At 38.8% G+C, this 115,343-nt stretch carries 101 protein-coding genes and 1 pseudogene (1 of these 102 running past the window's edge); 51 read left to right on the forward strand and 51 right to left on the reverse strand.

Going from position 1 to position 115,343, the window contains the following annotated elements; all coding sequences use genetic code 11:
* Positions 1 to 24: 24 nt before the first annotated feature.
* The 5 genes from OK18_RS00005 to OK18_RS00020 all read right to left on the reverse strand — a co-directional run bounded on the left by OK18_RS00005 (position 25) and on the right by OK18_RS00020 (position 4,888).
* Entirely contained in the window at positions 25 to 1,194 is a 1,170-nt protein-coding gene (locus OK18_RS00005; protein WP_082129099.1) for a relaxase/mobilization nuclease domain-containing protein, read from the reverse strand.
* A gap of 135 nt (positions 1,195 to 1,329) precedes the next feature.
* Positions 1,330 to 1,521: a plasmid mobilization protein gene (locus OK18_RS21910; RefSeq protein ID WP_394331976.1), complete on the reverse strand. Its 192-nt coding sequence runs from the start codon at positions 1,519 to 1,521 to the stop codon at positions 1,330 to 1,332.
* An 887-nt stretch (positions 1,522 to 2,408) separates the two neighbouring features.
* Positions 2,409 to 2,624 (reverse strand): toprim domain-containing protein, encoded by a 216-nt coding sequence (locus OK18_RS21915; protein WP_394331969.1) that lies wholly within the window; start codon positions 2,622 to 2,624, stop codon positions 2,409 to 2,411.
* Positions 2,572 to 2,841: a toprim domain-containing protein gene (locus OK18_RS21580; protein ID WP_228377668.1), complete on the reverse strand. Its 270-nt coding sequence runs from the start codon at positions 2,839 to 2,841 to the stop codon at positions 2,572 to 2,574. Before OK18_RS21580 ends, OK18_RS21915 begins: the two co-directional genes overlap by 53 nt.
* Before the next feature lie 1,180 nt (positions 2,842 to 4,021).
* The gene (locus OK18_RS00020) at positions 4,022 to 4,888 is read right to left on the reverse strand and encodes a virulence-associated E family protein (RefSeq protein WP_228377669.1); all 867 of its coding nucleotides are present in this window, start codon (positions 4,886 to 4,888) and stop codon (positions 4,022 to 4,024) included.
* 50 nt (positions 4,889 to 4,938) lie between these two features.
* On the opposite strand from OK18_RS00020, the gene OK18_RS00025 reads away from it, so the two are divergent.
* From OK18_RS00025 to OK18_RS00055, 6 genes are all read left to right on the forward strand, one after another.
* Positions 4,939 to 5,148, forward strand: coding sequence for a hypothetical protein (locus tag OK18_RS00025; protein ID WP_053326637.1), 210 nt, complete (start codon positions 4,939 to 4,941; stop codon positions 5,146 to 5,148).
* A 376-nt stretch (positions 5,149 to 5,524) separates the two neighbouring features.
* Positions 5,525 to 5,731 carry a helix-turn-helix domain-containing protein gene (locus tag OK18_RS20785; RefSeq protein WP_228377725.1) on the forward strand — a complete coding sequence of 69 codons (207 nt, stop codon included), beginning with the start codon at positions 5,525 to 5,527 and terminating at the stop codon, positions 5,729 to 5,731.
* A gap of 2 nt (positions 5,732 to 5,733) precedes the next feature.
* Positions 5,734 to 6,021 (forward strand): helix-turn-helix domain-containing protein, encoded by a 288-nt coding sequence (locus tag OK18_RS20790; RefSeq protein WP_078737269.1) that lies wholly within the window; start codon positions 5,734 to 5,736, stop codon positions 6,019 to 6,021.
* A gap of 237 nt (positions 6,022 to 6,258) precedes the next feature.
* Entirely contained in the window at positions 6,259 to 6,792 is a 534-nt protein-coding gene (locus tag OK18_RS00040; RefSeq protein ID WP_228377666.1) for a hypothetical protein, read from the forward strand.
* 4 nt (positions 6,793 to 6,796) lie between these two features.
* Positions 6,797 to 7,393, forward strand: coding sequence for a type 1 glutamine amidotransferase family protein (locus tag OK18_RS00045; RefSeq protein WP_053326640.1), 597 nt, complete (start codon positions 6,797 to 6,799; stop codon positions 7,391 to 7,393).
* A 459-nt stretch (positions 7,394 to 7,852) separates the two neighbouring features.
* Positions 7,853 to 8,320 carry a hypothetical protein gene (locus OK18_RS00055; protein ID WP_053326641.1) on the forward strand — a complete coding sequence of 156 codons (468 nt, stop codon included), beginning with the start codon at positions 7,853 to 7,855 and terminating at the stop codon, positions 8,318 to 8,320.
* A 51-nt stretch (positions 8,321 to 8,371) separates the two neighbouring features.
* Here the strand turns inward: OK18_RS00055 and OK18_RS00060 are convergent, their stop codons facing one another.
* The 4 genes from OK18_RS00060 to OK18_RS00075 all read right to left on the reverse strand — a co-directional run bounded on the left by OK18_RS00060 (position 8,372) and on the right by OK18_RS00075 (position 13,164).
* The gene (locus tag OK18_RS00060) at positions 8,372 to 9,550 is read right to left on the reverse strand and encodes a site-specific integrase (protein WP_053326642.1); all 1,179 of its coding nucleotides are present in this window, start codon (positions 9,548 to 9,550) and stop codon (positions 8,372 to 8,374) included.
* A gap of 5 nt (positions 9,551 to 9,555) precedes the next feature.
* A complete protein-coding gene (locus tag OK18_RS00065) occupies positions 9,556 to 10,785 on the reverse strand; it encodes a site-specific integrase (protein ID WP_053326643.1) in 1,230 nt (409 codons plus the stop codon).
* Positions 10,786 to 11,186: 401 nt separating this feature from the next.
* A complete protein-coding gene (gene lpdA, locus OK18_RS00070; RefSeq protein ID WP_053326644.1) occupies positions 11,187 to 12,575 on the reverse strand; it encodes a dihydrolipoyl dehydrogenase in 1,389 nt (462 codons plus the stop codon).
* A 325-nt stretch (positions 12,576 to 12,900) separates the two neighbouring features.
* Positions 12,901 to 13,164 carry a hypothetical protein gene (locus OK18_RS00075; RefSeq protein WP_228377670.1) on the reverse strand — a complete coding sequence of 88 codons (264 nt, stop codon included), beginning with the start codon at positions 13,162 to 13,164 and terminating at the stop codon, positions 12,901 to 12,903.
* Positions 13,165 to 13,509: 345 nt separating this feature from the next.
* Here OK18_RS00075 and OK18_RS00080 point away from each other — a divergent pair, with 345 nt between their 5' ends.
* Positions 13,510 to 14,388 (forward strand): hypothetical protein, encoded by an 879-nt coding sequence (locus OK18_RS00080; RefSeq protein WP_053326646.1) that lies wholly within the window; start codon positions 13,510 to 13,512, stop codon positions 14,386 to 14,388.
* Between the two features lie 58 nt (positions 14,389 to 14,446).
* Here OK18_RS00080 and OK18_RS00085 read toward each other — a convergent pair whose 3' ends face one another.
* From OK18_RS00085 to OK18_RS00125, 9 genes and pseudogenes are all read right to left on the reverse strand, one after another.
* On the reverse strand, positions 14,447 to 15,889 hold the full coding sequence (locus OK18_RS00085; RefSeq protein ID WP_053326647.1) for an alpha-L-fucosidase: 1,443 nt from the start codon (positions 15,887 to 15,889) through the stop codon (positions 14,447 to 14,449).
* Between the two features lie 51 nt (positions 15,890 to 15,940).
* On the reverse strand, positions 15,941 to 16,147 hold the full coding sequence (locus tag OK18_RS21870; RefSeq protein ID WP_316932800.1) for a DUF1731 domain-containing protein: 207 nt from the start codon (positions 16,145 to 16,147) through the stop codon (positions 15,941 to 15,943).
* A gap of 97 nt (positions 16,148 to 16,244) precedes the next feature.
* Positions 16,245 to 16,841 carry an NAD-dependent epimerase/dehydratase family protein gene (locus OK18_RS00090; RefSeq protein ID WP_316932801.1) on the reverse strand — a complete coding sequence of 199 codons (597 nt, stop codon included), beginning with the start codon at positions 16,839 to 16,841 and terminating at the stop codon, positions 16,245 to 16,247.
* A gap of 37 nt (positions 16,842 to 16,878) precedes the next feature.
* Positions 16,879 to 18,030 (reverse strand): annotated as a pseudogene (locus OK18_RS21875) (DUF2071 domain-containing protein).
* 142 nt (positions 18,031 to 18,172) lie between these two features.
* Positions 18,173 to 18,580 (reverse strand): hypothetical protein, encoded by a 408-nt coding sequence (locus OK18_RS00105; RefSeq protein ID WP_053326648.1) that lies wholly within the window; start codon positions 18,578 to 18,580, stop codon positions 18,173 to 18,175.
* A 7-nt stretch (positions 18,581 to 18,587) separates the two neighbouring features.
* Positions 18,588 to 18,932 carry a hypothetical protein gene (locus tag OK18_RS00110; protein ID WP_053326649.1) on the reverse strand — a complete coding sequence of 115 codons (345 nt, stop codon included), beginning with the start codon at positions 18,930 to 18,932 and terminating at the stop codon, positions 18,588 to 18,590.
* A gap of 70 nt (positions 18,933 to 19,002) precedes the next feature.
* Complete coding sequence (locus OK18_RS00115) at positions 19,003 to 19,506, reverse strand: GbsR/MarR family transcriptional regulator (RefSeq protein WP_050020264.1); 504 nt, start codon at positions 19,504 to 19,506, stop codon at positions 19,003 to 19,005.
* A gap of 114 nt (positions 19,507 to 19,620) precedes the next feature.
* Positions 19,621 to 21,936 carry a T9SS type A sorting domain-containing protein gene (locus OK18_RS00120; protein WP_053326650.1) on the reverse strand — a complete coding sequence of 772 codons (2,316 nt, stop codon included), beginning with the start codon at positions 21,934 to 21,936 and terminating at the stop codon, positions 19,621 to 19,623.
* Between the two features lie 12 nt (positions 21,937 to 21,948).
* Complete coding sequence (locus OK18_RS00125; RefSeq protein ID WP_050020262.1) at positions 21,949 to 22,467, reverse strand: RNA polymerase sigma factor; 519 nt, start codon at positions 22,465 to 22,467, stop codon at positions 21,949 to 21,951.
* 298 nt (positions 22,468 to 22,765) lie between these two features.
* On the opposite strand from OK18_RS00125, the gene OK18_RS00130 reads away from it, so the two are divergent.
* Positions 22,766 to 23,968: a C1 family peptidase gene (locus OK18_RS00130; protein ID WP_053326651.1), complete on the forward strand. Its 1,203-nt coding sequence runs from the start codon at positions 22,766 to 22,768 to the stop codon at positions 23,966 to 23,968.
* A gap of 315 nt (positions 23,969 to 24,283) precedes the next feature.
* On the opposite strand, the gene OK18_RS00135 is transcribed toward OK18_RS00130, so the two are convergent.
* On the reverse strand, positions 24,284 to 25,345 hold the full coding sequence (locus OK18_RS00135; protein WP_050020261.1) for an NADH:flavin oxidoreductase: 1,062 nt from the start codon (positions 25,343 to 25,345) through the stop codon (positions 24,284 to 24,286).
* A gap of 164 nt (positions 25,346 to 25,509) precedes the next feature.
* Here OK18_RS00135 and OK18_RS00140 point away from each other — a divergent pair, with 164 nt between their 5' ends.
* Positions 25,510 to 25,893, forward strand: coding sequence for a winged helix-turn-helix transcriptional regulator (locus tag OK18_RS00140; RefSeq protein ID WP_050020260.1), 384 nt, complete (start codon positions 25,510 to 25,512; stop codon positions 25,891 to 25,893).
* Between the two features lie 104 nt (positions 25,894 to 25,997).
* Here OK18_RS00140 and OK18_RS00145 read toward each other — a convergent pair whose 3' ends face one another.
* Positions 25,998 to 28,430 carry an alpha-ketoacid dehydrogenase subunit alpha/beta gene (locus OK18_RS00145; RefSeq protein ID WP_050020259.1) on the reverse strand — a complete coding sequence of 811 codons (2,433 nt, stop codon included), beginning with the start codon at positions 28,428 to 28,430 and terminating at the stop codon, positions 25,998 to 26,000.
* 136 nt (positions 28,431 to 28,566) lie between these two features.
* Here OK18_RS00145 and OK18_RS00150 point away from each other — a divergent pair, with 136 nt between their 5' ends.
* Entirely contained in the window at positions 28,567 to 28,860 is a 294-nt protein-coding gene (locus OK18_RS00150) for a hypothetical protein (protein ID WP_053326652.1), read from the forward strand.
* A gap of 150 nt (positions 28,861 to 29,010) precedes the next feature.
* Here the strand turns inward: OK18_RS00150 and OK18_RS00155 are convergent, their stop codons facing one another.
* From OK18_RS00155 to queA, 5 genes are all read right to left on the reverse strand, one after another.
* Positions 29,011 to 29,943, reverse strand: coding sequence for a polyprenyl synthetase family protein (locus OK18_RS00155; protein WP_053329253.1), 933 nt, complete (start codon positions 29,941 to 29,943; stop codon positions 29,011 to 29,013).
* Between the two features lie 120 nt (positions 29,944 to 30,063).
* Positions 30,064 to 30,942, reverse strand: coding sequence for a hypothetical protein (locus tag OK18_RS00160; protein WP_050020258.1), 879 nt, complete (start codon positions 30,940 to 30,942; stop codon positions 30,064 to 30,066).
* Between the two features lie 236 nt (positions 30,943 to 31,178).
* On the reverse strand, positions 31,179 to 32,126 hold the full coding sequence (locus OK18_RS00165; protein WP_394331977.1) for a sterol desaturase family protein: 948 nt from the start codon (positions 32,124 to 32,126) through the stop codon (positions 31,179 to 31,181).
* Positions 32,127 to 32,204: 78 nt separating this feature from the next.
* On the reverse strand, positions 32,205 to 33,239 hold the full coding sequence (gene rlmN / locus OK18_RS00170) for a 23S rRNA (adenine(2503)-C(2))-methyltransferase RlmN (RefSeq protein ID WP_050020257.1): 1,035 nt from the start codon (positions 33,237 to 33,239) through the stop codon (positions 32,205 to 32,207).
* 86 nt (positions 33,240 to 33,325) lie between these two features.
* Positions 33,326 to 34,375, reverse strand: coding sequence for a tRNA preQ1(34) S-adenosylmethionine ribosyltransferase-isomerase QueA (gene queA / locus OK18_RS00175; RefSeq protein ID WP_050020256.1), 1,050 nt, complete (start codon positions 34,373 to 34,375; stop codon positions 33,326 to 33,328).
* A gap of 215 nt (positions 34,376 to 34,590) precedes the next feature.
* Here queA and OK18_RS00180 point away from each other — a divergent pair, with 215 nt between their 5' ends.
* From OK18_RS00180 to OK18_RS00200, 5 genes are all read left to right on the forward strand, one after another.
* On the forward strand, positions 34,591 to 35,283 hold the full coding sequence (locus OK18_RS00180; RefSeq protein ID WP_050020255.1) for an AIM24 family protein: 693 nt from the start codon (positions 34,591 to 34,593) through the stop codon (positions 35,281 to 35,283).
* A gap of 53 nt (positions 35,284 to 35,336) precedes the next feature.
* Complete coding sequence (locus OK18_RS00185) at positions 35,337 to 36,872, forward strand: M61 family metallopeptidase (RefSeq protein WP_082129100.1); 1,536 nt, start codon at positions 35,337 to 35,339, stop codon at positions 36,870 to 36,872.
* Between the two features lie 148 nt (positions 36,873 to 37,020).
* Positions 37,021 to 38,418 (forward strand): Gfo/Idh/MocA family protein, encoded by a 1,398-nt coding sequence (locus tag OK18_RS00190; protein ID WP_053326655.1) that lies wholly within the window; start codon positions 37,021 to 37,023, stop codon positions 38,416 to 38,418.
* The gene (locus tag OK18_RS00195) at positions 38,408 to 39,316 is read left to right on the forward strand and encodes a sugar phosphate nucleotidyltransferase (protein ID WP_053326656.1); all 909 of its coding nucleotides are present in this window, start codon (positions 38,408 to 38,410) and stop codon (positions 39,314 to 39,316) included. The genes OK18_RS00190 and OK18_RS00195 overlap by 11 nt, the downstream gene beginning before the upstream one ends.
* The gene (locus tag OK18_RS00200; protein WP_053326657.1) at positions 39,307 to 40,338 is read left to right on the forward strand and encodes a phosphotransferase enzyme family protein; all 1,032 of its coding nucleotides are present in this window, start codon (positions 39,307 to 39,309) and stop codon (positions 40,336 to 40,338) included. The genes OK18_RS00195 and OK18_RS00200 overlap by 10 nt, the downstream gene beginning before the upstream one ends.
* Positions 40,339 to 40,557: 219 nt before the next feature.
* Here OK18_RS00200 and OK18_RS00205 read toward each other — a convergent pair whose 3' ends face one another.
* From OK18_RS00205 to OK18_RS00225, 5 genes are all read right to left on the reverse strand, one after another.
* Positions 40,558 to 41,049, reverse strand: coding sequence for a DNA-deoxyinosine glycosylase (locus OK18_RS00205; protein WP_053326658.1), 492 nt, complete (start codon positions 41,047 to 41,049; stop codon positions 40,558 to 40,560).
* An 82-nt stretch (positions 41,050 to 41,131) separates the two neighbouring features.
* Entirely contained in the window at positions 41,132 to 43,126 is a 1,995-nt protein-coding gene (locus OK18_RS00210) for a S9 family peptidase (protein ID WP_053326659.1), read from the reverse strand.
* Between the two features lie 284 nt (positions 43,127 to 43,410).
* Positions 43,411 to 43,755 carry a phage holin family protein gene (locus tag OK18_RS00215; RefSeq protein ID WP_053326660.1) on the reverse strand — a complete coding sequence of 115 codons (345 nt, stop codon included), beginning with the start codon at positions 43,753 to 43,755 and terminating at the stop codon, positions 43,411 to 43,413.
* Positions 43,756 to 43,864: 109 nt separating this feature from the next.
* Positions 43,865 to 44,287: a PaaI family thioesterase gene (locus OK18_RS00220; RefSeq protein ID WP_050020243.1), complete on the reverse strand. Its 423-nt coding sequence runs from the start codon at positions 44,285 to 44,287 to the stop codon at positions 43,865 to 43,867.
* A gap of 322 nt (positions 44,288 to 44,609) precedes the next feature.
* A complete protein-coding gene (locus OK18_RS00225; protein WP_053326661.1) occupies positions 44,610 to 46,736 on the reverse strand; it encodes a type IA DNA topoisomerase in 2,127 nt (708 codons plus the stop codon).
* Between the two features lie 660 nt (positions 46,737 to 47,396).
* Here OK18_RS00225 and OK18_RS00230 point away from each other — a divergent pair.
* The 5 genes from OK18_RS00230 (at position 47,397) to OK18_RS00250 (ending at position 53,456) form a co-directional block, all read left to right on the forward strand.
* A complete protein-coding gene (locus OK18_RS00230) occupies positions 47,397 to 48,395 on the forward strand; it encodes an EamA family transporter (RefSeq protein ID WP_050020241.1) in 999 nt (332 codons plus the stop codon).
* 18 nt (positions 48,396 to 48,413) lie between these two features.
* Positions 48,414 to 49,442, forward strand: coding sequence for a methionine ABC transporter ATP-binding protein (locus tag OK18_RS00235; RefSeq protein ID WP_053326662.1), 1,029 nt, complete (start codon positions 48,414 to 48,416; stop codon positions 49,440 to 49,442).
* The gene (metI, locus tag OK18_RS00240) at positions 49,435 to 50,091 is read left to right on the forward strand and encodes a methionine ABC transporter permease MetI (RefSeq protein ID WP_050020239.1); all 657 of its coding nucleotides are present in this window, start codon (positions 49,435 to 49,437) and stop codon (positions 50,089 to 50,091) included. Before OK18_RS00235 ends, metI begins: the two co-directional genes overlap by 8 nt.
* 131 nt (positions 50,092 to 50,222) lie before the next feature.
* Positions 50,223 to 51,029: a methionine ABC transporter substrate-binding lipoprotein MetQ gene (gene metQ, locus OK18_RS00245; RefSeq protein ID WP_053326663.1), complete on the forward strand. Its 807-nt coding sequence runs from the start codon at positions 50,223 to 50,225 to the stop codon at positions 51,027 to 51,029.
* Between the two features lie 165 nt (positions 51,030 to 51,194).
* The gene (locus OK18_RS00250) at positions 51,195 to 53,456 is read left to right on the forward strand and encodes a glycoside hydrolase family 3 C-terminal domain-containing protein (RefSeq protein ID WP_053326664.1); all 2,262 of its coding nucleotides are present in this window, start codon (positions 51,195 to 51,197) and stop codon (positions 53,454 to 53,456) included.
* A 168-nt stretch (positions 53,457 to 53,624) separates the two neighbouring features.
* On the opposite strand, the gene OK18_RS00255 is transcribed toward OK18_RS00250, so the two are convergent.
* From OK18_RS00255 to OK18_RS00265, 3 genes are all read right to left on the reverse strand, one after another.
* The gene (locus tag OK18_RS00255) at positions 53,625 to 55,787 is read right to left on the reverse strand and encodes a TonB-dependent receptor domain-containing protein (protein ID WP_053326665.1); all 2,163 of its coding nucleotides are present in this window, start codon (positions 55,785 to 55,787) and stop codon (positions 53,625 to 53,627) included.
* Between the two features lie 389 nt (positions 55,788 to 56,176).
* Positions 56,177 to 56,926, reverse strand: a complete 750-nt coding sequence (locus OK18_RS00260) for a metallophosphoesterase (protein ID WP_050020237.1) — start codon at positions 56,924 to 56,926, stop codon at positions 56,177 to 56,179.
* A 192-nt stretch (positions 56,927 to 57,118) separates the two neighbouring features.
* Positions 57,119 to 58,510, reverse strand: a complete 1,392-nt coding sequence (locus OK18_RS00265; RefSeq protein ID WP_053326666.1) for an MFS transporter — start codon at positions 58,508 to 58,510, stop codon at positions 57,119 to 57,121.
* A 142-nt stretch (positions 58,511 to 58,652) separates the two neighbouring features.
* Here OK18_RS00265 and OK18_RS00270 point away from each other — a divergent pair, with 142 nt between their 5' ends.
* Positions 58,653 to 59,123, forward strand: a complete 471-nt coding sequence (locus OK18_RS00270; protein ID WP_053326667.1) for an Lrp/AsnC family transcriptional regulator — start codon at positions 58,653 to 58,655, stop codon at positions 59,121 to 59,123.
* 253 nt (positions 59,124 to 59,376) lie between these two features.
* Positions 59,377 to 60,789 carry a LuxR C-terminal-related transcriptional regulator gene (locus OK18_RS00275; RefSeq protein ID WP_053326668.1) on the forward strand — a complete coding sequence of 471 codons (1,413 nt, stop codon included), beginning with the start codon at positions 59,377 to 59,379 and terminating at the stop codon, positions 60,787 to 60,789.
* Between the two features lie 852 nt (positions 60,790 to 61,641).
* Here OK18_RS00275 and OK18_RS00280 read toward each other — a convergent pair.
* Both OK18_RS00280 and OK18_RS00285 read right to left on the reverse strand, forming a co-directional pair.
* Entirely contained in the window at positions 61,642 to 62,157 is a 516-nt protein-coding gene (locus OK18_RS00280) for a hypothetical protein (RefSeq protein ID WP_053326669.1), read from the reverse strand.
* A gap of 18 nt (positions 62,158 to 62,175) precedes the next feature.
* Positions 62,176 to 63,228, reverse strand: coding sequence for a hypothetical protein (locus OK18_RS00285; RefSeq protein ID WP_053326670.1), 1,053 nt, complete (start codon positions 63,226 to 63,228; stop codon positions 62,176 to 62,178).
* Between the two features lie 534 nt (positions 63,229 to 63,762).
* Here OK18_RS00285 and mnmE point away from each other — a divergent pair.
* The 7 genes from mnmE to OK18_RS00325 all read left to right on the forward strand — a co-directional run bounded on the left by mnmE (position 63,763) and on the right by OK18_RS00325 (position 70,604).
* Complete coding sequence (mnmE, locus tag OK18_RS00290) at positions 63,763 to 65,148, forward strand: tRNA uridine-5-carboxymethylaminomethyl(34) synthesis GTPase MnmE (protein ID WP_053326671.1); 1,386 nt, start codon at positions 63,763 to 63,765, stop codon at positions 65,146 to 65,148.
* A gap of 261 nt (positions 65,149 to 65,409) precedes the next feature.
* The gene (locus OK18_RS00295) at positions 65,410 to 66,027 is read left to right on the forward strand and encodes a helix-turn-helix domain-containing protein (protein ID WP_053326672.1); all 618 of its coding nucleotides are present in this window, start codon (positions 65,410 to 65,412) and stop codon (positions 66,025 to 66,027) included.
* 106 nt (positions 66,028 to 66,133) lie between these two features.
* A complete protein-coding gene (locus OK18_RS00300) occupies positions 66,134 to 67,306 on the forward strand; it encodes a site-specific integrase (RefSeq protein WP_082129101.1) in 1,173 nt (390 codons plus the stop codon).
* A gap of 130 nt (positions 67,307 to 67,436) precedes the next feature.
* Positions 67,437 to 67,778: a helix-turn-helix domain-containing protein gene (locus OK18_RS00305; protein WP_053326673.1), complete on the forward strand. Its 342-nt coding sequence runs from the start codon at positions 67,437 to 67,439 to the stop codon at positions 67,776 to 67,778.
* A 431-nt stretch (positions 67,779 to 68,209) separates the two neighbouring features.
* Entirely contained in the window at positions 68,210 to 68,881 is a 672-nt protein-coding gene (locus OK18_RS00315; RefSeq protein WP_156173184.1) for a hypothetical protein, read from the forward strand.
* Positions 68,878 to 69,891 carry a hypothetical protein gene (locus OK18_RS00320; RefSeq protein ID WP_053326676.1) on the forward strand — a complete coding sequence of 338 codons (1,014 nt, stop codon included), beginning with the start codon at positions 68,878 to 68,880 and terminating at the stop codon, positions 69,889 to 69,891. Before OK18_RS00315 ends, OK18_RS00320 begins: the two co-directional genes overlap by 4 nt.
* A gap of 11 nt (positions 69,892 to 69,902) precedes the next feature.
* Positions 69,903 to 70,604, forward strand: a complete 702-nt coding sequence (locus tag OK18_RS00325; protein WP_156173185.1) for a hypothetical protein — start codon at positions 69,903 to 69,905, stop codon at positions 70,602 to 70,604.
* 267 nt (positions 70,605 to 70,871) lie between these two features.
* Here the strand turns inward: OK18_RS00325 and ligD are convergent, their stop codons facing one another.
* Positions 70,872 to 73,571 (reverse strand): DNA ligase D, encoded by a 2,700-nt coding sequence (gene ligD, locus OK18_RS00330; RefSeq protein ID WP_053326678.1) that lies wholly within the window; start codon positions 73,569 to 73,571, stop codon positions 70,872 to 70,874.
* Positions 73,572 to 73,617: 46 nt separating this feature from the next.
* Positions 73,618 to 73,809 carry a DUF3606 domain-containing protein gene (locus OK18_RS00335; protein ID WP_053326679.1) on the reverse strand — a complete coding sequence of 64 codons (192 nt, stop codon included), beginning with the start codon at positions 73,807 to 73,809 and terminating at the stop codon, positions 73,618 to 73,620.
* A gap of 1,150 nt (positions 73,810 to 74,959) precedes the next feature.
* On the opposite strand from OK18_RS00335, the gene OK18_RS21980 reads away from it, so the two are divergent.
* The 13 genes from OK18_RS21980 to OK18_RS00395 all read left to right on the forward strand — a co-directional run bounded on the left by OK18_RS21980 (position 74,960) and on the right by OK18_RS00395 (position 82,052).
* Entirely contained in the window at positions 74,960 to 75,202 is a 243-nt protein-coding gene (locus tag OK18_RS21980; protein WP_449384756.1) for a single-stranded DNA-binding protein, read from the forward strand.
* A complete protein-coding gene (locus OK18_RS21985) occupies positions 75,159 to 75,371 on the forward strand; it encodes a hypothetical protein (RefSeq protein WP_449384757.1) in 213 nt (70 codons plus the stop codon). The genes OK18_RS21980 and OK18_RS21985 overlap by 44 nt, the downstream gene beginning before the upstream one ends.
* Positions 75,372 to 75,429: 58 nt before the next feature.
* Positions 75,430 to 76,503: a DUF932 domain-containing protein gene (locus OK18_RS00350; protein ID WP_053326681.1), complete on the forward strand. Its 1,074-nt coding sequence runs from the start codon at positions 75,430 to 75,432 to the stop codon at positions 76,501 to 76,503.
* A 54-nt stretch (positions 76,504 to 76,557) separates the two neighbouring features.
* Entirely contained in the window at positions 76,558 to 76,995 is a 438-nt protein-coding gene (locus OK18_RS00355; RefSeq protein WP_053326682.1) for a hypothetical protein, read from the forward strand.
* The gene (locus tag OK18_RS00360; RefSeq protein ID WP_053326683.1) at positions 76,970 to 77,380 is read left to right on the forward strand and encodes a hypothetical protein; all 411 of its coding nucleotides are present in this window, start codon (positions 76,970 to 76,972) and stop codon (positions 77,378 to 77,380) included. The genes OK18_RS00355 and OK18_RS00360 overlap by 26 nt, the downstream gene beginning before the upstream one ends.
* A gap of 112 nt (positions 77,381 to 77,492) precedes the next feature.
* On the forward strand, positions 77,493 to 77,798 hold the full coding sequence (locus OK18_RS21005; RefSeq protein ID WP_156173186.1) for a hypothetical protein: 306 nt from the start codon (positions 77,493 to 77,495) through the stop codon (positions 77,796 to 77,798).
* 4 nt (positions 77,799 to 77,802) lie between these two features.
* Positions 77,803 to 78,144, forward strand: a complete 342-nt coding sequence (locus tag OK18_RS00365) for a hypothetical protein (RefSeq protein WP_053326684.1) — start codon at positions 77,803 to 77,805, stop codon at positions 78,142 to 78,144.
* A gap of 5 nt (positions 78,145 to 78,149) precedes the next feature.
* A complete protein-coding gene (locus OK18_RS00370) occupies positions 78,150 to 78,515 on the forward strand; it encodes a hypothetical protein (protein WP_156173187.1) in 366 nt (121 codons plus the stop codon).
* The gene (locus OK18_RS00375) at positions 78,505 to 79,128 is read left to right on the forward strand and encodes a PRTRC system protein E (protein ID WP_082129102.1); all 624 of its coding nucleotides are present in this window, start codon (positions 78,505 to 78,507) and stop codon (positions 79,126 to 79,128) included. Before OK18_RS00370 ends, OK18_RS00375 begins: the two co-directional genes overlap by 11 nt.
* Before the next feature lie 11 nt (positions 79,129 to 79,139).
* Positions 79,140 to 79,358: a PRTRC system protein C gene (locus OK18_RS00380; RefSeq protein WP_053326686.1), complete on the forward strand. Its 219-nt coding sequence runs from the start codon at positions 79,140 to 79,142 to the stop codon at positions 79,356 to 79,358.
* A 17-nt stretch (positions 79,359 to 79,375) separates the two neighbouring features.
* The gene (locus OK18_RS00385; RefSeq protein ID WP_053326687.1) at positions 79,376 to 80,533 is read left to right on the forward strand and encodes a hypothetical protein; all 1,158 of its coding nucleotides are present in this window, start codon (positions 79,376 to 79,378) and stop codon (positions 80,531 to 80,533) included.
* An 11-nt stretch (positions 80,534 to 80,544) separates the two neighbouring features.
* Complete coding sequence (locus OK18_RS00390; protein WP_053326688.1) at positions 80,545 to 81,246, forward strand: hypothetical protein; 702 nt, start codon at positions 80,545 to 80,547, stop codon at positions 81,244 to 81,246.
* On the forward strand, positions 81,246 to 82,052 hold the full coding sequence (locus OK18_RS00395; protein WP_053326689.1) for a PRTRC system ThiF family protein: 807 nt from the start codon (positions 81,246 to 81,248) through the stop codon (positions 82,050 to 82,052). The genes OK18_RS00390 and OK18_RS00395 overlap by 1 nt, the downstream gene beginning before the upstream one ends.
* Positions 82,053 to 82,306: 254 nt before the next feature.
* Here the strand turns inward: OK18_RS00395 and OK18_RS00400 are convergent, their stop codons facing one another.
* Positions 82,307 to 83,947, reverse strand: a complete 1,641-nt coding sequence (locus tag OK18_RS00400; protein ID WP_053326690.1) for a helix-turn-helix domain-containing protein — start codon at positions 83,945 to 83,947, stop codon at positions 82,307 to 82,309.
* Positions 83,948 to 84,411: 464 nt separating this feature from the next.
* Between OK18_RS00400 and OK18_RS00405 the strand changes: the two genes are divergently transcribed.
* From OK18_RS00405 to OK18_RS00415, 3 genes are all read left to right on the forward strand, one after another.
* Entirely contained in the window at positions 84,412 to 84,675 is a 264-nt protein-coding gene (locus OK18_RS00405; RefSeq protein ID WP_156173188.1) for a hypothetical protein, read from the forward strand.
* A 153-nt stretch (positions 84,676 to 84,828) separates the two neighbouring features.
* Complete coding sequence (locus tag OK18_RS00410; RefSeq protein WP_053326692.1) at positions 84,829 to 85,269, forward strand: MauE/DoxX family redox-associated membrane protein; 441 nt, start codon at positions 84,829 to 84,831, stop codon at positions 85,267 to 85,269.
* Positions 85,270 to 85,369: 100 nt separating this feature from the next.
* A complete protein-coding gene (locus OK18_RS00415; protein ID WP_053326693.1) occupies positions 85,370 to 85,639 on the forward strand; it encodes a hypothetical protein in 270 nt (89 codons plus the stop codon).
* A 53-nt stretch (positions 85,640 to 85,692) separates the two neighbouring features.
* Here OK18_RS00415 and OK18_RS00420 read toward each other — a convergent pair whose 3' ends face one another.
* The 5 genes from OK18_RS00420 to OK18_RS00440 form a co-directional block, all read right to left on the reverse strand.
* Positions 85,693 to 87,135, reverse strand: coding sequence for a TlpA family protein disulfide reductase (locus OK18_RS00420; protein WP_167336344.1), 1,443 nt, complete (start codon positions 87,133 to 87,135; stop codon positions 85,693 to 85,695).
* A 1-nt stretch (position 87,136) separates the two neighbouring features.
* Positions 87,137 to 88,492 (reverse strand): RagB/SusD family nutrient uptake outer membrane protein, encoded by a 1,356-nt coding sequence (locus OK18_RS00425; protein WP_053326695.1) that lies wholly within the window; start codon positions 88,490 to 88,492, stop codon positions 87,137 to 87,139.
* An 11-nt stretch (positions 88,493 to 88,503) separates the two neighbouring features.
* Entirely contained in the window at positions 88,504 to 92,034 is a 3,531-nt protein-coding gene (locus tag OK18_RS00430; protein WP_053326696.1) for a SusC/RagA family TonB-linked outer membrane protein, read from the reverse strand.
* A gap of 115 nt (positions 92,035 to 92,149) precedes the next feature.
* The gene (locus OK18_RS00435) at positions 92,150 to 93,310 is read right to left on the reverse strand and encodes a FecR family protein (protein ID WP_053326697.1); all 1,161 of its coding nucleotides are present in this window, start codon (positions 93,308 to 93,310) and stop codon (positions 92,150 to 92,152) included.
* Between the two features lie 69 nt (positions 93,311 to 93,379).
* A complete protein-coding gene (locus tag OK18_RS00440) occupies positions 93,380 to 93,964 on the reverse strand; it encodes a sigma-70 family RNA polymerase sigma factor (protein WP_053326698.1) in 585 nt (194 codons plus the stop codon).
* A gap of 165 nt (positions 93,965 to 94,129) precedes the next feature.
* On the opposite strand from OK18_RS00440, the gene OK18_RS00445 reads away from it, so the two are divergent.
* A complete protein-coding gene (locus OK18_RS00445; protein WP_053326699.1) occupies positions 94,130 to 94,918 on the forward strand; it encodes a hypothetical protein in 789 nt (262 codons plus the stop codon).
* 20 nt (positions 94,919 to 94,938) lie between these two features.
* On the opposite strand, the gene OK18_RS00450 is transcribed toward OK18_RS00445, so the two are convergent.
* The gene (locus OK18_RS00450) at positions 94,939 to 97,986 is read right to left on the reverse strand and encodes a DNA polymerase III subunit alpha (protein ID WP_053326700.1); all 3,048 of its coding nucleotides are present in this window, start codon (positions 97,984 to 97,986) and stop codon (positions 94,939 to 94,941) included.
* Between the two features lie 10 nt (positions 97,987 to 97,996).
* Positions 97,997 to 99,145 carry a DNA polymerase IV gene (gene dinB / locus OK18_RS00455; RefSeq protein ID WP_053326701.1) on the reverse strand — a complete coding sequence of 383 codons (1,149 nt, stop codon included), beginning with the start codon at positions 99,143 to 99,145 and terminating at the stop codon, positions 97,997 to 97,999.
* A 78-nt stretch (positions 99,146 to 99,223) separates the two neighbouring features.
* Here dinB and OK18_RS00460 point away from each other — a divergent pair, with 78 nt between their 5' ends.
* On the forward strand, positions 99,224 to 100,003 hold the full coding sequence (locus OK18_RS00460) for an XRE family transcriptional regulator (protein ID WP_053326702.1): 780 nt from the start codon (positions 99,224 to 99,226) through the stop codon (positions 100,001 to 100,003).
* Between the two features lie 333 nt (positions 100,004 to 100,336).
* Here the strand turns inward: OK18_RS00460 and OK18_RS00470 are convergent, their stop codons facing one another.
* From OK18_RS00470 to OK18_RS00490, 6 genes are all read right to left on the reverse strand, one after another.
* On the reverse strand, positions 100,337 to 100,936 hold the full coding sequence (locus tag OK18_RS00470) for a porin family protein (RefSeq protein ID WP_053329254.1): 600 nt from the start codon (positions 100,934 to 100,936) through the stop codon (positions 100,337 to 100,339).
* A gap of 75 nt (positions 100,937 to 101,011) precedes the next feature.
* Positions 101,012 to 101,152, reverse strand: a complete 141-nt coding sequence (locus OK18_RS21010; RefSeq protein WP_156173189.1) for a DUF4304 domain-containing protein — start codon at positions 101,150 to 101,152, stop codon at positions 101,012 to 101,014.
* A gap of 176 nt (positions 101,153 to 101,328) precedes the next feature.
* Entirely contained in the window at positions 101,329 to 101,781 is a 453-nt protein-coding gene (locus OK18_RS00475) for a DUF4304 domain-containing protein (protein ID WP_053326704.1), read from the reverse strand.
* A 6-nt stretch (positions 101,782 to 101,787) separates the two neighbouring features.
* Positions 101,788 to 108,099 (reverse strand): RHS repeat-associated core domain-containing protein, encoded by a 6,312-nt coding sequence (locus OK18_RS00480; protein ID WP_082129105.1) that lies wholly within the window; start codon positions 108,097 to 108,099, stop codon positions 101,788 to 101,790.
* A gap of 5 nt (positions 108,100 to 108,104) precedes the next feature.
* Positions 108,105 to 108,593 carry a T9SS type A sorting domain-containing protein gene (locus OK18_RS00485; protein WP_228377671.1) on the reverse strand — a complete coding sequence of 163 codons (489 nt, stop codon included), beginning with the start codon at positions 108,591 to 108,593 and terminating at the stop codon, positions 108,105 to 108,107.
* A gap of 534 nt (positions 108,594 to 109,127) precedes the next feature.
* Positions 109,128 to 109,307, reverse strand: coding sequence for a hypothetical protein (locus tag OK18_RS00490; protein ID WP_053326706.1), 180 nt, complete (start codon positions 109,305 to 109,307; stop codon positions 109,128 to 109,130).
* 295 nt (positions 109,308 to 109,602) lie between these two features.
* On the opposite strand from OK18_RS00490, the gene OK18_RS00495 reads away from it, so the two are divergent.
* The 4 genes from OK18_RS00495 to OK18_RS00510 all read left to right on the forward strand — a co-directional run.
* On the forward strand, positions 109,603 to 110,079 hold the full coding sequence (locus OK18_RS00495) for an RNA polymerase sigma factor (protein WP_167336345.1): 477 nt from the start codon (positions 109,603 to 109,605) through the stop codon (positions 110,077 to 110,079).
* A gap of 90 nt (positions 110,080 to 110,169) precedes the next feature.
* Positions 110,170 to 110,997: a FecR family protein gene (locus OK18_RS00500; protein ID WP_053326708.1), complete on the forward strand. Its 828-nt coding sequence runs from the start codon at positions 110,170 to 110,172 to the stop codon at positions 110,995 to 110,997.
* A 149-nt stretch (positions 110,998 to 111,146) separates the two neighbouring features.
* Positions 111,147 to 114,233, forward strand: coding sequence for a SusC/RagA family TonB-linked outer membrane protein (locus OK18_RS00505; RefSeq protein ID WP_053326709.1), 3,087 nt, complete (start codon positions 111,147 to 111,149; stop codon positions 114,231 to 114,233).
* Positions 114,234 to 114,244: 11 nt separating this feature from the next.
* Positions 114,245 to 115,343, forward strand: partial view of a RagB/SusD family nutrient uptake outer membrane protein gene (locus OK18_RS00510; protein WP_053326710.1) — the 5' portion only. Its footprint extends 263 nt past the window's final position; 1,099 of the gene's 1,362 nt are visible here — the first part of the coding sequence; it begins with the start codon at positions 114,245 to 114,247; the stop codon falls past the right edge of the window.

The following is a 115,343-nucleotide window of genomic DNA, read 5'->3' on the forward strand; positions in this document are numbered from 1 at the left end:
TGCTGAGGAGCAGAGTGTTACCATTTAGTAGTGAATAGATAGGTAACGATTAAGAAATGAGCGGAGTGCTTTGAGGTACACTGTTTTGAATAGCCAAAGAACGCTCACTATTATCACTTGCAAAGATATTGATTTGTGAGCAAAAGTGAGCGTTCTTTCGTGATTTTCTTCTTTGAGAAGAGAGAATTTGTTCCCTACATCCTTCGTCCCCGTTTCTTTCTCTTGTTGGCTTCGGCGCAGTCTCCGCTGAAAGGCGGTTTCGGCATAATTCTCTCCATGGACTTGGAAGTCCAGTACACCGCCAACACCCGATGCAATCCCTTCGGCAACAACATCCACTACGCTCTCAACAAGGCTTGGTTCAGGACTTGGTGTTGGCTGTCGCTTTTCTTGTAAAGGGCTTTTCGGCTGATAAATTGGAACAGAAGAGTGATAGGGAGCAGCATAGGACAGCCCGAATTGTTTCAGCAGCGAGTTATATCCAAACTCTCGTCCTATTTCCGAAGCCTTGAAAGTCTGCCCCTCAAAATGAAACTTCAGTCCATAGATGCTACCTTTCTTGTTCGTCATCTGTTCCACGATTACACCTTGTCGTCTCAAATCATATCGAAAGGATGCGTAGCCATTCAGTCCCCATTCGCATACTTTCCCAACAGTCCATAAGCCATTGTGCGCAGTTTCTCCCTGCTCGCCTCCCGTGTCTGATTGGCTCTCGCTTTTGATAGCGTTTTTCTGCCCGTATCTCATGGCAATCGTCAGACCGTGTTTGCGACTCAGCTCTTCTGCCACTCGTGCTGCCTTGTTACTTACAAAGGTCGTATCATAAACCGCCCCGTTCATACTCATCCGATTGGCAATGATATGAATGTGCAGATTGTCGGTATCCTTATGCGTAACGGCTACCACCTGATGCTCCTGCAATTTCATCGCTTGGATAAATTCACAGGCTATCCCTTGGAGCTTCTTCCAATTCATCCCTGCTTCATCTTTCGGAGCGATACCGATTTCCATCCGCAGGAACTTGTTGCGACAACGACTGTTGAACCGACTGACAAGGTTCATCTCTTCGTATATTCTCTTTGCCGTATCTCCACAAAGGTTCTGGATTAAGAGCTTATTCTTGAGTTTCGTTTCTCGGAAGATATACTCCAACGCCGTCTTACCGTGCGCTATGGCTTTGCACTTAGCTATCATTGCGCTTGATATTTAGAACATCATATACCTCGTCCGTAATCCGATACCGAGGGCTGTAAAATCGCTCGAAAGCGTGTAGCGAGATGCAAGAAAGGTTCTTGGCAATAGTAACCCAAGAGGGGTCTTTCGTCTTAATCAAGTTGGAAATATGACTGAAGAAGTAGCTGACCCGTTGCAAGACCGAATAGCTTCCCGTTCGTGTTCTCCCAATTGAGGAACGGCAACAATCTCCCCCGTAAGCAACGCCTCCCGACAGAACTCGAGATTCTTGCCCGTCCGTTCCGCTCGCTTTTGTATCCTCGTTTTCTCCTCTTCGGAGCAACGTATCCGAAGAAAGCAGGTCTTATTCGACTTCTTATCCCGTTTCTTTTATCTGTTTTTGGTTTCATATTAGTTTGTTCACTAAGGCATTCCAGCCGATGAGAACGAAGTGATTACGGCTCTCCCCCCGAGCGCAGCGGTAAAGGGGGCAAGTGCAGTTTGTGGCTACAAACTGACGTCTTGCAATGTTACCGATGAAATACATTCGCATATACTATGATTTGCTTCCATTACTTGTTCTTCTTGCCTTTTGAGAATGCCGATTATTCATTTCATCACTGATGGCTCGGAATGCCGGGATTAAAGTTTGCGCCAGCGTTCTATATCCTCGCTGTATTCTTCCAAATGTCGGAGGGCTATGCTCTCCAAGAAACTCGAAACATTCGCCCCCGTAATCGCCCAAGCGACGGACAAACGAACTCCAAGCGTTCCCACGTGGAGCGACTGAGATAGGTTGCCTTTCTGTCGATGATTTTATGTGGGGTGTGAGAAAGCTTCCCGATAGCTCTCCAAGCTTTCTTGTCGTTGCTTGTGGCTGATTGCGTTTCGGAGTGCTTGATACCTCTTGTTGCTTTTCCTGTTTTGGAATGCTCTGCTTTCACGGCTTCCTTTACTTCACTCAAAGACTCGGAAGGCAACGTTTGCTCGGAGACGGAGGAATGCGGAGAGCTTTCAGATTGCCCGATTGCTCTATCTGCTTTGCTCTTGTTTGGTAGAGATGGCTTTACTGACAATTTTGGAAAGTATCTGTGAGCCATCGGAGTCTTTGGGATGGTTCAAGTAATGAGATAAATCAAATTCTCTTTCATGGCTTATTTGAGTTTACGTTTGACAATAACAGGGCGTACCGTTCGCCCTCTCTCGATTTCTAATGGCTTTCTCCCGATTGGTAATTAGTAATCTTTGGATTGCCAATTAGCTTTTTCTGCTGTTGAGAGTGATTGAGCAACGTGGTACTCATTGAGGTCTTTGTATCGGGAATAGTGTCGGCTCATATCCTCCACGTTGATACCTGCCGATTGTAAAGAATGTAGGGCTTGTCGTCCAGCTTGGTCGTTATCGAAGGAAAGCTTGAACGGAATCGATACCTTTCTCGTGGAGATAGGCAATGGCTCGTGGGAGATTGCTGACAGAGTTCAGTACAAGGCAGGAGCAGTTTCTTTTCCTTTCATCGTGAGAAGGGAAAGGAAAATCCATAAAGCCCTCAAAGATGCAGTGAGGAGCATTGTTCGCTTCTCCTGCAATCAGAGAAATATCCTTTGGAGCTATCGTTCCCTTGAATGTCTTGTCGTCTCGGAGTTCATATCCTCCTGCACGATTGGGCAAAGCCGATGGCAGAATACTCTCTTCCTCCTACTTCGTAGCGAATATGACGGAGATAAGGACTTGCCACGGCAAGGTCTATCCTGCGTACCTCTCGAAGATAGTTTTGCAGATACAGGGGCAACTCTTCGTTGATGAAGAGAATACGCCTTACATTACTTGGTCGCTGTTCACCTCTTATCTGTCCTGTGTGAGTTTCACGATGAAAGGAAGAGGAAGCGAAGGTTATCGCTTTCCCTTCGGCAAGATGCGCCATTGCTTCGTAGGCACTGCCATCCTTGCATCTTCATCACAAGGTCTATGATGCTTCCACCTTGGCTTGTCCCATAGTCGTGCCACAAGTTTTGCCGAAAGTCCACTTTCAGGCTGGCATTGGGGTCTTCTCTGTAGAGTGCGTGATAAAGGGCATAGCCGTTGTAACGCTTGGCAGGCTGATACCGCAGGCGTGCAGATAGTCTGCTATCGGTATCGCCTTGATGTATTGTAGTCGTAATATTCGTTGTTCATTGCTGTTATCGTTGGATTGGAATTGTTCGTATTCATAGTTCGCTCTGTTTTCTCTTTTGGAATTTTCCTCTTTTTATCTTACTACTCTTCTACATTCAGATAAGAGATTGACAGTGAAAGAGAAAAGTGTAACACTTCATTCTGTTTTATCCTTCTACACCTCCTGTCTACACCTTTTCTCATTCATTCTTCCGTAGAAGCGTAGAAAGATGGTAGTAAGCCGTGTTGCAAGATGAATCCCTCCTGCAATCCTTTCTCTTTCACTGTATTATCCTTAGTTGTAGTAACGTAGTAAGGAGAATAGGAAAGAAAAGAGAAAGAAGTATTGCAAGGAGGGGTAACAACAAGGTGCTATGGCGGTTGCTCGGGGTAAATCTTACGGACGGCATAGACATATACGGGATTGCCGTTTATCCTGCGACACTCCTTTGTATAGCCAGCCTTTCGTAAGGCTTCCCCCATCCGTTTGGTGGAGAGGGATTGTCGGGTATAGCAGGAGAGGTAACCCACTATCTCCGAATTGGTCATATAGAAGCGTTTTGTTGCCGTCTCTGCCTCCGTGGGAAAGGTGAAATAGCGGAGCAACAGTTCCATCTCTGTCGTATAGACTTGGAAGGCTTCGCTGTTTCTATGCAATTCAATAATCTCTTCATCATTGAACCAATAGCGAAACCCTTCATTCAACCGTGTCTTGGCTTCGCTGTAAACGGCATCCATCGGAATGCTCTTGGCTCGGTCTATTCTCTATCGCCAGCACCTCAAAAGGGAGGAAGCGTCTGCTCCCTGTCGGGTCGGTGAGGAAGTCGTTGCCATTGACCGAAGCCACGAAACTTGCCAAGTGGGGTCGCTCCTCGATATGCTTCTCGTAAGGCATACGGTACTTCACCTGCGGACAGGTAATGAGATTCTTCAGTTCGTTCTCGTCCCGTTTATTGAGGGCTTTGAGTTGGTCGTCAATATTGATGATAAGGTTTTGCCCGATAAGACTCAGCACGTCCTTCTCCTGTGGATATATCTTCCCCGTATAGCGGTAATCGGAGAGAGACGGAGGGCAGAGCAGGTCAAGGAACGTGGTTTTGAATTTTCCCTGCTCACCTGTCAGCACAAGGCAGGTATGGTTACGACATTGCTTGTCGTCCATTGCGTTGGCGACCACCGCAACCAGCCACTTGGTGAGGTATTCTTTCCACTTCTCGGGATTGGTTACACTCACGCAGTCGGCAAGGGCGGTGATAGCTTCCGCATTTCCTTTCGTCAGTGGTAAGGCTTGGAAATAGGTTTGTACAGGATTAACACGTGGGGAGAAATCGCTTTCGATGATGCTGTACAGGTTCTCGGGCGAGGTCTGTACATCGGCTTCCTTATCTAAAGCTCGTTTGAGGGTATTGATACGGTAGCGGTCTACGGCTGTATAATCGTCCGTTCCTCGTGGACGGTACTCCGCTCGGTGCAATACGGTATTGTACCGAAACTCGTAACGAGCCGAAAGGAACTCTTCTATTTGCGTGTTCTTGGAGAGGTTGTCCTTCTCTTCTTTTTTCATTGTTCGTATCTCTTTTATTTGCTTGATTTTGAACTTTCATCCGAAAACGGATGCTGAAACCAAGTTACAGAGGCGAACATAGAGTCCCAAGGCTGGTGTGTCTGTTGCTTCGAGGTACAGAGAAATGCTCTGAAAATGGATGGGATAAACAGGGAAAATCGGGACAAAAACACTCAAAAGGAGAGAACAGAGAAGAGAACGGCTCTGCAAACGACTTCATCGGATTGCCAACGTCTGCACCCTTTTTCTTCGAGGGATAGGCAAGCGAGAATTATCATTGGTGAGAGAGCATCCAAAAGATGCCGAGTAATCAAAGAAAAGATACCGAGCAATCTCACGGTCGCTCGGTATCTTTTTCCCGTTGTGTCGTGTGGACATTTCACATCATATCGAAGCCACAAGTACGCACTTAGAGAAAAGGGGGTGAAACAGGCGGTTTGTGCTTGTACATTTGCCTGCGATTTCCTGCTGTTTCCCTTGATTTCATCGGTTCTTGGGACAAGGATTTCGCTTGCATACATTTGCACCGAAAAGAGAAAAACGACAATTAAAAACGATATTGATATGAGATTTACCGCCATCGACACCTCCGCGTGGGAGGAACTGAAAAAGAGCATCGAAGAGCTGGCTCTTTGTATGCGAGAACAATTCGGAACGAAGCCCGAAGTCCCCGACCTGTTGCACAACGGGGACGTGTGCCGAATACTGAACATCAGCAAGCGAACGCTCCAACACTATCGGGACACGTCCGTGCTGCCCTTTATCCAAATCGGGCATAAATGCTATTACAAACGTGAGGATGTGGAAGCACTCCTCGAAAAGTCGAACCGAAAGATACAATGACTATGGAACACGAAATCGTAAACAAAGAAACACCCGAGATGAAAGAACTCATCTCAGGCATTAGGGAAGTAAGTAAACGTATTCGGGAAATTGCCCAAACGCACCGTCCGCTCTTCGGGGGAGAAATCTACCTCACGGGGCGAGAGGTCTGCGAACGCCTTTTCGTCAGTCCTCGCACCTTGCAAGACTATCGGGACAAGGGCATTATTCCCTACACGCAGATTGCAGGGAAAATACTCTACAAACTTTCCGACATCAACCGACTGCTGCAAGAGAATTATAGGAGATAGAGCCTCTTGTAAGGAATGTTCCCCTGCCGTTTGGCAACCACATAGAAAGAACATTCCGAATGGTCACCTCAAAGATACCGAGCAATCTCGCAATCGCTCGGTATTTTTTTTGGATTGCTCGGTATCTTTTTCGCAATAAGTCGAGTATATTTGCGTTATCAGGACAAAGCAACATCTTCCGCAAGCGAAATCCTCCGACTTCGGAAGAGGGAGCAAAGGGGGAAACACTACTGAATTATGGCAAATAAACCAATGAAGCTTATGAATGATTTTATCAATGCTCTATGTAGCAATGCAAGGAATGAACGAATTCCCGAAGAACACGACTTCTTTGGCTGCTTGATAGGTGAATGGAACATCGTGTGGAACGACCATTTGGAAGATGCCGAACCACGAAAAGTAAAGGGCGAATGGATATTTTCCCGAGTATTGGACGGTACGGCAGTTCAAGACCTCTTTATCGTTCCCTCTCGCAAGGAACGCCTGATAGATAAACAACTTGATGCCGAATACGGAACGACACTCCGTATTTTCAATCCCAAGACAATGGCGTGGGATATATTCTACGGTTGTATGGGCGAGGCTATCCGACTGACAGCCCGAAAGGTCGGCGAAGAAATTATCCTGACCGAAAACACGACGGAAAAAATGAGGTATGTATTCTCTGATATTGCGACTTCTTCTTTTCTGTGGAGAAAAGAGCGAATAAACGAAAACGGCGAGTGGCAAACCGTGGCGAAAGTAACGGCAGAGAGAAAACAAAATAAATGAACTGATGATGAAACAGAAAGTCTTATTTATCTTATTGAATGAATATACCGATTGGGAGGGAGCTTTTCTCTCCACGGCTCTTCACGTGGGTGTGATACCGGGCGGTGAAATAAAATACGAAGTGCATACCGTTGCACCGACATCGGACGCTGTCCGTTCAATTGGAGGTTTCAGAACTTTACCCGATTATTCTTTCGAGAATATGCCGAAAGATTATGCCGCCTTAGTGCTTATCGGTGGCAACCGTTGGACCTCGCCCGAAGCGAAACTTGTCATACCTTTGGTACAGAAGACTTTGGATAAAGGTAAAATTGTCGGGGCAATATGCAATGGTGCTTCATTCCTATGTTCACATGGTTTCTTGAACAACGTAAAACACACAGGCAACGGTCTCGACCAACTCAAAAAATGGGGCGGTTCCGGTTACACTAATGCGGAGAATTATGTGGAAGCACAAGCCGTTAGTGACAAGAATATTGTTACGGCAAATGGTGTAGGGCATTTGGAATTCACTCGTGAGATGCTTCTATTGCTGAAAGCCAACAATCCCGAGCAGATAGAGGCTTGGTACGATTTCTATAAAAATGGTTTCGTGAGATAAAGTTATTTTTCTGAGATACTAAACTTTATGTTCGTAACGTCAAACATAAGAGCCACGTTTCCATGCAATTTACAGAGCGTTTGGCAAGTTGTAACATCGCTAACAGACTATTCGTGGAGAAGTGATGTTGAAAAGATAGAGATCATATCAGACACGCAATTTGTAGAAATAACGAAGAGTGGATATAAGACAACTTTCACGATAACAAGACAAGAACCTTGTTGTCGATGGGAATTTGATTTGGAGAATGACAATATGAGAGGGCATTGGGTTGGTGTTTTCAGTGGAAATGAAAAGACAGCCTCGATTGATTTCACGGAGTACATAGAACCAAAGAAATGGTTTCCCAAACCGCTTGTAAAGATATATTTGAAGTACATGCAAGTCAGATATGTCAGGGATTTAAGGCAGACTTTGAAAAGAATATGACCATAGATTTTATCTGAAAATAAAAAAGCTATGCCACAAATAACCAAAGGAGGAAAGTTTATCTTCGGAATCTCTCATATTCGGGAAGATTTGACAATTCAGATACCAAAACAAGCTATCCATGAATATGCTCTTGCTGATATTGAAAACATCATTCTGATTACAGGAAGTAAAGCGACGGGAGGCTTCTGTATAACGACTTATCCACTTCTTTCTTCTTCAAAACTGTGTCATATATTGACAAATTGTCCTCAACTAAGGGAACAGACGCTACCAATGGGCAAACTGATAACCTATAAAGGAAGGGGTTATACTTGGGTGCCAATAGGAGAAGGAGGAATGATCAGCCTAACCCCTGAATTGATGAAGGCATTAAGATTGCAAGTCCATTCTGAATTATTGGCTATCAGAAGTAGCAATATCGCTTTCACAATGGGAGCAAAAGGGCCGTTGTGGGAAAAAGCGCAGGCTTTCAATGGTGAAATTACACGATATTAGTCGTAGAAAGGACTTGCTCCATAAAACGAAGCAAGTCCTTTCTGTTTAGTCTTAACCTCTCCTTTTTTGTGTGAGTTTCTCCATATCCTTTGAAATCTTGCTGTCCGTGATTTGAGCGTAGATTTGCGTGCTGGCAATAGAGGAATGCCCCATCATTTTGGCAATGCTCTCCATCGGAATACCTGCCTCTAAAGTCAGTGTGCCGAAGCTATGTCGTGCCATGTGCCAAGTTAGCGGAGTGCGAATACCACAAGCCAAACCAATCGTTTTGAGGTAAGTGGATAATTTGCCTTTACTTATCGTATCGGGAAATACCTTGTAATCCCCCTTGCTCTTCTCTTTCGTGTAAAGGGCGAGTATCTGCTCCGCTATCGGATGCAGGGGTATCAAACTCTCTACCTCCGTTTTCTGTCTTGCCTTGCGGATATATCGCTTCCCCTCGCTGTTCGTTTCGATTTGCGAAGCTCGGAGGCTCTGCAAGTCGGCGAATGCCAACCCCGTAAAGACAGAGAAAAGAAACATTCTTCGGCTCAGTTCCGCCCCTTCCTCCTGCAACGGGAATGCCAAGAGCTTTGCCACCTCGCCCTTGCTCAGGAAACGAGGTTTGCGCTCCACGGCTTCATACTTCACCTCTTCAAACGGATTGAAGCGTATTGTCCCTTGGCTGACAGCTCGGTACATCAACCGACTCAACCAACAGAGATGCTTGTTTATCGTTGCAGGAGCGTAGCCCTTCTTCTTCAAATGGAAGCGGTAATCATCAAAGAAGTCTATCGTAAGAGCCGTTAGGAGAATATCCTCCTCGCTACGACTTCGCACAAAGGCATTGAGTTGTCTGTCGGAATACCGATTGTTGCTATACGTCCCCTCACTCTTGCTTTCTCTTTGGGCATTGAGTTCCTCTGTACTAAGGGCAAGAAGTGTCGTTGGATTCCGTCCGATGCCTTGTAAGTAGTTCTTCAGAAGCTCGGCACTCACTGCTCCATATTTGTAGAGCAAAGTATTGTAACCCTGTTCGATTTCCTCCCGAAAGGTTTGTAGGCGTTGGTTGGTCTTCTTGTCCATTGTTTCCCCTCGCTTCACGCTCCAATCGTGGGGGTTGATGCTTTCGCCTGTGGTTATCACTACGTTCGCTCCGTCAATGGTGATACGACAAAGGATTGCCGTTGTGCCGTCTGCTTTGGTCTTGTTTTTATTGATATAGAATAGGATTTTGAATGTACTGCGCATAACTCCTACAAGGTTAAGGTTAAGTCTTCAGTGAAAGAGAGAAATCGATCAAACTCATCGAAGAGCTTTTTCGGGGTAACATGGGCGTATCGCTCAGTCGTTTGTATGTTGCTGTGCCCCAGCATTCGGCTCACCGTTTCAATGGGAACGCCACGTTCCAAAGTAATCAAGGTCGCAAAAGTATGGCGACCAACGTGTGCCGAAAGAGGAATAGATATACCTGCTCGAAGTTGCAGAGCTTTGAGTTGGACGAGATAAGCCGAATAAGCAATGGGTGCAAAGAGCGTAGTTCGTTCGTCAGATTGATACCGCCCTATCAAATGCACCGCTTCAGGCAAGAGCTTCACACGACAAAGGGTATTGGTCTTTTGTCTGCGGAACTTCAACCACAACGCCCCCTCATCATCCGTAAAGAGATGTTCCCGACTAAGGATGACCATATCGCAGTAAGGAACACCCGTAAAGCAAGAAAAGAGAAAGAGATTGCGAGCGGTTTCCAACTCCACTTCATATGGCTCAAAAGTCAGGTTCTGCAACTTATCCAATGAAGCTCTGTCCAATGCACGAGGTTGTTTATTCTCTCCTCGTTCTATCTCCACGTGGGCGAATAGTTGTCGTTCGGTTAGTCCTTCACGATACGCCAAACGGCAGACTTTCTTCACCGCTAAAGCCATCTTACGATAATAACCTTGCGAATGCCCCAGCTTTCCGACAGAATAGTGTTGCAAGCATTCCAAAAAGTCTTCCTCTATCTGTCCGAAAGAAATATCTGTCGTGTGATACTTCTCTCGGATAAAGGCTTGCAGATGCTTACGAGTAGTGTAGTAACTGTTTAAAGTCGTCGCCTTTATTTCTATACCCACCTTTTGCTCCATCTCCTTGACCATTCGGTCGTATCGCTCCAAAAAGGTTATTTGAGTTTGCATGCTCCCTTGGAACTGCTCCTTGATGTCTGTCGCTGTAAAGACAGCACCTCGCTCACAAAGCACTCGATAAGCCGACTGTACCGAGAGAAGCAAGCGTTCCAACTTGCCGTTCGTTGCCACCGCTTCACGGCTCTTGCCGTTCAGTCTGCTCTCACGAGCATTCCACAAATCGGGGTCGCACGATAGCTTACAACTGAACTGCGCCATGGTTCGCCCGTACGTTATCCGCCCCATGATTGGAGCTTGCCCCGACTTGTCCAATCCGCTCTTTTTCAGGTAGAGCAACACCTTGAATTTTTCTCTTTGCATACGCTTCTGTTTTTATGGGCAAAGTTACCCGTTGTCGAAGCGTTTTCAGCTACGCAAAACATTGTAATACAAAGCATAAGCACCGTGATAGAGAAAAGATGAGTTACCGAACACTCTTCTGTCAGTTACCTTCTCTTTCTTCTTCGTTACCATTCTGAAGACAGACTAATGATTTGGTAACGGAACTTCTGCATAAATCCACGCTTTCTGCACTTTATCCCTCAATGCAAACCACCGAGATATGGCGCAAATTATCCTCATTTCCATTTACTTACCTCTCATTCTCTCTCTAATGCCCTTTCCTCTGATAGTTCCCTACTGAAAAGATTATTTTTTTCATTGTGATTAATTAAAAAAGCTCAGAAAACTGAGCTTTTGTTTTATATAATATTGTATCAGAATTAAATGTGAATTACCTCACCGTAAGCAGCGGCAGCAGCTTCCATAATAGCTTCAGAAACGGTTGGGTGCGGGTGGATAGACTTAATGATCTCGTGGCCTGTAGTTTCCAGCTTTCTTGCTACAACAGCTTCAGCCACCATATCCGTTACGCCTTCACCAATCATGTGGCATCCTAACCACTCTCCATATTTAGCATCAAAGATTACTTTGATGAATCCATCTGTATTTCCGTTTGCCGTAGCTTTTCCACTTGCAGAAAGAGGGAATTTACCAACTTTGATTTCGTATCCTTTTTCCTTAGCTTGTTTTTCGGTAAGACCTACAGATGCTACTTCAGGGTGGCAATATGTACATCCAGGGATATTACCATAGTCGATTTTTTCTACGTGCATTCCTTTGATTTTCTCAACACAAGTGATTCCTTCTGCAGAAGCAACGTGAGCCAAGGCCTGAGTCGGGATGATATCACCGATTGCATAGTAACCCGGTACAGAAGTTTCATACCACTCGTTGACCAATACTCTTCCTTTGTCTGTCTGGATTCCTACTTCTTCCAAACCAATGTTTTCGATATTGGCAGCAATACCTACAGCAGATAACAGGATATCAGCTTCAAGCGTAATGTTTCCGTTCGTTGTTTTTACGGTAGCTTTTACGCCTTCCCCGCTTGTATCAACACTTTCTACTGAAGCATTGGTCATAATTTCGATTCCTGATTTTTTCAGGGATTTTTCTAAATGCTTAGAAATTTCTTCATCTTCTACAGGAACAATATTTGGCATAAATTCTACAATCGTTACTTTTGTTCCCATTGTATTATAGAAATCGGCAAATTCTACTCCAATCGCTCCTGAACCCACAACAATCATAGATTTCGGCTGCTCAGGAAGAGAAAGTGCCTGTCTGTATCCGATTACTTTTTTACCATCCTGTGGTAGGTTGGGTAATTCTCTTGAACGCGCTCCTGTAGCGATGATAATATGGTTTCCTGAATATTCAGTTACTTTACCATCTTTATCAGTAACAGAAACCTTTTTACCTTTCTGTACTGTTGCAGTACCCAGAATTACGTCAATTTTATTCTTTTTCATTAAGAACTCGATCCCTTTGCTCATTTTGCTGGCAACCCCACGGCTTCTCTGAATAACGTTCGGGAACTCAAAACTTGCTTCCACCTTATTCAAACCATAATCTTCAGCATGGTTGATATAATGAAAAACCTGAGCAGATTTCAACAAAGCTTTTGTTGGAATACATCCCCAGTTCAGACAGATTCCTCCTAAGTTTTCTTTTTCGATAATTGCGGTTTTGAAACCCAATTGTGCTGCTCTGATCGCAGTAACATATCCACCAGGACCACTTCCAATGACAATAATATCGTAATTCATTACTTTAAAAATTTTTATGCGAATTTAAGGAAAAATATTGGATGTTTGATGCTTCTCTGTTTTCATATTTACTGAATACCAAACCTTATTTTTTCATTGTTAATATGGCACAGGGATGTTTGTTCTGATTTTCTGTCCATGCTCACTATAAATTATTATTCAATAGAAAAACACCTGATTTCCTCTGTCTACTGCCGTATAAAATGTAGAGAAACGGCTGTTCCGACCCAATAACTGAGAGTATATTCTTATTCAATATCATAATGAAAAGACAATGCTTACTTTAAAATAAAAAAGAGCAAATTAATCTGCTCTTTATTTTATTCTATTTTACCTTTCTTAACAATTGTTTCTCTCTTTTATACCTTTCATTCAAAGCTTTCATCTGATCTCTCTTCATTTGTTTGGTTGCAAGCGGATGATTCAGGATCAGTTTCTTTTCCGTATTGTACTTTTTATCCAGTTCCTTCATCTTAAGGTTAATCATCTCGTTTTTTGACGGATGTGGAGGAACCGGAGGATGTTTCTGGGCAAAAATAGTGGATGATAAACCTAATAACAACAATGTTGAAATAAATAACTTTTTCATAATGTTCATATTTTAAAATGATTTCAATTAAATGATAATGAATTAATTGAATTCATTCGGTTTAATAATTAAATGCATAGATCATACCAATAATTACATCTCTCTGCCAACTTATCTTATTTAACTCTATTTATGATTTATATTTAAAAAGTTAAAATTATTGGTAATACCCGCTAATTTATACGAATATATTACAGAATGTTCAAAAGTTTCTATCCTTTGGAGTTTCAATTACAAATATCACTAAATTATGATTTATTCAAGTGCAATAAAAATCTTAAACAAAAGATTACAAATAACTGATTTTTCATAATTTTATATTAATAACAATTTAAAACAAATAATATGAAAAAAATCTTTTCAATTTTTTTGATTTGGGGACTGTTTTTAAATGCCCAGGTTGGTATTAATACTTTAACACCCAACAGTACTTTAGCAATTAATGGATCACTGGGAGCCGGCTACAAAGAAGTTACAGCAACCACCTACTCTATCCTGGCAACAGATCATTATATAACTTACAACGGAACCGGAAATACTACATTTACGCTTCCTGTTATCGGAACCGGAACAACAAGTTATACCGGAAGAATTTACAAAATCAAAAATATTTCTGCGTCCGGCATTACTCTTCAGGCTTCAAGTGGTAATACTTTAAGAATCGATAATACTCCCGTTGCCAGCTTTGTAATTCCTACGGGGGCCTATGCTGAAGTGGTGAACAACAGTAACACTGCTGGCGGAACCTGGGATATGTCTTTCACGGTTCTTCCTAAGCCAAGTAATGTGGAAATCTATGGGGCACAGCTTTCCATACCGCCTCATGCCAATGCTTCCTCACCGGTTGCAGACTGGACCAATCATACCAATACCGCTTATGATACCGGAACAGGAACAGATATATGGTGGGTAGTGAGCAAATCTTCTACAACATATGCCCATACCGCCAATTATGCGAATGCCAGCAGAATGATGATTGTGTATGAATATCAAGGTGCTCCTTTCAATGTCAATAATATGTATCCGATTCTCACAGCAGGAAATAATTCCAGCTTTCCTGATGTATTTACAGCATCGTTTGTAAGCCTTGCCAACAACGGAACCGGGGGAAAAACCAGGCTTACGGTATCTGTTGCCCGTATTGATTTTATCGGAATTAATGGAAATAACAGTAACTGGGCCGGAACTTTCCTTCTCAACCTGTTATTAGCCCGAAAGTATTAAATTAATCAGCTTCTTTTTCATAAGAGCAGGTGTATTCCTGCTCTTTTTTACTTTCCGGTTACCGTCTGATCCGGATCACTGTGGCATATTTTAGTGCTGCTCTCTCTTCCGGAAGCTTCACATAGATCCTGTTTCCTTTTCTTTCCCATTGAACTTTGGATGAAACTCCCAGAATTGTTAATGACTTTGGTGTCCATTTTTCGGGGAGTAAAAAGGAAAGATCCGCCGGTGCCTGATATTCCGCTTTTTCATCCAGATGGAATATATTGAGTGTATTACCGTCTTTACTTTGGGTATAATAAAAATCACCTTCATGATAAGGAGGCAAAGTCCTTGTTGCAAAAACAGCAGATTGATTAATCTCCATCCAACCGGAGATTTCTTTCAACCGGTTATAGACAATGGCATCAAAATCCCCGCCGGGTCCGGGAGCTATATTCATCAGATAATTTCCCCCTCTTGAAATAATTTTAATAAGGGTTTCTATAATTTTCTGAGACGATTTATAATGGTCATTGGGAACATAAGAAAAGGAATCTCCCATCGTAATACAGCTTTCCCATGGGATAGAAAGTGCATGTTCGGGAACGGCCTGCTCAGGTGTGACATAATTTTCCCATTTCCCGGGAACGGTACGGTCCACAATAATAATTCCCGGCTGATTCTTACGGGCCATATTCCCGATTTTGTCCATATCAATATCCTGTTCTACCTTGATGGTGCGCTGCCATTCTACTTTCGGATCAATGGTACGGAAAGGACGGACCCATCCTCCGTCCAGCCAGAGAATATCTATTTTACCATAATTGGATGTAATTTCATTCAGCTGATTGAACGTAAACTTTTTAAAGCGTTCCCATTTTTCAGGATACTTTGTGGGATCGTAATTCACGTTTCTGTCTTTGGGAGGAAAATAAGACCACCAGTATTCATCGGAATGCCAATCGGGTTTTGAAAAATATGCTCCAATTTTAAAACCTTCTTTCCTGAAAGTATTGAAAATCTCTTTGGTGACATCCGCTTTAGGATTTTTTGAGAACGGTGTTTTGGATGAGGTTATTTTATAATCCGACTCCCTGGTATTAAACATCGCAAAACCATCATGATGCTTTGTTGTAAAAACCACATATTTCATTCCGGCCTTCTTTACGGCGTCTGCCCATTTCTGGGGATCAAACTGAGTCGGATTGAAAGTGCTCTGAAGATTTTCATAATTTTTCACATATTCATAATACGACTTTCCGTGTTCAGGATTTCTCCGGGTCCACGATTCATCTTCCGGGCAGAGGCTCCAGCTTTCAACAATCCCCCATTGGCTATAGGTTCCCCAATGCATAAACAGTCCGAACTTCAGGTCCTGCCATTCTTCCAGATTTCTGATAACAAGAGGATCTTCCGGTTTCTGATATCCGTCCGATACATTATGTGCCTGAGAAAACAGAGCAGAGCTTATCAAAAGCGGTAAAAAGAACAGTTTTTTGGAGTTTTGTCTTACAGGCATTGCGGGAATAGTTTCCGCTAATTTAATTATCCTTTTACAGATCCGCAAGTATTATGATTTCAGCAGGTTTTCCATCGCAGATTCCAGATCGGGATAAGAAAACAGGAATCCGCTTTGCAGAAGTTTTTCAGGATAAACGTGACGGCTTTTCAGTAATAATTCGGTTTCCGTGTTCAAAAACAGAGAAGCTATTTCCAGCTGCCATACCCGAGCATTCAGTCCAAACGGAATTTGTAACTTTTTCCTGAGTGTCATCATCAATGTTTCATTGGTTACAGGACCGGGAGCTGTGATATTGATTGCTCCTGAAATGTGATCATTATTGATTATCCATTCTACGGCTTTACAAAAATCATCAATATGGAATCCAGCTTACCATCTGATTTCCCCGTCCCTGCTTTCCTCCCAGACCGATTTTAGTAATCATTTTCAGCTTGGGAAGGGCTCCACCGTTATTACCGAACACAATGGAAGTTCTTAATGCCACTTTTCTTACTTCGCTGTGTTTTGTTGTAAAAAAAGCTTCTTCCCAACTCTTACAGATATTCATTGAAAAATCATCTCCTATAATGCCGTTTGCTTCTGTATTCAAATGTTTTTCGGAATGCACATAAATTGTTGCCGAACTGGCATTCAGCCAGATTCTTGGTTTATGCAGACAACGGTTAACAGCTTCCTGCAATATCTGGGTACTGTCTATTCTTGAAGAATAGATTTCCTGTTTGTTTTTCTCATGATACCTGCAATCGACAGATTTCCCGGTAAGGTTGATCAAAACATCTGCATTTTCAAGAATATCTACCCACTTTCCTGTTGTTTTTGCATTCCAACAGATTTCGTTATGACGTTTAGGGTTCCGGCTGAGGATATATACCTGATTTCCTTTTTCTGTAAAATATTTTTCCAGATTTTCACCAAGGAAGCCTGTACCGCCTGCTATGATTATTTTCATCTTTCAGGGGTTTTAAAATTTAAGTTTTCTTTTAATTTTATAAAGTACTTTTCTTTGTTTTCACTTCAATTTCAGAACCTTCTGCAAGCATTACAGAAATGGGTTCCTGATAGTTCAGACATTCAAAGTCTTTTCCGTACATTGTAGCAAAATCAAGTGTCAATTGATAATCTTTCACCGGATAACTTTTCCATTTCGGGTGGCAGACTTCATAAGTGGAAGTCTGGTTTTCTTTCTTCGTAAATCCCCAGTAATGTTCTGTAATAAATTCGAATTCTGAACCGGCTTCCATAGTTTTTGCTTCATTTTCTGCAGTGATCTGAATGGACTGCCAGGTTTTATCCTTCCATGAATATCTGATCAGCAGTTCATTTTCTTTTTCATGAATGAGGTTCTTCATCGGCATGGTATGATAATTTTCTTTATAGACAGCGTTAGCTACAAAACTTAAAGCTGGTTTGGGAACAACTTCTTTGATAAAAACCACTCCTCTTTTCCAGGTCCCGTTTTCTTTTTTCTTTACATAAAACCTGAGGTTTACCTCTTCAAAATTCCGGTGAAAAGGAATAGGAATTCCTAACAGCTATGTATTTAAGAACATAAAACCAACCACACTGAGGTAGCATTTTCCTTTATAAAAATCCGGTTCTGTTCCTGCAGGAAGATATTTCATCAGGATTTCTGGGTTAATCTCGTAATTGATAATGGCTAATTTGCGCCATTCTGCTTTTAAAAAATTCATTTGTCGTGTTTTAGTTATTAGTAATTCATTCCGTTCTAACAGAAATTTCTTCAGATAACCGGTAAGAAAAACTGCATTGAAACAACTTCCTATGATACCCAATGGAGATTCAAAATCAAAAATGTCAATCATTATGGTTTTGTCCTCCTTTTTTCTAAAGATATGCTGATGATGCATTGATTTAAAAGCTCCTTTCAGCATTTCATCGGTGAATTGTTCCGGTTTTTTCATGCTGGTAATCTTAGTAGTCAGTTGCTGATATACTCCCAGATGTCTGGCTCTCCAGGTTACGGTCTCATTCTCTTCAATCAGTCCTGAGGTACGTCCTGCAATTGCCTTTTCATTGGTTCTTGCTGTTGATTTCTGATGTAACTCCATATTCCGGGCAAGATCAAAAACGATGTTTATATCGGCATTAATCAGGGTTTCTAAATAAATCCGAGGCATATTTTAACATTTATTTTGCTTAAACAGATAATCATTAACCTAAAAAATTACTTAAGGTTCCCACTGTGTTTCATTTTATAAATTCAGGAAATCACCTTTTGTTCTTTTGTGCTGCAATCTGAAAGTAACATACATCCAGATTTTAAATATCAGGGTTTTCATATTTTATATTGATTTGTTTTTCTTTGTTTAAAGTATGTTTACGGCCTTTCAGAAACAATAACAAATTCAAAATCATCATCAGTCCGAGATAAATGGAAAAACCTCCGATCTTTTTACTTAAAGCCACTACCAGCCTTTCTACGGTTTCGATCTGAAAAAACTCAATAATACATAAAGCAAAACCGATGTTTAAAAGGTAAAAGCCAATTTTAAAAAGTGAATTTGTAGCCATGGCAATATCTTTCTTCTGGTGAAAAATATCGATCATAAATGCTTTGGAATTTTTAAACAAAAACTGTGATACCAGAATCGTAAGGGTAATGACAATGGGTAAATAAATCATGTACGCTGAAAAGTTGTACGTGGCGGTTAAAACTGTAGCTGTCATAATTATATTATTTTAAGGTTATTTTTTTTCTCAAAAAATAGAGTGCCAGTAGGTTCAGATAATGCAGAATACAAAGAATAAGGATTATATTTCCGGTCCGGACTGCAGTTATTGTCACCACTTCTTCCATACTGCTGATCTTTTCCCAGAAGGCGAGGCTTATTGCGATATAACCAAGATTCAATAGATAATAACTCCCAAGAAGGATCCTGTTAATAGTGAGACAAAGGCTTTCATCGTGGAGCAGGTATTTCAGATAAGCTTTTCCTTCACAGTAGCATCTCTTTCCCACATGGATGGTGATGTAGGAAGTGATCCCCAGAAAAATGATATATGAAAGAATATTGAACATTTTAAATATTTTGTATTTTCAATAATTTTTGAAAATTTATTTGAAATAAAAAAGGATTTACATCCCCTTTCTATTTTAATAAATTGGTAATTTTCCCTACCAGCCAGTGATCATCACTTTTGATTGCAAGATCCATAATATTATTGATCTTTCCGGTTACAGAACTAAAATCGTTCATCAATTTGATAAACTCTTTTGCTTCCTCTGAATCTTTGTCTTCAATATCTTTTAATTCTTCCAAGAAGGAAATTACCGGTTCTATCTCTCTCTTTCTTCGTTCTTTGGTAATCTGTTTAAAGAGGTACCACACATCTTTTTCAGCTACAAAATATTCTTTCCGGTCCCCTTTTATAAATTCTTTTCTTACAATACCCCAATCGATTAAAGCACGAAGATTCATATTGGCATTTCCTCTTGAAATTTCCAGCTCATCCATTACTTCGTCAGTAGATAAAGGCTTACCGCTTGCCAAAAGCAATGCATGTACCTGTGCCATTGTACGGTTGATTCCCCAATTGGTCGCAAAAGTACCCCAGGTCTGAATGTATTTTTCTTTTGCCTCTGAAAGCTGCATCTGTATATAATTTAATTTCTGATACAAATGTAATTATATTTTTTGAATTTTCAATAATTTTTGAAAATAAATTTTAAAATAAAACAGACATCCTGTAAATGCCTGCTTTATATCCTAATTTTTAATGATCTTAAACGTTTCCCATTCTGCATTGGTTTTCACCCGGATCAGGTAAGTCCCCTGCGGATAAGAGGTCAGATCAATGGTGTTCTTATCTGCTTCAAGGTTTTCTCTTCTCATGATAATTTTACCCGCCACATCATAGACGAAAAGTTCTTCAATCCTGTTTTTTGTCTTTATTTGTAGAGGCCCTTTTGTCGGATTAGGGAACACTACAGTTTGGGTATTCTTCTGATTATGTATTTCAGTTTCCATTTTCTTATTGATGTTTTCATTGGAAATTCCTGGTCCACATTTCGGTAAAGTGGCTCTCTGGAGAATCAGCCTCAATAATAAATCATTCAGTTTTTCCACTTCATAAGAATCTGCTGAGGGCTTTATATGATGATTTCCAATTCCGCTGTCATTGGTAAGGAAAGTATAGGTTCCGTTGGTCAGCAAAGCAAAAGTCCTCATCAGGTATTCTGTTTCTTTATCTGTATCACTGGCAGCCAGCGGGATAATAGTAATTCCTTTTTGAGCTGCCATTTTTATTTTATCATACAGCTTTTTTGTATTTTCTTCCGATTGATGAGGTGGTGCATCCAGAATTAAAAACATGATTTTAGTTGAATTTTCACTGCTCCATTTCAATTCATCAATAGAAACCTGAAGTGCTTCTGTCACAGCTTCAGGAGTATCTCCCCCACCTGCTGCTTTTTGTTTTTTAATAAAGCTCACCAGTTCTTCAGCGTTATCTGAAAAATCAAATTTACGTGTTACATACTCATCACCCTGGTCTCTGTAAAAAACTGAACCATATCTTACTTTTGTCCCTTTAAGCTTGCTTTCCACTTTCTTCAGAACATCCAAAAGCTCAGACTGAAGATAAGAAATCTCATCCCCCATAGAGCCTGTGGCATCTACTACAAAAGCAAGATCCAATGTACGTTTTTCCAAACAAGGTCTGTTTAGTACAATCAGATTCTGGCCGTTTTTAAATTCCTTAACATTCGTGCTTATAATTTGTCCTGTTTCATCAGCTATATGATACTTCCTGGGCTTCATTTTCAAAAGGTTTTCATTCATCATGGCCCCAATCCATAGTTCCGCATTTCCAAGATTATCCGAAACAGACTCCCAGATCACGTTTTTCCTGTCATCCAGTAATGTAAGGCTTTCTCCTGCTACCGGTTTACCGTCTTTATTCACCAGTTGAACAGACACCCTCCTGTCCGGAAAGAACCCCCATCTCTGTTTATACATTTCAAGAGAAGGGGCTGCAATATCCTTCCAATAATCCCATTTAGAAAAATCATTGACTTCTCCGGCAGTCAGCTGACCTGCTTCCGGAAGTTCTTTTTCCGGTTCTTCAGGTTCTTTTATAATTTCCCCACTGCTTTCTGAAGCCATTTTCTTCAATACTTCCACTTCTGATTGAGACAACCCTGTTGTGGTAATGATTACCACTCCATTATGAGCCCGGCTTCCATACAAAGCTGCAGCTTCTGTCCCTTTGATTACTTTTACCTCTTTAATTTTTTCAGATTCCAGCATGGAAAGAACTCCTCCTTTTTGCCCTACAGGAATTCCATCGATAACATATAAGGGACCTGTAAACCTGCCATCAATACCCGCCGCTCCCCGGATGCGTATTTCTTCTTTTCCCCTGATAGCGGAAGAGGTTTCTATTCCGGCTATACTTCCTCTCAAAGTGGCTACTGATGTTGAAGGTCTCATTACCCCCTTATCTGTAGAAGCAATCAGCATTGTTGATGCATTGGTGACAACTGTTTCTTTCCGAATTGACATTCGGGGAGCAACCATGGCAACTTCCTCAATGTTTTGCCTTTTTAAAGTATCTTCATGCAACATCTTTTCATCTCCGGAACTATTTTCCTGAACTTCCTGTAAAACGGGTTTTGAAGAAAAAGAAAGAGGTTCTTTTATTGTAACAGAAGCAGGTTCATAAGCAATGACCGGTACTGAAGGGGAAATAGTTTTATCCTGAAGATGATATTTTATTGTGCTATCAATCTTTTTAACTTGTTCTGCAGGCATGGAGTTCTTATCGTTCCCAGTTATTGCCGGCTGTACAGGTTCTGTCTTATCATTTTTATCCAGAAAATAAAACGTTCCTAACCCTATCAGCAAACTTGCAGCTATTCCATAGGGAAGCCAGAAAGGAATACTCTTCTTTTTTTCTTCTTTTTTATCGAGCTTTTCTTCAACTGCAGTCCAAACTTTTTCAAAACCGGGAAATACTGTCGGCTCTTCTGAAAGCTTCGAAGCTTCATTGAATTGTTGATCTATATTATGATTATTTTCCATTGTTGTAAAAGTTTAAACGTTCTGGTTGATCAAAAGTTCCTGTAATTTTTTCCTTGCAAAATTGAGTTGGGATTTCGATGTTCCTTCACTAATGGAAAGCATCGCTGCAATTTCTTTATGAGGGTATCCTTCTATGGCAAAAAGGTTAAAAATAGCGCGGCAGCCTTCAGGTAGGAAATTGAGAAGATTCAGTATGTCTTTTTCAAAAGAAATATGCTCTGTACTCCCTTCCGGAGCATTCACAAGGCTTTCTTCCAAAGGAATAAATAATGCTTTATCTGTTCTCAGTTTCTGCAGGCATTCATTGACGGCAATCTTCCTTGCCCATGCATCAAATGTATCAAGATTCCGGAGCTGGCCGATTTTCATAAAGATTTTATAGAAGGTATCAGCCAATACCTCTTCAATATCCTCATCTCTTTTTAAATAGCGTCTACAGACAGAGTACAGTCTGCCCGCCATTTTTTCGTAAACTTTCCGCTGCGCATTGCGGTTGTTACGTTGACATTCTAATAGTAATTCTCTTTCCATAGTGAGGCGTTATACTTGTATAGATGCAAAAACGTTCAGATGGGTTGGAAACATGGTTAACTTTTTCAATAAAAGACAAAGAAAGATAATAAGGCTGAGAAAACCCAAAATGAAGATGAAAATAATATGTCACTTTCCAGAACCATTACCAATTTCAATTATTCACTTTTTAAATTTTATTTGAAGGTTTATCTTTCCTGCATTTTTTACAAAAAATTTCAATTTCAGATTTAACTTTTCCTTTTGTAACAAATCTCTATACATAACGACTATTAATACAAATAATCTTTTTATAGTAATGAAAAATGTAAAAATTGCGTCATTACTTTTTGTTTTGTCTGCAGGAAGTATGATGTTTGCCCAGGATGATCTCATCAACAAATTAAAAAACAATCACTCTCAAAATGCTAATTTCCAATTCACTACGCTAAAGGACGTTGGAGCGACTTCAGTAAAGAACCAGGGTTCATCAGGAACCTGCTGGAGCTATTCAGGAAACTCTTTCCTTGAATCTGAAATGCAGAGAATGGGCAAAAAACCTGTAGATCTTGCTGAAATTTTCACTGCAAGAAATTCATACCATGATAAAGCCAAGCTTTATGTTTTAAATAACGGCGCTATCAGCTGGGGTGACGGTGGTGAACTTCATGATGTCATCAACATGTATAAAAAATACGGAGCGGTTCCGCAGGATGTATATTCAGGGTTAAAACCTGGCCAGACTACGAATAACTTCAAAGAAATGCAGGGTAAATTGAAACCGGTTCTTGACAGCCTTGTTCAGGCTTCATCGAAAGGAAAACTAACCGACAACTGGATGGATTCCGTAGATGCTATTCTTGATGAGTATTTAGGAAAAGTGCCTTCCAACTTTACGTATGAAGGAAAAAATTATACTCCGAAAACATTTGCCAAAGAAGTTGTAGGTATTAATCCTGAAGATTATGTAGAAATCTCTTCTTACAAGGATTATCCGTATTATCAAAAATTTGTAGTTCCGATTCCTGATAACTGGAGCCATGATTCTGACTGGAACGTTCCGATGAAAGACCTTACGGCTATTATTGATAATGCAGTAACCAAAGGCTATTCTGTAGGTTGGGCTACTGATGTTTCTGAACCCTACTTCTCTTACAAAAACGGGGTTGCTTATGTTCCTGATATGGATTTGGACCAGATCACAGCTGAAAACAAGCAAACTTTATTCACAGAGCCCAAAAAAGATAAAACCATCACTGAAGATATGCGCCAGAAGGCACTTAACAACCTTTCTACAACTGATGATCACGGCATGCATATCGTAGGATTGGCAAAAGACCAGACCGGTAAAGAATATTATATGGTGAAAAATTCATGGGGAGTTACCAATGATTTTGCAGGATATCTTTATGTAACCAGACCATATGTGGAATATAAATCAACAGCGATTCTGGTTCACAAAAATGCAATTCCAAAAAGCATTCTGAAGCAATTGAAACCTACTAAAAATATTGGTTTATAAGAAATCACTTCTGCCATTTCTGAGATGGTAGTTTTAGATATTTAAATCTGTTAAGAACGCGCTCCCGGAAAATCCGGGAGCGCGTTTGTTTTTTGTATTCTTACAGATTACTATTTTCTAAGGACTCTGCAAAGCTCTTTAGCGTTTTTTGCTTACTTACACTGTGAAAATGCAGTTAGGAGCCGCATACAATGCAGGGACTAAAAATAAAACCCGGTTTCAGGATTCTGAAACCGGGTTTCTTAATAAATAGGTGAAAATTAAATATAAAATAAAGTGAATTATGCTAATAAATGGAAATAATAAATATTTACCTTAAAATAATACCCCCATACTTTCCGCTGAAAAATCGAGTAAGGCTTCAGTATTCCCATCTTTGATCTTCTTTACCCATTCGTAATCCTGCAAGATGGCTCTTCCTACCGCAACAAGATCAAACTCTTCATTGTCCAGCCTTCTAATCAGCTCAGATAAGTCCTTTTTTTCAGTTCCCTGGCCCGCAAAGGCATTCAGGAAATCACCGTTCAAGCCAACAGATCCTACAGTAATTGTCGGCTGGCCGGTAACTTTTTTGGCCCATCCTGCAAAGTTTAAATCAGAGCCTTCAAATTCCGGTTCCCAGAAACGACGCTGTGAGCAGTGGAAAATATCTACTCCTGCTTCTTTCAGTGGCAGTAGCCAGTCTTCCATTTCGTTTGGAGTAAGCGCTAATTTAGTTGTATAATCCTGTTGTTTCCATTGTGAAAGACGGATGATAATAGTAAAGTCTTCTCCTACTGCAGCCCTGATTGCTTTCACTACATCTACGGCAAATCTGCTTCTTTCTTTCAGGGTTTTACCTCCGTATTCATCCGTTCTGGTATTGGTTACTTCCCAGAAAAACTGGTCAATCAGGTATCCATGTGCTCCATGAATTTCAAGGCAGTCAAAACCAAGGTCTTTTGCAGATTTTGCAGAAGCTGCAAACTGTGCTATGGTATCCTGGATATCTTCGATCGTCATGGTAGAAGCCTTTTCCATTGCCACAAGAGGATATTCTTCAGACATTCTGGTATCTCCCACGTGCCAGATTTGTGGTCCCATTTTCCCACCATTCCGGTGAACGGTATCAATTACATTTTTCCAGCCGTTTAAAGCTTCCTGCCCGTAGAAATCAGGAATATTCCGGAGGTTTTTTGACCCTGGCCTGTTGATTACGGTACCTTCTGAAAGAATTAAACCTACTTCTGAAGCAGCTCTTCTACCATAGTAATCTGCAATTTTCTGAGTAGGGACTCCGTTATCAGATTGTGCTCTGGTCATCGGAGCCATTACGATTCTATTTTTAAGTTGTAAATTTTTATATTGAAACGGTTTAAATAATGATGATGTGCTCATATTTAAATGTATGTTTTATAATTGTTACACAAAGTAACTAATAATAGTTCGTTTTTGTATCTCTTAATAAAAAAATAGTGGTAACTTTGCAGTAACTTACATTAGTAACATCAAAGTAACGGATGAAATCCCGTTTGGTATAAGCTAAAAATGAACATCTTCCTATGAAAAAGAATGAATTAATGCAATACAGCTGTCCTTTAGGCAAGGCAATGGCCGCATTGGGAAGCAAATGGAAACCTATTATTGTACTGGTGATCAAGGATCGGAAGCTGCGCTTCGGAGAATTAGCAGTACGTATTAATGTCATTTCCAGAAAGGTACTGACCGATCAGCTTAGGGAAATGGAAACGGACGGACTTGTTATCCGTGAAGAATTTAAAGAACTCCCTCCACGAGTGGAATATTCTCTTACAGAAAAAGGATTGGCTTTATTGCCTATTTTATATTTACTGGAAGAATGGGAAGCAAAATATCAGGTGAAAGGAGTACATTCGAGAGATTGTGCTATATTAAAAAAAGAAATGAATAAGGCTGTCAATATTTGATAGTCTTATTTTTTTAACCTGATCATTAGATTATTTTATAGGAACTCCTTAAAACATCCCGGGCTTTCAGAAATCTGAAAGCCCGGGTGTTTGTTTTATTTCAATTAGAATATCGCAGGATATTTCTGAGGATTAGCTTCGTTAAACATCGCGTAAATCTTTTCTACCATATCATCTGCAGATGGTTTACTGAAGTAATCACCATCACTTGCATACGCCGGTCTGTGATCATTAGCAGAAATGGTTAATGGATCTGAATCAAGATATCTGAATGCTTTTTGCTTTTCTAAGATTTGTTGTAAAATAAATCCTGTAGTTCCTCCTTCCACATCTTCATCAATTACTACCAGTCTGTTTGTTTTCTTCACACTTTCAGCAATTTCATGAGATAAATCGAAAGGAATCAATGACTGAATATCAATGACCTCTGCGGAAATACCTAATTTCTCCAGTTCGTTGGCTGCTTCCGTTACAATTCTCCATGTAGAGCCATAAGTTACCAAAGTAACATCTGTACCTTCTTTGGTCACTTCTATTTTTCCTACAGGAACTGTAAATTCACCTAGGTTATCAGGTTGTTTCTCCTTCAATCTGTATCCGTTCAGACATTCCACGATAATGGCCGGCTCATCCGCCTGAAGCATTGTATTATAGAAACCTGCTGCTTTCGTAAGGTTTCTTGGAACCAATACTAAAATACCTTTTGAAAGGTTCAGGATTCCTGCCATCGGAGAACCTGAATGCCAGATCCCTTCTAATCTGTGTCCTCTTGTTCTGATGATCAGAGGAGCTTTCTGACCTCCTTTAGTCCTATATTGTACAGTGGCCAGGTCATCACTCATTCCCTGTAAACAGTAAAGAACATAATCCAGGTACTGGATTTCAGCAATCGGTCTCAGACCTCTCATCGCCATACCAATACCCTGGCCTAAAATAGTAGCTTCACGAATCCCTGTATCAGCGACGCGCAATGCACCGTATTTCTCCTGCATTCCTTCCAATCCCTGGTTTACATCACCGATGTTTCCGGTATCTTCACCAAAGATTAAGGTTTCAGGATATTTTGAGAAAATTTTGTCGAAGTTGTTTCTGATCACTACTCTTCCGTCTACCTCTTCAGAACTGTCAGAATATACCGGCTTGATTTCTTTGATATTTTCAGCTTTCCATTGAGATTCTGAATACAGGTGAGAAGAATAGTTATCTTTTTCAATTTCAGCTACCTCATTGTATTTCTGCATCAGCTGGTTTCTTTCCGCAGAATTAGTTCCCCTTGTAGCCAATAACACTTTTCTTGCCAAATGGAAGACATCTTTTTTAGCTTTGGAAACCAATTTATTAAACTGGTTAATATAAGTTTCTACTTCAGCATTCTGACCTTTAAGGTTTTCCACTAAAGGTAAAATGGATTGAATTAAGTCTGTAATAGTTTTCTGATAGTTGTCCCAGGCAGCTTTTTGTCCTGCTTTTGCTGTTTTTTTCGCTTCTTCATCTATTGCATCCAGTTCTTCAGCTGTAGCGATAACTTCTTCTTTTCCGTCAATTTCAATAGAATAATTCAGAATCCATTCCTTGAATTTTGCCAATCCGTCGAATTCTGCTTCCCAGGCAAGACGTTCTTCATTTTTGTATCTTTCGTGAGACCCTGATGTAGAGTGGCCTTGAGGCTGGGTAACATCCACCACGTGAACCACTACAGGAATGCTTTCTGTTCTTGCAAAATGTTCTGCTTTAGCATAAGCATCCAATAATGCGGGATAATCCCAGGCTTTTACCTGGATAATCTCACAACCCTGTTTTTCCCCTTCTTTTCTCTGGAAACCGCTTAGCATTTCGCTTATATCTGCCTTTGCTCTTTGATTTTTGGTAGGAACCGAAATCCCATATCCGTCATCCCATATAGAAACAATCATAGGTACCTGAAGTGCACAGGCTGCATTTAATGTTTCCCAGAAATGACCTTCTGCTGTAGAAGCATCTCCAATGGTACCAAAAGCAACCTCATTTCCTCCTTTCGAAAACTTTTCAGATCCTTCAAATGTTACACTTTTATAAATGGTAGAAGCCTGTGCCAATCCCAACAATCTCGGCATTTGTCCTGCCGTAGGGGATATATCGGAAGAAATATTCTTCTGTGCCGTAAGATCCTTCCAGCTTCCATCTTCATTCAAACTTCTTGTTGCAAAGTGACCGTTCATCTGTCTTCCAGCTGAAGCGGGCTCTCTTTCCACATTTGTATCTGCATACATCTGTGCAAAGAAGCTTTCCACCGTTAAAGCACCTACTGCCAATGCAAAAGTCTGATCCCTGTAATACCCTGAACGGAAATCTCCATTTCTGAAAACCTTCGCCATTGCCAACTGAGGCAGCTCCTTACCATCGCCAAAAATTCCAAATTTAGCTTTTCCTGTAAGTACTTCTCTTCTTCCAAGATACGACATTTCACGAGAAACCCTTCCCAACTTGTAATCCTCAAGTATCTGATTTTTAAAATCTTGAAAGGAAATTTGCTGTGTTTCAATATAAGTTGTTTGCATAGCTAAGTATAAAAGTTTTTATTCTTCAAGTATTTTGCTAATATACACTTTTTAAATTAATTTTAATTTTTAATAATCTTTTTTAAAAATTTGATAATAAAAAAAATTGTACTTTATTTTGAAAAAAATTGTAAAGATGGAAAAAAAGTCGCCTCATATTCTGAACGCATCCAGCAATCTTTTGGGCTTTTCCCTGATTATCATCACCTCCCTGAAGATCACTAAAATCAGTCAGGGTACATATTTAGACGAATTTGCCGGTTTTGCCAGCATCCTTTTTGCCTTCAGCTGTTTTTTTTCATTTCTGGCCATTAGAACAAAAAGTGAAAAGCGGGAATATACGTTTGAGTCTATTGCAGATTATTTATTTTTAATCGCCTTATTTTGTATAGTTTTAGCTGTTATTATTGTAACGCTGAAAATACTCTAATTAATTTTATTCTGTTTTTGCAATATATAATAGTATAAAATCATTATTTATCTCACTTGTAATTGAAATTAATAACTTTTGAAATTCTAAATACTTCTCTATAAAAGAAAATCGGAATATGATCTATTCCGATTTATATAATGATTGTATTTAAAATTTTCGTTCTATTACATAATCAAGCATACTGTGGAGCGATTTTCTTGCTTGAGAATCCGGAAATTCATTCAGAATATTTTTCGCTTTTTGTTGAAAATCTTTCATGACTGTAATTGCATATTCCAATCCTCCGGAACTTTTTACAAACTCTATCAGCTCTTTAACTCTTTTGGGATTGTTATTATATCGCTTTATTGTATTAAAATAATATTTCCTGTCCTTTTCATCGGCTTTTTTTAAAGTATAGATCAGAGGCAGTGTCATTTTTTGTTCTTTGATATCAATCCCCACCGGCTTACCAATCACGTTAGAGCTCAGATAATCAAAGAGGTCATCCTTGATCTGAAAAGCCATTCCGGTATAGGTTCCGAAGTCCATCATCTTTTTGGCAAGATTTTCATCGGTACTGTTAGAAAGTACCCCGATTTCACAACAAGCCGCAATTAAAGTAGCAGTTTTCTGGCGGATGATTTCATAATAAACATCCTCCGTAATATCCAGTTTCCTTGCTTTTTCCAACTGAAGCAGCTCTCCTTCCGACATTTCACGGATGGTTCTCGAAATCACTCCAAGCAAATCGTAATCTTTGTGATCTGTAGATAACAATACTGATTTTGACAAAAGATAATCTCCCACCAATACGGCAATCTTATTCTTCCATAACGCGTTGATAGAAAAAAAATTTCTTCTTTTAAAGCTTTCATCCACCACATCATCATGTACTAAAGTAGCGGTATGAATCAGCTCAATCATTGAAGCACCGCGATAGGTTTTTTCCGTAACATCTCCTACCAGTTTGGCACAAAGGAAGACAAACATAGGACGCATTTGCTTTCCCTTGGTTGTAACAATAAAACGGGTTACTTTGTCTAGTAAAGGCACTTTACTCTGCATCGATTCATAAAACTTCTGCTCGAAAAGTTTCATTTCTTCGTTAATCGGTTGCTTGATTTCTTCTACAATGTTTTTTGCCACAATCTGCGAATGCTGGATGAATAATTATTAATATCACAAAGATAATTTTTTTCGGCCAATTTTAAGGGAAAATTAATCTCCTAGTTTTTCTTTAGGAACAAAATAGAAAGATGGTTTTACCCGGATCATTGAATATTTAAACTTTTCTCCTGAAAAATACACTCCTTTTTCATCCACAGCTATTCCTTCAATCTGACCGATTGCCGTAGCACTTCCCAGATAATACTTTCTGGGGCTTTCTTTAAAAAATACACCCGGCTCAGTCTCTGTAAAAATATATAAAAACACTTCTGTTTTCTTTGTATATCCTACCAGATAAAGCTTTTTGTCAAAATAGGCCGCATCCGTTACCATATATTGGGTTCTATAGGATTCTGTTTTTACAGCTTCCTGCTTTTCATAAATTTCAGGATCTAACACATAGTGTACTGTTCCTTTTGATGCCCATTCTTTGGTAAAGAGATGAAGTTTTCCGTGGGCAAAAATCATTGCCTCAGCATCAAAGTCCGTATTAAAGTAATTGGAAATATAATCGGTTTGCTCCGGATAATGGAACAAGATCTCCTTAATCTGATCATTTCGCAGGCTGTCATTTTGAACAGGAACTTTAAAGATCTTAAGGTGTCTCCTGCTTCCGTCATTGTTTCCAAAGTCTCCGATATAGAAATTCGCTCCGTCATTGGCTAATGCTTCCCAATCTGTATTTTTGCCTTTTACAGGTAAAGTTTTTACCACTTCTCCTGATGTTTTACTGATTTCAAAAAGTTCCGGAGCATTCCCACTGTCATTAAAGGTGTAGATTTTTCCGTTAAAAATAGTCAGGCCGGAAGTTTCCCGGACTTTATCATCCAGATAACCGAGCCTGTACTTTCCTATTTTCAGGAAGTCAAGTTGTTGTGAAAATACAGTTTGGAAAACAATACAGCTAAAAAGCAGAAGAGTTTTTTTCATAAGGCAAAAATAAGCATTCTGTTTAAATGGAAGTATGAGGAGACGGTGTTCAGATTCAACGGACAAAAATGCTCAGCCGCAAACTACGTTCTTTATTTAGTGACTGTAAATAATCTATAAAATTTTATTAGCAGGAACCATTTGTACGTTTACCTGTTTGCCTTTGCAGTCTCTTCTTTCCACAAAAAAACGGGCTAAAGCCCGTCCTATAGATTTCTATTGATATAAATATTGAATTAGGCAGATACCTGCTTTTCAAGATTTTCCTTTTGTTCTTTCTTTTTTGCCTGTCTTGCAAAATATTCTTTCTGATATTGTCTGACCGTTTTCCCGGTTCCATCATGTCTCCATCCCGGAGAATTAAAAATGTAATTAATGCGGTCACTGAATGTCAATCCCGGCTGTTTAAGGTCTTTCCAGATCTTCCTCCATTCATAAAAAAGCACGGTATCCGGCCTGTTATCCGGCATTTTAGGATAGATTCCATATTTTACGGGAACATTAGGGTCTTCTTTTTCAAAGGTTCCGAATATCTTGTCCCAGATGATGAGACACATGCCCATGTTTTTATCAAGATATTTAACATTACATGCATGATGCACACGGTGGTGAGAAGGTGTGACTAAAATATGTTCCAGGAAACCCATACTTTTCACAGTTTGTGTATGTACCCATGTTCCATATACCTGTCCGATCGCATAGGCTACCATAATATGCCAAGGATTGAACCCCAGGAATGCCAGCGGTGAAAAGTATAAATACCGGTAAAGCGGCTGCAGCACAGGGCTTCTGAAGCCTGTTGTAAGATTAAAAAATTCTGAACTGTGGTGGGTAATATGAACCGCCCAGAATGCCCGGGAACGGTGATCTACATAATGCAACACATAATAGGCGAAGTCTGTAATAACAAAACAAGCCAGCAGATACCAGATGCTAAGATCCCATGAGAAAATCCTATGGTGATAAAAGAAAAACATTACCCCCATGGCGAAAGCCTTCATGATAAGGTCCAGGCCGAAATTCATCAAAGCCAGATAAATGTTTGTTGCAAGATCTTTACCACTATACAATTTGGCTTCGGAAACATGGCTATAAATCATTTCAGCTAAAATAACCGTTGCATGTAGCGGAATGGCCCACGCATACACATTTTCCAGCCCATCCTCGCTCATAAGAAAATCCATCATCATACATAATTTTTATGCAAAGGTAGGATTTTAAGGAATGTTTTAAGAGAGTTTTAAGTTTTTTTTAAGGAAATTTTAATCCGCTGTTTTGTTGGCTAACTGCCCGCAGGCAGCGTCAATATCTCCTCCACGGCTTCTTCTGACCATCACTGTTATCCCTGCGCTTTCAAGCTGTCTGATATAATTTTCTTCAGCCTGTTTGTTGCACTGGTCATATTTCCCGTCACCGATAGGGTTATACTGAATAAGATTCACTTTAGACGGAACCTGTTTGCAATATCTGATAAGAGCTTTGATATCTTCATCTCCATCATTGATGCCCTTCCATACACAATATTCAAAAGTAATTACGGAACCAGTTTTCTGATACCAGTATTGAAGAGCTTCCATAATATCCGTCAACGGAAACTTATCCGAAAAAGGCATGATCTCATTACGCTTGGATTCGATAGCAGAATGAAGTGACAAGGCCAGCTTCACGCGCAATTCTTCATCAGCAAGCATTTTCATCATCTTCGGAATCCCTGATGTGGAAACGGTAATTCTTCTTGGAGACATCCCCAACCCCTCCGGCTGGGTAATTTTCCTGATCGCTTCCACTACATTTTTGTAATTCATCATCGGCTCTCCCATTCCCATAAATACGATATTGGAAAGTGGCCTGTCAAAATACATTTTACTCTGGCTGTCAATCAGGGCAACCTGGTCTACAATTTCAGCCACTTCAAGGTTTCTCATCCTTTTCAGTCTTGCTGTAGCGCAGAATTCGCAGTTTAATGAGCAGCCAACCTGAGAGGAAACACAAGCTGTAGTTCTTGTTTCTGTAGGAATAAGAACAGATTCTACCAGTAATCCGTCGTGAAGTTTCACTCCGTTTTTGATGGTTCCGTCTGAGCTTTTCTGAAGAAGATCGACAGAAACAGGATTAATGGTGTATTCTTCGGAAATTCTTTCACGAAGATTTTTCGAAAGATTCGTCATTTCATCAATCGAATGGAGGTTTTTACTCCATAGCCAGTCATAGACCTGTTTCGCACGAAACGGCTTTTCTCCTAAAGACACAAAATAGTCTTTAAGCTGGTCTAGTGATAATGTACGGATATCTTTCATAATATTGAAGAGCCAGGTTAAAGTGAAAAGTTTTTAAGTCTGATATTTCGACGTGTACTACTTTTAACCTGGCTCTTTTTACTTTTTTATAGGATTAACATTGCGTCACCGTAAGAATAGAATTTATATTTTTCTTTTACGGCTTCTTCATAAGCATGCATGACGAAGTCTCTTCCTGCAAATGCAGCAATCATCATGATCAGAGTTGACTTCGGTGTGTGGAAGTTCGTGATCATTGAATTCGCAACTCCGAATTCGTGAGGAGGATAAATGAACTTGTTAGTCCATCCGTTGAAAGCTGATATTTTTTTATTTGAAGAAACTGAAGTTTCCAAGGCTCTCATGGTCGTAGTACCTACTGCACAGACTCTTCTGTGAGCATCCACCGCTTTATTGATGATTTCAGCGTTTTTCTCATCGATGATGATCTCTTCAGACTCCATTTTGTGCTTAGAAAGGTCTTCTACCTCGATCGGGTTAAAAGTTCCCAATCCCACGTGAAGGGTAACTTCTGCAAAATTGATTCCTTTGATTTCCAATCTTTTCATCAGATGCTTAGAGAAATGCAACCCCGCTGTAGGGGCAGCTACCGCTCCTTCTACTTTGGCATAAATGGTTTGGTATCTTTCTGCATCTTCAGGCTCTACTGCTCTTTTGATATATTTTGGAAGTGGGGTTTCTCCTAATTCTTTAAGTTTTGCTCTGAATTCTTCGTAAGAACCATCGAATAAGAATCTTAATGTTCTCCCTCTTGAAGTAGTGTTATCAATTACTTCAGCTACCAAAGATTCATCTTCAGTGAAGAATAATTTGTTACCAATTCTGATTTTTCTTGCAGGATCTACCAATACGTCCCATACTCTGGTTTCTTTATCAAGCTCCCTTAAAAGGAAAACTTCAATTTTAGCACCTGTCTTTTCTTTATTTCCATATAGACGAGCAGGGAAAACTTTCGTATTATTGAAAATAAACAAATCATCCTCATCAAAATAGTCCACTACATCCTTGAATAATTTATGCTCAATAGTCTGTGTTTTTCTATCAAGTACCATTAATCTGGCTTCGTCTCTGTGTTCTGATGGGTGTTCTGCCAATAATTCTGCAGGAAGATCAAAATTAAAATCTGATGTTTTCATTTTTTAAATTACGGTTTAAAAATTATTGAAATTACATGGTGTAATTTTCGGAGTGCAAATATACGACATTCATACCCCCTTTGTCAAGTATTATTTACAATGAAACATAAAACCGTATTTTTACGGGGCTCCGGGGTAAGAAAAAAGGCTTATTTTAGCTTTCTGCAAACCAGATCATCAATCGTTATTAAAGCAACACATCAAAAAATATAATTATGAGCAAGTATTCAATAGAAGCATTTATCAATGAGACAAAAGAGAATCCACAGCAGAGAGATTATTTTGAACTGGAAACCAAGCATCTTTTAGAAATTAACCTGAACAACCAGGCCGTATGGACCAAAAGAGGAAGTATGGTAAGTTATGTAGGTAATATCAATTTTGAAAGACAGGGCATGCTGGCAGGCGGTATAGGGAATCTTTTGAAAAAAGCAATCAGCGGAGAAGGTGCCAAACTGATGAAGGCCGAGGGAACAGGAAAACTGTATGTGGCAGATTCAGGGAAGAAAGTACGTATTCTTTATCTGAATAATGAGTCTGTATGTGTAAACGGGAATGATGTTCTGGCTCATGAACAGAGTGTGAAAAGCGACATTACTATGCTGAAAAGTATTGCAGGAATGATGTCAGGAGGACTCTTCCAGGTAAAACTTTCAGGAACCGGACATATTGCAATTACCACTCACGGGGATCCCCTGACATTGCTTGTAACTCCTGACACCCCTGTATTTACAGATCCCAATGCTACGGTGGCATGGTCCGGAAACCTCAGCCCTGAACTTAAAACCAATGTATCTTTTAAAAGCCTTATCGGAAGAGGAAGCGGAGAAGAGTTCCAGATGAAATTCTCAGGAAACGGATGGGTACTCATCCAACCTTATGAAGAAGTTTATTTTACAGAAAAATAAGGCAACTTCACTATGGGCAATTTTGTATTTTCGTAATAACTAAATAACAACCAATGAATAACTTTATAAAGTTACTTTTTGTACTCGTTATATTCCCTAATACAATGATTGCCCAATCTTCGGGAAAAAATTATGAGTATACCATAGACCTTCTTCATATGACCGATGATAAAGTTACAGTTTCTCTTACTCCACCTAAAAACAATCTTAAACAAGGTAAGTTTATCATCCCTAAGCTGATTCCCGGATTTTATCAGGCGATGAATTTCGGACAATACATTTCCCAGTTTGTCGCCACGGATAAAAATGGCAAGAAAGTACAGACAGAACGCCTGGATACAAACAGCTGGATGGTGCATGATCTGAAAAACGTCAACAAAATATCTTACCAGGTGGCGGACGGCTGGGACTCTCTGGAAAAAGATACGCACGAAGCCAGATCTGCCGGCAGTATGTTTATAAAAGATAGTGTCTTCGTCATCAATTATAATTCTCTGATAGGCTATTTTGAAGAAATAAAGGAAAACCCCTACCATCTCAACATCATCAAAAATAAGGATCTCTACGCCTCTTCTGCATTGGATTATCAAAAGATAAATGAAATTACAGACAGAGTCTGGGCCAAGGATTATCGGCAATTGGTAGACTCTCCTGTTCTCTATTGTATCCCTGATACCACCTGGCTCAAAGTAGGCAATACCGAAGTACTGGTGTCTTTCTATAATAAAAAGGAAAGGCATTATTCAAAAAAGATAGCTGATGAAATCCAGAATATCTTAAAAAATCAGCAGGCTTATCTGGGGGGAAAATTGCCGGTAGACAAATATGCATTTCTGATCTACTATGAAGCTTCCCGGGAAGAGGGTTATTTGGGAGACGGGCTGGAACATTCCAAATCCACCGTCTGCCTGTACCGTTCCGGAAGCATGAATTTCCTTTCCGATGCCCTGCGCAGGGTTGCATCACATGAATTTTTCCATATCATTACTCCTCTCAACATCCATTCGGGAGAAATCCAGCATTATGATTTTCTGAACCCTACCCTGTCCAGACATTTGTGGCTCTATGAAGGAATGACTGAATATGCCACGGTTCATATGCCCATAAAACAAAAAATGATCAGCCTGGATGATTTTGAAAGAAGTATTGAAGAAAAGATCCGTAATATGAAAGAATTTGATAACACATTATCTTTTACAGAGCTCAGTAAAAATGCAATGGAAAAACAGGATCAATATATGAATTTTTACCAGAAAGGAGCATTACTGGGTTTGTGCCTGGATATCAGATTACGGGAACTTTCCCGGGGAAAAACAGGTACCCAGGACCTGATGCTGAAACTGATGCAAAAATATGGCGAAGGCAAGTATTTTAACGATGATGAACTTTTTGACGAAATTACAAAAATGACCTTCCCTGAAATCCGGGCGTTTTTCAAAGACTTCATAGAAGGTTCTCAGCCTGTTCCTCTAAAGGAATATCTGGCCAAAGTGGGTTTTACCTATGACGAAAACCAGGAAAAAATAAGTCTGTCACCGAATCCCAACCCGAAACAGCTGGCTCTGAGAAGAGCATGGATTAATCAGTAATCAAGGGGCATGCCTGTTTGGCAATACGATACGGTAATCATCAGCAACCGGAAAGTGGGATCACTCATTTACTCTCCTTACATTGAACTCTCAGCGCCCATTACATCACAGTTTGCAAAAGTTTTAATATATTTAGAAAAAAAATTAGATGGACAATAATACTTCCCGTAGAAATTTTATTAAAACTGCTGCCCTGGCAGGTTTTGGTGCTCTGGTTTTACCCAATTCATTATTCGCATATTCAAATGATTTTAAAACCGATAAAAAAGTCCGGGTAGGATTTATCGGTGTCGGACTTCGTGGACAGGAACATGTAAAGTTGCTTGCCAAACGCAGTGATGTGGAAATCGTAGCTTTTGCAGATCCGGATAAAAGAATGCTGGCTGCTTCACAAAAGATATTAAAAGACAACAGTAAGCCGGCTGCCCAGGAATTTTCTAACGGTGAATATGACTATCGAAATCTTTTAAAACTCAAAACAATAGATGCTGTGGTCATTGCTACTCCATGGGAATGGCATCTTCCTCAGGGTGTGGAAGCCATGCGCGCCAGAAAGATTGTGGGAATGGAAGTTTCGGGAGCTATAAAACTGCAGGACTGCTGGGAGTTTGTCAAAGTATACGAGGAAACCAAAGTTCCTATTTTCATGATGGAAAATGTCTGCTACCGCAGGGATATTATGGCAATCCTGAACATGGTGCGCAAAGGAATGTTTGGAGAACTAGTCCATGGAAGAGGCGGTTATCAGCATGACCTGAGAGGAGTACTTTTCAATGACGGAATCACCCCTTATAACTCAGGAGCAGAGTTTGGTGATAAAGGTTTCAGTGAAGCCAAATGGAGAACGGAGCATTATGTAAAACGAAATGGAGAATTATATCCTACTCATGGGCTGGGACCGGTTGCTATGATGATGGATATCAACCGTGGGAACCGTCTCACGAGACTGTCTTCTTTCTCTTCAAAATCTGTAGGGCTTCATAAATATATCGTAGAACATCCTAAAGGAGGAGAAAATCATCCGAATGCGAAAGTGAAATTTAATCAGGGAGATATTGTAACCACTCAGATTGCGTGTGCCAACGGGGAAACCATTCTTTTAACACATGATACCAGCTTGCAGAGACCTTATGATTTAGGATTCAGAGTACAGGGAACTGAAGGATTATGGCAGGATTTCGGCTGGGGAGATTTCAACCAGGGACATATCTATTTTGAAAAAACAATGAACCATACCCATCGCTGGGAGAATACTGAAAAATGGATGAAAGAATATGATCATCCGATGTGGAAAAAATTTGAAAATACTGCAGCAGGAGCAGGACACGGAGGAATGGATTTCTTTGTGATGAATACTTTTATTGAATGCATCAAACGAAATATAGAATTCCCTATGGATGTGTATGACCTTGCTTTATGGTATTCCATCACCCCGCTGAGTGAAGAATCTATTGCTAAAGGCGGACAGGTTGTAGATATCCCTGATTTTACCAATGGAAAATGGAAAACCCGTAAACCTGTATTTGGAATGACCGATGAGTTCTAAGAAAACATTACTCATATTGGCAGGCGGATTAGGAAGCCGGTATAAAGGATTAAAACAAATAGATGGAATACTTGACAACGGATCCCCGATCCTGGAGTATTCTATCTTTGATGCATTGGAAGCAGGCTTTGGTAAAGTAGTCATTATTGTCAATTCATTAATTCCCCAGAGCTATATTGAGCGGCTGAACGGTATAGCCAAAGAAAAAGAATTTGAATTGCAATGGATTTATCAGGAAATGAATAGTATCCCGATACAGGGCTTTGATTACCTGGAACGTGAAAAACCATGGGGAACCGCTCATGCCGTTCTTTGTGCAAAGTATGCAATACAGGAACCTTTTGTTATGATCAATGCCGATGATTTTTATGGTAAAGAAGCTTATCAGCTGGCAGCACATGAAATTGACCACCAGCATATTTCAGAATCGCAGTTTGGAATGATTGCTTATCCTGTAAATACAACCCTGAGCGGACATGGAGCTGTAGCAAGAGGAATATGTGCATTAGATTCTGACAACTTTCTGATCAAGGTTGAGGAACAAACTTCCATCCAGAAAATCAACGATTCGATCATTTATTCTGAAAATGGAAAGAACATCAGATTAGATCCCGGGACCTTAGTATCTATGAATTTTTTTATTTTTCACCCCAATATTTTCTGTGCCCTGGAAGCCTATTTTTATGATTTCATAGAGTCTCTTCCAATGCCTGAACAGGAATTTTATATTCCTTCTGCCGTACAGAGAATGATAGACGAAAACAAAATAAAAGTATTGGTAAAAGCTTCCCCCTCCCAATGGATGGGTGTTACGTATGCTGATGATAAAAAAGTGATTAAAAATTTCCTTATTACAGAAATTCAAAAGAACAGATATCCGGAAGACTTATGGAAATAAAAGATATTGTCGCTGAATTTATCGGTACAGAAAATTACAGTCTTTCTCCTATTACAGATGGACTGATCAATACAACTTACCTTTTGGAAGATAAGGACCGGAGAAGAAAATTTATCCTGCAAAAAATTAATCATAATGTTTTTAAACAGCCGGAAGTTGTGATCAACAATCATTTAATAATTAATGAACTTCTCAGGTCAAATAATTATCAATTTCAGATTATAGAACCAATTCCCTCTCTTTCCCATAAATTTCTGGTAAAAGATGCCAATGATCAGTCATGGCGCATGCTGAATTTTGTAGAAAACAGCATTACCTTTCTTACCGCTCCCTCTTTACAGACTGCTTTTGAGGCGGCTAAAACCTTCAGTTACTTCCTTACCACTGTAAATACTGAAAAGCTGCCTGCTATAGAAGCTCCCCTTCCTGATTTTCTCAATTTTGAAAAAAGAATTGCGGATTATAAAAGCTCACTGGAAAGTGCGGCTCCTCATTTAAAAGAAAGTGCAAAGGCTGAAATAGAGATTACCAATCAGCTTCTTTCCTTACCTGATCAATGGATAGAAATGGAGAAAAGCAATCAGATTCCCAAAAGAATCATTCATGCAGATGTAAAAATCAGCAATATCCTCTTCGATCAGAACCATAATCCGTTAGCTGTCATTGATCTGGATACGATGATGATTTCTACGATTTTATATGATTTTGGAACGATGATCCAGTCCTATACCAATACTACCCATGAAGATGACGGAAGCGCCAAAAACAATTTTAATCCTGAAATGTATGAGGCTGTAAAAGAAGGATTCCTATTTTATCTGAAAGAAAAATTAGCCCCGGAAGAATCTGCCCATCTTGATTATGCTGCGCAGGTGGCCATTTATATCCAGGAAGTTCGTTTTTTAACCGATTACCTGAATGGAAGCACCTACTATTCTATCACCCATCCGGAACATAATCTGGACAGAACAAAAAATCAATTGGAGCTATTAAAAGGATTAAGGGAGTATTTGGGTACTTAATAAAACTACAAAAGATTTTTGAAGCGCCCAGTTTTTGAAGTTAAAAGCATTGCGCAGAAAGGCACTAAAGGTTTAAAGTCAAAAGTTTTTATAAAATCTGCAATATCTGCTTAATCTGCGCGCGGCTAAAATTATACACAAACATCTGTGTTAATCTGGTACATCTGTGGTTAAAATTTAATCATAAAAAAGCTTTGACACTATGCAATCTGGAGAGTTTTATTTTAGAAAACCAAGAATCTTTTTCCATTCCTCTAATTTCTTTTCAAATGGAATGGTATAAGCCGGACTGGTTGACGGCAGTAAAAAAACAGGTAAATCATTATCCTTTCCCAACAATTTGACCAGGTTTTTATAAGACTTTCCGCCGTTACAAAAAATCGCTTTGATATTCGGATGTGCTTCCAGCAGGCCGGCAATCTGATTGGCCTCTTCATTTTTAATTTCAGAATCCAGGCTTCCTTTTCTTTCGCAGGAATCTATGACATCCCAGAGGGCAATATGATGCTTTTTTAATGTTTCAATTCTTTGGGCATAGTCTTCCGTAAATTCTTCGTTTACCAATGTCAATATAATCCTCCAGAATTTGTTCTGGGGATGGGCATAATATTGCTGTTTTTCCAGTGATTTGCCTCCCGGAATGGAACCCAGGATCAGAATTTGAGATTGAGAGTCGATAATGGGAGGAAATGAAAAAATACGGTTTTGCATATTCAAATATATGTATTTTGGCTAAGGCCAATGGAATTTCTACCATAAAAAAGCGGGCTAAAGCCCGCTCTATTGATGTTTTTTATAATGTTTCTTTCAGCCAATCGAAGAATTCTCTCTGCCATACCAACCCGTTCTGCGGATGAAGTACCCAGTGGTTTTCGTTCGGGAAATAGACCAGTTTAGATTTCAATCCTCTTAATTTGGCAGCCTGGAATGCCTCCTGCCCTTGTTCATAAGGAACACGGAAATCAATTCCTCCCTGAACAATCATAATCGGTTTGTTCCATTTTTCTACAAAATTGCTCGGATTGAATTCTGTATAGGCTTTTGGTTGAGGCTTTTCCCACGGAGAACCGATATCCCAGTTTGCAAACCAAAGTTCTTCAGTGGTCAGATACCATGATTTCATATCAAACAATCCATCGTGTGCGATAAACGTTTTGAATCTGTTTTCGTGGATCCCTGCTAACATAAACACACTGTACCCACCATAGCTTGCTCCTACAGCTGCTACCCTGTCTCCGTCTACGTAAGGAAGGGTCTTGGCGTAATCTGTAGCGGCAAGATAATCTCTCATCGGCTGTCCTCCCCAATCTCTGGAAATATCTTCATTCCATTTTGTCCCCCAGCCTGGCATTCCTCTTCTGTTAGGTGCTACTACGATATATCCGTTTGCCGTCATTAAAGCAAAATTCCATCTGGTACTGAAATACTGTGTCAATGCAGATTGCGGGCCTCCCTGGCAGTAAACTAAAGTCGGGTACTTTTTATTCGGATCAAAGTTAGGTGGATAATGGAACCATACTCCCATTTCTTTACCGTCCGAAGTTTTTACCATTTTAAGTTCAGATTTTCCCTGCGCCAGCTTGGCATAGGTCTCTTTATTCACTTCGGTAACCTGTTTCATTTCCCCATTTTTAAGATTCACAGAAAATAATTCCGTAGCATGGTTTACATCTGTTCTTCCTACTAAGAGTGAGGTTTTATTATCGGTGAAAATTTCGTTAACATCGAAATCCCCTTTTGTAATCTGTTGTACTTTTGCTGATTTTGAATCCAGGGAGAAAAGCTGCTTTGTTCCTCTGTAGGCTGCCGTAAAATAAATTGTTTTTGAATCGGCTCCCCAAAGAACATCCCCGGAAACACTATCATCCCAGCCGGCTGTAAGGTTAGTGGTCTTTCCGCTCTTCCAATCCATGATTTTTATATCATTTTTATCCGCTTCATAACCATCTCTGGCCATACTTTGCCAAACCAAAGACTTTCCATCCGGGCTGAATTTAGGGTTTACATCGTAACCTTTATTTGATTCTGTAAGGTTTTTTGTAGTTCCTGAAGCCATGTCGTAAGCAAAAATATCCGTGTTGGTACTTATTGCATACTCTTTTCCGCTTTTAGGTTTTGTAACATATAAAAGCTGTGAAGAATCCGGGCTCCAGATAAAATCTTCCGTTCCACCAAAAGGTCTCTGAGGAGAATCCCAAGTTTTACCTTCGAGAAGATCTTTTGCAGCCTCTACTTTATCTGCTGTATTCACAACAAATATATGGTTGTATTTTCCTTCATTAAAGTAATCCCAGTGTCTGTGATTCAGATCAGTATAGACTTGGGCCGTAGTTTTGGGAGTATCTGCATATTTATCTTTTCCCATTAGTTTTTCTACCAGCACCTGCTTGCTGAAAGCAATTCTTTTTCCATCCGGAGAAATCACGATATTATCAGCTTCCCCGATGGTATAAAAATCGTTCCAGGTTTTTCCTGTATCTCTGGAAAGATAAATTTTATCTCCTTCCTGAGCATAAATCCCATTTTTATCCCATTGGATGAGAGATTTTTTACCAAAATCAATTTTCGTGGATTGATGATTAAGAACATTCAGGAAATAGTTCTCGTTTTTTGTTTTTTCTGTTTTCAGATCCACCTGTCCTACTTTATAGATAAGAGAAGCCTGATCCGGTGAAACTGCCTGTACTCCTACTTTTTTCAAAGTCCAAAGAATTTCAGGCGTCATTACTTGTTGTGCATTCATTAAAAGCGGAGCTGCCAGAGCCAGCAGACTGTACTTAAGTTTCATATGTTACTATTCATTTTTAGCGGAATTATAAATCATTCCGGATTCATAATTCCTTTATTAAATTCAAAGATTGCCAAAGTTAGTGTTTAAAATAAAAATTACCGAAAGAATTAACATTAAAGTTGAAAGAAAGGTGAAGAAATCGGATAAAGAAGGTGAAGTTAATTCATAAACGTACAAACTTTCTTATTGTACTCTCCGAATCCGGGTTTCATCTAAAAATTATCAACAAAAAAGCCCGCTGGTATATTACCAACGGGCTTCTGTAAGTGTATGTGAGTTAATTAATCTCCGTCTGAAAACATTGAATTGGCCAAAGAAGTTACAATTGACAAAAGTATACTAAAAATAAGTGCCCACCAGAAACCATTTACCACCATGCTGTCTATAAAATAATCTGCAATCAGGATAATGGCTGCATTAATCACCAGGGCAAAAAGGCCCAATGTAATAATAGTAAGCGGAAGGCCAAACAGACTTAAAATCGGTTTTACAAAGATATTCAGGATTCCCAGTACAATCGCAAAAATAATAGCTGAAGAAAAGCTTTCAAATTGGACTCCCGGTAAAATTTTAGTTAAAAGGTACGCAACTATTGCCGTAATAAACAATCGGATAAGTAAGTTCATTTTTTTAATTTTTTAATAGTGATGGGGTATATGGAGCAAAAGCCATTCCATTTTCAAGAAATTATTTTTAACTAATTTATCTGTTCAGTTAATATTTACAGCTCTTTCATTATTTTATTTTCATCATCGTCACCAAAGAAGTAGCACAATGACTTTCCGACCCGGATTTTTCATCCAAAACATAAATTTCTGTTCTGACCACACTAATTTTTGCTCCTCCTTTAACCACATAAGATTTTGAAACCAGTGCATCTCCCATCGCGGGACGAAGATAATTAACCTTTAATTCTACCGTCACTACATAACAATCTTCTTCATAGTGACTTACTGCGGCATATCCTGAGGAAACATCCACCAGGGAGGCAATCATAGCTCCATTAAACATTCCGGCTTTTCTGGTCATCAATTCCATTTTAGGAATTTTCATGGAAATGAAATCGGTTTCCACTTCCAGTAATTCTGCCCTGTAAAATTTTAATGTTTCGGACCGATGGAAGCTGTCTGTAATGAGTTTCTTTTTTTCTGGGGTCATTTTTCTTCAATTTGAAGGTAAAGGTAAAGATTGATTTAACAAGGAAAAAATGAAAGATTAAGAAAGTCAGTTAATGCAGGAAAGTTTCCTGGTATTGGGTTCGGATGACGATACAGCAGATTTTATAAAAACCTTTGATTTTTAAAACTTATGTGTACTTCTCAGCGTTATCATTTTAACTTTAAAAACTAAAGTGTTTAAAACTTTTGTGACTTTTGTGGTTTTAATTTTAACCACAGATGTCCCAGATTAACAAAGATGTTTATGCTTTTATTAACCACAAAAAACGTAAATGTTTAAGCTTTAAAATTGTCTGATTAAACTAAGAAAGTGATATCAGGAAATCATCACTCAGAACCAGAACTCCTTCTGTCAATGTGTCGGGATGTGCATTAAAGCCTTTCAGTTTTGAAGTTTTTCCTTTTAAAATGAGATCCATCAACTGTTTATCAGAAAGTTTCTTTCCAAAGATTTCAAAACTGATTTTAAAACCACAATTCTTAAAATCGGAGCATCCGACAGCTGTTTTTCCTTTGAGTAGATTGTGTGTTTTACATTTCGGACATTGAGTTTCTTCCCAGGGTTGAAGTTCTTTTTTCTGGGCAGGTTCTCTTTTTTTCTTTTCCTTTACCTGTTCTTTCTCTTCTTCCTGTAATGTAATAACTTTTCCTTTTCCATACACCACTTTTTCAGTAAGTTCTGTTACCATCTGAATAAGTTCTTCTTTAAAAAGATTGGCTTCATATTCGCCCTTTTCAATCTTACGAAGTTTTAATTCCCATTCACCGGTCAGTTCCGGGCTTTTTAAAAGCTCGTCTTCGATGGTATCGATCAGCTGGATTCCGGTTTGGGTGGCAAACAGGTTTTTCCTTTTCTTTTCGATGTATTTTCTTTTGAAAAGGGTTTCAATAATATTGGCACGGGTGGATGGTCTTCCGATCCCATTGTTTTTCAGTAATTCGCGCAGTTCTTCATCTTCTACCTGCTTTCCCGCCGTTTCCATAGCCCTCAGTAAGGTTGCTTCAGTGTAAGGTTTCGGAGGTGATGTTTTTCCCTGGTGGATCATAGGGTCGTGTGGACCGGTTTCTCCCACTACAAATTCAGGAATGGTTTGTTCTTCTTCTTTTTCCTTTTCCTTATCTGCAGACTCTTCTTTGGGTTCCTTTGCATAAACAGCTCTCCATCCCGGCTCCAGGACCTGCCTTCCGCTGGTTTTAAAAGGAATAGTCCCTACCTTTCCTTCTACCAGGGTATTTGAGATTTTACATTCCGGATAGAAAACAGCAATAAAACGTTTGGCAATCAGATCATAAATCAGTTTTTCTTCTCTGCTCAGGTTTTGAGACGGCGGAACTTCTGTAGGGATGATGGCATGGTGATCGGTTACTTTTGTATCGTCAAAAACAGCTTTAGACTTTGGAATAGGAGCTTCCAGCAATGGAGCAATCAGATCCTGGTAAGGGTACATTTTTTGTAGAATTCCTTCTATTTTCGGATATAAGCTCTCGGATAGATAGGTGGTGTCTACACGTGGATAGGTTACATGTTTCTTTTCGTAGAGACTCTGAATATAATTAAGTGTATTCTCCGCCGAATATCCGTATTTTTTGTTAGCTTCCACCTGGAGCCCGGTTAGGTCAAAAAGCCGCGGATTTTTTTCTTTTCCTTCTTTAATTTCAAAAGAAACGATCTCAAAAGGATTTACTTTAAGATATTCCAGTCCTTTTTCTGCACGTTCCAGGGTCTTTAACCGATCAATAGCGGCATTAAAAATAACATCCCGGTATTTGGTTTTCAGTTCCCAGTATTCTTCTACGGTAAAGGCATCTATTTCTTTCTGACGCTGAACCAGCATGGCTAAAGTGGGAGTCTGCACTCTCCCGATGGAAAGCACCGCCTTATTCCCTCCGAATTTTTTGGTGAAAAGCCTGGTTGCGTTAATTCCCAGCAGCCAGTCTCCTATGGCTCTGGCATTTCCGGCCAGATAAAGATTTTTATAATCTTCAGCAGGCTTCAGATTGGCAAAACCTTCTTTGATAGCTTCTTCCGTCAGGGAAGAAATCCATAAACGCTGTATTGGTTTGTTACACTTTGCCTTTTGCAATACCCAACGCTGAATCAATTCTCCCTCTTGCCCGGCATCCCCACAATTGATAACCTCGTCACAGTTTTCAACTAATTTTTCAATCACCTTAAACTGGTTTTCAACGCCTTTATTGGGAATCAGCTTTATTCCGAAACTGCTGGGAATAATCGGCAGTGAAAACAAATTCCATGATTTGAACTGTGGTCCGTAATCATGAGGCTCTTTGAGGGTACAAAGATGTCCGAAGGTCCATGTCACACAATAGCCGTTTCCTTCCATATAGCCTTGTTTAGGTGTAGTAGCACCTAATACTTTGGCAATATCTCTGGCAACACTTGGTTTTTCGGCAATACATAATTTCATGAACTCAGGTTTATTGAAGGAGTGCAAAAATCGGGATTTTTTTTGACTTAAGCTAATTTAGTTAAGAGTTCACTTTCCTAAAGCCGATAGTTGAAGATTACAAAAAATTCCCCTGATTATCCTATCAAATAATACTCCCTTTATGGTAGCAAAACAATTAAGCCTCATTTTTAGATTTATTCAAAAACTGGCTCTAAAAAAACAAGCCCCACCACATTAAATAATTCTTAAAAATTTAAATTAATTTTATCTTTTTCACAATGCTCATTTATTTAAAAACGAATCATTACCACACTACAATTTTTAATTTACTATTTGAAACATATAATGCTTTAAATAAAAATAAAATTTAAAACATTAAAAATCAGTACAAAACAATATTAACGGTAATTTAATATACAAAAAGCCTACTTTTTTAGTGGACTAATAAAAATTAAATTATATATTTGCAAACATATTCCGGAAAAAAAATAAAATGGCATTAGAATTTAAAAATAATTCAAAACATAAACACAGCATCAAAAATATAATGATGTGTATCTGTATGCCTATACATCGGGAATATTGTGGATGACCTTACTTTTATATGACATATTTTAAAAGGCTCTGCAATAACGCAGGGTCTTTTTTATTGAACTGAACAACATTAAAAAAATAAAAATGAGCAATTCTAAAAACAAATGGCTGGTTCCATTGGCATTTACGAACATCTATGTAATATGGGGAATTACGTTTTTAGCTATTTCATTTGGCTTGAAGGGTTTTCCACCATTCATTCTTTCAGGATTGAGATTTCTGGTCGCTGGAATCTTGATGATTGGATATCTCCTGTCGAAAGGGGAAAAAGCAAATTCTTTGATCAACTGGAAAAAGAATGCTATTACCGGAATTCTGATTCTTACAGGCGGAACCGGGCTTGTGGCCTGGGGGGAGCAGTATGTGACAGCGTCAGAAGCTGCCATTTCTATTGCTACCGGGCCGTTCTGGTTTATTGCAATTGATAAAAAGAATTGGAAATATTATTTTTCAGATAAATTTATCCCGATCGGGTTGGTCATTGGATTTGTAGGATTGGTATTATTTCTAAAGGGAAGTGTGAACTCTAATGCAGCTCATATTGTAGCGAACGGCCAACTCCGTATTACGGCATTTGTTGTGTTGGGATTAAGCTCCGTAGCATGGGTATTGGGTTCTTTGTATTCGAAAAAAAATCCGGCTTCACAGTCTACTTTTATGAACATCGCTCAACAGCTTATCATAGCTGGTTTAGCTTCCTTTTTGATTGCTTTTTTAAGAAAAGAATGGGTTGGTTTTACAGTTTCAGCAATTCCGTTACCGGCATGGCTAGGAGTTCTATTTTTGATATTCTTTGGATCTATAATCGCTTATTTGTCGTACATTTGGCTCTTGTCCGTAAAACCCGCTGCGCTGGTAAGCACCCATACCTATATTAATCCTATTGTCACGGTGATTGCAGGCTGGATTGTAGCCCATCAAAGCATCAATGGAAGCCAGCTATATGGTTTATCAATTATATTGCTGGGAGTACTTCTGACGAATGTTACCAAGTACTTCAAGCTTTCAAAACGGTCAAAAGTTAAACTAAGAAGATTAAGAAGATTTTTTAATAAGCCAGGCAAACGATATCAGCCTGTTTAATATAGCATAAACAACAAAATGATAGAAATCAGGAACATTTCAAAAACATTTTATCAGAAAAAGCAATCCTTCAAAGCGCTGGATCAGGTAAGCCTCAATATAGAAAAGGGTGATATTGTAGGAATCATCGGCTTTTCCGGTGCCGGAAAAAGTACGCTAATCCGTACGGTAAATCTACTGGAAAGACCTGATGAAGGTCAGATTATCATTAATGGAAAAGACTTTACCCAATTAAGTTCAAAACAACTGGCGGAAGAACGCAAAAAAATAGGAATGATCTTCCAGCATTTCAACCTGCTTTCCTCAAGGACTGTTTTTGATAATGTAGCCCTTCCTTTGGAGCTTGACCGTCTCAGCAAGGAACAGATTCATAAAAAAGTATACGAACTGCTGAAAATTGTAGGTCTTGAAAATAAAGCCAACGATTATCCCAAAAGCCTTTCCGGAGGTCAGAAGCAGAGAGTAGCGATCGCCAGGGCATTAGCCAATGACCCTCACCTGCTTCTTTGTGACGAAGCTACCAGTGCCCTTGACCCGGTAACTACACAATCTATCCTGCAATTGTTGAGAGATATCAATCAAAGGCTGGGCATTACCATTCTTCTGATTACTCACGAAATGGAAGTCATCAAAACAGTATGCAACCATGTTGCTGTGATAGACCACGGAAAATTATTAGCTAAAGGAACTTTAAGTGAGATCATTTCCAACAGGGAAAATCCTGTGATCCGCCAATTTATAAATTCAGACATTATGATCCTGCCCCAAGAGCTTACCCGCAGAATACAAAAGGAACCCCAAGACGGACTGTTTCCTCTTGTTGAATTAGAGCTTAACGCAAACATCAGTGTTGAAGAAATCCTGTCAACATTACATCATCAATATAAAATTCCTTGTAAACTTCTAAAAGCCGAGGTAGAATATTTCGGGAATTCGAACTTTGGAAAGCTGTTGCTACAGCTCCAGGGGAAGACTGAGGAAAACCAGCAGGCTATTTATTATTTCAATCAAAATAAAATTCAAAATACAGTAAAAGGATATGCTTAGTGATACGGTAATTGCCCTTTTGGCAAAAGGGACATGGGAAACGGTTTATATGACATTTGTTTCCGGTTTTTTTGGATTTGTTTTAGGCCTTCCGGTTGGGATTCTGTTGTTTTTAACAAGAAAAGGACAACTTCTGGAAAATGTATTGTACCACAGGATTTTATCTGTTATCGTGAATATTTTCCGTGCCATTCCTTTTATCATTCTGATCGTTTGGATGATTCCTTTCACAAGAATTCTGGCTGGAACATCCATCGGGGTCAACGCGGCATTGGTTCCTCTCAGTATAGGTGCAGCCCCGTTTATTGCAAGGCTGGTAGAAAACAGCTTAATTGAAGTTCCACATGGTTTAATCGAAACAGCAAGGGCAATGGGAGCTTCCCCTTTCCAGATTATCAGGAAAGTACTTCTTCCCGAAGCTCTTCCCTCATTAATCAACAATGCAACGATTACGTTAATTACCCTGGTTGGATATTCTGCTATGGGAGGAGCTGTAGGTGCCGGTGGATTAGGCCAGGTTGGTTATCAGTATGGCTATATTGGCTATGATATTGTGATTATGAATACGGTGTTGATATTACTTGTTCTTTTGGTTTTTATCATACAATTTGCCGGAGATAAATTTTCAAAGCGGTTTGATCACAGATGACATTGATGTGGTTTGGGAATAAAGGAGTTTTCTACTAACAAATTGCCTACTATATTTTGCAATTTTGCCCTTTATCTTTCTTCCCAACTGCTTTCAGCCTTCTTTGTCTTTACAACATTAAAATAAAAAGAATGAAAAAAATAAAAATCTTAGGAATATTAGCAGCAGGAGTATTGTTATTCAGTGCCTGCTCCGGAAGAAAAGATGACCCTAACTTTATCAGGGTAGGCATCACTTACGGGCCTGAACAGGAAATTGCAGAAGTAGCCAAAAAAGTGGCTAAAGAAAAATACAATCTTGAAGTGGAACTTATTCCTTTCAATGATTATGTGGTTCCTAATGAAGCCCTGACCAATGGGGATATTGATGCAAATGCCTTTCAGCACATTCCTTATTTAACCGAGCAGTCAAAACAGCGGGGGTACAACCTTGCACCTGTAGGAAATACCTTTGTATACCCAATTGTGGCCTATTCAAAAAAGATTAAAAATATTGGAGAACTACAGGAAGGAAACACAATCGTAATTCCCAATGACCCCACTAATGGAGGACGTTCTTTACTTTTATTGCAAAAAAGCGGATTGTTGAAACTAAAAGATGGTGTCGGTTTACTACCTAAAGTTACTGATATTATTGAAAATCCGAAACAACTAAGAATCATGGAGATTGAAGGAGCACAGATCCCAAGAGTTCTGGATGACAGGGATGTTATAGTAGGAATTATCAATAACAATTTTGCAGCCCAGGCCGGTCTGGATTCTGAAAAACAAGGAATTCTCATTGAAGATAAAGATTCACCATATGTGAATGTGATCGTTGCAAGGCAAGACAACAAAAACAGCCAGAAAGTAAAAAATTTCGTTAAGGCCTATGAATCTGATGCCGTAGAAAAGAAAGCAAAAGAAATTTTCAAAGGAGGAGCGGTGAAAGGTTGGTAGTAGCGAAGTCCCTGCTACCTGTTCACTTTCTTTGCACTCACAACTTTAATATAAAAGCTGCTTCCGGATTGGAAGTAGTTTTTTTATTGGTAATTTTTATTATCTCAAATTGAGAAAATAAAAAATTTTCTTTATTTTTGTTTTCAATCAAAATAAAAAGGCATTATGTTAAAGAAAACCGCCATCGTAAGTATATTCACCTTTATTTCTGTTTCTTATATGGCTCAGAGCACTACCCTACCCGTTTATTTAGATGAATCAAAGCCTGTAGAACAGCGTGTCCAGGATGCTCTTTCCCGAATGACACTGGAGGAGAAAATAGCCATGCTTCATGCGCAGTCTAAATTTAGCTCCCCCGGCGTACCAAGATTAGGGATTCCGGAATTCTGGACTACAGACGGTCCTCATGGGGTACGACCTGAAGTCATGTGGGATGAATGGGATCAGGCCGGATGGACCAATGACTCTATTATCGCCTATCCTGCCCTGACCGCCTTATCTGCCACATGGAATAAAAAAATGTCCTGGAATTACGGAAAAGCCTTGGGCGAGGAAGCCCGCTACAGAAAAAAAGATATCCTTCTGGGACCAGGGGTTAATATTTACAGAACCCCCTTGAACGGAAGGAATTTTGAATATATGGGGGAAGATCCTTACCTCACTTCCAAAATGGTTGTTCCCTATATCAAAGGAGTGCAATCTAACGGGGTAGCAACTTCTGTAAAACATTTTGCCCTTAACAATCAGGAAATGTTCCGTCACACCAGCAACGTCAATGTGGATGACAGAACACTGTATGAAATTTATCTTCCGCCGTTTAAAGCAGCTGTTACTGAGGGAGATTCCTGGACAATTATGGGGGCTTATGATATGTACAAAGGTCAATATGCAAGCCAGAATCAATATCTTTTAAATGACATTTTAAAAAAGGAATGGAACTATAAAGGCGTTGTGGTATCCGACTGGGGTGCTGTAAACAATACAGAACAAGCCATTCACAATGGCCTTGACCTTGAGTTCGGATCATGGACCAACGGACTTTCTGCGGGAACTAAAAATGCCTACGACAACTATTATCTCGCAAAACCGTATCTTGACCTGATCAAAGCAGGAAAAGTAGGAACCAAGGAACTTGATGACAAAGTAACAAGACTGCTCCACCTTGCCTATAAAACCACAATGAATCGAAACAAGCCTTTCGGAAACATTGCTTCTGAAGAGCATAGAGCTGTTGCCAGAAAAATTGGCGAAGAAGGTATTGTTTTATTAAAAAACCAGGGAAATGTTCTTCCGATCGATATCAATAAAGCAAAAACAATAGCGGTTATCGGAGAAAATGCCATTAAAATAATGACTGTAGGCGGAGGTTCGTCTTCATTAAAGGTTAAATATGAAACCCTGCCTTTAGACGGAATCAGATCCAGGTTTGGTAAGCAGGTACAGGTACAGTATGCTAGAGGCTATGTAGGGGATATCGGAGGTGAATATAATGGTGTGAAATCCGGGCAGGATTTGAAAGACACCCGCTCTGAGGCTGAATTGCTCAATGAAGCTGTAGAATTGGCAAAAAAATCGGATTATGTCATCTTCGTGGGAGGTCTTAATAAGGCAGATTTCCAGGACAGTGAAGGAAATGACAGGAAAAGTTACGGATTACCTTACAATCAGGATCAGCTTATTTCAGCACTGGCCAAAGTCAATAAAAATCTGGCTGTAGTTTTAGTATCAGGAAATGCAGTAGCTATGCCCTGGATCAGGGAAGTTCCCACAGTTGTTCAGGCCTGGTATTTAGGTTCTGAAGCAGGCAATTCTATCGCTTCCGTTTTAGCAGGTGATACCAACCCGTCAGGAAAACTTCCTTTCACATTCCCTGTAAAACTTGAAGACAATTCAGCCCATCAACTTGGAGAATATCCCGGACAAAAGGATGAGTTGGCTGCAGGAAAAGGGAAAGATCAGAAAAACCCCATCAATATTACTTATAATGAAGGTATTTTTGTAGGCTACCGTTGGCATGACACTAAAAATATAAAGCCATTGTTCAGTTTCGGACATGGATTGAGCTATACCACATTTGAATTTGGAAAAGCAAAAGCAGATAAAACAACCATTTCCCGGAATGATACCATTACCTTTACAGTGAACGTAAAAAATACCGGCAAAAAGGCAGGCGCTGAAGTTGTCCAGCTTTATATCAGTGATTTAAAATCTTCTGTTCCCCGCCCTGTAAAAGAACTGAAAGGTTTTGAAAAAGTATATTTGAACCCCGGAGAGCAGAAAGAGGTTACTTTCACAATTGATAAAACAGCTCTAAGCTTTTTTGATGCCGGCAAACATGATTGGATAGCCGAGCCTGGTGATTTTGAAGCTCATATTGGTAATTCTTCAGATGCAATTAAAACAAAAGTGAAATTTACATTACAATAATTTTTCATAATTGAAAATTCAAAAAACAGATTCCTGAATGAGAATCTGTTTTTTATTTATTAGCCTGACATTTAAAAATCTGCGAAATCTTTTTAATTGCGTGGGGTTAAAGCTCAAAACAAAAGCAGATTCCAAACAGAACCTGCTTTATATTTTACAAAATTCTGTTTATTTTCCACCTCCGGAATTCTTTTCCACATCTGTTTTGGTATTCTCTTTCACTTTCTGGTTCCCGAAACGCTTTACAAAAGTAAGGGCAACCCCATACCAATCCCATTTTGAATATTCTCTAAAAGTTCCATCCGGGCTGTACGTTGTGGTATCACCGTAAGGCCTTTTAAAGATATTCATCAGCTGCATACTGAGCTCCATTTGTGTTTTAGGAAATATTTTAGTAACTGAAATATTATGAAAAACATTGGTATTATTGGCATATGAATTCCCATTGTTCTGATTCGCAATTTCCATCCATGCACTTATGTTAATATTCTTATTGAAAAGATTGGTATAAGATACATTTGCGGATCCGCCCCAGTAACTGATATAGTTTTTAGCTCCAAGTTGATTCTTTTCATTGAAGTCTTTATTATCGATATAATACCATCCAAATCCCACATTCACGTTCAGCTTATTTTTCAGGAAATTCTGATTGGTATTGGCAAAAAGGTAATATTTCTGAACTTTCCCATCAAAATTCCCCGGAAGAGAAACCGTTCTTCCATTCTCTGTTACATAGGTTGTCCAGTAATCCTGATTCGTGTACATATACCTTGCGGAAATAAAATATTTTTTTAAAATTCCAAATTTCAGATAAAGTCTGTCATTCGGATTGGGATTAAGGTATAAGTTTCCTCTGGAATACGTTCCGTTGATATCAGGAACAAGGAACGGATTGAATTCCGAATACCATGGTCGCCAGATACTGCGGTTATAAGTAAGACTCACATCATATTTATCCGAAAAAGTATATTTCAGCAAGAGATTAGGAAGAAAAGTTCCATATGAATCCCTCCTCTCAGTGCCTGCCACATCCTGCCTTACTTTAAAATCAATATACTCATAGCGGAGGCCGATTCTCGTTTCCAGTTTTTCGAAAAATGTTTTACTATAATTGGCATACAGAGAACTGATATTATCCTCATAATGGAACCTGTCGTTTCTCGCAAGATTATAATATTCTGAATTCTGGTCATTGATACTTAACCCATAAAGGTTATTAAGGATAGCGTGGTTATTAAAATCAGTTTTCCCTCCTACCTCAAGAGTTCCTCCCGATTTCCCCAATGGCTGGGTATAATCTATCTTCAGATAGTAGTTCCGCATTTCATTATTGCTGATTACCCCCAACTCCTGAACATTTGACAATCCTGTTTTATTAATCAGATTATCACCATTATTCCCCGAGTAATTTGTTCCGACATTGATATCCAAGATTTTATTCTTTTCTTTATCATAATATTTATAGAAAAGATTGGTCCCTAAATTCCGGCCAAAGCCCCATGTATTCTGAGTCTGATTAAAAGCATCTTTCAGGGTACCATTCATCGATTCTGACCCCTCCGACTCTCCAAATGACAAGCTTCGGTTTTGATAATATTCCAGAACAAGTCCGATATTATTTTTATCATTGATTTCAAATTCAGAAGTTGAGGAAAGGGACGGACTCTCGTTTCGGGATACTGTTTCAAGACTTAACCGGGATACCCTGTCATTTTCATACCGGCTATTAAGAATCTCATTCTTATTGACATATGCACCGTCATTATAGCTTCCTATAAAAGTCTGGGTAAAACGCTTTTTGTGATAATTCAGGTTAAAATTCGTGTATTGTGAATTTTTGGTACTTTGCCTGTTGTTGAGGGATATACTCCCTTTCAATCCTTCATCATCCCTTTTTTTAAGAACGATATTAATTACTGATCCTGAAGTTTCATAGCGCGACGACGGGCTCGTAATTACTTCGATTTTCAACAGGTTATCTGCCGGAATTGTCTTCAGGTATTCTTTTAATTCTTTACCGGTAAAGACTGATTTTCTATCATTAATATATACAGTAACGTTCTGTCCTTCCGCTTTTACAGCATCATTATTATCAATGCTTATCAAAGGGGTCATCCTAAGAACATCCCATGTTGTATTCCCTGCGAGAATAGCACTGTTTGCAACATTAAAAACCGTTCTGTCTACTTTGGATTCTACGGTAGGTTTTCTGGCAACAAGGGTAACAGCTTCAATTTCCTTCTGCTTTGTTGCAGTATCTTTCTTCTCCTGAGTTTGGGCCAAAGTCAAAAAGCCGGTTAATAATGCTATGGGAAATAATATTAGTCTCATAAAATTATAGTTTATTCTATAAGACCACTATCATAATGAATTTGTTACACCAAAATGTGAAAAAAAATAAAATAAACACTTAATTCCCAACAAGATACAAACACAGAACTCAAACATAAACACAAAACAATGCAAACTATTCATTAAAGCAATCTAATATAAATTACTTTCATAATAAAAATTCTTAAAAAAAACATTTATTATGAAATTAAAATTTATCTAAAAAATTTAAAATACTTATTACAAAATATACGAATATTTTACTGCCAGTATATAAACACTTATCAATAGATTACCAAAAGTCTTCAAAATATGCTTAAAAAGCTCCGTAATGCACAATAAACTTCAAAGACAAATCAATTGTTATACTTAGGCTTTTGCTCAACTCCTTAGATAACTTCAATAATAAGTTCCTTCTCATAACCATTGTATTTTTCATCAATATAGCCATGGGGATTACAAATCACCTCCGTTGTTCCAATACTATACCTGCATGGCGTATGAATATGCCCATGAATCCAGTATAATGGCTGATATTTTATCACCAAATCTTCAAGGCAGGATGCATACGCTGCCGTTAGCGGATCCTCCTTATATTGATCCGGAACAGATTGAATACTTGGAGCATGATGGGTAATCACTATATTTTTAAATTCTTTTGAATTTTCAAGACTTTCTTCCAGCCATAATTTTGAAAGCTGATGAATTTTAAAAGTATCCAGGGTTCTCATTTTAGAATAAGATGGATCCCTCCTGATCATTTTATAATCATTCATTTTCGATTGACATAGCATACCATATTGAACCGGATTTCCAAAAATGGAAAAATCTGTCCACAATGTAGCTCCATGAAACCGTACTTTATCAATATCTACAAAGGAATTTTCAAGCACAAAAATAGATGAACCCTGGGCAGCATCTTTAATTTTATTAAGTGTTTTTGGGTAGGAGCCTTTATAGTATTCATGATTACCCAAAATATATACTACCGGTTTATTAGAGATTTTAGATTTAATCCAATCTATCCCTTTTGTCCCAAGATTTATATCTCCAGCCAATACTACAACATCTGAGTTACCGAAATATAATTCAGTATTTCCAAATTCCTGATGAAGATCACTGATGATTTGAATTTTCATGACACAAAAGTAGAAAAGGAAAGCGAAATAGTGGAAAGTAATAAGAAAAGTATACAAAGAATTCATCCTACTTATTGACTCCTTCCGCTTTTTTTTGCGATTTTGCAGCTGCAATTACTTTTTTCTTTATAAAAAAGAACCGACACCCGTGCCGATTCTTTCCTCATATAGTTTGTGTAATTTTAAGGCCGCTTATGATGAAACAGCTATTTTTGCCTGTTCCATTTTTAAGCTTTTTAATATAAAATAGAATAATATTCCAAGTGCTACAACAGCGTAGCCGATCAAAATAACAATATTCAGGCTTCCTACCGAAAATTCCGATGGAAAAATCTGACTCATTAATGTCATGAAAGACAATCCTATTCCGGCACCCAGAAAGTAGCTTGTAGAACTCAAACTTGATGCCAATCCATAATTTGCCGGTTCAACATCCTGAATTCCCAATACAGAAAGCGCCGTAAAACAAAATGTCATCCCAATTCCTGAAATACAAGCCGCACCCAGCAAGGCGACTGCCAACGGATGCCCCACATACACAGATATCAGCAATAACAAACCTCCCGTTAACATGAAAAGCCACCCCAGAACTCCCATTTGTGAAGAGTTTAATCTCTTTGAAATATGAGGTAATATAAATTTAGCCGTCAAAGCAGACAAGATACTAAACGGAACGAGCATCAATCCTGCAGATGCAGCACTATAGCCCATATCTTTTTGCAGCATTAATGAAATCAGAAACAAAAAGCCGATAAAAAATGCCCCCAGTGTAAAAAAAGCAGCATTAGAAACCACTAAAGATCTGTGTTTAAACAGCGTCAAATCAAATAATGGCTCAGCTACGGTTTTCAATCGGTAGAAAGTCATAACCAAAAGAACCACCGCTATGATCAATGACCCCGCTATCAGAAAAGGGTGTTCTTTAATATGGATAAGCTCATGCGTTCCATAGGTAAGACTTAATAGTCCCAACACCATTAATATACCAGAGACCACATCAGTTTTCTGGGCCTTTTCATTGCTCTCGTCTACCGGCAGATAATAGTATGATAAAATTAATGTTATCAAAAGAATAGGAACATTAATCAGGAATACCCAATGCCAGCTTAAGTAGGTACTGATAATTCCTCCTACGGAAAGACCGCTCCCCGAGCCAATTGCTGCAAAAGAACTAAAAATACCGATTGCACGATTTCTTTCCTGCTCTTCTCTGAAAGTATTGGTTACAATGGATAAGGCTGCCGGCATTACAAATGCTGCCCCCAATCCCTGTAAGGCGCGAAATACAGCCAGCACTTCAAAATTCGCGGATAAACCGGCCCCTAATGATGTCAACATAAAGATAAAAGCTCCCAGAAGGAATATCTTTTTTCGTCCGATCTGGTCAGCTAACTTTCCACCGATAATCAGAAATCCTCCGAAAAATAATACATACAACGTCTGTAACCACTGAACTGTTCCGGCGTCAATATGAAACTGCTCCTGAATAGAAGGAATTGTTAAATTAATAATGGCAATATCCAAAGCCTCTACAAAAGTTCCTACCGATGCTAAAATTAATATTATATTCTTCCTTGTATCCATATATTCAAATTTCCTGCAAAATTAATATTAACAGGACGTATGTGAAAATTTTACTTTAAATTTGGAACAAAATTAAAAATGGTATTAGTCCAAAAGAACAAATACACTTAATTATCGAATTAATTCAATAAAAACAGAACAAATGGCAACAGAAAACTACCATCCGGATGAAAAAGATCTCTCTATCCTCCGTCTCCTTCAAAAAAATGCAAAAATGAGCGTCCGTGATATTTCAGCCAGAATTAATCTCAGCCCCACTCCTACCCACGAACGGATAAAACGGATGGAAAAGTCAGGCATTATTAAAGAGTACACCACTATTGTAGACCGTAAAAAGGTCAATAAAGGAATGATGGTTATCTGCATGATTGCTTTACATGTTCACAATAAAAAAACAGCCGGTCAATTTATTGAGGAAGTAGGTAAATTAAAAGAGGTTGTTGAATTCTATAATATTAGCGGAGATTTCGATTTTATGCTTAAAATCCTTTCACCTAATATGGATGAATTCCATGAGTTTTTTGTCAACAAACTTTCAGAGATTGACGGTATCGGACAGACAAAAAGTATTTTCGTTATGAACAGTATTAAAGAAAGCACTCAGATTATATAAATCATTTTCACGAAAATCATTTATCTGCAGTCTTAATTAATCATTTATACTATTGACTCATTATTTTTTTTACTATCTTAGTAGGACTTATTTGCCAATACCGGCAGATTTACTAACAACAAAAAGATGATGAGTATTAAATTTATTACTTCAGGCAATTGGGATCAGTTGCCGGCATTTTACATTACCCTTTGCATAAAATCCAATTTATGCCCATTTGTCCTGCCTCAAAAAACAAATCCTTACTAACAATATGAAATATGTAAGTGACCAGCGCAGCGTACTTTTATTATGCTGTATTGCAATTTTTCTTTGGAGCTGTAACAAAAAAACAGATATCAACGAAATCAACAATACACTGCTCAATAAAAATGAAAAACTAAGATTGGAAGGAAAAGATGCAGAACTTATAGCCCTGAATATTGAAGCGATTAAACAGTCAAAAGAAAGAGGGTATAAAAAAGGGGAAGCATTAGGCTATATCAACCTTGCCAATATGTATGCCACCATGGGCCAATACAAAACCAGCCACAATTACCTCAAATCTGCAAGCAACATCATCAATCACCTTAATGATAATTTTCTTTATGCTAAACTTTACCATGAATATGGGCAGCTCAATTACGTCACCGGTCTGGAAAATACCGCTTTAAGTTACAATGCAAAGGCTATTTATTATGGAGAAAAATTAAATGAAAGAAGCTGGTTATTAAGTAACTCATATGAACAGAGAGCTGATTTCATCTTCTCTATCAATAAAGATTCTGCATTAATCTACTACCACAAAGGATTCAGTATAGACCCGTCTGCCCTCAACTGCTCGTTGCTTGGCCATTATCATTTACTGCAGACCAGGAATATTGATTCCGCTACATTTTACAACACTAAGGCATTATCTCTTCTTAAATCTTCAGAGTTTGGTACAGTAAGACAAGGTACTGTGTATTCTTATTATGCTGACCTTCTTTCTGAGAAAAAAGAATATGAAAAAGCAGCTGAATTTTATAAAAAAGCAGCTGAAATCCTGGTCAAAACCAAAAGAATCAATAAACTTCCTTTCATTTATCAAAAAATTGCAGCTAACTATCAAAAGCTGAACAATAAAGACATGGAGGAATTTTATTCTTCAAAGGCTGAACAGATAGACAATACCCTTAAATCATCTGGCAACGAAGCAATAGACCTTTCTTTAAGCGAAATCATTAACAAGAAAAATAAAAACAATTTCAATATCATCTTCATTTCCATAGGTTTTATAACGGTTATTCTGGGAGTTTCCATTTTCCTATATATGAGAAATAAAAAACAAAAATCTGAAAGCAGGAACTTACAGAAGTCTGACACAGAAGCAGAAACAAAAGGAAGAATTTCCAAAGAAGATTTCACAGAGTTATTACAGCTGGCAAAGACCAATGACCCTGATTTTGTTAAAAGGGTTGAAGAAGTTAACCCTGATTTATTTCAAAGTATTTTAAACATCAATCCACAGCTTACAAAATCCGAATTATCTTTGTGTGCAATGATCTGGCTTGGATTTTCATCAAAGGACATTGCTGATATCACCTATATCCAGCACAGATCTGTACAAACCAAGAAAGGCAGACTTAGAAAAAAACTCAATATCCCTTCAGAAACAGACCTTTACAGTTTTTTCACCTCTCTATAACTATTATTAATATACTGACCTCTCTTATATTCCTGCCTAACAGCAGGTTTTTTATTATATCCAATATACATTGTTGTGCAGCACAATTCGTCAACAGCCAAAATAAAAAAGTTTGAAAATCCATTTCCGGTCACAACAATAAATATAAAAATATACTCCTAAACTTCAATTTCTATTTAAAAAGGAGCATTTGTTTTAGACAAAAAATAATATTATTTAATGGAATTTTACTTTTTCATTACACTACACTGGTTACAAGATCAGAATAAAATAAATTTTAAAACACTTTAAATCAAATAATTACATTGAAGGATGTAGATGTAGTATAGATATGTCGTATGTGTTTTTTTGGAAATTTTCAGCATTAAGAATATGTTTGCCGTATAAATATTGAAACAAAAAATAAAACTGAAAAAAAAAACAAAACCCTTAAAACTTTTAATTTTTTTAAATCTGCCCCTCTACACTTCAGATTAACAAAGAGTATTAACAACACAAATGAAAACAAAACACAAATGATGAAATCCAGGAGGGGCGGGATTTATTTACAAGCTAACAAATAACAATAACAAACACACAACAAAAGAGGCCTATTAACACAATTTTTACGATGAAATATATCTTAAGCCGTATATCATAACCAGAATATTTTCATTCATTCACCACTTAAGATATAAACTTACGTTATTTGTTTTATTCTGAGAGATTACATCCATCCCTGTGTAATCTCTCTTTTTTATCCCCTAAGCTTAAAATACTTTATCAGACAGGTCATGACACATATAAAAAAAACAGCTATACATAACTATAGCTGCTCAACAATATTATGGATTATTTACTGATATTTCTGTTTTATTTCCAGTAATTCCAAACCACCCCATCAAATATAGCGAGTGTTTTACTGGAAGTATCATAACACATCATACCCGGATAAGGGTTTTTAACATTAATGTGAGGCGCTGCCACCTTTGGAAGCACCATTGCTTTATCCGGTGATTCCAACACCAATACTCCATCCGCACTGGCAGACGAGGCTCCAACGATCACCCCGTTTCCTGTTTCAGCTGAATTATTAATTACAACCGCACTTGAGTTTCCTGCATCAGATAAAAGCACCCATGTGTCATTTTCGTAAACTTTTACTTTATTATCGGTCACATCAAAAATAAATGTTCCATTTACCAAAGCTCCCGCAGGAAGCCCTGATGTTGCCGGAAGAATCAATCCTTTTGTGTTTCCTGGAACATTGTTAAAATCCAAAACAGTGCTGCTTCCTTCCACAACATCTTTTCCGATAGCCACCTGAGCAAAGGAAAAATTGAAAACAACCAAGGCAACCGCTATACTTATATTTTTTATATTTTTCATCGTATACAAATTATGAGATTAATCGTTACAGCTTCTTTGAATACACTTCCATTCAGTTCCATTATACAACTTAATGCATTTATCCTGGATATCATAAAGAAGCATCCCTTCTTTTGGTTCAGCAATAGCATCTCCGGGTTGCGGTGTCTGGCTTACATGCTGCACCCTGGTAACAACGAACCCTTTTCCTTTAGCTTCCATAGCAAGAAAGCCATTGGGAATATTTTCCGGCCATACACTGCTCTTCTCCTGCACAGTAATTCCGAATTTAGTAAAGCTATCCGGTGTTCCTGAAGCGGCCGGCTTTGTACACACTCCATCTATATCATCAATGATAACAGGAGCATTACCACACGCGTTTTTGTCTTCTGATAAACCTTCAGGCCATAAAGCGGGACACATTAATTTTGTTGCATTCGGGCCACAGAAACTGGCATTACCGGGACCAAGATTTGTTACAGGTCCCATTGCAATAGCTATAATCTGACTGTCATTACTGAGAACGGATCCTGCGCCACCACCACTTACATCAGCTTTTGCAATGCAATAAGCTTTTCCGGTAGGAAGTCCTACATAATTTACAAACGGATAGGTTGTAGATTGCTGACTGAAAGTACCACAAATCTCCACCACACTATTTGTTCCCATTTCCAGTGTAGAGGTTGTTCCCGGGAATGCTCCCATAAAAGACGGATCTCCCTGGTTAACAGACCCGGTAAGCGATAAAAATGATTTCGTACCCAGCTTAACTTTTGAGCTTTGCTGAGTTCCAAATGTCCCAATGGTAATAGAACCAGTGGATCTTACACTGGCACCATCACTAATATCCAATACTCCGTTCACACCTATATTTACAGACTGCAGTTGACCAGACTGAATTATAAGAGTTGCTCCAAAAGGAATGTCAATTGTAGTTCCTACACTAAGGTTTCCATTCAGACAATATGTATTTCCGGTGACCATAACCTGCCCGGTATACGGAATACATTGAGCGCTTATAACATTGTAGAATGCAAGGATTAATAAAAAAATAAATTTCTTATTAATATTAGAAAAAATTAAGTTATTCATATTGTTTTAGACTAAATTAACAATTTATTCGTATTTTAATAATAATTACATAGCATTATTATATTTACCGAGGGCCTAATAAACAATTTATATACCAAACTGGTGTTTAATTTTTAAATATTCTTAAAATATGATAGCAATCTTTATTTTTGTGAAAAAAATAAAATTCACCAGGTTGAGATTAAAACAAACACAGTCAACACAATAATATTATAATAAAAATACATATAATTCAATCATATTGTTAAAAAAATAAACTATTATTTAAAAAAACAATATAATATTTACTTTTCAGCATTAAAATATAACTTAATAGAAAAGAGCTATTGATTAGAAATTTTGTAATAATTCATAGAAATTAAAATATTTTCAATGAATACACCTATTCTACACATATACTACACTATGATCCTCAACGGCTTTATTAAGTAAAATAAACTTCTATATATAATCTTTTATTATTGCTCATCGGTACAATAGATAATGTATATAATCCAAGACTGTAAATTAGGTTTAAAAACGTAAATTTGCAGCATGAATAACGATACTATTTGTGCACTGGCTACAGCCAATGGAATAGGTGCTTTAGGCATTATCAGGATTTCCGGCGATGATGCATTACCCATAGTACAGAAAAGTTTTCCGGCAAAAAAACTGGAAAAACAAAAATCCCACACCATTCATTACGGATATTTTATGGATGGGGATGAAGCTATCGATGAAATCATGTTATCAATTTTTCTGGCCCCTAAAAGTTTTACTACAGAAAATTCTGTGGAAATTGCTTTCCACGGCTCACCGCATATTGGAAAGCGTATTCTTGAAACCCTGATTAAAAACGGAGCCAGAATGGCTAAAGCAGGAGAGTTTACTCTTCGCGCTTTTATTAACGGAAGAATCGACCTATCCCAGGCAGAAGCAATTGCTGATGTAATAGCCTCCGAAAATGAGGCTTCCAGAAAAGTGGCCATTAATCAATTGAAAGGTGGTATTACCAATGAAATTTCGTTATTAAGAACAGACCTCCTTAATTTCGTCTCCCTCATTGAGCTTGAGCTGGATTTTGCAGAAGAAGATGTAGAATTTGCAGACAGAACTGCCTTAAACAGCTTATTGAATAAAATTGAGTTGAAGCTCAATTCTCTTATTGAAAGTTTCCAATACGGAAATGCCATTAAAAACGGAACAGCCGTTGCCATCATCGGAAAACCCAATGCAGGCAAATCCACACTTCTGAATGCTCTTCTCAAAGAAGAAAGAGCTATTGTAAGCAGTATTGCCGGAACCACCAGGGATACTATTGAGGAAGTCTTACACATCAAGGGTCATGCTTTCCGATTGATTGATACGGCCGGACTTCGTGAAACGGCAGATGAAATAGAGGCTATCGGTGTAAAAAAGGCCAAAGAAAAAGTTGAAAATGCCAATATTCTGGTTTATCTGGCAGATGCTGCTACCAGAGATTTTTCGGACGATATCGAAATGATCCGATCTTTATTGAGAGAAGACCTGAAGTTAATCATTTGTGCTACAAAGATTGATGAAGTTATCCCTACTCAATACGAAGCTATAGAAGACGTTTTCAGAGATGCCATTGCTCATGAATTTGATTTTATTAAAATTTCCGCGGTTGAGAACCAGAATATCCAGGATCTAAAAAATGAACTATCCTCTTATGTAGAACAGCTACAATCTGAAGAAAGCAATGTGGTAATTACTAACCAACGTCATTTTGAAGCCTTACAAAAATCCCTGGATGCCGTCAACAAAGTAAAAGAAGCTATTTCTTTCCAGATCTCTACAGAATTGCTGGCCTATGAATTGAGAAATGCATTAGAGCACCTCGGGACAATTTCAGGTGAAGTGACAAATAACGAAATTTTAGGAAATATCTTCTCGAAATTCTGTATCGGCAAGTAAATAGGTAAAATAGAACAAACCAAAACAAACCAATCATCTATTTATCAACTACTTACAAAATATCAGGTTTTGTATGGGTTTTCATGTATTTGGGTTGGTTTGTCGCAATTTGCCCCCTATTTGCCCTTCCAACGATTAATATTTTATTTTTTTTAATCCGGGAGAGATTATGTCGCTTAAGGTACTTTATTGCACCTTATTGTATTTAAATGCATCTTATTGTATCTTAAGCGATGATTGAACTCCCACAAATAAAATATTATGAGTTCAAACATCAAAATCAACAAATTCTGCCAACATTGCGGGCTTGAATTTATTGCCAGAACCACTGTGACAAAATACTGTTGTCATAAGTGCGCGCAGAGAGCTTACAAGGCTAATGTGAGAGAATTACGTTTGCAACTAAGCAAAACAGATTCACAAATCGAAGTAAAACAATCTAAACCGAAACAAAATCCAGACACCTATTTTGATATTAAAACGCTGGATTATCTAACTGTACGAGAAGCCGCTGTATTACTAAAATGTGACCGTCGAACTGTTTACAGGTTAATTAAATCAGGTAGATTACCTGCTGGAAATCTTTCTATAAGACGAATAAGGATATTAAAAAAAGATATTGACGCTTTATTCGTAGTACAAAAGGAAAGTATTCAAAAAACCATTATCCCAGATGAGGAATTAAAATACACTCCATTGAAAGATTGTTATACAATTGGACAGATTCTAAAAGAATACAAGCTGTCTCAGACCTCACTCGATAACCTTATTAAAAGACATAATATTTATAAATTTCAAAAAGGTAGATTCGTCTATATTCCAAGAAAATTAATACAACCCATATTGGACAAAATAATTCTCAACGAATATCGCGGGTAAACAAAACGCCTACCAATCGGCACAACTACGCCAAATAATGCCTCTCAGTACATAAAATACTTGATGCACAATATCATTAATTAATATTACCAATAAACTAAATATTATGTCGAAGGTTACATTAAGAAAGAAGCCTATTTCTCAAGGTAGGCAATCCTTGTATCTAGAGATTTACCCCCCTATTTATAATCCGGATACTGGAATAATGCAGCGCAAGCAATATTTAAAACTATATATTTATAAGCGGCCGAAGAATGATATCGAGAAAGAACTGAATAAAGAAACTCTTGCATTAGCTGAATATATCAGGGCTCAGCGACAAATAGACCTACAGAGCAGAAGATTTGATTTTATATCCGATGCCAAAATGAAATCAAACTTTCTTGATTTCTTTGAAGAACAAGCTGCTAAGAGAAAGAACTGTTATAATTGGACAATGTCTGTTCGGTACTTTAAAGCATTTGCTGGTTCAAATGTCCCTTTTACTGCGCTGAATGAGACTTTATGCGAAGAGTATGCTGATTATTTATTATCCGGTCCGGCTCTTGGAAGATCTAAGATAAGTATAAAAAAGAACACAGCAGTAGCTTATTTTGGAAGATTCAAACTAACATTGGAAGAAGCCTTCAAAAAGCGCTTCTTACCAACAGATTTAGCCTCTATTATTGAAAGCATAAGCCCGCAGGAAACCCATAGACCTTTTCTATTTATGGATGAGCTGGAAAGAATGGCGAACGCATTTTGTCCAAATCAAATTGTTAAAAAAGCAGGTTTGTTTTCTGCCATGACAGGCTTTCGCTATTCAGACGTAGAAACCCTATTATGGAAGGAAATTCACGGATCAGAAGGAAATTACTATATTCTATATAAGCAGGAAAAAACCGACAGTGCCGAATATTACCCAGTATCAGATCAAACGATAAAATTATTAGGAGATCGAGGTGAGCCCGATTCTAAAGTTTTTACAGGATTAAAATATGATCAAACAGTGACTTCATTAAAGAAGTGGCTGATAAATGCAGGAATAGAAAAACATTTTACTTTTCATGGCTTCAGACATACGTTTGCTACACTTCAAATCGCCTCTGGAACTGATATCTATACGGTTTCAAAATTGTTAGGACATAAGGATATCAAAACCACCCAGATATATGCGAAAATAGTTGACAGCTTAAAAAAAGAAGCTTCGGAGAAAATAAAATTTAGCATTTATGATATCAGTAAAAATATTTCAGATATAAACAGTTCAATGGAACAAGTTACAACTATGAACTGTTAGAAATTCCTTCGCAAAAGAGATTTAATCTCGCAAAATAATTTTATAGTGCCATATGTAGACAAATTAAGACAGTGAAGACCAATTAGAAAAATGTAAGATAAAACCGTCATAAAATTGGAAAAAAGAACATATGAAATATACATTTGATCAGGTTCCAAACATTCTTAAAAGAATTGAAGATAGACTGGATAAAATTGAAAAAATTTTGTTGGAGCGAATACAAAACGAATTTACTGACATTGAGTTTATAGGCGCAATGGAAGCTTGCAAAATTCTTAAAATATCTCTCCCTACACTTTATTCAAAAGTCAGTCTGCGTGAGGTTCCATTTTACAAAAAGGGAAATAGACTTCATTTTTCTAAAGTCGAGCTTTTGGAATGGATTCAAGAAGGGAAAAAAAGTTCACTTGCTGAGATTAATGAAAAGGGAAAAGATTTTATAAAAAATATGGAAAAAAATAAATGGCGTTAGTGAGGTAAATAGTAGTCCTTCCATAAACTGGGAGGATTTTTTTTTACCGACTGCCCTTGAACTGCTGGTATTTGATGCCAAACACATTTACCAGCCTTCCGCAGAGAATAAAAACGCAGTTTTCTGAAAGTTGCGCCAGAATCTTTATTTGCTGCTACAGACATGGAGAGGCCAAAATAAGCGAGGGCCATCGATATCCAACTAAATGACTAGATACTTCAAACAAAAAGTCTCCCAAAACAAAAATGTAAACTTTAAGCTATTTCCGAAAGGAAAAAATTTTTGTTTTAGAACCAATTAAATTTTGTCACTCTTTTTTAGGGAAACAGCTTATACAAAAGTATTTTAAAATATTTCGGGACAATTTATTATTTCAATCGTCATATAAAAAGAACTATTAGAACTTAATATATCAATAATAAGAATCACAAATGAAAAAAATGACAAGACGAAAACTAGTGTATTTTGGATTGGCGACATTTGCATTGATGTCATGTCGTCATGACGACATTCATCAGGAAATCAATTCAGAGGGAGATGTCTTAACTATTCAAGATGTAAAAGAATTGGTCAGTTCTGATCCAACCCAAAAGAAATTAAATGTTAGATGGGCAGAGCCGAGCCAAAAAATCAGCAAAAAAGCCTCGATAAAATCCAGCTCCCCATCTTCTATCAACAGCTCGGTAAACTTTGAGTTTGATTGGGATAACTATTATGTAAACAAAAGGGTATCCGACTATCCTGTTATGATGGTGCCCCTTAAAAACAATAGTGTTAACCGTTCGATACTAAAGGGAATGAATCCTAAAGGCTATAGGATAGTCGGTTTTCAGCATGACATGGATCACGCTGTAAGGGCTTGCCTTTTTGAAGTCCATCCGGACAAAGAATACTTGGAACGAAAGATGAAATCAAAAAAAATTGCCACCATTGAAGGCGATGATTATTCGGACTATAAAGACCTTGTTTCCACGGAAGATTTTACGGGCTACACCTTCATTTGGTCAATTGACGGCGAATTTAAGAGTGCCTTCCATGCAACAAACGGACAGTTTGACAGGATTTACGATAAAAAGCTGAACCTAACACATACAAAGAAATGAAAACCATATATAAAATCTTCTTATTTATATCATTGATTGGAATTGTTCAAATTCTATATAGCCACATCTGTGGAGAGGACGGAATAATCTGTGTAGAAGGCATGCCCGGGTGTGAAAACTGCGACTTTGGTGGCCCAGGCAACACCTATGATTTTCCGAAAAATGACCAAGGGCAATTTGTGTTTCCCGAAATAGATGTTTATGGAGTAACAAGTAGCCCCATATATCTACCTGACTATTGGCCAACCCTGATTGCGCCAATAGGTGGTGCCCCGGTAGAGCCCACACCCAATCAATTGATTTTACAACAAGCCAAATTCTCTGATTGTGATGGTGTGAAAAGGGCAAACGAACTAGCAAAAATCCAAGCTATCCGAGACGCTATTGCTCTGATTAAGAACAAAAATGTAGAATGGGGTGTTCCATTGCAACTTGATGATCCAAATGATGGACGAACGCCGAAGCCTGGAACTCCATATACCAATAATAAGACAAATAGTATAAGCTTTAAACCTACTTGGAATTCTGTAGATGGATATTTAATAGGTTTTATTCATAATCATCCTAGTGGGGGCGCTCCCAGCCCATCTGATCTCTTCAACCCCGCTATGAATATCATGAAAATGGTCGATAATGGTTCTATTCCACCCTCCCAGATACAGAACTATCTACAAAATTTTGTATCCATCATTGTAAGCGGGGAGTATGTTTATACTGTTACAATAAAGAATGCTTTATTATTTTCGATCATGGCCGGAGATTTTAACAAAGCACAAAGTGCAGCAACCATTCAGTACAAAAATTTATTAACGGACTACTTTGTCAATAATAACATCGGGGATCCTCCTTCTATCGCAGACAATCAAAAAGGAGGTGAAAAAGTATTACTAACATTATATGGAAAAATGTTTAATTTAAGTAAGCAAAAAATAAGCGACCTTGATAAGAATCAATCCGTACAAAGAGACAGTCAGGGAAATATAATTCTAAAAGATCCATGCACACCATAAAAAAATTAAAAATGAAAAATATTATTGCCACTATAATTTTTCTGTTTATCACAACAGGATTATTAGCACAACAGGATATAATTTCAAAGGTCTCAAACAAATATTATAGGACAAATGGACTTACAGATGTCAGAAAGATAGATTCAATAACAGATAAGATCGCTGACGAATTTTTTGATCCAAAATATAACAAATTAATGGATAATTCCATAGAAAGAATATCCGACAAGATGTCATATCACGAAATTATGTATAGCGTAGCTGTACCTCTTGAAGGAGAATCACTTAGATCGTCATGGGGTACGAGCGTACGCTATTTTGGATTATTAAAAATATCATGGTCAAATCAACCTGTACCTGCAAAAAGTATTGAAGAATTAACAGGATATACTATCGACTATATTTTCGCATTAGATAACCGAGAAGATCTGGTCGTGGAATATGTCAAGAATAGTGAGCTTGATGGAAGTTTTATTTACAATCCGAAAGATAACTTGATAAGTTTTAATATCTTATCAAAAACTAAACCCGAAAGGTTAAGAGGGACTATTATAATAAATTTGCCGATCGAAGAACGTTCAAAATTTGCAAGGGATTTCATTGAGAGCACAAAATTTGATAATGGTCAAGAGACAAGGACTTTTAATGAAGCTACATCAAGTAGTGGTGGTTCGACAAGAACCACTGGTGGAAGAACAAGAGGTGGAGGATAATAACAATAAAACCCGCTAAATACATTTAAGTTTAAAGATTAAAAACTCCCCGAGCAGTGCGTGTCGGGGAGTTTTTTTTTTCGCCTGCAATAAACCTCGTCAGTGCAATCAGCAAATACGCAGCAAGGGCACTGTAAATTGATTTGCTATTGTTTGGCCATTGATTATTGAAGTAGATTGAAAGTTATTTTTGATTGGTAAACAATAGTTTGATAGCAATAACGGCTCAGCACAACTGGATAAGATCAGAAATTATTTTAAATAAATTTAATGAGCATGTTTGTCAACTATAGATTTTAAGTCGATTCCTTTTCCTAGAACGGGCTTGAAAATATCTCCCTCACTCTGCATTCTTTCAATGGCATTCAGGATGTGAAAATCGCTTATTTTCAAGCCTTCTTTGACCTCATCCCAATGGAGCGGCATTGATACAGTGGCTCCCGGTTTCGGCCTGACGGAATATGCAGCTGCAATGGTAGCATGGGGCCTGTTCTGTAAAAAATCAAGATACATCTTTCCCTTCCGGTCTTTGATAGCTCGTTCTATACTGGTAAATCTGGGAAGCTCATTATGGACAAGGGTAACAATGACCCGGGCAAACTCTTTCGACTGCTCGTAAGTATATTTTCCGCCAAGGGGAATATAAATGTGTAGTCCTGTAGAACCGCTGGTTTTACAGTAGCTCGGTACGCCCATATCATCGAGTATGCTCTTGGTAACCAGGGCGGCTTCGATCACTTGATCGAATGAATTTTGATCGGGGTCAAGATCGATGATACAGAAGCTCGGATGCTCCGGCTTTTTAACGGTGCTGCTCCAGGGGTTCATTTCTATACAACCCAGATTAGCCATGTAAAGAAGCGTTGCTTCATCTTTTCCCACAAGGTAATGACGGTCTTTATCATCAGCATCACTTTGATACAGGTACGTTTCTGCCCATTCGGGAGCAGTATCAGTTACATTCTTAAAGTAAAAACCTTCGCCTTCGATTCCATTGGGAAAACGGTTCATGCTCTGCGGACGGCCTTTTAAGTATGGCAATATAAAGGGAGCAGCCTGATAATAGTAATTGATGAGGTCACGTTTGGTGATGCCTTCTTTTGACCAGAAGACCTTATCCAGATTGCTAAACTTTAATTCATGACGGTTTATTTTCCGCACCTGCGTCTTATCTTTTGGGTTTAACAGGGTTTTCCGTTGTCCTTTCGCACCTGGCGTAACAATACGGTCTGCCCCTTCTTCTACCAGCTTTTCAGTCGGTGCCTCTTCTTCCAGAACAACTTTTCTGGCGCTTTTATCCTCCCGCATGCCATCGAACGAAGGATGCCGCATGATCCCGTCGCTGGTCAGCTCCGTGCAGCTCACCTCACAGACAAGCTCGGGTTTCAGCCAGGTGACCGCTGCATGTGGCGGATTTGGCCGAAAACGTGAAGGCTTATTGACGTCCGGTTCTTCGGAGAAAGGTACTTTATCGGTGATAAGCGGTTTGAAAAGTTTCATCATTTCCTTCTGCATTTTATCGTTGAAGCCTGTACCGACTTTACCGGTATAGATCAGTTTCTTCCCTTCATAAACGCCTACCAGAATACTGCTGAATAATTTACTGGAATCATCGTTAAGCGTATATCCTCCGATCACAACTTCCTGTCGCTTATTGGCTTTGATCTTTAACCAGTCTTTGGACCGGTTGTGTGTATGGTATCTGCTCTCCTTTCGCTTGGCCATGATCCCTTCCAGTCCCAGCTTTCTGGCTTCCTCTAGAAATTGTATACCGGATGTTTCAAAATGCTCGCTGACCAGAATGCTGTTATTTTTAGGGAGAATTTCTCTTAAAATAGCTTTACGTTCCAGAAGAGTCAGCTCTGTGAGATCGTGTCCCTGATACCACAGGATATCAAAAACATAGTAGACCAGATCGCCATCGGCTTCACTGCGCCAGTTCTGTAGGGAGCCGAAATTGGCGGTACCGCTTTCTCCCAGCACAACCACCTCGCCGTCCAGTATGGCGTCAAATTCCAAGGCTTTCAAAGTATCATAGATCGGATAGAATTTCTCATTGAAGCTCTTGTCGTTACGGGATTTCAGTTCCACTTCACCTTTATGCATAAAAGCAACAGCCCGGTAGCCATCCCACTTTACCTCGTAAACCCATTCTTCATCGTCAAAGGGTTTATTGACCAGTGTAGCAAGCATGGGTTCGATATGGGTATAGAACCGTTGTTTCGGCGCCTTTTTTAGTAAGGACTGTATGTTTGCTTTGTTTTTCGGACTATCCGAAGGAACTGCTTCCAGCTGGTCATTGATAAGTTCTGCTGCTTTCTTTTTTGTTGAACGCTTGTCTTTTACGGTGCTGTCCTTTTTGATAATATTTTCGCCATAAACTTTATCAGGCGATTTTTCCATCTGTGGAATGGTTTTACCCGAGATCACCGACTTATCTTTGGCCGTAATATCTTTTTCACTGGCGTATTTATCGTCAAGTTTCATCAGGAGCCAGCCGTTATCTCCCCTTCCGTGGGCCTTCACCAGTGCAAATTCACCTTTAAGCTTTTTGCCGTTGAGCTTAAATTTAAGCTTGCCGGAATAGAGCTGGTGTAAAAGTTCTTTTTCCTGTTTCGATACATCCTTCAGGTTACCTTCAGCTGGTTCGTAAGTCCCTTCGTCCCACACAATCACCGTTCCGCCTCCATATTGACCTTTGGGTATGATCCCTTCAAAATTCCGGTAATCATAGGGATGATCCTCGACCATCATCGCAAGACGTTTCACACTGGGGTCCATCGAAGGCCCCTTAGGAACCGCCCAGCTTTTCAGTACCCCGTCCATTTCAAGGCGAAAATCATAATGCAAATGGGAAGCATCGTGCTTTTGTACCACAAAACGAAGTTCTGTTCCTGTTGGTTTTCCGCCAAAAGGTTCCGGGGTGTTCTCCTCTGAACGCTTCTCACGATATTTAGATAAGCCCATAGCGATTAAACTTAGATGGTTGAAGAAAGTAGCAAGTTACAAGACTTTATTTGTCGTGTCTTTTTTTCAGATATTCAGTCAGGACCTTTCTATCGTTTGATCCGGTAGCACGTATGGCTCCCGTAACTGCCTGCGAAGTTACGCCAAGCTTTTCTTTAAAATATTGGATTTCGTAATTTTCTGATCCGCTTACTCTGTTTCTGTCGGATTTACCCCTTTTCGATTTATTGTCTGCCATGATTTGGTGATTTTAAGAATTAATATTTTGGTGAATTTAAAAAATACAAATATTAAGCCGTTGTACTATTAATAACTACTTTGGGAATCAAATCGTTGGTTCATTTTTTAAATTTCAGATCATCTTATCACACAGTCTTTCTTACATACTTACATCTCAAGACCATGCACAGTCAAGTGTTTTTCAAGTCAGGGACCATAAAATAATGGCTGGCTAAAGGTTTTGATATACCTATAAGATGCCCTAAGGGTAATACAGGGTCGTAAAAGGCTTTTGCATATTCTTACTATAGGAGATCCTTAGGGAATTCACGTAATTAGTACTTACTGTGGAATATGTAAGCCCGTTGGGCCCACCGTCCGCGCATAAGGTATACTATATCGAGGTAGACGAAACAATCAACTTTTTGCATCCGAATGGGTAATGAAATTGTTTGGCATGCCTAAAATAGTAACTATTCATCTCAAAAAGCAGGTCAAGACAGTAAGCAATGCTTTTACAACTAAAATGAAAGCGCACAACGGCACTATCATGATCAATGGCGTGTCCCTCCCTGTCCGACTTACACCACCTCCAAGATGGCGAGGGCCGTGCTATCCGCTGTATCTTTTGTCCACAAAAGGATGCCGCTTCTATCACTCACGCAATAATAAATTTTTGCATTACGATAAGGCTTTTACCGTATTTATCCCTACCAAGGCCCGCGCCAAAGCACATTTACCAGCCTTTCCCTACCCAATTCGTAAAAGAGCTTTTTGGCTCCCCGACATAGCAAATTGAAAGCTGTCTCACACAAGGCCTTTACGTTCACCTTCCAATTCCCTATGGATAACATTGCTCTTAATCTTAAAAATTTTTAGATAACAAGAATTTTGGGGATCATTCTTTCAAAAGAACAGTCGAAAAAGACATTCAAAGGTACATCGGGCAGCCTACCCCCATGCCGCAAAAGACTACGGCATAAACACAGTCCATCGGCACATCCCATCTTTTATTCCGTTTCCTTTTGCCTTCCGCCATTGCCCGGTGGCCTGATTGACTTTCTTTTTTTTCCTGTTTTTTCTTTTGAAAAAAATGATTTGGGGCCGGCCCGCAGGACTGAAAAGGAAGCGAAAGTAACAGGCTTGTATAACACTAAAAACAAAAAGTTATGAACATCATCGGAAGACTGACAAAAGATGCACAGGTCAGCAAAGCACCAAACGGACGGGAAGTGGTCAACTTCTCCATCGCAGTGAACGAAACTTACAAAAACAAAGAAGGGCAGCGCATCGAGCGAACCGAGTACGTGGACTGCTCCTACTGGCTGACCCCAAAGGTCGCTTCGTGGCTATCCCAGGGGCTACTCGTTGAACTCTGGACGTATAAGTGCAAGGGCATGGGTATCCAGTGACGGAACGGCAAAAGCAGGGCTGAATTTCCATACCTCATCCATTAAACCACTGGCAAAACCTGCACAGAAAAACAATGAGACAACGGTACAAACCAGTACAGAAACAAAACAAGGCAAAGCTGTGCAGAAAAACGTTGCCACTGAAGACGATGAGCCACTGCCATTTTAAGGTACTCAGTCAAACAGCTAAATCTTAACTAAACCAAAACACTTTAAAATCACAGATCATGGCACACAACATCAATTACAACAGCAGAACAGGAAAATATTCATTTTTCAGTGTGAAAGAGAAGGCATGGCACGGCTTGGGACAAATCGTGCAGGACTACCCGACCAGTGCGGAGGCCATCCGCCACGCAGGACTGGACTACGAAGTAGAAAAAAGCCCACTATTTACCAAAGGTTCAGGAATTGTGCAGATTGCAGACGGGATCGTCCTTCAGGATACGGAAATCGAAGTTCCGAACTATTTTGCCAACATCCGCACGGATAACAATGAAGTACTGGGCGTAGTCGGCAAAGACTACCATATTGTACAGAACAAAGACGCCTTTACTTTTTTCGATTCCATTGTAGGTGGTGGAAGTGGCATTTTATACGAGACTGCGGGCGCATTGGGAAAAGGTGAACGTATTTTTATTACTGCCAAGCTCCCGAACTATATACGCATTGGCAATTCAGATGATGTCATTGAAAAATACATCTTCCTGACTACCTCCCATGATGGTAGCGGAAGCATTACGGCTGCTTTTACCCCTATTCGTATTGTCTGTCAGAATACACTCAACGCATCGCTTCGCAACATGAGCAACGTCGTGCGGATCAAGCATACCGCAGGAGCAAAACAACGCCTAAATGATGCGCATAAAGTGATGGGGCTTGCCAATACCATGACCACGCAACTGGACGGTATTTTCAATCATTGGACGGCCATAAAAGTGAAAGACAGCGAAGTCCGTAAACTCATCCAGCTCGCGCTTTGCCCCAACAAGGAAACTTATAACCTGCTGAAAAAAGGTGCGGAAGAGGAACTTTCCACCATGTTCAAAAATACCGTGGATGATGCCTTTGCCTACGCCATGATGAATGATACCCAGCTTATGGAAACAACCAAAGGAACGCTGTTCGGAGCATACAATGCCGTAACTGGTTACTTTCAGAACGTCCGAAACTACAGCGATAAGGAAGCCAAATTAAAGAGTATTGTACTAGGTGGTACAGCACAATTGAAATCGCAGAAGGCATTTGAGCTATGCACTGCTTTTGAGAAGATCGGAGCGGATGTCTTTCAGATGAATTAATTACAAAATCTCAGGTGGCAGTCCTATACACTGCCACCTCTAAAAAACAAGACAATGAAATCTTTGAACGAATTGAATAATACTGAAAGAGCCTACCTGATGGCGAGACTCTTTCCCGAGGAACTTAAGTCCCTCACCGACTTTATGCAGGCTGAAATCCAACATTTCAGAGAGCGGGAACTGCCGATTAGAAAAGCTTGGTCGAAAGAGTGCATTGCAACAGCGGACTACTGGTATTTGCTGATCCGTAATGCGGAGGAGATCCTACAAAAATTTAATGTACAACTGTACCGTAACCCACGCGTTTTTGCAGACCAGTTTTTCTACTCCCACAATTCCGTGTTTGCCATCCACTGTCTTGTGCAGTATGTAGGTTCAGGCAAGGCTACCTACTTTATGCGACTGGCCATCGACCTGTTTTTTGGAGATCACGAAGTAAAAACAATGGAATTTAAAATCAAGGAAAATGAAAACACTGAAACAAATGAATAACCTTGACAGGGCTTACCTGATCGCAACCCTTTTTCCCGATAAGCTTAAAAACTTGACGGAATTTATGAAAAAGGAGTCGGAATACTTTCAGAAGAATAAGGAACTGATTGCCAACAGTTGGACTGAAAAACATATCACGGCGGAATTTTGGTACAAGCTTATAACGGATTTTGAAATAGCATATCATAAGAATGGTGCAAGGCTGTACAGGAATAAAAAGACTTTTCGAGATCAGTTATTTGACGGTTACGATGCGCTCTTTAGCATCCATGCTACTATACGTTTTGCTGAGCAAAAAGAATGTAGCTGTGAAATGAAATATGCCATTTACATGTTGTTTGGTACAAAAAAGTTGATTGACATTGACCTAAAATCTGTGCCATGAAGAAATCGGATAGAGTAACTGACTTTATGCTCATTAAAGCATTCAGTGAGCTTGGCCGCAGCAATCATGAGACTGGCTAAAAAAAACGCTCGAAACGACTGACCTGCTTGAATTGCTGAGCATAGAATCTTTTTCGGGATATATCTCCCGAAAAGATCATGGAGCTATTTTTCTACGGAGCAGAAATCAAAAAGTACCATTCTACGAACGATGGTTCGGAGAGAATAACCTCACTTTTTTGGAAGCACGGGCGGAAGAAATAGAACAGCTTTGCAGTCACTTTGAAAACATTAGAAGTGACAGCTTAATAGTTGGCGCAAATGGATTGGCAAACTACGAAGGATTCGAGGACATCAAATACACAACTTTTGATTTTGATATCCACCTGATACAGCAAATATTAACATCTAAAAATTAACATCATGACACGATCAAATCTTTATATCACACTAAGCAACGGCAAAAAAATCACCTGTGTACTGGACACCAACAGCGCACCTGAACAGGGCTATATCGTTGAAGAAATTATTCTGCCCCTGCTTTCTTTCAATGACGACAACAGGGAACTTTTTCTGATCAAAAAGCACTGCAAATTGGACGAAAAAAGGGTAAATGCGTGCTACCGCTATTACATTGACCTCTGTACCAAAGAAGTACAGTTATTCGAGGAGCATTTCAACTATACAACGGAAAAGTTCAGAAAGGGAAAGGAGCTTACGGAACGGTATACAGACTACTTAAATAAAATTAATCTTGAAAAATGATAACAATGGACATACAGGCAAAAAACAAGTTCGCAGACTGGGTATATAACAGGTTTGTGGAAAACTATAAAAATCAGAATATCGTGGAAGCCTTTATTTTTTTGGACGTCCTTTCGCGTTATCAAATGTTCGCAATGGAAGTCCGTAAGCTTTCCGACCAACGAAGACATATTAAAGAACTGTACAGGGATATTCATAAAGCCCTGAAAGACGGGACCGCTCATAAACTCTTTCTCACAGGCGAGGAAGGTACAGCGGAATTTAATAGAGAAATGAAAGCCTACGAGGATTTTTTAAGACAGGAAGGTTTTTCAGAAGAGAAAATCACAGAATTCGTAAGCAACAGAAAAATGAACTATTATGGAAACTAATTTTTTCAAACAGATCAGGCAAATGGATATGAACAGCAAATTGACGCTATCCATTACCAAGGCGACAGAAACCCATCTAATCGTTTCTATCTTGATCGAAAACGACGGCTGTGGCGACAAAGCCATGAATATTATTCCGCCTTTTAATGTTACAGGAACGCCCGATGAACTTGATGACGGCTTTTTTGAACATATCAAAAAGCCTTTACAAAAAGCAGACGGTTTAATTTCCAACATGGGTAATTTTCTCAAACAACTGGAGATTGCCGAAGCGAATTCTGAAATGAATAAAAAGAAAGCCGAACAGGAAAAGAAGGAAAAGGATGCTAAAAACAGGAAGTATAATGAAGCTATGTTAAAAGCCGAAATCTTTGAAAAAGAAGGTAAGTACAAAGAAGCATGGTCAGCTCTTCCCAAAGGCAGTGACTACCCCGAGCATGCGCAAACAATCCGTGAAAAACAGCAAGTGTACGAGCGGTTCTTTGCACCAAGTCTCTTTAACGCGACAGCAGAACAAAATCCCGGGCAAATTATCGATGAAACAGACAATGCGCATATGGACACTTTGCACAAAGACCAAGATGACTTTTTGAATGATACTAATAACCCTTAAAATAGATAATTATGTTAGTAGCAACAGCACTTCAACGAGTATTTATACTCAAAGAAAAAGATCAGGAAATTTTCCTCAGCGATCCTGAACCAAAATGGAGCCTTCAAGCGGTCTTAAATTTCTATACTAGAATGTACCCCATTCTGGTGACCGCTAAAATTTCAAAACCTGAGATTATAGACGACAGTATCCAGTATCGCTTTGAATCTGTGATGGGTACTAAAGGTTAATTGTAAAACGCAAGAATATGAATCATGCAAAAGAATATACTGATAACCGGAAGAATAAAGCTTCCGAAAAATCACCAACAGCAAAAGCTACACGGGCAACTCCTGAACTTTGCAAGGTCACTGGCAAGAACAAAAGATCAGCAGGAAATCCGCACAGATCAGAACTTGAGCGTTCCAAGAGCCATGTTACCGATGCTTTTCTAAAGTGTAGGTTTCTGCCTAAATTGCTGGAATCAAAATGCATCACGAATTGTGCAGAAAATAAAAAAATGGAGCGGGACTTTTATAAGTCCCTCTCCTATCTGCACAAACAATACAATATTGAACAGGTGGATTATATGCATCTCGGATTCCCTTATAATATTGCGGTTACCCTAGACGAAATTTCAAAGAATTATCGGGACAAAGCCGATTTTGAAAACCTGCATCTTTATATGCACGATAATAATTACTGCCTGATAAATCAGGAAAAAGTCCATCAGAATGGTGTCCTGTATTATATTCCCGTTATGCCCTTGTTTAAATGGTTAAGAATTAAGAAAAGAAAAAAAGGTGCAATACTGCTGTTATCTGTTTTCAGCTATTTATACCAAATAGCAAAAATTCCCTACTATCGTGATGATGACAGTTTCCTGTATGAAGAATATGAAATGCTACAAGATTGGTTAATGGATGATCAGGATGAAGACCAGAAGCAGCGACAGATCGATTTTAAAAGGGCTGAAATGATCGGCGACATTATCGGACAGAAAATCTATAACCTTAAAAATATTGATTTTTTCAAACAGCGGGTCCAGAAGTTTAAATGCCTAAATTCCTGGGATAAGAAAGTACTGGATATAGCGAAGCAAACACTTATGATTTATGAAAATTATCCCAATCAAAACATTTTTGAAAACACAGAATTAACTAACCTTTTTGAAGATGTTGAGCAGGATTTACATTACACTATGTATATGGAAAATTATGTTTCTTTCTATGCCGATCATTCGGATTGGCTGGGTGAAACGCTCATACAAAGCATCAATGATCAGTTTCAGGAATATTCAGCAATTGAAGAACCTACCGTTACAACCATCTTCGATAAAGCTCGTAAAGTATACGGCAATCTTGATTTTGAAATACGCCTGTTCAAATTACTGGACAGACTGGCCTATTTATTAATAAACACTTAAAAAAAAGAAAAATGGAAAATACAATAAAAAACTACGGACAACTTTACCATCCCTCTGCCATGCTTGTTTTCTATGAGGGGGAAAATCAAAAACAGGCTTATGTGGAACATTTTTCATTTGATTTCTATGGTTTGCCACACAATGCCCACCCTTTAACGGTTCAGGAAGCGGCAGAGCTTAGCAAAGCACTGGTGACGAATGACGTTAGCAGAAATTTCCTTAGCCAAAAGCTACTGCCTACTGAAATTCTTCATCTTGACCCAATCCATTCAAAAGTTATCTGGTATAGCAAAGCACAGATAAGGGATCTGCATTTTTCAAAAGGTCTTGGTTTAACGGATGGCCCTGCCCATGTCCCCGCAATGCTGTGGATAGCAGACAGAAAAAAGCTTAATGTTTATGCCTTAAAAAGTAACAAAAGGCCCACCCTCACCACCGAGATTTATCATGCCCCGTTCTTCAATCTGTATGAAAATGGAAATGTCTGCATGGGAACAGTGAATGTCGATCAGGACAATACGGACACCGTCGTATTGTTTATAAAAAAATGGGAACAATATTTTTTTCACAGCAATTTCAGCCATCTTATTGCAGGTCACAACCCGATTAAAGGGAACTGCATTCAGCTATGGGAGAACCTTATTTCCACAGGGGAAAAGTTCCCGACTGAATTACTCATTAAAACAGGCTTTAAACTCAATGATCTATTGTAATGGAAACAAAAATCAAAGTTCATTTCTTGGACAACGAACTGATGCATGCAACCAACCCTATCCGTATCAATGTAATCGGGGCAGGAGGTACGGGCTCCAAGGTAATCACCGCTCTGATGGAGCTTAATCTGAGCCTGATGGCTCTCGACCATCCGGGCATAGATGTGCATCTATGGGATAACGACATTGTGGAACAACCAAACATTGCACGTCAGCGTTTTGCCCAGTCCGAAATAGGACTTCCAAAAGCAATCGCACTCATCAACCGAGCAAACAGGTGGACTGGCTCAAACTGGAAGGCACATGTGCTGAAATTTGAGCGTGACAGATTGAGCGGGATTCCCCAACACGCACAGGCATCTGTTTACCTTTCATGTGTAGATAATGTACAATCACGTTTCGATATTGCTGATATAATATCAAATGTAGATACGGGTTACATACAACGTGATATTCCAAAATATTGGATGGACTTCGGAAACACAAAGCAGTCGGGACAGGTTATCCTTTCTACCGTTGGAAATATTGAGCAGCCTACATCCAATAAATTTATTCCGGTAAACAGTATGCCCTTTATTACAGACCAGTACGGGGATTTGCTCATAGAATCCCAAGAGACTGATAAAACACCAAGCTGTTCCGTTGCCGAAGCACTCGAAAAGCAAGACCTTTATATCAATTCAACACTGGCCAACATGGGATGCTCCCTTCTTTGGAACCTACTCAGAACCGGAATGATAGAAAATCGTGGATTCTTTGTGAACTTACAAAATTTCAGGTCCCAACCCATTCCCGTAGGCAGTTGAAGAAACTGCCGGCGGCCGAAAGCCGTTGGCTTTCGGCGCGGAAGCGGCTGCAACGGCTGTCCGCTGCGTGCCCTTGCCTACCCTACAGCCGTTGCGGATTCTATGTGGGATACAGAGTATCCCAGGGCTTCGCAAAATTGCTCTCAATAATTTGAGTTTTTAGAAAAATTACGATCAAACAATTAACAATCAAACAATTACCTATGCTAAAAATACGCTTTTGTTGATAATTTTTGGTGCGGTTTTAGGACATCTTACACCTCTTCTGTATTCAATTCATTTTTAAGATTGTGTAAATATTGGCTAAACGATATGCCGTTTATTTCGCTGAAAAGTGCTGAAAAATTTGTCCGTGAAGCAATTCCACAGTGTTTTGCTAACGATGCACTATTGTATTTACGGTATAGAGGATCGTGACGCAACTTTTCCGTAATATAATGTATTCGTAGTTCACTTAAATATCGGTTAAAACTCGATCCCTTATGCTCATTGATTACATGTGAAAGATAATTGGGATTAACATCAAATTTCTTTGCTAAATTCTTGAGATCAGTTTTGGCCTGAAGAAACTCTTCGTTCATTTCAAATCCGGCTAGCTTTCTCAGGATATCTTCGACAACATCTTTTCCAAGATCTGTAGGCTTATAATGTCTGATTCTAAAAGTTCCGGTCGGAGCTAAATTTAGGGAACTTCCACTAAAATGTATTCCCATAAAACTGTTTTTCCCAAATACCTTTTTTCTTGATCTGACCCATATGACCCAGTAGCAGACAAAAATGATTATTGAAAAAGCAAGGCTGAGCCAGATCCAGCCTCTAACAGCTACTTTCCTTTCTAATTGTATTTTTTCTTGCAAAAGCCGCTGGGTATCATATTCTTTCTGGATCTTACTGGAAAGGTATCTGAAATCTTTCTCCATGATCTTATCAGCCTTGATAAGTTGCATTGTATAATAAAGGGCTGTAGAAAAATCATTCCTTTCCCTATAATAGGTAATCAGTTCTTCGTAAATATCTCTTACTTCGGGAAGCAAGAATGAATGTTTAGTAAAAATTGAGTCAATCTTTTTATAATTCTTTATGCCTTCCTCTTCATTTCCCAGTTTCCAATGTGCTTTACCTAAATAGGCATAGGATACCGACACCCAGGCAAAGTCATTAACGGCTATAAGAGCAGGCAAGGAACTCTTAAGCGATTTGATTGCGGCAGCGTAATCCCTGTTGCGGTAATCCCTTATACCAGCTTCTTTTATATAATAACTATATTCCTGCCTATAATCTGGATTTTTCCATGTGTTTGCCATCCCGAGAGCAACTAATGAATCTGCTTTCTTGAAATGATATAGATTTCGGTAGCATACAGTCATTTGATGCAGTGTGTTATTATAGCCGCGTTGATTGCCATACATAACGTTAGGATGCAGATCTTTCTTGATTTCATTTTCAAAAAATCCTCTGGCCTCTTCAAAATTGTCTAAAGCATCGCTATAATAGCCAATATAACTTTTCATGACCCCAATATGGTAATTGATCTTATTTCGGTAATAGGGATCTTTGTTGTTTTTATTCTTTTCAAATGCTTTTAAGTATTGATTGAGTGCAAGATTGTACTTTTTCAGATAGAAATAATAAACCACTCCTTTGCTCAGGTAGGCACTGCTTATCAGACTGTCATTTTGTGTTTTTGTAGCAACATAAATTGCACTATCCGCATACTTTAGTTTCACATTCGGATCGGGAGAATAGTATCTTGCATCTGTATAACCAAGATACAACTGCATTGGATTTTTTTCATTTTTTGCTTTTTTGATCAGTTTCTCAACAAGAGGTAATGCAGTGGAGTCATTTTCAACCCTGGTCTCGTACTGCCTCTGAAGCAAATAAAATTCACTCAAGTTTTTCTTCTGCGCAAATAATGATTCACACAGATAAAGTAATATGATTGACAGAAAACGAATAAATAGATGGTTCATGGCTAGTATAATGATAAATTTAAGAAAAAAATCGACATAGCAGATAATTCACCTAAACTTCCAAAAGTTTCGATTAACAACTTTATCAAGCTATTGATTTTCAACATTATAATTAAATTAATAAAATAATTTATATCACTGTCCGAGGAAACAAATACACTTCCGAGGATTTCCGATACACAAAAAACGCAAGCTCGAATTGCTATTTTTTTTATAGCACTAAAACTCCTTATTCTTTCATTCCATTACATAAGATAAGATGCCATTAAATCCGTTTGTCCGTGTGTATTCTGATACCCCAAACTGTTTTAACATGACGCTAAGACTGATAATTTGGTCAACAGAATTCATCATCTCGGCGCCGAGATAATCCTAAAAAATTTATCATGAAAAAAACAACGGTTATCTCAATTACGATAATGCTCTTCTCCTTTTGCGCGCTACAAGCATGCAGGGAGTATGAAATGGATATTGAGCCAGATCATGGGAATCAGGCAAGTAAAGAATATCGACAGAGAATGTATCAAAAAATCGAAGCTGATTCGGTCAAAGCACCAGTTCTGTATTTCGATGGCAAGGAAAACCAGGTGGCAGATCCGCCTCCAAAAGATAAGGATCAATGGAGATACAAAAGTGACAAAGCTTTTTAGTACAGTGTCCATAAGGTTTCTGAGACTGCAAATGCTTGCATTTGATCTCAAAGGCAGTATAAATTTGAAGAAATCGAAATTAGGAAGCAGATTTTGGGCAAATCCAATTAGCGGCTGCCTTTCAGCTTATAACAACAACTAAATAACCAAATCATGAGAATTAAGAACATCGTTGCTGAATCGACCATATTTATACTCATTCTTGTATGGGCATTTACCTTCGTGAGTAAAGTTCTGGATTTTGACACTTTTGCCCGTCAGATTAAAGGCGCATACCTTTTGTCTGCAGCTGGAGCTATCCTCCCTTACCTTTTACAGGTTGTCCATGTTGGTATTGTTATCCTCCTTTTGAACAAGAGCTGGAGAAGGATGGGGCTTCTGGTTTCATTATCGGTCATCATTGCCTATACAGCTTATCTGATCTATATCTTAAAATTTGCACCAAGCATCCCATGCTCTTGCATAGCCGTGCTTAGAAGTATGAACTGGACCGATCAGTTGTATTTCAACTCTGGTGTGCTTGCAATTAACCTCATTGGCCTGATTACTTTCTCTTCGTTAAGACGAACCTCACACAGCATTCAGGCCACTTAGATTAAAATTAATATCTAAACTACAGGGGAAGCCGAAAACCTGAATCCAGAGTAGGCAAAAAACTAAAGTTTAGCTTTTTGATTTAAAAAGCACCAACATCATGAAAAATTTAAGAGTAACAGTAGGAATTGCAGCCCTTGCAATTGGAAGTTTCGCAGCATTCTCTTTTGCTCCGGCAAGTAGCTATGCAAAAGTGGCTTTACAAGAATTTTACGTGAATCCTGACGGTTCACGAGGACCTCAGGTTATTGGCGAAAATAAATGTTATGAATCTACAGATGATCTTTGTTCGCAGGAGTACAATACCACTACGGGGCAACCGACTAATGATCCGAATAAAATGCACTACGGAGTACGTCCAAACAATTAATGTAATTTCAGCCATATCTAGGATATGGCTGACTTTTTAATGCATATATATAATTACAATAATTTTTCGACAAATTTTATAAAGTCTGCTTTTCTGGATCTTGGTTCCGGAGGCGCTTCCGCAATTTTACCCTCTTTATCAACAATAATTAGTCGCGGATAAGCAGAAATATTTAGATATTTCATCATTGGATGGTCCTTGCTTTGCCCTTCAGTATACAACTGTAAAGAATTGATACTGGAATACTTACCGATGCCTTCTAACCATAACCTTCTTTTATCAATTCCAATGGAAATAAATTGAACGTTCTTACCTTTCAATTCGTTTTCAGCCTGTTCTAAAGCAGGAACCATTAATTTACACCCCCCACATCCGTTATACCAGAAGTCTATCACTAAAACTTTTCCCTTAAAATCAGTCAACTTATGAATAGTTCCTGTGGAGTCCGGCAAAGCAAAATTATAAAAGGGTTTCCCTGCAGCAAATTTCTTTTCGGTATTTTCATAAAGTTTAACAACTCCATTGTAATTAGGATTATTAAAATCTGCATTGTCACAATAATATTGATATAGCTTTGTCGTCGTTGAATCAAAACCTCCCCTAATGCATGTCCACAAATGGTCTGATAAAAGATAATCCCTGATTTCAGGATATTTTTTAAGTCGCTTTACAAGAATTTCCGCATAACGAATCTTATGTTTTTTTTCGAAATCGTCAGCGCCGACAGTGACTGGATTTCTAAACTCCGATAAGATCAGATACGACCCTATGGTTCTTCCATATTTTACCACATCCTTTTTAAAGAAAACATCCATTCGATTCTTAGAAACGATATATTTATCAAATAACGACCGGAGAGAATCACTTTCGCTACGCTTACTTGATCTAAAAAGCATTGTCATCATTGTTCCATACATTTGTGCTTTTAACAAATCTTTAATATTTGAAGGTACAGTTTTATCTCTGCTTAGCATCGAGTCAACTACACTTAATTTTTTATCGGTGGTTTCATATTTGTAGGTTATACTCTGTTTAGCATAGTCTGGGTCTTTCGCATAAATTTCAAGACATTTGCCCATAGCCTTCTTGAACAAGTTTAGTTTCTCGCTTCCCTTTCCACTAACGTTAACTTTCCCAATTCCCCATCCGAAAAAACCCACTTCTTTTATCGAAGGAACATCAAAAGTCAGGTCATCATTTGGTTCAACCAAAACAGCGTAATCGCCTGGCATGGTGACGTATTTGTTATTAATAAGCAAGTAAATGTAACTTGTATGTTTGATATCAAAGGTAAATTGGCATTTTCCGTCCTTAATTACAGCGGTGTCCCTGTAATATTTTGAATCTAAATTAAGCATAGGGTCTAATATGCCTATTGTTGCTCGCAGCTGTGTGGTATCAACCTGCGGAATATTAATAGTTATTTTTGTATTGCCCTGTGCAAAAGTGCAAATGCCGTACAAAAGCGAGATTAAGGTTATTATTATATTTTTCATGTTATTGTTCATTTTGGGTAATCCCGTTAAAATTTATAATAAATTGAGGAATTGGCAGCACATACCGTGGATCTCCTGCAGGTAAGCTATAGGTCTGATCACCGATGGTTCTTGTAAGTGTTTTAGCGTACCGAGGATCACGATTTAATCTTTTTAGGTCTTGCCACCGGAGACATCTGGTCAGCAGCTCTTTTCTTCGTTCACTTAAAATAATGTCTAATGTTTCATTAGCGGTTCCAGCATAATAAGGTACAAATTGTCCTGTCTTAAATCTTTTTTCCAATAATATATTAAGTTGATGTATTGCGCCTTTACTATCCCCAAGTCTGGCTCTAGATTCAGCACCAATTAGTAAAATTTCTGGCGTCGAAGTTCCCGAAAAAAGCGCAGCTCTGTAATGTCCCTTGAAAGAATATCTTCCGTCTGTTTCTTTTTTAAAGAACAGTACTTTTCTCAGATCATTACCATCGTAACTGTTATAGAGATCCTGATTGATCCTACCGACCGTAGCATAGCCAACACTCATCCTGGGGTTCAATGGAATATGCATTTCTTTGCTCTGAATATTTAAAGGACGAGATGCAGCAGGATTTAAAGCATTATAATCTTCAATATAATTATGATACTTATAGCTTGAATCGGCAGCATTTTTTGCATCTCTAAAATTATCCATGTAAAGGTAAGAGCGTGCCAATAAAGCAAACGCTCCACCTTTTGCGATGTGGGTTGCTGATAACTTTTCAATAGGTAGAATTTCCGAAGCAATGAGCAGATCCTGAACAATTCTTTGATAGGTTTCTTCCAAAGTGGACCTAAAAATTGGCTCTTCGATGTCATCAGTTAGCTTAAGTGGAATACCTAAATCACTCGTCGAACTCCTAGCGTCATAATACTTACAAAAGGTCATCGCTAAATTTAGAAATTGCCGTGAACGATGATAGAGTGCTGTACCTTTTATACGATCATACAGCTCTTTATTGTTTTCGTCTCGTACAATCTTATCGAGTCCGGTCAGAACAACATTACAAACCTGAATCTGACTGTAAGCGATATTCCATTCATTCTGATTTGTTGAAAGTTGCTCAAATTCTGTAACGGTCCATGTTGCCAAATTCCGCTGAAAAGGGAATGGTAAAGCATTAAACTGTGCTAATGTATAATCTGCTTCATCGGAACCGTTTTCCGTCGAACCACGGCCATCCTGTTCAAATGCTGAGGTGTTTAACAACAGGTCAAAATCGTTCAATGTTGTGGGAACAATAAGTTTGATGTCCTGTTTTTCTTCAAGCCATTCCTTGGAACAGGAAGTAAGAATAATAAGAATAACACATGAATAAATAGTAAATATCTTTTTCATAATTTTAATTCTTATAGTGTGCAATTAAGTCCAAAAGAAAAACTCCGTATAGGCTTCGAATTTGGATAATCCGGATCTATATAATCAACCTTAGTTGATTTCCACAAAATACCTAGGTTGTTTGCCAAAAGAAAGAGTTTTAAGCTTTTTACGCCAACGTTTCTTAATTGACGTGCGGTAAAATCGTAGGAAATTACAAGATCTTGCAATCGGATATGATCACCTTTTTCGACTAATGTCTCCGAATATCTATAGTATTGGTCAGCGAGACTATTTGCCGGATACAACATTGCAGGAACATTTGTGAATGATTCATCTCCAGGCTTTTGCCATCTGTGATAATAATCCCCATGACCATAATAATTGCTATAGAGTCCAGAGTAAGAGACACTATTCCTTCTAAAATAATAGCCCAATCGATAGGTTATATTAAAAGAAAGCTCAACTCTTTTATAATTGAACGTATTTCTTAATGCGCCAAAGTGAGTGGGTAACGCATTCCCATGATAAACAAGATTATTCTCAGGGTCCTGACTTAAATATTGCTTTATTAAAGTATATTCGGCAGAAGGCTGGTTTTCAAGATACCCTTTTGCCTGACCAGTTTCCGGATCTAACCCCGCCCAGGGGTATGAGTAAATTCCAAACAGTGGTCTACCAACAACTGGTGAATAGGCAGATGCATTTCGGTAAATGCTGTTATCGGTAATAAAATTATCAATGGTAGTTGACCTTTGGTATTTCATTACTTTATCCTTGGCTAAAGAAAATAGCGCAACAGTTTTCCAAGTAAAATCTTTATACTGTAAATTCGTAGAATTGATTTCTATATCTACACCTTTCCCTTTCATATCTGCAAGATTACCCCTAAAGGAGATAAATCCGGTTGTCGGATCTAATGGTCCATTACCGATGAGATCAGTACCTTTCCTGTTGAAATATTCTACGCTGCCAGATATGCGATTGTTTTTTGTTGCAAAGTCCACTCCCATATTCCACATTCTGTTCTTTTCCCACCTTAGATTTCTATTGGGAGGATTAAGTAAATAGGCTGCTGGCATCTGATTGATGCTATTGCTAGAAAGTTTAGCAGTTGTGTACGCCGTAATACTTCGATCCAGATTACCACTATAGCCGAAGGTAGATCTTAGGCTCAAAGAAGATAGCCAGTCCAAATGAAAAAATTTCTCTTTATCAACATTCCACTTTCCACCGACCGACCAAAGAGGAACGGATTTTTGGTTTGTATTTACACCAAATAAATTTGACTGGTCAATACGTGCGCTAGCCGACAGGATGTAACGAAGGTCGTAATTGTATGCTCCGTTAACGTAATATGACCGCATTCGGTCCAGCGTTTCGGTGTAGTCATTACCAGTAGCAATAGAAGCCTGACCACCATTTCCATATAGAGAAAATTGAGTTAGATAATCTACCATAGTACTTGAACCGACGTTTGGATCGAAACCATACATTCTGCTTGAATTTCCTGTAATTTTTGCCTCTCTAACTTCAAATCCAGCAATAGCATTCAATTGATGCTTATTCCATTTCTGATCAAAATTGATTTGAAATCTACCGTTTATTGAATTTAATTGAGAATGACTGTTGTCCAACATACCTCCTAATGGTATATTTCTCTGTACTGCACCATTATCAATAGACGTATATAGATTGATCAGATTTCGCATAAAATAACTTTGCTGGTCATAGTAATTCCGTCCATTTCCAATTTGGTTCTCATATTGCAATCTTGCCTCCGCAGATAAAGAAGGAAAGATTGAATATTTGATAGCAGTATTTAAGCGAATCTCAGATTGTTTTGATTTGTTATCCTGATAGTTCAGTTCATCCAGCGGAACAAAATCCCAGTTTAACAATCCTTCCGAAAGTGCTTTTTGCTTCAGCACGGTACTATATTCTTTGATAACAACTGCAGGATCTCCAGTGTTATCAACAAGTCGTGCATACGGATACATCAACTGCTGTCCCATATTGCTAAGCATGGAAACCACGTTAGATATAGATTGAGAATTTTGGTTGTAGGAAAGTGCAGCTGAAAGCTCCAATTTTTCATTAGGGCGAAAGACCTGATTGCTGTTTAAACTTACCCGACTAAAACCGCTCTCCTTTTCTGAATTTTGGTTTTTGTCGTAACCTGCTGAAAAATAATAGGTATATTTATTTGTGCCACCGTTAAGATTTATGGCGTACTGCTGCTTTAGAGCTGGTCTGTAAAGATATTTGCTCATATCATCCCGCAGATTGTATTGCCTCAACGCGTCAATCCGGTTTGTAGCCTGTTGTTCTGTTAGCTTTCCGTTTCTTTGGTCATTTAAAATACTGACCACTGGCGAGTATGGGTTATTGGATGCTGTATTTCCGATCACGTCGTCATAAAATCCCTTTTCAAACAGCATTTTCTCAATATCAATGAAGTCCGTGGGTTTGATCTGGGGAATATAGTTCAGATCGGGCTTCTGCCCGATAGTAACATTGGCAGTAAACCCAATGTTTATGGGCTGGTCTGCTCGTCCTTTTTTCGTTTTTATGACGATCACACCATTGCCGGCACGTACTCCCCAGATGGAAGCTGCAGCAGCATCTTTCAGAATGTCAATATCCTCTATGTCGTTGGGATTAATATTGTTGATGTCTCCTTCATACGGAAAATTGTCGACAACGATAAGTGGCTGGTCGTTTCCGAAGATTGTAGCCTGTCCTCTGATCGTTAATTTCGGAGAACCTGAACGCTCATCAAATAATATCGAAGGAGCGATACCTTTCAATCTGCTGATCACATCGGTGGATACCTGCCTATTGAATGTCGCATTGTCCACTTTGGAAAAAGACCCCGTGGCCCTCTCCCTTGGGATCGACTGATAACCACTGGCAACGACAGAAACCTCTTCGATTCTGTTGGAATTTGTTGTCAGTACAATCCTATCCGCATCCTTTGCGGCTACCTCAGTTTGACTAAAGCCTAAGTAAGAAATTTGCAATTCAGATTGAGCATATTCGTCGGGAAGCTCAAAAGATCCTGAATTGTCCGAAGTTGTGATAAAATTGGTGCCTTTAACTTGGATCGTAGCACCAGCGAGGGGCTGCCCTTTTTCGTCAAAAACTCTGCCCCTGACTGGATCTGTTTTTTCGGGGTTCGCTGGTGCTGCCTTTTTGGGCTGTTTTTTTTCTTTGAGTATGATTGTACCGTCTATGATTTCATAGATGATGTCCTGTCCGGACAGAAGCTGCTGCAAGGCTTTTTCAAACGGCACATTATTGAATTCAGCGGTCACGGGCTTTTTATCCCGAAGGAGCCTATCATTATACGCAAAGTCATAATTCGTCTGTTTCTTGATGCTCTCGATAGCTTTGGACAAAGGTGCCTTCTTCAGGGACAGGTTAATGGACTGTGCACTGACCTCGTATGGGTAATGCAGTCCCGAGGCCAAAAGAAACAGCAGTAACACTCTTTTGACCTTTTGCCTATTCTTTGGACCGGTGGTGTATAATAGGCGTTGTTTAAAAACATGATTATTCATATTTTTGCTGTTAGGGTTAAAAATCTGTTTGTTGCAAAATAGTAGACCCATTGGAGCTGGAGTGCTACGAACACCCCAGCTTCTTTTTTTTGGGCCAACATATGAAACTAATTAATTACTCTCTGATGCGTAACCTCCTTCCCTTCATTTCAAACTGGATATCGGTTGCTTTTTCGAGTATCTGCAGGACACTGCTCAGCTTTTTGTCTCTTTTTAGCGATGCACTGACCTCAAGACCGGTAGCCATAGTGCTGTAGTCGACTTCTATATCATACCAGCGCTCAAGCTGGCGCAGAACCTCACCCATTGAAGCACTCCGGAAACTGAACTCATTTTCAGTCCAGGCGGTATAGGGTTCTGTATCAAGTGTGTTGACATCAAATCTGCCGCTGGTATAGATGGCCTGCTGCGAGGGTTTTAATAACAACGTTGTTTTATGGGCTACATCGCTCAGCTGCACACTTCCTTCCACCAAAGTGGTCAGGATATAGGGCTCATTGTTGTACGCATTGATGTTAAATCGTGTACCCAGAACTTTGACCTCCTGCCCGCCCGTGATGACAATAAATGGTCTAGTCTTATCATGCTCCACTTCAAAGTAGCCTTCTCCTGTAAGTTCGACCAATCGTTTATCCTGCGGAAACTGAGCTGGATATTTTAGCGAGGACTCTGCATTGAGCCAGACTCTGGTGCCATCTGCCAGCGTTATTTTGTACTGTCCTTTACGTGGTGTGGATAGTGTGGCATATTTCATGGTATTTGAAGCGACTTTGGTGCCGTCCGCATACAAGACTGCGTCACCCTTAACGGTGACGGCCTGATGGGTAAGCTCAATTGTTTTTCCATCATCAAAAGTTAGTGTCGCCTGATCTTTACCCGGTAGTATATCTTCTGCGGATGAAGACGCTGTGACCGTTGGCTTGCTATTATTAATGCGGAAATCAAGGTATAGCATTACGGAAATGGAAACGGCAAGTAGGATGGCAGCCGCAACAAGCCAACGTTTCCAGTGTGATGCAGATCTGTGCATATTCAGCATAGTATGCAGCATGTGGAGGTTATCCTCGGTTTTTGATTGAGCGATATCAAAATTTACTAGATTTTGGGCTACCTGCTGCTGATTCTGAAGTTCCTCAAAGACTGCCCTATTATGCGCATTCTTATTGATCCATATTTCAACAGCCTTGCTTTCCAGTGTGGACAGCTCCTCCCCCTGTACCAATTTGCTCAGAAGTGGGACAATTGTCAGTTCGTCAAAAAATTGTTGCTCTTCCATCGGCTCCTTTTAATATAGAAACCGGAAAGCATATAGGTTTGTCCAAAAGAAATTGAAAAAAAGAAAATATTAGAAGTATAGTAGTAAAAGTGCGATCCCAGCACCAGAAAGGCGGTTTCTCAGAATAGAAATTGCTCTTGCCTTTTGACTGTTGACGGTACTCACCGTAAGTGAAAGTTCCTCTGCAACTTCTTTGGCAGTTTTACCCTCCATTAACTGCGTCATAATGATCCGGCATTGTTCAGGCAGCAGCTCGATTGCCTGATAAAGTTCCCGATAGACTTCGGAGAGTACAATCTGGCTCAGGATATTGTTGTCGTCAGACTCGTTAAAATTTGATGTATAACCATCAAACCTTTTTAGGCGCACCTTCTCCTTTTCTATCGCATTAAAACAGGAATTTTTTGTCGATATATACAAAAATGCCTTGATACTGTTCAGGGATTCAAATGTCTCTCTTTTCTCATGAAGTTTCACAAAGATATCCAGAACGATCTGCTGGGCATCGATTTGGTCAAAATTTACAAAAAGCCTCTTCGCAAAGAAGATTAATGAAGGATGGTAAAGACGGAAAATTTTATCAAAAGCATGTTCTTCACCGCTTACAAAACTTTTTAGCAGTGCCCTTTCATCGATCACATTCGGGGTTATCATTATAAGGCCATTGGCAATTGCTGTGTAAAGTTATGCAATTTTAATTTCGATAAAAAGTTATTTTGCTTTAAACTACTAAGGATTCAGGTAGTTCATGATTTCTACATCAATATTATGTATATTTGAAAGTATTGAACCTAAAAAAACTAATATAAAAGCAGAATTATGAATGGACAAAAAAAAGTTTGGATAATTTCTTTTCTAATACCCTTTCTCCTAGGACTTTTATTGATATTAGCTTACTGCTTATTTAAAGATAATTATACATTGGGATCTGTAACTCTGAGTGATTGGTTAAATTATTTTGTCGCCAGCGGTACTGTAGGAGCTTTTCTAAGTTTGATTGTAGATAAAATTTCCAATGAAAGAAGCGAAAATCACAAGAAATGGCAATCCGAAATACCGATGGTTACTTTGACGTCTCCCTGCGACCCTACTTCAAATTATTGCGATATTAATATTGTCGAGTTTAATAATGATTACCAGCAAAGAGGAAGCCAGTATTTTTCAGTTAGTAACTTAGGCAAAACCAATGCATATGATATTACTATAGAATTTTGTTCTGACGAGGTTTTTACAACTACAAAAATTTTTCATAGGCATTACATACCTTATTTAATGCCCCTCTCAAACGCAGGATATGAAGGGCAATTTCAGGATTTTATTTATTCTAAGTTTTCCGTTGATCCGGAAACGAAGGAAATTTCAAATAAAAATTTTGAAATTTGTGGTTGTTTAAACGATTGCCTGATTTCTTCAACTAGCCCGAATGAAAAATACTTTTATGTTAGAATTTCCTATTTTTCCAGCTTATCAAAAGAGCACCGTCACCTAATTACAACAATTTTACGTATTAATTTAATCTGTGAAAAAATAACAATTCAAGAGGCCGATTCCAATACGAATAGTGTCAAAATAAAAGGAATTACTATTCTTGATTATGAATACTCATGAAACACTGAGCATAAAAATACCTATTCAAATTTCTTTCTTGGAAGTCCAATTTCATGTTCCTGAGGATAAGGTAGTCTAAAAGTCATACTGACATCTTCCTTAATCCTTTGCTGGGCTTCATATTTCTTTTCTTCATCATGGGAATATCTCGGATCAGAGATAAAAGGCATCTTTGCCATCTTAGTGATCGTAATGGTTGGAAAATGGAAATCTACTTCCACTATACCAAGCAACAGATAACAGCCTCCCCCCTGGAAGGGATATTTTTCAAGACAGTCGGGAAAGTGCGCGGTATCAAAATAGTCACCGTTCACATCGATCCAGGTCCCGAAGTACATCGTTCCTCGTTTTGTAGGCACATGTTTTCTGGAAATTAGATAAGCCAGCATCTTGACCTGTTTTTTATGGTGATCCGTAAGATCTTTGGCCATGACAGTACCCCTGTATTTTGTTTTTAACAGATCAAACGGCGTACAGGAAACAGGAAAACTAAGTATCTCGATTTCATCGAAAGCATCTTCAAATACATTCCGTTTCAGCTCAGGAAATTTAAACTCTTTTACTGGTTCATCGAATAGTGCCTCGAATCTTCGCTCCGATTTATAATCGCCAAGAAGGATTCTCGCCTTTAACAGCAATTCATTTTTGGTGACACCACTAAAACGGAATGCACCGATAAAGATAAGCGTCTGTAGCGTTTCAATGCCAATTGGAATCCGTTTGATAAAATCTTCCAGTGATTTATAATCACCGTTTTTCCTCCTTTCCTCAGGAATCAGCTGGGCAATCTTTGATTCCACTTTTTCCAAAAGCATCAGACCTAGGTAAATCTCATCGCCATAAAGTGTCGTTTCATATTCACTTTTGTTTACACATGGATTCAAAATCCTTCCACCCGACATTCTGGCTTCATGCACGTACACCTCGGTCCTATAGAAACCGCCCATATTGTTGATGGCACAGACCATAAACTCTAGGGGATAATAAACCTTCAGGTATAAGCTTTGATAACTCTCCACCGCATAGGAAGCTGAGTGGGCTTTGCAGAATGAGTATCCGGCAAAAGATTCAATCTGTCTATAAATTTCCCTGCTCAGCTCCTCTGGATGCCCTTTCTCCCTGCAAGATGCAAAAAAATGATCCTTAACCTTTTGAAGTGCACTTAATGACCTACCTTTTCCTGACATTGCTCTTCTGAGAATATCTCCATCAGCCGCTGAAAGCCCACCATAATGCAAGGCAATCTTGATGACATCTTCCTGATATACCATGATGCCATAAGTCTCCCCTAGCTGCTCTTCAAAAACTGGATGAAAGTACTCGAATTGATCCGGATTGTTGTGCCTAAAAATATATTCACGCATCATCCCGGATTGGGCTACCCCCGGACGGATGATAGATGAGGCAGCAACTAGAACTTTGTAATTATCACATTTCAGCCTTCGGAGAAGACCGCGCATAGCGGGTGATTCGATATAGAAACAGCCAATTGTCCTGCCTTGGCTCAAATACTCATTACATTTTTGCTCATCCTTGGACAGGGTCGTATCCTTAATATTTACTTTAATTCCTTTTTTCTCTTCGATAAGCTTAACGGTATCGTTGATCGTTCCCAGACCTCGCTGGGAAAGGATATCGAATTTCTCAAAACCGATGTCCTCTGCAACGTGCATATCCCATTGTACAATAGGGAAACCTTTGGGTGGCATCTCCAAAGCTGTGAAATTGATCAACGGTTCTTCTGATATTATAATACCACAAGAGTGCATGCTCCGCTGGTTTGGAAATTTTTCGAGAAGCTTTCCATATTTCTGTACTTGTTTTACAATATCGTCGCGAAATACCCGTTCTGGATTTTTACTCAGCTCATCGAGCTCTTCTTTCGGAAGGCCAAAAGCCTTTCCTACTTCACGGATAATAGATCGATATTTGAACTCAACATTTGTCCCACAGAATGCCACGTACTCTTTTCCGTAACGGTTGAAAATATAATCAAGGATAATATCACGCTCCTGCCATGACCAATCTATGTCAAAATCAGGCGGGCTTTTCCGGTTTTCATTGAGGAAGCGCTCAAAGTACAGATCAAGTTCAATGGGACAAATATCGGTAATACCCAAGCAATAAGCTACAATTGAATTAGCTCCACTCCCTCGCCCCACATGCATAAAGCCCATAGAATTGCTATACCTAATGATATCCCAGGTGATCAGAAAATAACCACTGAAATTCAGCTCATTGATCACTTTTAGCTCCTTTTCTACACGTTTACCAGCCTTTTCATGATTCCTGCCATACCTTCGCTCCAATCCTGCATAGGCTAATCTGGTCAATAGTTTTAGATCATCTGCTTTACTACCTGTATAATACTTTCTATTTCGGGGCACATCGAATGAAAACTCAAAACTACATTGTGACAGGATCTTTTCTGTATTTTCAATAATCTGCGGAAAATTCTTGAAAGCATCCAACAGATCCTGTGGAGGCCGAAAATACTCTGACTTCCGGCACACTTCATTTTCCGCTAATTTTGATAACAGCACGTTGTTATCGATTGCCCTTAAAATCCTGTGCAGATTATATTCCTTTTTTGTAGTAAATGTCACCGGATAAAATATCACCATTTTTGGAATCAGCTTTTTTAATTCGGGACGGATAAGCAGATTCAGTTCTTCTTCGCAGATACCAATAAATTCATTTTCCCTAAGAGCTTTAGGAACATTACTCAAGGGATACACGATGAAATTATGTATGGTTTGAGGCTGTAAAGGAAGATCAGTTCCATGACAATTATAGGCTGTCAACAGTTTGTTGATTTCTCCCAGCCCTTCAAACTCCTTTGCAATACAGACATACAGTAACTTGTTTTCTTTTCTGACCTCAATGCCCACGATGGGTTTAATTCCATGCTCCTCACATTTTTTCTTGAATTCATAGACTCCGGTTACGGTGTTGATATCGGTAAGCACAATTTCCTTGATCCCCAGAGCAGATGCCTGAGCAACAAGATCGTCTATGGATAGTGTCCCATAACGCAAGCTGTGGAAAGAGTGACAATTCAGGTACATAGCTGTGCATTTAACGTAAAAAATTAAAACCTACAGCCCTGCCAACCGCATCCTTGCCAAATCGGTTTTTAATATGATCCATGGCCTGGTACAGATTAATTAATTCTGAGGTATCTTCAAAAAGGTTCATCTGATAGCATCCATGCACCAGATCCGTAAACCGCAGGCCCACCAGTCTCAAACGCATCCTTCGCGTATACACTTTATCAAAAAGCTCCAATGCAACTCTTGCCAAGGTGTGATCTGCAGAAGTGTAGGTTATCCTGCACTGTTTGGTTTCTGTATCAAAATTGGAATAGCGGATCTTTATGACGACCGTCGAGGTTAACCATTTCTCCTGCCTGAGCTGGTGGGCCAACTTCTCAGCCATTCCTGCAATGATACCTTTCACTTCATTGATATTCATCGTATCGCTACTAAATGTTCGCTCTTTTGAAATGGACTTTCTTTCCGAATATGGAATTACGGGGGTATCATCAATACCGTTTGCTTTTTTCCATAAATCAATGCCGTTCTTACCGATCATCTGCTGCAGAACCTCTACCGGCATTTCGGATAGGGTGCCTATCGTTCTGATCCCAACCCGGGATAGCAGCTGAAAGGTGGCATTACCTACCATCGGCATTTTTTTGATCGGTAACGGATTGAGAAAAGAATGCACAGCCATCGAAGGAATCTCCCGATGTCCATGTGGTTTTGATTCTCCTGTAGCGATCTTGCTAACCGTCTTATTGATGGATAAGGCATAACTGATCGGCAGCCCCGTCTCCTTTTCTATCCTTCTACCTAATTCGTTGGTCCACTTGTAAGCGCCAAAGAACTTATCCATGCCTGTGAGGTCAAGATAAAATTCGTCTATGGACGACTTTTCCATCAAAGGTGCACTTTCTTCAATAATTTCTGTCACGGTATGAGACATCTTGGAGTAAAGTTCCATATCTCCTTTAACCACTTTAGCCTGCGGACAGAGCCGCAACGCCATCCGCATCGGCATGGCTGACCGCACACCGAATGTTCGAGCCTCATAAGAACATGAAGAAACCACACCCCGGTCACCACCTCCAATAATCAACGGAATACCTTTAAGCTGTGAGTTTACCAGTCTTTCACAACTTACAAAAAAGGTGTCCAAATCCATGTGTACTATAGCGCGCTCCATTTTTTACTAACTTATTTAGCAAAATTGATAATATTTATCACAAATTACATTACATTTGTTGTGAATAATTTTCACAAAATGTCAACACTCTCTATTTTAGCCGATAACATCAGGTATTTAAGAATGCAGCAGACACCCGAACTTACGCAAAGTAAGATCGCTGAGCATTTGAAGGTAACTCGTGAATCTTATGCAAAGTATGAAACGGCAAAAAGTGCTCCGCCACTGGACGTGCTATTGGCTATTTCCCGTTATTACCATATTAGTGCCGATCTGTTGTTGACTGTCGATCTCAGGAAATATCCGATGGAAGAGCTTTTAAAACTTCCAGACAATAGGATCATCCTGCCTATTAAAACAGACCATAGGGGTGAAAATAAGATTGAAGTGGTCCCTTATAAGGCGTCTATGGGATATCTAGCGGGCCATGCTGACCCAGAATATATTGATAGTCTCCAGACAATGTCCCTACCCTTCCTTCATAATGGAAAGTATCGGGCATTTCCTGTGGAAGGTGATTCTATGCCTCCTTACAAGGATGGAACATACATTATTGGTAAATATGTGGAAAGCATAACGGATATGAAAACGGGAAAGACCTATTTACTGATGACGCGTACCGGATTTGTCTTCAAGCGTCTTGACAAAATAAACCAGAACTCCATAACCGTAAAATCTGATAATACCTTCTACGACAACTACGATATTCTATTTACTGACCTGCGTGAAGCCTGGCAATATGCGGGAAGCTTTTCCAGCCAGGAACAGGAAATTATCGACTTTAGCAACGAAGACGTTAAGGGTATGTTGCTAACATTAATGAACGAAATAAAGGACCTTAAAAATAAATTAAGCTAACTTTAAGAAAAGAAAGAGCAAAAGTGATATTGTAAGAATCATTGATTAACAATCTTCTAAACCTCACGAAACTTTTCCTACTACATCTTTTTTTCTGATGAAATGTATTCGAATATTCAATTCTATCAAGCTCCACAATATTATTGATTTTTTTTTCCAAGGTCCTTTATTGGTGTGCTCTCCAAACTTAAAATCATTGATTACTCCTTTTGACGTATCGTGAACAAATAATAAGTCCCTCCTGATCTGATCAGGAGGGACTTTTTTAATGAAACAGAACCAGTCAGTAAACTGTACCATAAGCAGGTATAGTACCGCTATTTTTTACTTTTCTTAAAAAGAATAAGTCAGACCCAATTGGATATTTGTATTTTTTGAAGAATCACCAAATTCATCTTTTAGGATTTTAGTTAAGCCGGCTATATAACGAACATTGGCTCCTAGGTTTTCAGTGAATCTATATCCTAATCCAATCCCTGCTCCAAAATTAAAGGTTTTCATATTATCTTTATTCTTGCCCTTATAACTACTTCCATTGATATCACCTTTCGCCTGGGCATTTACAAGAAGTCCAAACTCAGGTCCTGCTTCCAGATAAAATTCAGGAGTGGCATTGTATTGAACCATTACAGGAACATTGATATAGTCAAGGTTTTGTTGCATATTCTTTACTACATAAGTTCCCATTTCATAATCATATTTTGCTTTTGCCCCCTGTTGGCTGTAAACTACTTCTGGCTGAATACTAAATGTCTCAGATAATGGGACATTGACAAAGGCCCCGGCATAAAATCCAATTTTAGATTTAGAGTCGCTGCCTGTAAAACCTGAAAGGTTCCCCCCTGCTTTTACACCAAATGTTGGTCCGTCAGTTGATTGAGCTAACGACATAGTTCCTATAACTATGCATAAGCTTAGTAATTGTTTTTTCATAAGATAGGTTTTATAATTTTTAATAGTTTGAATAAGAAAAAAAGGATAGTACACCGAAAAAATCAATGTGTTACCTTAATTACTGTACTGATATTTTTGTTGATTAATTATTTTATTAATTTCATCTCCATTTATTACCCAATTATTTCCCTTTCTTTTAAATCCAGCATGAATAAATATACTGTCTAAAAATTTGATCAATTCTTGCTTTTCCATAAAATTCTATTTTAACATTTATATTGCGCTGGTAAGGGATTCAAATAGAATGCGAAAGTGCGTAACGTCCTAAAATGCAATAAATAACTTCCTTTGGTATTCACAGAGCGTGTTTTTAAAGAGCCACCCGAAAATTCGGGTAGCTCCTGGTTAGATTAGTCAGAACCTTTGTTTAACTAACTCAATAGCTTCTCAAGTTCCTGTTTTACAGCTGGTGGAAGAAAAATCTCTCCTCTCGATTCTAATTCCTTAATGCCAATTTTTGTGGAAGTTCTCGTAGTAAACGGGATAATATGATCTATAAATAGTTCATTCAGCTTTTCAATTCTATATTCATCGTTCAAAACACGGTCAAAATCAAATACTTCTTTAAAGGATTGGGGTACCCCACCATTCACATCTCCCATTGGACTTTTAATTAATTCTTTTGTAGGAAGATAAGTTCTTCCAAAAGATTTCTGCATAAAAATTTTGATATTTAATTGGTAATAATCTCCATATTTTGATTTTTGCAATTCGAGTATCGCAATACATTCAGGACTATCTTTAAACCACCCACCAAAGGCTTGTAAAAAACCATTCTTCTTGGCAATTTCACCAAATACTTGCTTAAATTCTTTGCTATTCATTGTAAATTATTTTTTGTAATATACTTCTAAGATTTTTTTCCATTGGATATCTTTCAATCTCGGATTCGCTTGAATTGCGGCTGGAGATTGTAGTTCCTCCATATACATTTGCAATTGTTTTGATCCTACTTTTAGCTGTGTGGGATTGAGAGGTTTTAACTCATAAATTTTTCCCTCGTTAATATCCAAAAAATCAATTCGTTTTCCACTTGGTAATCTATATTCCTTAAATCTTCCTAGTTCTGGGGCGTGATAATCTGTTTTGTATGCTTTATGCAAATCTCTCCCCAGCTTTAAATTAGATTTTGTGTATTCTCCTTTGAAAACAGTTTTCATTCCCTCCTTCAGAATAGGCACCTGTTTCTCATCAATAATGTCATAGCCAACAACTTCGTCTATACTATAGTTTATATCTCCAATTGTTATAGATGATGTTTTGGGTGCGGGTATCCCAACTGTTGTTGTTTTAGGAGTATTATATAAGGTCCATGCACTTCTTCCTGGTTGGATCTCAGCTCCTTTTAAAATTGTTCCTTGAGGCTCACCGATTTTTGCTGCTCGCGCATTTTTGGCCATCTGACCAATGGCCCCTGAAATACCTCCAACTACTCCTCCTATAGCTGCTCCGGATAAACCGCCAACCAAGGTTCCTTCAATTACGTCTTCACCAAACATCACTGCTGTAGCAAATCCATTGATAGCTCCAGCCGCTGCACCTCCTGCAGCACCCGCAATTGCGCCCCCTAAAAGGCCGCCCTGTATTCCTGAGGCCGCAGCAGCGGTAAGAGCAGCAGAACCTACAGCCGCACCGACTCCACCGGTGAATGCCCCAATGGCACCACCCATTGCAATTTTACCCCAGGTTGCTCCCCAGTCCCATTTAACCGGGTTCCAAGAACCATTGGCTTTAACTCCTGTCAAATAAGCACCAACAACAGCTCCAACCAGAATCCAGGCAAACTCACCGTTAGGATCGTTATAGATCAGCGGGTTATTCATTACATACCCATACCTGTTATAAATCTGGGTATTGAACGGATCCTGGATATTTTCATCAGCATTAAGGAACCTTCTCAATACAGGGTCATATAATCGTCCATTCATATGGATGATCCCAACCTCCAAGAAGTGCTCATGGCTGGTATAACCACGGTCAACTAATAATCCGCCATTTGCCTCAATGAGCCCGGCAATTTCAGCTTTATCAACAGCAAAATTGCTATTCCCAATCTGTAAATGAGTTAAATTACCCCATGCATCGAAATGCCTCTGCTCTAGCCTGGATCCGCTTTCATCGCTTAGCGCTAAGATACTACCAAGATAATCTTTATGCAAAAATTTAAAAGATCCGTTGCTCTCATCAAAGTTCTTTAAATATACAATATTACTTTCATATGGATTTCCACCAATATAAATGATATGCTTTTCCTTTCCATTGATGTTATTTCTAACAACTTCGAAGCTTCCATCCTCACTGTATATTTTAGTAAATTCACCATCTGCTCCGGGGTCAAACAGTCCTTTGTACGTGACCTTTTGCCGCATATTTGTTAGCCCGTAACCAAATCCAACAGAACCTTTCTCACCGCCAATAAAAATCGGGTCATTGTTCTCGTTGTACAAAACAATTTGTACCAGATCCTGGTCGTAATTCTGAACACCGTTGTTGTTCAAAGTCATTCCCGTAGCCTGATAAATTTTGGTTGCATTATCAAACTTGATCAAACCAACCTGATCATTTTCCCTGATCCTGCCTTTTACATCGTAAATATTCCTATTTGTATTTGGTTTTATTCCTGTCACCGGATCTGTCCAGTTCACCAGCCTGTTATTATCATCGTAATCAAAATATTCGGTGGCTATAGATCCGGACTTCCTGCTTTTGAGCTCATTTTTAACAGCATCAAAAGAGTAAGAGATACTAATGATATCCGGTTTTGCGGATGAAGAATGATTTACGTTGGTCAGAAAGCCATTCAGATCATACTGATTATTAATTTCAGCTTCTCCTAACTTTGCTCTTAGCACCAGCCCTTTGGCATTTGTTTCCTTCAATTCCCATAGAACTTTACCAGAATTCTTCTCATTCAACTGGAAGAGTTCCCCATTCCATCCATTGTACTTGTTTTCAATGGAGACGGTAGTTGTTGCGACTTGAGTTTTTACTTCCTTATCATATGAACTAATTCTACCTTTGTTATCATATACAATATTTCTCTGTGAGAAGTAAGCCTCCGGAGTTTCCTGGAAATACGAAGTAGCTCTTCCCTGAGGGTCATAGCTTACTGCATAAGCGTAGTTTTTGCCATTTGAAGTTCCCGTTTTCGATGTAAGCCTACCCTTATCGTCGTATATAAAGCTAATCTCCTTATCTGTTTCATCCGGGGCAGTGGAATTTTCAAATTGGCTTACAAGCTGCCCTAAGCTGTTATACTCATATCGTTTCACTCCTTTTGGGCTTATAACCCTGGACAACGCTCCCATGTAACCGAAATATTGATACTCATAAATTCCAGTTGAAGGGTCATCAACCATTACTTTATTGCCCCATTCATCATACGATGTGGTTATTACGTTTTCAGCATACTTTGCCTGGATCTGCTGTCCTAAAGCGTTGTAGGAGAACTCCACAGTACCTCCCTTATCCGTAGATACCACAACATTTCCTAAAGCATCTATGGTCTGCGAGGTTGTCCTGCCATAATCTAGCGGACTGGTTTCCACTATCGTTGTGGTCAATCCCGAAACCGTAGTTTCCGTCTCCTTACCAGTAAATGCTGTCGCTTTTACTTTTGCCGGAAAAACATTGTCATCATAATCAAACGTATTCCATTGGGTGGCCCCTTGTCCTTGAAAATAAGGTTCAGACTCCTTTATCTTCCTACCAAGGGGATCGTATTCTATTTCCTTGGAAAGAAACTGCCCCTGTCCGAATGCTTTTGTCGATGTTTTATATTCCTGCCCAAGTTTGTCGATGGAGACTATAGAAACATCACCATCAGGATCGTTCTTGGTAACGATCTCATTGTATTGCCCGTCTTTCTCATAATCATAAGTAGTGGTTCCTGCAAGACTTGAAACGGAGCTCATTAGTTTTCCCCACCCATCATAACTATTGGTAAGAGTATTACCATCTGGATCCGTGGTGGTCACCACCTGTCCAAAGTTATTATAGGTAAAACCAATTGTCAGTCCAAGATTATCGGTTTGGTTAATGACAAACCTTCCCGCCGCGTCATACTCATCTTTCTGCTTTTTTGAATTTCCGTCAATTCCGGATGTTGTTTTCTTAAAGATGATATTCCCAAAGCCATCATACGCATATTCTTCAGTAACAGCATTATTCGAATTACTCCCAGGGTAAAATTGGCTGCTCTTTAAAAGGTTGTTTTCATACGTATAAGTTGTAAACGTATTATGAGTATCACCATATGCCTCGGTTATTTCAGTCTTCTTTGTTGGTCTTCCCACATAGTAATCTTTACCGGTTCCAAAGATATTGTGTACATAACCGAATTCAGTGGTCGTAACTCCGTAGCCATAGTTCGTATTGACCTCAATACGAATAGGAAGATAATAATCCCCGTAATGGGTTAATTTTTGAATAAACGTATCAGTTAAAAAATCTTTTGTCCTCGTAAACCTGGGAACAATAACTGTAACAATTTTATCCTCATATCCCGCAGGCACGGTAGTTATTAGGTAGCCATTCAGGCGCTTGTCCACTTTATATTCTACAGATTCAAAGCTTAAGAGTTGAGAATTATTCTCGGAAATATCGACCGGAAAAATATTATTTTCATTATTTGTCCTTATACTCCATTCTTTTACTGGAGCTCCATCTAATACTGGATCTATTTGTGATCCTGACCATATTTTGGTATTCTCAAAACCGTCGGCATACCAGGAAGAACGGGCAATCTGGTGAAAGCCGTATAACTTTTTCCCGTGCAGATTGCCAAGTAAGCCTCTGTAACGGAAATCGCGCTTTCTACCCTCCTCCACAAGCTGGGATACAGCAAAGTGCTGATCCACTCTATCCATTGAATACTTCGGATATAGCTCAGCAACTTCTTTTTTATAAAAGGTAGGAATAACAGGATTATCGGGAACCACTTCCATGTATTTAACAGAAGTAGTAACTCCGCCTTGTGTAATTGAAGTCATCCTTGCCAGCTCGGAAACTGGGGTTGGTCCTTTTATCTTTTTCAGGAACTGCTTCCAGTAGATAAAGACATTGTAATAATTATTCCCAGATTTTATAGAGTTGGTAATCGGCACAAATAAAGTCAGATCAAGTAGGTCCTGAACCTCATATAACGGACTTTGGAACGACCAGTTGGCTGTAAAGTTAGGAACACCCGAAACGTCTGCTCCATTAGCCATTTTAGCACTTACCCTATACCCAAAATTCCTGTAATTAGTATTGAACAAATTGATCTGATTATAGGAAAATACCTGAACAATATCAGACTTCCCATCTTTATTCATGTCAGTAACAGAGAAGAAATACTGTTGGGCAAACTTGGCATAATTTCCCGTCATTTCTTTTTGGTACTTTCTAAACGTGAAGAATTCCTGCTTCAAAAAAGGAACAAATCCTTTCTCTGTTCCCATATAGAACCTCCAATCGTCAGCCTTACCCACAGCATAATCTGTAATAGGAATAGCAAAGTCTACCTTTCCATCTCCGTTATAATCACCATATAAAACGGGAAATTCGGAATCTCTGGTTTCTAACAAGTTTCCTGAAAACCTGATTTTCTGCAGGTAGTAGGTAGCGTCATACTTTACAAATTCAAAAACGGTGTAAGTACTATTGGAAACATTTATGATTTCAACTTTTCCGTCACCGTCAATATCCATAAACTTCCGCTCGGTATAGGCATTTTCATTGATGCCATTGGCCAGAAGCAAAGGGGTAAACGGAAGTGATGAGCTCCTAAGATTAACGATCATTTTGGTATTAAATCCAACTGGCGAGCCGTCATCAAGAAAAGCGTCAGGAATACCATCTCCATCAAAATCCCCAACTTCAAGAATGGTCCTATGATCACTACCATAAAAAGTTGTGTTAGCAAGACTTTTCTCGAACACTTTAACAAAAGTATTATCCCTGAAAATATAGCCGCAAACTTTACTGTCCAAAATTTCTACAATTCCATTTCCATTATATACCTGTCCTGTTTCGTCTAGTAGTGTGTTGACTACTTTAGCGTTATTTGCAAAAGTTTTACCAGTAGGTACTACTGTAAAAGTCTCATTGAACGCCCCCAGCTTTACTGTGCCGTTATTCATGACAAAATCCAGATAGGAATCGCCATTTAAATCTCCAACTAATTTTACATCATTAAATGGTTCAGGCTCTGCTACATATTCAGCATAGGAAGAGTTGACCATGGCCGGATAATTAAAAACAACAGGATTGGCAGCTTCATTATTGGCGTTATACTCTGTAATCTTCCCAACAAATTGGTAACTTGTTCCGTTACCGGAATATTCGATATTGTATTTCTTATACTGCTGATTGTTCGTATATACCTTTATATCCGTGAGAATCCTATGTTGTAAAAATTTCAATCCTTTGATGTAGGATTCTTCTTTGAGTTCCCTGTCGCTATAATTGAATTGGATAGAATTCATATGCGGCGTATTCAAGTCCTTATTGCCACCCCACTCTATAATGTATATCGGGGCAACCCTCTCGCTTTGCAGGTAGTTATAGGATATATAATTACCTTGCGCATCGCGCCATTCGCTTATATTATACTCATTGGGAGTCCTTGAATCAAGAGTTTTTCCATACCAGGCCTGGGATCCGTCTTCAAAAGTCACCTCCCAATACTCCGGCCCCAACCACGGTTGTGCGGTCTCAGCTCCTATGGACTTAAATTTTATATTAGAGTATTTCTCCGTTACATATTCTGCTCCGTCTTTACCATATTCGCCCGATTTTAACACTAATCGGTTGCCATTGAAACTATAGAGATCAGTATAGTCCATTTGAAGTCCCTTAACCTCTGCACTATTTTCTATATTTCTCGGGGTTCTGGTGATAGACGTTATACCAGAAATACTCCAACCATAGCCAGCAAGACCATTGCTGGATTCACTGTTGTACACCAAGCTAATTTCCGGCGTGACATTTTTTACTCCTGGTGGAACGTCTATGGGTAAAGTGAACTGGAGTTGTCCTGCTTTATTGACGTCAATGTTTCCTTTGGTATCGTGAAAGCTCTGAGAAGAGCATAACACGGATATAAAAGATAAGACAAAGACGAACAATAATTTTGTTTTATTAAGATACTGTTTTTTCATGGCCGTTATCTTTTAGTGATGTTCTTACTCATTACCCTTCCGTCTTTAAGAGTGAACCGAAGCACATAAACACCCCACTCATAGCCAGACATATTAATCTTAAGCTGTCTGTTTAAATCAGGGATATTTTTCTGCTGAAATTTCCAATGCACTGTGCTATGCTGATAAAGTGAAACAGACTCGATTAATTTATCCGCATTTTCCGTCCAATCAATTGTAAGTACATCATTTACGGGTACTGGATACAGGCGTATCTCCTTAAAAAACGTCTTTTCATCTAACGTATTCGTTGTGGTCTGCGAACTGCTAGTACTCTTTTGTGAACTCTTTCTGGCAAAGTCGTCAGGCCCACGGTAGTACTGATTTCCAGCTCCATCATATTTAAAGTAGACTTCGGTTTGGGCATATCCTTTAACTCCTACCAAAAAAAGCATGACAGGAAGGACGATTTTAAGCACTTCTTTTATTTTTTTCTTTCTTCTTATTTTTTGCATGTTGTTTAATTTTGATTAGTAATTTTTGCTTATTATCCCCTTTAGCTAAGGGTTCAAATTTTTTTTGCTCACAGTTAATCTGAATAATAGTACGATTTCATAGGTTGTGGTTTTGAAATGGTGAATCGCCTGATTAAATAAATCAGGATTAATAGAAATAGTCTAGAAAGACGCCTAGGCATTTTATGCCCCTACACGTCATAGATTGGGAATCTTACGTGTATCTCTAAAGAGATTAATAGTGTCTATTCAACCTCTTTATTCAATCATATACCAGGGACTTCGTTTTTTGAACGAAGTAAAAAAAAGTGGTGTCCTTACAGTTGAGAAAATATCGAGAAGGGTATCATTTTCCAGGTTGAATTTCACTGAAAATCATAGGAAAACTGGAAAATGGGAACATCAAACAAATACGAATTGCATAATTTAGGTAATACATCTTTTTCATGGGTAATAAAATGTTTTTGGTTAGCACTATGAAACCTTCGAATTATAATATTCTTATAGCTTTACAGTAATAGCTTACCTTTTAAATTATATCATCATCTGGTTTCTGTTGGTTTTGACAATATTAGCGAAAAAAAGCATTACGTCTCTGGGGGAAAACACCATTTTTTTCTCCGTGTTTTTACGGTGCCTATTAAAAAAGAATCCTAGCGCAAAGAAAATAGTATAGCTTCCAAAATCGCTGATCATAATAAATATTGTTTTCATAATTAAGGGTTAGAATTGTGTTTTAATACATATTATTATGTGAAAGAGTATGATGAAGTATTCTTACAATGTAAATCCTCCGATCTCTTACGTTAATGATGCAAATGTATACTGCACTCACGACAAAACACGTCGTATAATATTAATTAACAAAGTGATCTTACAATAATACTGGCATTTGCAGCATTTTGGAATCCAACTATTTGTAAAATATTCATAAATTTGTTAATCACTCCCCTGCTAATAACAAAAAATGCCACTTTTTGATGAACATAACAACAGTAATCAGGAAGATATGTATAAAAAAATTTACTATACATATCAGCATCGTGTATTTCTTTATATTGCAGGAAAAATATCTGATAGAAATGATGTCCTGGACATTTTTCAAAATGTCTTCATCCATTTATGGCAGTATAAAAAAGCACTAGGCGGGCCAAATACAGAAAATATTATTTTTAAAACCTGCAATCAGGAAATTGCTGACTTCTGCCATAAGAATAATAAACGATTCCAATCCCTGGAATCCGATTACCCCGATCGCTCTGAAGAGCAAATCCAGTACATTATTAAAGAAGAAGAGCGTATAGATGCTATTCAAAAAAATATTGACTTATTGCCTGATACGACAAAGCAAATTTTCACCATGAATAAGATCAATGGCATTAAACAAAAACAAATTGCCAGTGATCTTAAAATCACACAAAAAACCGTCGAAAAACAGGTTTCCAAGGCTATGACTCTACTTAGAAACGCCCTCAAAAATTCTTAAAATAAGTTAATATCAGTTAAATTTTGTTAATTTCCATATTTTCAGCGGGGGATTTTCAATGTTCCCAGGTAAATGTAATAAAGACCTGTTATGAACGAAAAGAATATTCACGAACCTCTGTCTCCCCAGGAGTCGGATGAAATGTGGCAAAAAATCATTTCGAGAATCCGTAATCAGGAAATTGAAAAGAAAAAGAAAAAACTGCGCCGGTACTATACATTAGTTTCTGCAGCAGCAATTATAATTATCGGTGTTTTGATTTTGGGATATAAAACAATGCTTACTCCTGAGGTTTATTATGCTGAAACGCAAAATGTCAGCATTACTTTAAAAGACGGATCAACTGTTACGCTTTTAAAAGGGGCACAACTACAAGTGGACAGATCCTTTCCAACGGAAAATCGGGAGGTTTACCTGCAAGGCAACGCTATATTTCATGTTGCTAAATCTAAAACCCCTTTTATTGTTCATGGAAACAACTATCAGACAAAAGTTTTGGGTACTGTTTTTAAGGTTGTTCAGAATGGGCAAAGCTTTACCGTAGATTTGTACGAAGGAAAAGTACAGGTATCAAAAAATGATAAGCCTGATTATCAATATACCCTAAAGCCTAAAGAAACATTTTCAAACCTAGGTTCTCTGAAGATGGCATCGGTGAAACCTACGGATCAGAAAGCTGAAATTGAAAGACAAAGAGTAACAACTCTTGCATTCAGTGACGCCACTCTTAACGAAGTAATATCAGCTATACAGGATATATACGGGATCCAGATCCGGTATCCTCAAGAAATAGGCTCTTCAAAAATTACTTTGAGCACGCAAACTACCGAAGAAGATGCATTAATCGAAATGATCGCGTTTCAGTTTAATCTAAAAGCCAAAAAAATAAATGATACCACATTTGAATTGGAGGAATAATGGTTTAAGTCCTTATTACTCCTGCCGTGATCCCTGATACATAAAAATGGCTGAATATAATAAAGGCCGACGGTTGCACCCGTCAGCCATGTATTCAACTAATAACGTAGATCAGAAGAGTTATTAATTTTTAAATACAATGCAAAAATATGAAAATTTTATGCACTGCCACCGTATTGTTTTTTTTCGGATGGCACAGGCTTTATGCCCAACAGGAGCTCTCAAAAAAAAGAGTAAGTTTTGAGATCACCAAAAAGGAACCGGCCGATCAGGCTGTTAAAAAATTCCTGACGTCCACAAATACTAGAAATTATGCATTTTCAGCAGAGGACCTGAAAAACCACTGGGCCCAGCCAACCAAATGTATCAATGAGCCCGTTGTAGACTGCATTCGCAAATTACTTAGGGATGTTCCAGTAGAAGTTATAATATTCAACAAAAGTGTTGTCATACGGAAGAAAAATAATCAGACAGCGTCCAGCCTGACTCCTGTAGTTTCCGATCTCTCAAAGGCGGATACGATCCAGAAATCTGCAAGTGTAAACAAGATCGATGAAATTGTTGTGAATGCAGGATACTATGCCGTAAAGGATAAAGAACGGACAGGAAGTATTGCTAAAGTTACAGCTAAAAATATAGAAAACCAGCCGGTTACCAATGTATTATCATCATTGCAAGGAAGAATGGCAGGTGTTAATATTACACAGAATTCCGGTCTTGCTGGTGGTGGTTTTGAAATCCAGATCCGAGGGCAAAATAGTTTACGCACAGGATCATTTACTTCTCCAAATGGTAATGTACCGCTCTATATAGTTGATGGCGTACCGATCATCGAAATTCCCACTGCTCAAATATCCTCTATAACTATTCCCAATGGTAGCATAAGCCCTTTAAACAGCATTAATCCTAATGATATTGAAAGTATCGAAGTATTAAAGGATGCAGACGCCACTGCTATTTATGGCTCAAGAGGTTCAAATGGTGTTATCCTGATTACAACAAAAAAAGGAAAAAAAGGGAGAATACGCGTGAACCTTTCATCCAGCTATGGGATAAGTGAGGCAATATCCAACCTCAAATTATTGAATAAAGATCAGTATCTTGAAATGCGGCGCAAGGCCTATGCCAATGATGGTATTTCAAACTATCCTGCCAATGCATACGATATAAACGGCACCTGGGATAGGAACCATGAAACGGACTGGGTAAAAACTCTGATCGGAAGAAAAGCTACGCTCAGCAACACCCAGCTTTCCTTAAGCGGAGGTAGTGAAACAACAAACTTCATGCTCAGTCTCGGCCATAATGAACAGACCACGGTATTTGGGCAGGGGTTCAAATATAGCAGCAATTCATTTAATTCGAACATCTCGCATCGTTCAGCAGACAATAAACTGTACATCAGTGTTTCCAATATGTTTACACAGCAGAAAAATAATGTGGTAAAAACTGATATGACAAGGAACGCTTATATGCTGGCTCCTGTATCACCGTTGATTTATTTGGGGGACGGAAGCCTGAATTGGGAAAACAACACATTTTCAAATCCACTGGCGGCGTATAATGCTTCTTATGACAACGATACAAAGCTGTTCCAAATGAATGTGAATGCTGAGTATCGTATCTTCAGGGATTTTACAGTAAAGCTGAATACAGGACTTAATTATACTGCAGTTGATGAATTAGCCCTGACACCAAATACAGTATACAGCCCTTACCTCGCTACTGGAATGTCCAGTTCCAGTTCTCAGGCAGATAAACGGTCACAGCAAATATTTTCGTTTATTGCGGAACCGCAGGTAAATTGGCAGAAGAAATGGGGAACTCACCAGCTAGATGCCTTGATCGGAGGTAGCTTCCAGAGGACCCAGAGGAGTGCAGATGAAAGACTTGGAATAGGCTTTGAGAGCAATCAATTCATCACCAATATTGGCGCTGCCAAATCGGTCATGACTTTAGAAGATTCCAATGTTGAATATCGTTATGTGGCCTTATTTGGCAGACTGAATTATCAGTTCAAAAACAGGTATATCGTAAACTTAACTGGAAGAAGGGACGGAAGCAGCCGTTTTGGATCCAACAATCGCTTCGCAAATTTCGGTGCCGTAGGAGCAGCATGGTTGTTTTCAAATGAAGCATTTTTAAAAGATTTTAAATGGCTGACTTTTGGAAAACTTCGGGGAAGCTATGGTTCTGCAGGTAACGACAACATCGGTGATTTTCAATATCTCGATAACTATATCGTCAATTCTACTCTGATCTATAACAATACCACTGGTATTACGCCCTCGCGTCTGTTTAATCCCGATTATAGCTGGGAGATTACCCGTAAACTTGAAACAGCACTGGAGCTTGGTTTTTTCAAAAATCGCCTTAATTTGACAACGGCCTGGTATCGTAACCGATCCACCAGTCAGTTGGTTGGTTACCAGCTTTCCGCAGTAACAGGGTTTACCAGTGTTATCGCAAACTTAGCTGCAACAGTTGAAAATACGGGCTTGGAATTTGAGCTTTCGGGACGCCCTGTTGTTGGCAAGAACTTCCGCTGGGAATCTTCTTTCAATATTAGCTTCCCGCGAAATAAACTGCTTGCGTTTCCCGGACTTGCAGGTTCCACTTATGCGAATCAGTACATCATAGGACAACCTACCAATATTATTAAATTATATCAATTAGAAGGCATAAATCCAAAAACTGGCCAATACCAGTTTACTGATTTTAATGGAGATGGTAAAATTTCCACACCGGATGACCGGCAGGTAATAGAAGATGTAAGTGTAAGATATTTTGGTGGATGGGCGAATACAGTACAATACAAAAACTGGGATCTTTCTTTTCTTTTTCAGTTTGTCAAAAAGAAAGCACGTAACTATATCGGTATTATGACGATGCCCGGAACAATGAATAATCAGCCGGTTCAGGTTCTTGATGTCTGGTCTCCCGGAAACCCCGGCGGATTGTATATGCCTTATAGCACATTAAATACGACCAGCCATAATTTACTTCGCTCCAGTACAGCTGCATATTCAGATGCTTCTTTTATAAGGTTGAAAAATGTGCAGCTGGGCTATACAATTCCGCTCAAAAGCGGCCCGTTTAAAGATGTCAAAATTTACTTTCAGGGACAGAATCTCTGGACATGGACCAGATTCTTCGGAGTGGACCCTGAATCCTCATCACTTGGTTTCCTTCCACCTCTCAGAACCTATTCCTTTGGCGCACAATTTAATCTTTAAAATTCTTAAAAATGAAAACAATACGATTTATCATTATACTTATTGCAATGACAGTAACTGCTTCATGCGAAAAAATGATTGAAGTGGACATCCCAAATGACCAGATCGATAAAGAAACAGTCTTTAGAAACGTTCAAACCGCAAATGCTGCCTTAGCTGGCCTGTACGCTGATGTAATGAAGAGTTCCCCGATAGCCGGCGGTGATCTTGAATCTTATTTAAGCGCCTATACAGATGAACTTGACAACTATACTACGGTCGCATCCGACAGCAGGGATATCTTCCTGAACCAACAGATCGACACCAATACTATTGTCTATAATGTCTGGGCTGGTGCCTATAAACATATTTATTCCTCTAATTCGATAATAGAAGGTGTAACAGCCTCAACGGGAATTTCGCCATCCAACAAAAAATATTTAATAGGGGAAGCATTACTTGTTAGGTCCATCATGCTTTTCTACCTCAACCAGCTGTTTGGCGATATCCCCTACCCTCAATCAACCGATTACAAGGTCAATAATAGCATAGGCAAAACATCTTCTGTTCAAGTACTGTCAAACCTGCAGAAGGATCTTCTGGAGGTATCGTCCCTACTTGAAGATGGCTACAGGAATACTGAACGGATTTATCCAAACAGGATGGTTGCACGACTTCTGCTCGCGAAAGTTTATATGGCTAAACAGGATTGGAGTGAAGCTGAAAAAGTACTGAAAGAAATTATACAGAGTGGGCTATACCAGATGGAACCTGACATCACCAAAGTTTTTCAGAAAACTGGGAAACATATTTTGTGGCAAATGAAACCAAACAATAACCTGTCTGTACTGCAAGCTGGCCTATACTATTTTACCAATTCGGCGCCATCATCTTATGCACTCACCAATGCCCTGGTAAATGTATTTCCAAATGAGGACCTGCGTAAACAGAAATGGATGGCACCAGTAATCTTCAACGGCCTGACTTACTATAGAGCCGAGAAATATAAAAACCGCGGTGGTAATAACATGACCGAATACTCCATCATTTTTAGGCTTGAGGAGGTGTATCTGCTTCTTGGGGAAGTACTGGCAGAACAGGATAAAATTGTAGAGGCAGTACCTTATATAA

It is taken from the genome of Chryseobacterium gallinarum, assembly GCF_001021975.1.
GTDB lineage: Bacteria > Bacteroidota > Bacteroidia > Flavobacteriales > Weeksellaceae > Chryseobacterium > Chryseobacterium gallinarum.

Excerpts from the sequence above, each read along its gene's own strand:
- OK18_RS00005 (WP_082129099.1), bottom strand. The coding sequence starts at position 1,194 with ATGATAGCTAAGTGCAAAGCCATAGCGCACGGTAAGACGGCGTTGGAG.
- OK18_RS00020 (WP_228377669.1), bottom strand. The coding sequence starts at position 4,888 with ATGAAAAAAGAAGAGAAGGACAACCTCTCCAAGAACACGCAAATAGAA.
- OK18_RS00025 (WP_053326637.1), top strand. The coding sequence starts at position 4,939 with ATGCTGAAACCAAGTTACAGAGGCGAACATAGAGTCCCAAGGCTGGTG.
- OK18_RS20785 (WP_228377725.1), top strand. The coding sequence starts at position 5,525 with ATGCGAGAACAATTCGGAACGAAGCCCGAAGTCCCCGACCTGTTGCAC.
- OK18_RS20790 (WP_078737269.1), top strand. The coding sequence starts at position 5,734 with ATGGAACACGAAATCGTAAACAAAGAAACACCCGAGATGAAAGAACTC.
- OK18_RS00040 (WP_228377666.1), top strand. The coding sequence starts at position 6,259 with ATGGCAAATAAACCAATGAAGCTTATGAATGATTTTATCAATGCTCTA.
- OK18_RS00045 (WP_053326640.1), top strand. The coding sequence starts at position 6,797 with ATGATGAAACAGAAAGTCTTATTTATCTTATTGAATGAATATACCGAT.
- OK18_RS00055 (WP_053326641.1), top strand. The coding sequence starts at position 7,853 with ATGCCACAAATAACCAAAGGAGGAAAGTTTATCTTCGGAATCTCTCAT.
- OK18_RS00060 (WP_053326642.1), bottom strand. The coding sequence starts at position 9,550 with ATGCGCAGTACATTCAAAATCCTATTCTATATCAATAAAAACAAGACC.
- OK18_RS00065 (WP_053326643.1), bottom strand. The coding sequence starts at position 10,785 with ATGCAAAGAGAAAAATTCAAGGTGTTGCTCTACCTGAAAAAGAGCGGA.
- lpdA (WP_053326644.1), bottom strand. The coding sequence starts at position 12,575 with ATGAATTACGATATTATTGTCATTGGAAGTGGTCCTGGTGGATATGTT.
- OK18_RS00075 (WP_228377670.1), bottom strand. The coding sequence starts at position 13,164 with ATGAAAAAGTTATTTATTTCAACATTGTTGTTATTAGGTTTATCATCC.
- OK18_RS00080 (WP_053326646.1), top strand. The coding sequence starts at position 13,510 with ATGAAAAAAATCTTTTCAATTTTTTTGATTTGGGGACTGTTTTTAAAT.
- OK18_RS00085 (WP_053326647.1), bottom strand. The coding sequence starts at position 15,889 with ATGCCTGTAAGACAAAACTCCAAAAAACTGTTCTTTTTACCGCTTTTG.
- OK18_RS21870 (WP_316932800.1), bottom strand. The coding sequence starts at position 16,147 with ATGATGACACTCAGGAAAAAGTTACAAATTCCGTTTGGACTGAATGCT.
- OK18_RS00090 (WP_316932801.1), bottom strand. The coding sequence starts at position 16,841 with ATGAAAATAATCATAGCAGGCGGTACAGGCTTCCTTGGTGAAAATCTG.
- OK18_RS00105 (WP_053326648.1), bottom strand. The coding sequence starts at position 18,580 with ATGACAGCTACAGTTTTAACCGCCACGTACAACTTTTCAGCGTACATG.
- OK18_RS00110 (WP_053326649.1), bottom strand. The coding sequence starts at position 18,932 with ATGTTCAATATTCTTTCATATATCATTTTTCTGGGGATCACTTCCTAC.
- OK18_RS00115 (WP_050020264.1), bottom strand. The coding sequence starts at position 19,506 with ATGCAGCTTTCAGAGGCAAAAGAAAAATACATTCAGACCTGGGGTACT.
- OK18_RS00120 (WP_053326650.1), bottom strand. The coding sequence starts at position 21,936 with ATGGAAAATAATCATAATATAGATCAACAATTCAATGAAGCTTCGAAG.
- OK18_RS00125 (WP_050020262.1), bottom strand. The coding sequence starts at position 22,467 with ATGGAAAGAGAATTACTATTAGAATGTCAACGTAACAACCGCAATGCG.
- OK18_RS00130 (WP_053326651.1), top strand. The coding sequence starts at position 22,766 with ATGAAAAATGTAAAAATTGCGTCATTACTTTTTGTTTTGTCTGCAGGA.
- OK18_RS00135 (WP_050020261.1), bottom strand. The coding sequence starts at position 25,345 with ATGAGCACATCATCATTATTTAAACCGTTTCAATATAAAAATTTACAA.
- OK18_RS00140 (WP_050020260.1), top strand. The coding sequence starts at position 25,510 with ATGAAAAAGAATGAATTAATGCAATACAGCTGTCCTTTAGGCAAGGCA.
- OK18_RS00145 (WP_050020259.1), bottom strand. The coding sequence starts at position 28,430 with ATGCAAACAACTTATATTGAAACACAGCAAATTTCCTTTCAAGATTTT.
- OK18_RS00150 (WP_053326652.1), top strand. The coding sequence starts at position 28,567 with ATGGAAAAAAAGTCGCCTCATATTCTGAACGCATCCAGCAATCTTTTG.
- OK18_RS00155 (WP_053329253.1), bottom strand. The coding sequence starts at position 29,943 with ATGAAACTTTTCGAGCAGAAGTTTTATGAATCGATGCAGAGTAAAGTG.
- OK18_RS00160 (WP_050020258.1), bottom strand. The coding sequence starts at position 30,942 with ATGAAAAAAACTCTTCTGCTTTTTAGCTGTATTGTTTTCCAAACTGTA.
- OK18_RS00165 (WP_394331977.1), bottom strand. The coding sequence starts at position 32,126 with ATGGATTTTCTTATGAGCGAGGATGGGCTGGAAAATGTGTATGCGTGG.
- rlmN (WP_050020257.1), bottom strand. The coding sequence starts at position 33,239 with ATGAAAGATATCCGTACATTATCACTAGACCAGCTTAAAGACTATTTT.
- queA (WP_050020256.1), bottom strand. The coding sequence starts at position 34,375 with ATGAAAACATCAGATTTTAATTTTGATCTTCCTGCAGAATTATTGGCA.
- OK18_RS00180 (WP_050020255.1), top strand. The coding sequence starts at position 34,591 with ATGAGCAAGTATTCAATAGAAGCATTTATCAATGAGACAAAAGAGAAT.
- OK18_RS00185 (WP_082129100.1), top strand. The coding sequence starts at position 35,337 with ATGAATAACTTTATAAAGTTACTTTTTGTACTCGTTATATTCCCTAAT.
- OK18_RS00190 (WP_053326655.1), top strand. The coding sequence starts at position 37,021 with ATGGACAATAATACTTCCCGTAGAAATTTTATTAAAACTGCTGCCCTG.
- OK18_RS00195 (WP_053326656.1), top strand. The coding sequence starts at position 38,408 with ATGAGTTCTAAGAAAACATTACTCATATTGGCAGGCGGATTAGGAAGC.
- OK18_RS00200 (WP_053326657.1), top strand. The coding sequence starts at position 39,307 with ATGGAAATAAAAGATATTGTCGCTGAATTTATCGGTACAGAAAATTAC.
- OK18_RS00205 (WP_053326658.1), bottom strand. The coding sequence starts at position 41,049 with ATGCAAAACCGTATTTTTTCATTTCCTCCCATTATCGACTCTCAATCT.
- OK18_RS00210 (WP_053326659.1), bottom strand. The coding sequence starts at position 43,126 with ATGAAACTTAAGTACAGTCTGCTGGCTCTGGCAGCTCCGCTTTTAATG.
- OK18_RS00215 (WP_053326660.1), bottom strand. The coding sequence starts at position 43,755 with ATGAACTTACTTATCCGATTGTTTATTACGGCAATAGTTGCGTACCTT.
- OK18_RS00220 (WP_050020243.1), bottom strand. The coding sequence starts at position 44,287 with ATGACCCCAGAAAAAAAGAAACTCATTACAGACAGCTTCCATCGGTCC.
- OK18_RS00225 (WP_053326661.1), bottom strand. The coding sequence starts at position 46,736 with ATGAAATTATGTATTGCCGAAAAACCAAGTGTTGCCAGAGATATTGCC.
- OK18_RS00230 (WP_050020241.1), top strand. The coding sequence starts at position 47,397 with ATGAGCAATTCTAAAAACAAATGGCTGGTTCCATTGGCATTTACGAAC.
- OK18_RS00235 (WP_053326662.1), top strand. The coding sequence starts at position 48,414 with ATGATAGAAATCAGGAACATTTCAAAAACATTTTATCAGAAAAAGCAA.
- metI (WP_050020239.1), top strand. The coding sequence starts at position 49,435 with ATGCTTAGTGATACGGTAATTGCCCTTTTGGCAAAAGGGACATGGGAA.
- metQ (WP_053326663.1), top strand. The coding sequence starts at position 50,223 with ATGAAAAAAATAAAAATCTTAGGAATATTAGCAGCAGGAGTATTGTTA.
- OK18_RS00250 (WP_053326664.1), top strand. The coding sequence starts at position 51,195 with ATGTTAAAGAAAACCGCCATCGTAAGTATATTCACCTTTATTTCTGTT.
- OK18_RS00255 (WP_053326665.1), bottom strand. The coding sequence starts at position 55,787 with ATGAGACTAATATTATTTCCCATAGCATTATTAACCGGCTTTTTGACT.
- OK18_RS00260 (WP_050020237.1), bottom strand. The coding sequence starts at position 56,926 with ATGAAAATTCAAATCATCAGTGATCTTCATCAGGAATTTGGAAATACT.
- OK18_RS00265 (WP_053326666.1), bottom strand. The coding sequence starts at position 58,510 with ATGGATACAAGGAAGAATATAATATTAATTTTAGCATCGGTAGGAACT.
- OK18_RS00270 (WP_053326667.1), top strand. The coding sequence starts at position 58,653 with ATGGCAACAGAAAACTACCATCCGGATGAAAAAGATCTCTCTATCCTC.
- OK18_RS00275 (WP_053326668.1), top strand. The coding sequence starts at position 59,377 with ATGAAATATGTAAGTGACCAGCGCAGCGTACTTTTATTATGCTGTATT.
- OK18_RS00280 (WP_053326669.1), bottom strand. The coding sequence starts at position 62,157 with ATGAAAAATATAAAAAATATAAGTATAGCGGTTGCCTTGGTTGTTTTC.
- OK18_RS00285 (WP_053326670.1), bottom strand. The coding sequence starts at position 63,228 with ATGAATAACTTAATTTTTTCTAATATTAATAAGAAATTTATTTTTTTA.
- mnmE (WP_053326671.1), top strand. The coding sequence starts at position 63,763 with ATGAATAACGATACTATTTGTGCACTGGCTACAGCCAATGGAATAGGT.
- OK18_RS00295 (WP_053326672.1), top strand. The coding sequence starts at position 65,410 with ATGAGTTCAAACATCAAAATCAACAAATTCTGCCAACATTGCGGGCTT.
- OK18_RS00300 (WP_082129101.1), top strand. The coding sequence starts at position 66,134 with ATGTCGAAGGTTACATTAAGAAAGAAGCCTATTTCTCAAGGTAGGCAA.
- OK18_RS00305 (WP_053326673.1), top strand. The coding sequence starts at position 67,437 with ATGAAATATACATTTGATCAGGTTCCAAACATTCTTAAAAGAATTGAA.
- OK18_RS00315 (WP_156173184.1), top strand. The coding sequence starts at position 68,210 with ATGAAAAAAATGACAAGACGAAAACTAGTGTATTTTGGATTGGCGACA.
- OK18_RS00320 (WP_053326676.1), top strand. The coding sequence starts at position 68,878 with ATGAAAACCATATATAAAATCTTCTTATTTATATCATTGATTGGAATT.
- OK18_RS00325 (WP_156173185.1), top strand. The coding sequence starts at position 69,903 with ATGAAAAATATTATTGCCACTATAATTTTTCTGTTTATCACAACAGGA.
- ligD (WP_053326678.1), bottom strand. The coding sequence starts at position 73,571 with ATGGGCTTATCTAAATATCGTGAGAAGCGTTCAGAGGAGAACACCCCG.
- OK18_RS00335 (WP_053326679.1), bottom strand. The coding sequence starts at position 73,809 with ATGGCAGACAATAAATCGAAAAGGGGTAAATCCGACAGAAACAGAGTA.
- OK18_RS21980 (WP_449384756.1), top strand. The coding sequence starts at position 74,960 with ATGAACATCATCGGAAGACTGACAAAAGATGCACAGGTCAGCAAAGCA.
- OK18_RS00350 (WP_053326681.1), top strand. The coding sequence starts at position 75,430 with ATGGCACACAACATCAATTACAACAGCAGAACAGGAAAATATTCATTT.
- OK18_RS00355 (WP_053326682.1), top strand. The coding sequence starts at position 76,558 with ATGAAATCTTTGAACGAATTGAATAATACTGAAAGAGCCTACCTGATG.
- OK18_RS00360 (WP_053326683.1), top strand. The coding sequence starts at position 76,970 with ATGAAAACACTGAAACAAATGAATAACCTTGACAGGGCTTACCTGATC.
- OK18_RS00365 (WP_053326684.1), top strand. The coding sequence starts at position 77,803 with ATGACACGATCAAATCTTTATATCACACTAAGCAACGGCAAAAAAATC.
- OK18_RS00370 (WP_156173187.1), top strand. The coding sequence starts at position 78,150 with ATGGACATACAGGCAAAAAACAAGTTCGCAGACTGGGTATATAACAGG.
- OK18_RS00375 (WP_082129102.1), top strand. The coding sequence starts at position 78,505 with ATGGAAACTAATTTTTTCAAACAGATCAGGCAAATGGATATGAACAGC.
- OK18_RS00380 (WP_053326686.1), top strand. The coding sequence starts at position 79,140 with ATGTTAGTAGCAACAGCACTTCAACGAGTATTTATACTCAAAGAAAAA.
- OK18_RS00385 (WP_053326687.1), top strand. The coding sequence starts at position 79,376 with ATGAATCATGCAAAAGAATATACTGATAACCGGAAGAATAAAGCTTCC.
- OK18_RS00390 (WP_053326688.1), top strand. The coding sequence starts at position 80,545 with ATGGAAAATACAATAAAAAACTACGGACAACTTTACCATCCCTCTGCC.
- OK18_RS00395 (WP_053326689.1), top strand. The coding sequence starts at position 81,246 with ATGGAAACAAAAATCAAAGTTCATTTCTTGGACAACGAACTGATGCAT.
- OK18_RS00405 (WP_156173188.1), top strand. The coding sequence starts at position 84,412 with ATGAAAAAAACAACGGTTATCTCAATTACGATAATGCTCTTCTCCTTT.
- OK18_RS00410 (WP_053326692.1), top strand. The coding sequence starts at position 84,829 with ATGAGAATTAAGAACATCGTTGCTGAATCGACCATATTTATACTCATT.
- OK18_RS00415 (WP_053326693.1), top strand. The coding sequence starts at position 85,370 with ATGAAAAATTTAAGAGTAACAGTAGGAATTGCAGCCCTTGCAATTGGA.
- OK18_RS00420 (WP_167336344.1), bottom strand. The coding sequence starts at position 87,135 with ATGAAAAATATAATAATAACCTTAATCTCGCTTTTGTACGGCATTTGC.
- OK18_RS00425 (WP_053326695.1), bottom strand. The coding sequence starts at position 88,492 with ATGAAAAAGATATTTACTATTTATTCATGTGTTATTCTTATTATTCTT.
- OK18_RS00430 (WP_053326696.1), bottom strand. The coding sequence starts at position 92,034 with ATGAATAATCATGTTTTTAAACAACGCCTATTATACACCACCGGTCCA.
- OK18_RS00435 (WP_053326697.1), bottom strand. The coding sequence starts at position 93,310 with ATGGAAGAGCAACAATTTTTTGACGAACTGACAATTGTCCCACTTCTG.
- OK18_RS00440 (WP_053326698.1), bottom strand. The coding sequence starts at position 93,964 with ATGATAACCCCGAATGTGATCGATGAAAGGGCACTGCTAAAAAGTTTT.
- OK18_RS00445 (WP_053326699.1), top strand. The coding sequence starts at position 94,130 with ATGAATGGACAAAAAAAAGTTTGGATAATTTCTTTTCTAATACCCTTT.
- OK18_RS00450 (WP_053326700.1), bottom strand. The coding sequence starts at position 97,986 with ATGTACCTGAATTGTCACTCTTTCCACAGCTTGCGTTATGGGACACTA.
- dinB (WP_053326701.1), bottom strand. The coding sequence starts at position 99,145 with ATGGAGCGCGCTATAGTACACATGGATTTGGACACCTTTTTTGTAAGT.
- OK18_RS00460 (WP_053326702.1), top strand. The coding sequence starts at position 99,224 with ATGTCAACACTCTCTATTTTAGCCGATAACATCAGGTATTTAAGAATG.
- OK18_RS00470 (WP_053329254.1), bottom strand. The coding sequence starts at position 100,936 with ATGAAAAAACAATTACTAAGCTTATGCATAGTTATAGGAACTATGTCG.
- OK18_RS21010 (WP_156173189.1), bottom strand. The coding sequence starts at position 101,152 with ATGGAAAAGCAAGAATTGATCAAATTTTTAGACAGTATATTTATTCAT.
- OK18_RS00475 (WP_053326704.1), bottom strand. The coding sequence starts at position 101,781 with ATGAATAGCAAAGAATTTAAGCAAGTATTTGGTGAAATTGCCAAGAAG.
- OK18_RS00480 (WP_082129105.1), bottom strand. The coding sequence starts at position 108,099 with ATGAAAAAACAGTATCTTAATAAAACAAAATTATTGTTCGTCTTTGTC.
- OK18_RS00485 (WP_228377671.1), bottom strand. The coding sequence starts at position 108,593 with ATGCAAAAAATAAGAAGAAAGAAAAAAATAAAAGAAGTGCTTAAAATC.
- OK18_RS00490 (WP_053326706.1), bottom strand. The coding sequence starts at position 109,307 with ATGAAAACAATATTTATTATGATCAGCGATTTTGGAAGCTATACTATT.
- OK18_RS00495 (WP_167336345.1), top strand. The coding sequence starts at position 109,603 with ATGTATAAAAAAATTTACTATACATATCAGCATCGTGTATTTCTTTAT.
- OK18_RS00500 (WP_053326708.1), top strand. The coding sequence starts at position 110,170 with ATGAACGAAAAGAATATTCACGAACCTCTGTCTCCCCAGGAGTCGGAT.
- OK18_RS00505 (WP_053326709.1), top strand. The coding sequence starts at position 111,147 with ATGAAAATTTTATGCACTGCCACCGTATTGTTTTTTTTCGGATGGCAC.